Source organism: Sphingopyxis sp. 10G20-10 (assembly GCF_057365075.1).
This window is the reverse complement of the sequence record NZ_CP195117.1, coordinates 1,133,726-1,247,645: the sequence shown is the minus strand read 5'-3', so window position 1 is coordinate 1,247,645 and position 113,920 is coordinate 1,133,726. Positions and strand designations below refer to the sequence as shown.

At 60.6% G+C, this 113,920-nt stretch carries 108 protein-coding genes (2 of these 108 cut by a window edge); 68 read left to right on the top strand and 40 right to left on the bottom strand.

Annotation, left to right across the window (positions count from 1 at the left end; all coding sequences use genetic code 11):
* The 3 genes from ACR3XE_RS06040 to argC all read left to right on the top strand — a co-directional run.
* Positions 1-11, top strand: the 3' end of a protein-coding gene (locus tag ACR3XE_RS06040) for a leucyl aminopeptidase family protein (RefSeq protein WP_473698513.1). It extends 1,396 nt beyond the left edge of the window; 11 of the gene's 1,407 nt are visible here — the last part of the coding sequence; its start codon lies beyond the left edge, outside the window; the stop codon is at positions 9-11.
* 64 nt (positions 12-75) lie between these two features.
* Entirely contained in the window at positions 76-1,041 is a 966-nt protein-coding gene (locus ACR3XE_RS06035) for a C40 family peptidase (RefSeq protein WP_473698514.1), read from the top strand.
* 3 nt (positions 1,042-1,044) lie between these two features.
* Entirely contained in the window at positions 1,045-1,974 is a 930-nt protein-coding gene (gene argC, locus ACR3XE_RS06030) for an N-acetyl-gamma-glutamyl-phosphate reductase (RefSeq protein ID WP_473698515.1), read from the top strand.
* Positions 1,975-1,984: 10 nt separating this feature from the next.
* Here the strand turns inward: argC and ACR3XE_RS06025 are convergent, their stop codons facing one another.
* The gene (locus ACR3XE_RS06025) at positions 1,985-2,197 is read right to left on the bottom strand and encodes a hypothetical protein (protein ID WP_473698516.1); all 213 of its coding nucleotides are present in this window, start codon (positions 2,195-2,197) and stop codon (positions 1,985-1,987) included.
* 173 nt (positions 2,198-2,370) lie between these two features.
* Between ACR3XE_RS06025 and ACR3XE_RS06020 the strand changes: the two genes are divergently transcribed.
* Positions 2,371-3,717 carry a PQQ-dependent sugar dehydrogenase gene (locus ACR3XE_RS06020; protein ID WP_473698517.1) on the top strand — a complete coding sequence of 449 codons (1,347 nt, stop codon included), beginning with the start codon at positions 2,371-2,373 and terminating at the stop codon, positions 3,715-3,717.
* Between the two features lie 38 nt (positions 3,718-3,755).
* On the opposite strand, the gene dnaN is transcribed toward ACR3XE_RS06020, so the two are convergent.
* The gene (dnaN, locus tag ACR3XE_RS06015) at positions 3,756-4,871 is read right to left on the bottom strand and encodes a DNA polymerase III subunit beta (RefSeq protein ID WP_473698518.1); all 1,116 of its coding nucleotides are present in this window, start codon (positions 4,869-4,871) and stop codon (positions 3,756-3,758) included.
* Positions 4,872-5,045: 174 nt separating this feature from the next.
* Between dnaN and ACR3XE_RS06010 the strand changes: the two genes are divergently transcribed.
* Positions 5,046-5,543, top strand: coding sequence for a hypothetical protein (locus ACR3XE_RS06010; protein WP_473698519.1), 498 nt, complete (start codon positions 5,046-5,048; stop codon positions 5,541-5,543).
* 11 nt (positions 5,544-5,554) lie between these two features.
* On the opposite strand, the gene ACR3XE_RS06005 is transcribed toward ACR3XE_RS06010, so the two are convergent.
* The gene (locus ACR3XE_RS06005) at positions 5,555-6,520 is read right to left on the bottom strand and encodes a patatin-like phospholipase family protein (protein ID WP_473698520.1); all 966 of its coding nucleotides are present in this window, start codon (positions 6,518-6,520) and stop codon (positions 5,555-5,557) included.
* Positions 6,521-6,616: 96 nt separating this feature from the next.
* Here ACR3XE_RS06005 and rlmN point away from each other — a divergent pair, with 96 nt between their 5' ends.
* Together rlmN and ACR3XE_RS05995 are read left to right on the top strand one after the other, a co-directional pair.
* On the top strand, positions 6,617-7,867 hold the full coding sequence (rlmN, locus tag ACR3XE_RS06000; protein WP_473698521.1) for a 23S rRNA (adenine(2503)-C(2))-methyltransferase RlmN: 1,251 nt from the start codon (positions 6,617-6,619) through the stop codon (positions 7,865-7,867).
* A 148-nt stretch (positions 7,868-8,015) separates the two neighbouring features.
* On the top strand, positions 8,016-8,471 hold the full coding sequence (locus ACR3XE_RS05995; protein WP_473698522.1) for an outer membrane protein: 456 nt from the start codon (positions 8,016-8,018) through the stop codon (positions 8,469-8,471).
* 56 nt (positions 8,472-8,527) lie between these two features.
* Here ACR3XE_RS05995 and ACR3XE_RS05990 read toward each other — a convergent pair whose 3' ends face one another.
* On the bottom strand, positions 8,528-9,241 hold the full coding sequence (locus ACR3XE_RS05990) for an arylesterase (protein ID WP_473698523.1): 714 nt from the start codon (positions 9,239-9,241) through the stop codon (positions 8,528-8,530).
* A 37-nt stretch (positions 9,242-9,278) separates the two neighbouring features.
* Here ACR3XE_RS05990 and ACR3XE_RS05985 point away from each other — a divergent pair, with 37 nt between their 5' ends.
* Together ACR3XE_RS05985 and ACR3XE_RS05980 are read left to right on the top strand one after the other, a co-directional pair.
* On the top strand, positions 9,279-9,974 hold the full coding sequence (locus ACR3XE_RS05985) for an ABC transporter ATP-binding protein (protein WP_473700353.1): 696 nt from the start codon (positions 9,279-9,281) through the stop codon (positions 9,972-9,974).
* Positions 9,971-12,484: an ABC transporter permease gene (locus tag ACR3XE_RS05980; protein WP_473698524.1), complete on the top strand. Its 2,514-nt coding sequence runs from the start codon at positions 9,971-9,973 to the stop codon at positions 12,482-12,484. Before ACR3XE_RS05985 ends, ACR3XE_RS05980 begins: the two co-directional genes overlap by 4 nt.
* A 93-nt stretch (positions 12,485-12,577) precedes the next feature.
* Here ACR3XE_RS05980 and ACR3XE_RS05975 read toward each other — a convergent pair whose 3' ends face one another.
* The 3 genes from ACR3XE_RS05975 to thrS form a co-directional block, all read right to left on the bottom strand.
* Positions 12,578-16,168 carry an autotransporter domain-containing protein gene (locus tag ACR3XE_RS05975; protein WP_473698525.1) on the bottom strand — a complete coding sequence of 1,197 codons (3,591 nt, stop codon included), beginning with the start codon at positions 16,166-16,168 and terminating at the stop codon, positions 12,578-12,580.
* A 163-nt stretch (positions 16,169-16,331) separates the two neighbouring features.
* A complete protein-coding gene (locus ACR3XE_RS05970; RefSeq protein ID WP_473698526.1) occupies positions 16,332-17,096 on the bottom strand; it encodes a sulfite exporter TauE/SafE family protein in 765 nt (254 codons plus the stop codon).
* Positions 17,093-19,099, bottom strand: a complete 2,007-nt coding sequence (gene thrS / locus ACR3XE_RS05965) for a threonine--tRNA ligase (protein WP_473698527.1) — start codon at positions 19,097-19,099, stop codon at positions 17,093-17,095. The genes ACR3XE_RS05970 and thrS overlap by 4 nt, the downstream gene beginning before the upstream one ends.
* Positions 19,100-19,277: 178 nt before the next feature.
* Between thrS and ACR3XE_RS05960 the strand changes: the two genes are divergently transcribed.
* From ACR3XE_RS05960 to ACR3XE_RS05930, 7 genes are all read left to right on the top strand, one after another.
* A complete protein-coding gene (locus ACR3XE_RS05960; protein ID WP_473698528.1) occupies positions 19,278-19,874 on the top strand; it encodes a hypothetical protein in 597 nt (198 codons plus the stop codon).
* Between the two features lie 19 nt (positions 19,875-19,893).
* Positions 19,894-20,085, top strand: a complete 192-nt coding sequence (locus ACR3XE_RS05955; RefSeq protein WP_473698529.1) for a helix-turn-helix transcriptional regulator — start codon at positions 19,894-19,896, stop codon at positions 20,083-20,085.
* An 85-nt stretch (positions 20,086-20,170) separates the two neighbouring features.
* Positions 20,171-20,425, top strand: coding sequence for a DUF6356 family protein (locus ACR3XE_RS05950; RefSeq protein WP_473698530.1), 255 nt, complete (start codon positions 20,171-20,173; stop codon positions 20,423-20,425).
* 5 nt (positions 20,426-20,430) lie between these two features.
* Complete coding sequence (locus tag ACR3XE_RS05945) at positions 20,431-21,195, top strand: alpha/beta fold hydrolase (protein WP_473698531.1); 765 nt, start codon at positions 20,431-20,433, stop codon at positions 21,193-21,195.
* Between the two features lie 8 nt (positions 21,196-21,203).
* The gene (locus ACR3XE_RS05940; RefSeq protein ID WP_473698532.1) at positions 21,204-21,641 is read left to right on the top strand and encodes a VOC family protein; all 438 of its coding nucleotides are present in this window, start codon (positions 21,204-21,206) and stop codon (positions 21,639-21,641) included.
* A 2-nt stretch (positions 21,642-21,643) separates the two neighbouring features.
* The gene (gene gloB / locus ACR3XE_RS05935) at positions 21,644-22,369 is read left to right on the top strand and encodes a hydroxyacylglutathione hydrolase (protein WP_473698533.1); all 726 of its coding nucleotides are present in this window, start codon (positions 21,644-21,646) and stop codon (positions 22,367-22,369) included.
* 77 nt (positions 22,370-22,446) lie between these two features.
* Entirely contained in the window at positions 22,447-22,896 is a 450-nt protein-coding gene (locus tag ACR3XE_RS05930; protein WP_473698534.1) for a hypothetical protein, read from the top strand.
* 65 nt (positions 22,897-22,961) lie between these two features.
* On the opposite strand, the gene ACR3XE_RS05925 is transcribed toward ACR3XE_RS05930, so the two are convergent.
* The 3 genes from ACR3XE_RS05925 to ACR3XE_RS05915 are packed head-to-tail and all read right to left on the bottom strand — an operon-like array spanning position 22,962 to position 27,616.
* Positions 22,962-24,779, bottom strand: a complete 1,818-nt coding sequence (locus ACR3XE_RS05925) for an AMP-dependent synthetase/ligase (protein ID WP_473698535.1) — start codon at positions 24,777-24,779, stop codon at positions 22,962-22,964.
* A 51-nt stretch (positions 24,780-24,830) separates the two neighbouring features.
* Positions 24,831-26,504, bottom strand: a complete 1,674-nt coding sequence (gene ggt / locus ACR3XE_RS05920; RefSeq protein ID WP_486185982.1) for a gamma-glutamyltransferase — start codon at positions 26,502-26,504, stop codon at positions 24,831-24,833.
* Between the two features lie 41 nt (positions 26,505-26,545).
* Positions 26,546-27,616, bottom strand: coding sequence for a quinone-dependent dihydroorotate dehydrogenase (locus ACR3XE_RS05915; protein ID WP_473698536.1), 1,071 nt, complete (start codon positions 27,614-27,616; stop codon positions 26,546-26,548).
* Between the two features lie 67 nt (positions 27,617-27,683).
* On the opposite strand from ACR3XE_RS05915, the gene ACR3XE_RS05910 reads away from it, so the two are divergent.
* The 9 genes from ACR3XE_RS05910 (at position 27,684) to ACR3XE_RS05870 (ending at position 36,626) form a co-directional block, all read left to right on the top strand.
* Positions 27,684-29,531, top strand: a complete 1,848-nt coding sequence (locus tag ACR3XE_RS05910; RefSeq protein WP_486185981.1) for a DUF885 domain-containing protein — start codon at positions 27,684-27,686, stop codon at positions 29,529-29,531.
* 93 nt (positions 29,532-29,624) lie between these two features.
* Positions 29,625-30,512, top strand: a complete 888-nt coding sequence (locus tag ACR3XE_RS05905; RefSeq protein ID WP_473698537.1) for a helix-turn-helix domain-containing protein — start codon at positions 29,625-29,627, stop codon at positions 30,510-30,512.
* 314 nt (positions 30,513-30,826) lie between these two features.
* Complete coding sequence (locus ACR3XE_RS05900; protein ID WP_473698538.1) at positions 30,827-31,309, top strand: SUF system Fe-S cluster assembly regulator; 483 nt, start codon at positions 30,827-30,829, stop codon at positions 31,307-31,309.
* 4 nt (positions 31,310-31,313) lie between these two features.
* Positions 31,314-32,801, top strand: coding sequence for a Fe-S cluster assembly protein SufB (sufB, locus tag ACR3XE_RS05895; RefSeq protein ID WP_473698539.1), 1,488 nt, complete (start codon positions 31,314-31,316; stop codon positions 32,799-32,801).
* Positions 32,802-33,075: 274 nt separating this feature from the next.
* Complete coding sequence (sufC, locus tag ACR3XE_RS05890; protein WP_473698540.1) at positions 33,076-33,819, top strand: Fe-S cluster assembly ATPase SufC; 744 nt, start codon at positions 33,076-33,078, stop codon at positions 33,817-33,819.
* The gene (locus tag ACR3XE_RS05885; protein WP_473698541.1) at positions 33,819-34,550 is read left to right on the top strand and encodes a SufD family Fe-S cluster assembly protein; all 732 of its coding nucleotides are present in this window, start codon (positions 33,819-33,821) and stop codon (positions 34,548-34,550) included. The genes sufC and ACR3XE_RS05885 overlap by 1 nt, the downstream gene beginning before the upstream one ends.
* The gene (locus tag ACR3XE_RS05880; RefSeq protein WP_473698542.1) at positions 34,547-35,803 is read left to right on the top strand and encodes an aminotransferase class V-fold PLP-dependent enzyme; all 1,257 of its coding nucleotides are present in this window, start codon (positions 34,547-34,549) and stop codon (positions 35,801-35,803) included. The genes ACR3XE_RS05885 and ACR3XE_RS05880 overlap by 4 nt, the downstream gene beginning before the upstream one ends.
* A complete protein-coding gene (locus tag ACR3XE_RS05875; RefSeq protein ID WP_473698543.1) occupies positions 35,800-36,270 on the top strand; it encodes an SUF system Fe-S cluster assembly protein in 471 nt (156 codons plus the stop codon). The genes ACR3XE_RS05880 and ACR3XE_RS05875 overlap by 4 nt, the downstream gene beginning before the upstream one ends.
* On the top strand, positions 36,270-36,626 hold the full coding sequence (locus tag ACR3XE_RS05870) for a HesB/IscA family protein (protein ID WP_473698544.1): 357 nt from the start codon (positions 36,270-36,272) through the stop codon (positions 36,624-36,626). Before ACR3XE_RS05875 ends, ACR3XE_RS05870 begins: the two co-directional genes overlap by 1 nt.
* 13 nt (positions 36,627-36,639) lie before the next feature.
* On the opposite strand, the gene ACR3XE_RS05865 is transcribed toward ACR3XE_RS05870, so the two are convergent.
* A complete protein-coding gene (locus ACR3XE_RS05865) occupies positions 36,640-38,034 on the bottom strand; it encodes a cytochrome P450 (protein ID WP_486185980.1) in 1,395 nt (464 codons plus the stop codon).
* 178 nt (positions 38,035-38,212) lie between these two features.
* Here ACR3XE_RS05865 and ACR3XE_RS05860 point away from each other — a divergent pair, with 178 nt between their 5' ends.
* The gene (locus tag ACR3XE_RS05860) at positions 38,213-38,980 is read left to right on the top strand and encodes a hypothetical protein (RefSeq protein WP_473698546.1); all 768 of its coding nucleotides are present in this window, start codon (positions 38,213-38,215) and stop codon (positions 38,978-38,980) included.
* 8 nt (positions 38,981-38,988) lie between these two features.
* Here ACR3XE_RS05860 and ACR3XE_RS05855 read toward each other — a convergent pair whose 3' ends face one another.
* The 7 genes from ACR3XE_RS05855 to ACR3XE_RS05825 all read right to left on the bottom strand — a co-directional run bounded on the left by ACR3XE_RS05855 (position 38,989) and on the right by ACR3XE_RS05825 (position 46,383).
* Positions 38,989-40,224, bottom strand: a complete 1,236-nt coding sequence (locus ACR3XE_RS05855; RefSeq protein ID WP_473698547.1) for a dicarboxylate/amino acid:cation symporter — start codon at positions 40,222-40,224, stop codon at positions 38,989-38,991.
* 92 nt (positions 40,225-40,316) lie between these two features.
* Entirely contained in the window at positions 40,317-42,107 is a 1,791-nt protein-coding gene (locus ACR3XE_RS05850; RefSeq protein ID WP_486185979.1) for a sodium:proton antiporter, read from the bottom strand.
* A 7-nt stretch (positions 42,108-42,114) separates the two neighbouring features.
* Positions 42,115-43,191, bottom strand: coding sequence for a chorismate synthase (gene aroC / locus ACR3XE_RS05845; RefSeq protein ID WP_486185978.1), 1,077 nt, complete (start codon positions 43,189-43,191; stop codon positions 42,115-42,117).
* On the bottom strand, positions 43,188-43,559 hold the full coding sequence (locus ACR3XE_RS05840) for a VOC family protein (RefSeq protein ID WP_486185977.1): 372 nt from the start codon (positions 43,557-43,559) through the stop codon (positions 43,188-43,190). Before ACR3XE_RS05840 ends, aroC begins: the two co-directional genes overlap by 4 nt.
* Complete coding sequence (gene fabI / locus ACR3XE_RS05835; RefSeq protein WP_473698550.1) at positions 43,559-44,362, bottom strand: enoyl-ACP reductase FabI; 804 nt, start codon at positions 44,360-44,362, stop codon at positions 43,559-43,561. Before fabI ends, ACR3XE_RS05840 begins: the two co-directional genes overlap by 1 nt.
* A complete protein-coding gene (locus ACR3XE_RS05830; protein WP_486185976.1) occupies positions 44,359-45,444 on the bottom strand; it encodes a YihY/virulence factor BrkB family protein in 1,086 nt (361 codons plus the stop codon). Before ACR3XE_RS05830 ends, fabI begins: the two co-directional genes overlap by 4 nt.
* 3 nt (positions 45,445-45,447) lie before the next feature.
* A complete protein-coding gene (locus tag ACR3XE_RS05825; protein WP_473698552.1) occupies positions 45,448-46,383 on the bottom strand; it encodes a DnaJ C-terminal domain-containing protein in 936 nt (311 codons plus the stop codon).
* 142 nt (positions 46,384-46,525) lie between these two features.
* Here ACR3XE_RS05825 and pdxH point away from each other — a divergent pair, with 142 nt between their 5' ends.
* From pdxH to ACR3XE_RS05810, 3 genes are read left to right on the top strand one after another with little or no spacing between them, the layout of a single operon-like run.
* Positions 46,526-47,104 carry a pyridoxamine 5'-phosphate oxidase gene (gene pdxH / locus ACR3XE_RS05820; protein ID WP_473698553.1) on the top strand — a complete coding sequence of 193 codons (579 nt, stop codon included), beginning with the start codon at positions 46,526-46,528 and terminating at the stop codon, positions 47,102-47,104.
* Positions 47,101-48,054 (top strand): cation diffusion facilitator family transporter, encoded by a 954-nt coding sequence (locus tag ACR3XE_RS05815; protein ID WP_473698554.1) that lies wholly within the window; start codon positions 47,101-47,103, stop codon positions 48,052-48,054. Before pdxH ends, ACR3XE_RS05815 begins: the two co-directional genes overlap by 4 nt.
* A complete protein-coding gene (locus ACR3XE_RS05810) occupies positions 48,054-48,857 on the top strand; it encodes a PhzF family phenazine biosynthesis protein (protein WP_473698555.1) in 804 nt (267 codons plus the stop codon). Before ACR3XE_RS05815 ends, ACR3XE_RS05810 begins: the two co-directional genes overlap by 1 nt.
* 38 nt (positions 48,858-48,895) lie before the next feature.
* On the opposite strand, the gene ACR3XE_RS05805 is transcribed toward ACR3XE_RS05810, so the two are convergent.
* Positions 48,896-50,008, bottom strand: coding sequence for a serine hydrolase domain-containing protein (locus ACR3XE_RS05805; RefSeq protein WP_473698556.1), 1,113 nt, complete (start codon positions 50,006-50,008; stop codon positions 48,896-48,898).
* 7 nt (positions 50,009-50,015) lie between these two features.
* Between ACR3XE_RS05805 and ACR3XE_RS05800 the strand changes: the two genes are divergently transcribed.
* Together ACR3XE_RS05800 and ACR3XE_RS05795 are read left to right on the top strand one after the other, a co-directional pair.
* Entirely contained in the window at positions 50,016-50,417 is a 402-nt protein-coding gene (locus tag ACR3XE_RS05800; RefSeq protein WP_473698557.1) for a hypothetical protein, read from the top strand.
* An 11-nt stretch (positions 50,418-50,428) separates the two neighbouring features.
* Positions 50,429-50,818 carry a hypothetical protein gene (locus tag ACR3XE_RS05795; protein ID WP_473698558.1) on the top strand — a complete coding sequence of 130 codons (390 nt, stop codon included), beginning with the start codon at positions 50,429-50,431 and terminating at the stop codon, positions 50,816-50,818.
* An 88-nt stretch (positions 50,819-50,906) separates the two neighbouring features.
* Here the strand turns inward: ACR3XE_RS05795 and ACR3XE_RS05790 are convergent, their stop codons facing one another.
* From ACR3XE_RS05790 to ACR3XE_RS05770, 5 genes are read right to left on the bottom strand one after another with little or no spacing between them, the layout of a single operon-like run.
* Positions 50,907-52,130, bottom strand: coding sequence for a low temperature requirement protein A (locus tag ACR3XE_RS05790; RefSeq protein ID WP_473698559.1), 1,224 nt, complete (start codon positions 52,128-52,130; stop codon positions 50,907-50,909).
* Between the two features lie 6 nt (positions 52,131-52,136).
* Positions 52,137-53,054: an alpha/beta fold hydrolase gene (locus tag ACR3XE_RS05785; protein WP_486185975.1), complete on the bottom strand. Its 918-nt coding sequence runs from the start codon at positions 53,052-53,054 to the stop codon at positions 52,137-52,139.
* Positions 53,051-53,938 (bottom strand): pirin family protein, encoded by an 888-nt coding sequence (locus ACR3XE_RS05780; protein WP_473698560.1) that lies wholly within the window; start codon positions 53,936-53,938, stop codon positions 53,051-53,053. Before ACR3XE_RS05780 ends, ACR3XE_RS05785 begins: the two co-directional genes overlap by 4 nt.
* Positions 53,935-54,303 carry a cupin domain-containing protein gene (locus ACR3XE_RS05775; protein WP_473698561.1) on the bottom strand — a complete coding sequence of 123 codons (369 nt, stop codon included), beginning with the start codon at positions 54,301-54,303 and terminating at the stop codon, positions 53,935-53,937. The genes ACR3XE_RS05780 and ACR3XE_RS05775 overlap by 4 nt, the downstream gene beginning before the upstream one ends.
* Positions 54,303-54,584, bottom strand: coding sequence for a BolA family protein (locus ACR3XE_RS05770; RefSeq protein ID WP_473698562.1), 282 nt, complete (start codon positions 54,582-54,584; stop codon positions 54,303-54,305). The genes ACR3XE_RS05775 and ACR3XE_RS05770 overlap by 1 nt, the downstream gene beginning before the upstream one ends.
* A 129-nt stretch (positions 54,585-54,713) precedes the next feature.
* Here ACR3XE_RS05770 and ACR3XE_RS05765 point away from each other — a divergent pair, with 129 nt between their 5' ends.
* The 8 genes from ACR3XE_RS05765 to ACR3XE_RS05730 all read left to right on the top strand — a co-directional run bounded on the left by ACR3XE_RS05765 (position 54,714) and on the right by ACR3XE_RS05730 (position 63,829).
* Complete coding sequence (locus ACR3XE_RS05765; RefSeq protein ID WP_473698563.1) at positions 54,714-55,244, top strand: J domain-containing protein; 531 nt, start codon at positions 54,714-54,716, stop codon at positions 55,242-55,244.
* A gap of 36 nt (positions 55,245-55,280) precedes the next feature.
* The gene (gene cobS / locus ACR3XE_RS05760; RefSeq protein WP_473698564.1) at positions 55,281-56,273 is read left to right on the top strand and encodes a cobaltochelatase subunit CobS; all 993 of its coding nucleotides are present in this window, start codon (positions 55,281-55,283) and stop codon (positions 56,271-56,273) included.
* A gap of 262 nt (positions 56,274-56,535) precedes the next feature.
* Positions 56,536-56,961, top strand: coding sequence for an endonuclease domain-containing protein (locus ACR3XE_RS05755; RefSeq protein WP_473698565.1), 426 nt, complete (start codon positions 56,536-56,538; stop codon positions 56,959-56,961).
* The gene (locus ACR3XE_RS05750) at positions 56,958-58,139 is read left to right on the top strand and encodes an alpha/beta hydrolase (protein ID WP_473698566.1); all 1,182 of its coding nucleotides are present in this window, start codon (positions 56,958-56,960) and stop codon (positions 58,137-58,139) included. Before ACR3XE_RS05755 ends, ACR3XE_RS05750 begins: the two co-directional genes overlap by 4 nt.
* A gap of 23 nt (positions 58,140-58,162) precedes the next feature.
* Positions 58,163-59,986 carry a cobaltochelatase subunit CobT gene (gene cobT / locus ACR3XE_RS05745; protein WP_473698567.1) on the top strand — a complete coding sequence of 608 codons (1,824 nt, stop codon included), beginning with the start codon at positions 58,163-58,165 and terminating at the stop codon, positions 59,984-59,986.
* Positions 59,987-60,453: 467 nt separating this feature from the next.
* A complete protein-coding gene (locus tag ACR3XE_RS05740; RefSeq protein ID WP_473698568.1) occupies positions 60,454-62,100 on the top strand; it encodes an acetolactate synthase large subunit in 1,647 nt (548 codons plus the stop codon).
* Complete coding sequence (locus ACR3XE_RS05735; RefSeq protein ID WP_473698569.1) at positions 62,100-62,402, top strand: hypothetical protein; 303 nt, start codon at positions 62,100-62,102, stop codon at positions 62,400-62,402. Before ACR3XE_RS05740 ends, ACR3XE_RS05735 begins: the two co-directional genes overlap by 1 nt.
* Positions 62,399-63,829, top strand: coding sequence for an aldehyde dehydrogenase family protein (locus ACR3XE_RS05730; protein ID WP_473698570.1), 1,431 nt, complete (start codon positions 62,399-62,401; stop codon positions 63,827-63,829). The genes ACR3XE_RS05735 and ACR3XE_RS05730 overlap by 4 nt, the downstream gene beginning before the upstream one ends.
* Here the strand turns inward: ACR3XE_RS05730 and ACR3XE_RS05725 are convergent.
* A complete protein-coding gene (locus ACR3XE_RS05725) occupies positions 63,826-66,309 on the bottom strand; it encodes a TonB-dependent receptor (RefSeq protein WP_486185974.1) in 2,484 nt (827 codons plus the stop codon). The genes ACR3XE_RS05730 and ACR3XE_RS05725 overlap by 4 nt on opposite strands.
* A 226-nt stretch (positions 66,310-66,535) precedes the next feature.
* Between ACR3XE_RS05725 and guaA the strand changes: the two genes are divergently transcribed.
* From guaA to ACR3XE_RS05700, 5 genes are all read left to right on the top strand, one after another.
* On the top strand, positions 66,536-68,140 hold the full coding sequence (gene guaA, locus ACR3XE_RS05720) for a glutamine-hydrolyzing GMP synthase (protein WP_473698573.1): 1,605 nt from the start codon (positions 66,536-66,538) through the stop codon (positions 68,138-68,140).
* A 62-nt stretch (positions 68,141-68,202) separates the two neighbouring features.
* Positions 68,203-69,381 carry a formate-dependent phosphoribosylglycinamide formyltransferase gene (gene purT, locus ACR3XE_RS05715; RefSeq protein ID WP_486185973.1) on the top strand — a complete coding sequence of 393 codons (1,179 nt, stop codon included), beginning with the start codon at positions 68,203-68,205 and terminating at the stop codon, positions 69,379-69,381.
* 118 nt (positions 69,382-69,499) lie between these two features.
* A complete protein-coding gene (locus tag ACR3XE_RS05710; RefSeq protein ID WP_473698574.1) occupies positions 69,500-69,946 on the top strand; it encodes a CHRD domain-containing protein in 447 nt (148 codons plus the stop codon).
* Between the two features lie 104 nt (positions 69,947-70,050).
* On the top strand, positions 70,051-72,855 hold the full coding sequence (gene polA / locus ACR3XE_RS05705) for a DNA polymerase I (RefSeq protein WP_486185972.1): 2,805 nt from the start codon (positions 70,051-70,053) through the stop codon (positions 72,853-72,855).
* On the top strand, positions 72,852-73,376 hold the full coding sequence (locus ACR3XE_RS05700; RefSeq protein WP_473698575.1) for a hypothetical protein: 525 nt from the start codon (positions 72,852-72,854) through the stop codon (positions 73,374-73,376). Before polA ends, ACR3XE_RS05700 begins: the two co-directional genes overlap by 4 nt.
* A 21-nt stretch (positions 73,377-73,397) precedes the next feature.
* Here ACR3XE_RS05700 and ACR3XE_RS05695 read toward each other — a convergent pair whose 3' ends face one another.
* Positions 73,398-74,291, bottom strand: a complete 894-nt coding sequence (locus ACR3XE_RS05695; protein ID WP_473698576.1) for a prephenate dehydratase — start codon at positions 74,289-74,291, stop codon at positions 73,398-73,400.
* Positions 74,292-74,462: 171 nt separating this feature from the next.
* Here ACR3XE_RS05695 and ACR3XE_RS05690 point away from each other — a divergent pair, with 171 nt between their 5' ends.
* Entirely contained in the window at positions 74,463-75,086 is a 624-nt protein-coding gene (locus tag ACR3XE_RS05690; protein WP_473698577.1) for a c-type cytochrome, read from the top strand.
* Positions 75,086-75,523 (top strand): c-type cytochrome, encoded by a 438-nt coding sequence (locus ACR3XE_RS05685; RefSeq protein WP_473698578.1) that lies wholly within the window; start codon positions 75,086-75,088, stop codon positions 75,521-75,523. The genes ACR3XE_RS05690 and ACR3XE_RS05685 overlap by 1 nt, the downstream gene beginning before the upstream one ends.
* Before the next feature lie 24 nt (positions 75,524-75,547).
* Here the strand turns inward: ACR3XE_RS05685 and ACR3XE_RS05680 are convergent, their stop codons facing one another.
* Positions 75,548-76,414, bottom strand: coding sequence for an LOG family protein (locus tag ACR3XE_RS05680; RefSeq protein WP_473698579.1), 867 nt, complete (start codon positions 76,412-76,414; stop codon positions 75,548-75,550).
* Between the two features lie 26 nt (positions 76,415-76,440).
* Positions 76,441-77,118, bottom strand: a complete 678-nt coding sequence (locus ACR3XE_RS05675; RefSeq protein WP_473698580.1) for an extensin family protein — start codon at positions 77,116-77,118, stop codon at positions 76,441-76,443.
* A gap of 172 nt (positions 77,119-77,290) precedes the next feature.
* Between ACR3XE_RS05675 and ACR3XE_RS05670 the strand changes: the two genes are divergently transcribed.
* The 6 genes from ACR3XE_RS05670 to ACR3XE_RS05645 all read left to right on the top strand — a co-directional run bounded on the left by ACR3XE_RS05670 (position 77,291) and on the right by ACR3XE_RS05645 (position 85,084).
* Positions 77,291-78,415, top strand: coding sequence for a phosphoserine transaminase (locus tag ACR3XE_RS05670; RefSeq protein WP_473698581.1), 1,125 nt, complete (start codon positions 77,291-77,293; stop codon positions 78,413-78,415).
* Between the two features lie 99 nt (positions 78,416-78,514).
* A complete protein-coding gene (gene serA / locus ACR3XE_RS05665; protein ID WP_486185971.1) occupies positions 78,515-80,101 on the top strand; it encodes a phosphoglycerate dehydrogenase in 1,587 nt (528 codons plus the stop codon).
* Positions 80,102-80,301: 200 nt separating this feature from the next.
* On the top strand, positions 80,302-81,417 hold the full coding sequence (locus tag ACR3XE_RS05660) for an ATP phosphoribosyltransferase regulatory subunit (RefSeq protein ID WP_473698583.1): 1,116 nt from the start codon (positions 80,302-80,304) through the stop codon (positions 81,415-81,417).
* A gap of 116 nt (positions 81,418-81,533) precedes the next feature.
* Positions 81,534-82,823, top strand: a complete 1,290-nt coding sequence (locus ACR3XE_RS05655; RefSeq protein WP_473698584.1) for an adenylosuccinate synthase — start codon at positions 81,534-81,536, stop codon at positions 82,821-82,823.
* 47 nt (positions 82,824-82,870) lie between these two features.
* Positions 82,871-83,461, top strand: coding sequence for an NADPH-dependent FMN reductase (locus tag ACR3XE_RS05650; RefSeq protein WP_473698585.1), 591 nt, complete (start codon positions 82,871-82,873; stop codon positions 83,459-83,461).
* A 57-nt stretch (positions 83,462-83,518) separates the two neighbouring features.
* Complete coding sequence (locus ACR3XE_RS05645; RefSeq protein ID WP_486185970.1) at positions 83,519-85,084, top strand: amidase; 1,566 nt, start codon at positions 83,519-83,521, stop codon at positions 85,082-85,084.
* A 3-nt stretch (positions 85,085-85,087) separates the two neighbouring features.
* Here ACR3XE_RS05645 and ACR3XE_RS05640 read toward each other — a convergent pair whose 3' ends face one another.
* The 3 genes from ACR3XE_RS05640 to ACR3XE_RS05630 form a co-directional block, all read right to left on the bottom strand.
* Complete coding sequence (locus ACR3XE_RS05640; protein WP_473698588.1) at positions 85,088-85,846, bottom strand: class I SAM-dependent methyltransferase; 759 nt, start codon at positions 85,844-85,846, stop codon at positions 85,088-85,090.
* A gap of 103 nt (positions 85,847-85,949) precedes the next feature.
* Positions 85,950-86,402 (bottom strand): DUF2721 domain-containing protein, encoded by a 453-nt coding sequence (locus tag ACR3XE_RS05635; RefSeq protein WP_473698589.1) that lies wholly within the window; start codon positions 86,400-86,402, stop codon positions 85,950-85,952.
* A 4-nt stretch (positions 86,403-86,406) separates the two neighbouring features.
* Positions 86,407-87,621: an LL-diaminopimelate aminotransferase gene (locus ACR3XE_RS05630; RefSeq protein ID WP_486185969.1), complete on the bottom strand. Its 1,215-nt coding sequence runs from the start codon at positions 87,619-87,621 to the stop codon at positions 86,407-86,409.
* Positions 87,622-87,728: 107 nt separating this feature from the next.
* On the opposite strand from ACR3XE_RS05630, the gene ACR3XE_RS05625 reads away from it, so the two are divergent.
* The 6 genes from ACR3XE_RS05625 to ACR3XE_RS05600 all read left to right on the top strand — a co-directional run bounded on the left by ACR3XE_RS05625 (position 87,729) and on the right by ACR3XE_RS05600 (position 92,238).
* Positions 87,729-89,501 carry a PHA/PHB synthase family protein gene (locus ACR3XE_RS05625; RefSeq protein WP_473698591.1) on the top strand — a complete coding sequence of 591 codons (1,773 nt, stop codon included), beginning with the start codon at positions 87,729-87,731 and terminating at the stop codon, positions 89,499-89,501.
* A 122-nt stretch (positions 89,502-89,623) separates the two neighbouring features.
* Positions 89,624-90,385, top strand: coding sequence for a phasin family protein (locus ACR3XE_RS05620; RefSeq protein ID WP_473698592.1), 762 nt, complete (start codon positions 89,624-89,626; stop codon positions 90,383-90,385).
* A gap of 243 nt (positions 90,386-90,628) precedes the next feature.
* Positions 90,629-90,955 (top strand): ATP-dependent Clp protease adapter ClpS, encoded by a 327-nt coding sequence (gene clpS, locus ACR3XE_RS05615; RefSeq protein ID WP_473700354.1) that lies wholly within the window; start codon positions 90,629-90,631, stop codon positions 90,953-90,955.
* A complete protein-coding gene (locus tag ACR3XE_RS05610) occupies positions 90,952-91,119 on the top strand; it encodes a hypothetical protein (RefSeq protein WP_473698593.1) in 168 nt (55 codons plus the stop codon). Before clpS ends, ACR3XE_RS05610 begins: the two co-directional genes overlap by 4 nt.
* The gene (locus ACR3XE_RS05605) at positions 91,116-91,535 is read left to right on the top strand and encodes an SDR family NAD(P)-dependent oxidoreductase (protein ID WP_473698594.1); all 420 of its coding nucleotides are present in this window, start codon (positions 91,116-91,118) and stop codon (positions 91,533-91,535) included. The genes ACR3XE_RS05610 and ACR3XE_RS05605 overlap by 4 nt, the downstream gene beginning before the upstream one ends.
* Positions 91,536-91,635: 100 nt before the next feature.
* On the top strand, positions 91,636-92,238 hold the full coding sequence (locus tag ACR3XE_RS05600; protein WP_473698595.1) for a 2-hydroxychromene-2-carboxylate isomerase: 603 nt from the start codon (positions 91,636-91,638) through the stop codon (positions 92,236-92,238).
* A gap of 27 nt (positions 92,239-92,265) precedes the next feature.
* On the opposite strand, the gene ACR3XE_RS05595 is transcribed toward ACR3XE_RS05600, so the two are convergent.
* From ACR3XE_RS05595 to rnk, 3 genes are all read right to left on the bottom strand, one after another.
* Positions 92,266-93,483: a DUF3011 domain-containing protein gene (locus ACR3XE_RS05595; RefSeq protein WP_473698596.1), complete on the bottom strand. Its 1,218-nt coding sequence runs from the start codon at positions 93,481-93,483 to the stop codon at positions 92,266-92,268.
* Between the two features lie 170 nt (positions 93,484-93,653).
* Entirely contained in the window at positions 93,654-94,565 is a 912-nt protein-coding gene (locus ACR3XE_RS05590; RefSeq protein WP_473698597.1) for a DMT family transporter, read from the bottom strand.
* 29 nt (positions 94,566-94,594) lie between these two features.
* The gene (gene rnk / locus ACR3XE_RS05585) at positions 94,595-95,020 is read right to left on the bottom strand and encodes a nucleoside diphosphate kinase regulator (protein WP_473698598.1); all 426 of its coding nucleotides are present in this window, start codon (positions 95,018-95,020) and stop codon (positions 94,595-94,597) included.
* 272 nt (positions 95,021-95,292) lie between these two features.
* Between rnk and ACR3XE_RS05580 the strand changes: the two genes are divergently transcribed.
* Positions 95,293-95,763: an FKBP-type peptidyl-prolyl cis-trans isomerase gene (locus ACR3XE_RS05580; RefSeq protein ID WP_473698599.1), complete on the top strand. Its 471-nt coding sequence runs from the start codon at positions 95,293-95,295 to the stop codon at positions 95,761-95,763.
* 42 nt (positions 95,764-95,805) lie between these two features.
* A complete protein-coding gene (murA, locus tag ACR3XE_RS05575) occupies positions 95,806-97,089 on the top strand; it encodes a UDP-N-acetylglucosamine 1-carboxyvinyltransferase (protein ID WP_473698600.1) in 1,284 nt (427 codons plus the stop codon).
* A gap of 4 nt (positions 97,090-97,093) precedes the next feature.
* On the opposite strand, the gene ACR3XE_RS05570 is transcribed toward murA, so the two are convergent.
* Complete coding sequence (locus ACR3XE_RS05570; protein WP_473698601.1) at positions 97,094-99,097, bottom strand: GMC family oxidoreductase N-terminal domain-containing protein; 2,004 nt, start codon at positions 99,095-99,097, stop codon at positions 97,094-97,096.
* A 349-nt stretch (positions 99,098-99,446) separates the two neighbouring features.
* On the bottom strand, positions 99,447-100,601 hold the full coding sequence (locus ACR3XE_RS05565; RefSeq protein WP_473698602.1) for a serine hydrolase domain-containing protein: 1,155 nt from the start codon (positions 100,599-100,601) through the stop codon (positions 99,447-99,449).
* Between the two features lie 292 nt (positions 100,602-100,893).
* On the opposite strand from ACR3XE_RS05565, the gene ACR3XE_RS05560 reads away from it, so the two are divergent.
* Complete coding sequence (locus tag ACR3XE_RS05560; protein WP_486185968.1) at positions 100,894-101,241, top strand: winged helix DNA-binding protein; 348 nt, start codon at positions 100,894-100,896, stop codon at positions 101,239-101,241.
* 316 nt (positions 101,242-101,557) lie between these two features.
* On the opposite strand, the gene ACR3XE_RS05555 is transcribed toward ACR3XE_RS05560, so the two are convergent.
* Positions 101,558-103,651 carry a malate synthase G gene (locus ACR3XE_RS05555; protein WP_486185967.1) on the bottom strand — a complete coding sequence of 698 codons (2,094 nt, stop codon included), beginning with the start codon at positions 103,649-103,651 and terminating at the stop codon, positions 101,558-101,560.
* 195 nt (positions 103,652-103,846) lie between these two features.
* Here ACR3XE_RS05555 and ACR3XE_RS05550 point away from each other — a divergent pair, with 195 nt between their 5' ends.
* From ACR3XE_RS05550 to ACR3XE_RS05525, 6 genes are all read left to right on the top strand, one after another.
* The gene (locus ACR3XE_RS05550) at positions 103,847-104,512 is read left to right on the top strand and encodes a spermidine synthase (RefSeq protein WP_473698603.1); all 666 of its coding nucleotides are present in this window, start codon (positions 103,847-103,849) and stop codon (positions 104,510-104,512) included.
* Between the two features lie 191 nt (positions 104,513-104,703).
* On the top strand, positions 104,704-105,915 hold the full coding sequence (locus tag ACR3XE_RS05545; RefSeq protein ID WP_473698604.1) for a hydrolase: 1,212 nt from the start codon (positions 104,704-104,706) through the stop codon (positions 105,913-105,915).
* Entirely contained in the window at positions 105,912-106,925 is a 1,014-nt protein-coding gene (locus tag ACR3XE_RS05540; protein WP_473698605.1) for an arginine N-succinyltransferase, read from the top strand. Before ACR3XE_RS05545 ends, ACR3XE_RS05540 begins: the two co-directional genes overlap by 4 nt.
* Positions 106,926-107,094: 169 nt before the next feature.
* Entirely contained in the window at positions 107,095-108,345 is a 1,251-nt protein-coding gene (locus ACR3XE_RS05535) for an N-succinylarginine dihydrolase (RefSeq protein WP_473698606.1), read from the top strand.
* 98 nt (positions 108,346-108,443) lie between these two features.
* On the top strand, positions 108,444-108,692 hold the full coding sequence (locus ACR3XE_RS05530) for a hypothetical protein (protein ID WP_473698607.1): 249 nt from the start codon (positions 108,444-108,446) through the stop codon (positions 108,690-108,692).
* A 49-nt stretch (positions 108,693-108,741) separates the two neighbouring features.
* Positions 108,742-109,503, top strand: a complete 762-nt coding sequence (locus tag ACR3XE_RS05525) for an alpha/beta fold hydrolase (protein WP_473698608.1) — start codon at positions 108,742-108,744, stop codon at positions 109,501-109,503.
* On the opposite strand, the gene ACR3XE_RS05520 is transcribed toward ACR3XE_RS05525, so the two are convergent.
* On the bottom strand, positions 109,454-110,494 hold the full coding sequence (locus ACR3XE_RS05520) for an alpha/beta fold hydrolase (protein WP_473698609.1): 1,041 nt from the start codon (positions 110,492-110,494) through the stop codon (positions 109,454-109,456). The two genes, ACR3XE_RS05525 and ACR3XE_RS05520, sit on opposite strands and share 50 nt — an antisense overlap.
* Positions 110,495-110,554: 60 nt before the next feature.
* On the bottom strand, positions 110,555-111,934 hold the full coding sequence (locus tag ACR3XE_RS05515; RefSeq protein WP_473698610.1) for a DEAD/DEAH box helicase: 1,380 nt from the start codon (positions 111,932-111,934) through the stop codon (positions 110,555-110,557).
* A 322-nt stretch (positions 111,935-112,256) separates the two neighbouring features.
* Between ACR3XE_RS05515 and ACR3XE_RS05510 the strand changes: the two genes are divergently transcribed.
* On the top strand, positions 112,257-113,729 hold the full coding sequence (locus ACR3XE_RS05510) for a glycerol kinase (RefSeq protein WP_473698611.1): 1,473 nt from the start codon (positions 112,257-112,259) through the stop codon (positions 113,727-113,729).
* Positions 113,730-113,767: 38 nt separating this feature from the next.
* Here ACR3XE_RS05510 and rpmE read toward each other — a convergent pair whose 3' ends face one another.
* A protein-coding gene (rpmE, locus tag ACR3XE_RS05505) for a 50S ribosomal protein L31 (protein WP_473698612.1) crosses the window boundary here: on the bottom strand, positions 113,768-113,920 show its 3' portion. The gene runs 75 nt beyond the window's last position; the window shows 153 of its 228 coding nt (coding positions 76-228); its start codon lies beyond the right edge, outside the window — the gene reads right to left on this strand; the stop codon is at positions 113,768-113,770.

Below are 113,920 nucleotides of genomic sequence, written 5' to 3'. Positions count from 1 at the left end.
GCAAAGCCTGAACATCCTTGATAATGACCGCAGGGCTGGTCTAATGCCGCGCGATTGTCAGCCGTTGACGCGGCCATGACGCAACAGGATAAATATGTGAAAGCAATGCAGGGCGATAATGCGGTTTCTGGTCCCGTCCGGATGGGCCGTCCCGGTGTTGTCGGGCCGGGACGCGACCGTTTTGGCCTTGCCGGGACGTCATTTGACTATGATCCGCGTGTCGTGGCCATCCGCCCGGACCTTGCCGACATCGCCGTCGCGGGACAGCATTTCGCGCCGCATTATGCCGCGCCGATGATGCGAAGCTGTGTGTTGGCCGCTTCGCCGTTGCGGGCTGAACCGAAAGTGGATTCCGAGCAGCGCAGCGAATTGCTGTTCGGTGAAGGCTTTGCGCTACTCGACCTGACTGGCGGCTGGGCTTGGGGCTATTGCCTGTCCGATCATTATGTCGGCTATTTGGCAGCCGACGCGCTTGGCGCACCGATTGCACCGACCCACCGCGTGCGCGTCGCCGAAGCAATGCTTCACTCTGCGCCCGATACAAATAGCAGTGGTTCGGCGCGCATACCGCACGGTGCCTTGGTCATGGGCACGCAAAGGGATGACTGGATTGAAACAGCGCACGGCTGGCTGACCGCCGACAGTGTCGAAGACGCTGACGCGAAGCGCGACGACCCCGCCGCCTTGGCCGAAAAGATGATCGGCGTGCCCTATGTCTGGGGCGGTCGCACGCCCAACGGCATCGACTGTTCGGGGCTGGTTCAACTGGCGTGGGGAACCGCCGGCGTCCCATTGCCGCGCGACACTGATCTGCAACTGGCGTTCCTAGGCGCCGACACTGATGTCGATCCGGCCAAGCTGGAACGTAGCGATCTGGTCTTTTTTCCCGGCCATGTCGGCATCATGGCCGACGCTGCTACCATCGTTCATGCCAGCAGCCATTGGATGGAAGTGAAGGCGGAGCCATTGGCCGACCTGATCGCGCGCTCGGCTTCCGATGACAATGCCCCGCCGGTTTGTGGCTATAAGCGGCCGCGTTAAACGATGGCACAAAACATCTTCATCGATGGCGCGGCGGGAACGACCGGGCTGGAAATCGCCGAACGGCTGAGCGGGCGGAACGAATTTTCGCTCATCACCCTGCCCGATGCCGAACGCAAAGACCCTACGCGCCGCTCTGAAGCACTCAACAATGCCGATTTCGTCATTCTGTGCTTGCCCGATGCCGCGGCGGTCGAGGCGGTCGCACTGGTCAGCAATCCAGCCGTGCGGATTATCGATGCGTCGAGCGCGCATCGCGTCGCCACCAGCTGGACCTATGGCTTTCCCGAATTGCGCGACGGACAACGCGAGGCAATTGCAAAGACCAAGCGCGTCAGCAATCCGGGCTGCTACCCCACCGGCTTTCTGGCGCTGGTCGCGCCGCTGATTGAGGCCGGACTGGTCGCACATGGCGCGCGGCTCAGCGTCAATGCCGTGTCGGGCTATTCGGGCGGCGGCAAAGATCTGATCGCGCGATTTGAGGCCGCACCCGACATCGGCTTTCGCAGCTATGGTCTGCAAATGGGCCACAAGCATGTTCCCGAGATGACCCAAGGCGCGAAATTGGTCCATCCGCCCTTGTTTGCGCCCGCCGTTGTGCCGGTTTATCGCGGTATGCTTGTCGAGGTTCCATTGAGCTTTGAATCACCCACGGCGGACGCAATCTTTGATACGCTCGCGCGGCATTATGATGGCTCGCCGCTGATCAGCGTGGGCCGCGACGACGCAAACTCGCCGACCAGCGAATTGCTGCTATCCGATACAGATTCCGCCACAGATCATATGGAGTTGATGCTCTTTGGCGATACCACCGGCACCCAGGTGCGGCTGGTCGCGCGGCTCGACAATCTGGGCAAGGGTGCCAGCGGTGCCTGTGTGCAGAATCTGAACATCATGGCGGGACTGCCCGAAACCACGGGCCTGCGCCTCTGACGATCCGGGTTTAGTGAACCGTATCGAGAATATCGTCGATCGATAAATAGGTGATCAGACGTTCAATCTGACGCCAGCGCGCGAAATGCAGGTGATTACCCAGCACGCGATATTGCTCGGCGCGCGCGGCAGCGGCAAAGCCCGCTTCGTCGCCATGCTGATGGATCAGCTGGTTTGCATCGTCGACCGCAGCACGGTCAGAAAGAAAAGGGGCTGGCAACATGGAGTGTCTGGTCCTTTAAACGCCCTCCCCCTCTAATGCGCGGCCATGATTACCCTGTTCCCAATGGTGATGAACGCGTGGGTAAGGTTAATGCCACACCCGATTTCATTAACCAGGCATGTCGCCCACTTTCGCCCCTTTTCCGCTGCGCAAAGCCGGTGTAGACAGCAACCATGCGCAAGATTTTCAAATTCCTCGCCTTCCTTGTTTTGGTGCTGATTCTGGCCGGCGGCATAACCCTATATGTTATGTCGCGCCCCGATGTGGCGCGCTTCTCGACCGCAGAGCTAAGCGGCAGAGTGCCGGTGATGGCCAGTCAGCGGGCCGAGACGATCCCGACCATGCATGTGCCTGTCGCGACGAGCTGGCCCGCCGGTCAGTCGCCGCACGCCGCAGCAGGGCTGAGCGTCGCACGCTTTGCCGAGGGGCTGGAACATCCGCGCAAAATGCTGGTGCTGCCTAATGGCGATGTGCTGGTCGCTGAGACCGAAAGCCCTCCCCGCGACACATCGGGCATCGAGGGCAAAATCATGAAGGATCTGATGGACAAGGCTGGCGCCGGCGGCAAGTCGGCTAACCGCATCACCTTACTCCGCGATAGTGATGGCGACGGCAAGGCCGATGTGAAGTCCGTCTATATCACCGGACTCAACTCGCCCTATGGCATGGCGCTGGTCGGTGACACGCTTTACGTCGCCAACACCGACGCACTGCTCGCTTTTCCGTACAAAGCCGACGAAACGACCATGTCAGGTAAGCCGGTCAAAATCGTCGACCTGCCCGCCGCAGGGACCAACAGGCACTGGACAAAACCCTTGGTGGCGAACGCCGACGGCACGCGCCTTTATATTGGCGTGGGGTCCGACAGCAATATTGGCGAGGCGGGTCCGGCCCGTGAGGTGCGGCGCGCGCGGATTATGGAAGTGCGGCCCAAACAGAATTACATCCGGACCTTTGCGTCGGGAATTCGCAATCCTTCGGGTCTGGCCTATAATCCGGCGACCAACGATTTGTGGGCGGTGGTCAATGAGCGCGACATGCTGGGCAGCGATCTGGTCCCTGACTATCTGGCGCATATCGACGAAGGCGATTTCTTTGGCTGGCCCTGGTATTATTGGGGCGGCTATATCGACCCGCGCGTCGCCCCGGAGGCCGAGGATCGCCGCGAATATGTGCGACGCCCCGAATATGCGCTGGGCGCGCATGTCGCGCCGTTGGGGATGACCTTTACCAAAGGACTCGACCTTGGTGATGCCTGGTCCAATGGCGTGCTGATCGCGCGCCACGGGTCATGGAACCGCAAGCCCGCGTCGGGTTATGACGTGGTGTTCGTGAAGTTCGGGGCCAATGACCGGCCAAGCGACGCGCTCCCACTGCCCTTCCTTGACGGTTTTCTGGCCAAGGATGAAAAGACCACATTGGGCCGTCCAGCCGACGTACAGGTTGCCAAGGACGGTAGCGCACTGGTGGCCGACGATACCGGGGGTATCATCTGGCGGGTGAGCAAGAAGGCAAGCTAGTTTCGCGCGCTCCCCCTCTGGAGGAGAGGCCGGGCCGTTCAGACCCGCATCGGCATCAGAACATAGAGCGCGGGGCTCTTTTCGCTTTCGCGGATCAGCGTCGGTGCATTGGCGTCTGCGAGATGAAGCTCAACCTTGTCGCTGTCAATCTGTCCTAAAATATCGGACAAATAACGGGCATTGAAGCCAATTTCCATCGAGTCGTTCGCATAGGTGGCAGCGACTTCTTCGGCGGCGGTGCCATTTTCGGGGCTGGTCACGCTCAACGTGATGCGATCGCTATCGAGGCTGACCTTCACCGCGCGCGTTTTCTCGCTGGCGATGGTCGAAACGCGGTCGACGCCCTGATACAAGGCTTTGGGATCGACAGTAAGCAGCTTGTCATTCGCGGTCGGGATGACGCGACTGTAATCGGGGAAGGTACCGTCGATCAGTTTCGACGTCAGCACTGCCTGATTAAGCGTGAAGCGAATTTTGGAGACTGACAGGCTGATTTCGACATTACCCTCGGCCTCGTCGAGCAGCTTGCGGATTTCGCCGATGCATTTGCGCGGGACAATCACGTCGGGCATCCCGGCCGCACCATCGGGCTGGGTGACGGTATAGCGCGCAAGCCTGTGACCGTCGGTCGCCGCAGCTTTCAACACCGCGCCGCTGGCATCTTCGGCAACATGAAAGAAAATGCCGTTCAGATAATAGCGGGTTTCTTCGGTCGAAATGGCAAAGCGTGTCTTGTCGATGATGTGCATCAACTCGGCGACAGGCAATTCAAAGCTGGTCGGCAGGTCGCCCTCGGCAATGACAGGAAAATCATCGCGGGGCAGCGTCGGCAGGTTAAAGTTCGACCGGCCGGCCTTGATCTGCATCTTGCCGTCGGCGGCATTCAGGCTGACCTCGGACCCTTCGGGCAATTTGCGGGCAATCTCAAACAAAGTGTGCGCCGACACGGTTGTCGTGCCAGCCGTTTCGACCTTGGCTGCAATGGTCTCGACGACCTGTAAATCCAGGTCGGTTGCCATCAATTTAAGCTGACCCGAAGCATCGGCCTCGATCAGGACGTTCGACAAAATGGGTATGGTGTTGCGCCGTTCGACAACCGACTGGACATGGCCCAGACTTTTGAGCAGCACTGCGCGTTCAATCGTCGCTTTCATCTTCGTCAGCCGTCCCTGTGCTTCTTTGCGGGAGAAGTCCCTGAAAGAAGGGGATGCGGTTGCCGGTGCGGCGCCCCGATTCCCTTCTTAAAAATAGTTCACCTTCCTTAACGTGCGCGTCGTGGGAGGCAAGCCATGCTTGCAAATCAGGCGCATTCGCGCAATCGAAGTCTGATGCGCTATTCTCTCTTCTTTCTGGTTATTTTGGCGCTGCTTCCGTCCATGGCCAGCGCCGCGCCGCGCGACGCGCTGGGTGTTTTTGACGGCTGGGGTGCCTTTCGCGATCCGGCAACGCCGCGCTGCTATGCCATCGCTCGGCCCGATGCCACCATCGGCACACCACAGGTCAAAGGCTTTGCAACGGTCGGATATTGGCCGAAATCACGGCTCCGCGGCCAATTTTACGTCCGGTTGACCAAATCGCGCCGCGCCGCGTCCGAACTGCGCCTGACCATCGGTAGCCGCCGCTTCATCCTGACCGGCAATGGCATCCACGGCTGGGCAAGCGACCCGCGCATGGACGCCGCCATCGTCGCTGCGATGCGGTCGAGTCCGAGCATGAGCATCGAAAGCACATCGACCAGCGGCGGCGCGATTGCCGATACCTATAAACTGCGCGGAGCCGCCACGGCGATCGACGCGGCGGCATTGGGGTGCGCGAATCTGCGTTGACGTTGCTCAGGTCAGTTGAGGAACGGTTCCAACGAATCCCATTGGTCCGAAATGACCTGACGCCCCGCCTCTATCGCAGCGCGGATTTTCACCGGGTCAAATTCCAGCGTGTCCGATACCTGCTGCTCTGGTTGGACGATACGGATTGGTACGAATCGATAGTCTGAAATCTGCGTGTCGAGCGGGGCGAGGATCGTTGCGGCGGCATCGCCAGTTATGCCTGCATGTGCCAACGCCTGCGCTTGCGCTGCGCGCGCAGCGATGAGGTCGTTGATCAAATCCGCATTGGCAGTGTCGTTCAGGCTGACTTCCTGTTGCAATATATCAATCGAGCGCAGACCGATTTTGATGAGGCCGTCGAAGCTGTCGGGCATTTGCGGCGGCACCGGCACCGGTGCGGTTTTGACGACCAAGATAGCTCGCGGATTCTGGTTCATCGCTTCACCCAATGGTGTCACATTGCGCACTCCGCCATCGACCCATTGTTCCTCACGACCAGCGGCATCGCGGGTGGTCAGCGGCTCAAAATAGACCGGCATCGCGCTGCTCGCATAGACCCAGTTGGCGATACCCGGGGTGCTTTCATCGACGCTGCGGAACTCACCGCCGCCCAGATTGACGACGCCGAGCAAAAGCTTTTTCCCGGTCGCGCGCAATTTCTCCTCATCGGCAAAAGCGTTGATCCGGGTCCGTATCGGCTTTGCATTATAGATGGAATCGGCACCGAACAATCCGCCGACCAGCCCTAGGAACTTGCCCGTATAGACGTCCTTGTTGCCGCGTAGCGCCAGCCATTCCTGCATCAAGCCGGGAATATCGTCCTGCGCCCCGGCGAGCGCCTGAATAGCGCCGGTCGAGACGCCCACGAATATGTCGAAATTGATCCCACGGCGCGAAATCAGCTCATCAAGCACGCCGACCTGGAAAGCGCCCTTCGCGCCTCCGCCAGAGAGCACAATTGCGAGTCCTTTTGCCATGAACAGAATGATAGCATTTTTTCCATCGTTTCAGGGGGTCGTCTTGTGGGCCTGACGTTGCGCTCCAGTCGCTTCCTCCCTATATGCCCGCCCATCATGCAAATTCCTGGCCATATTGACCCCGTCACGACGGGCCTAGTCCCGCCGCGTGGCGGCAACCGCATCGACCTTGTTGGCCTGAGCCGTGAGGTGATTGGCGGGGTGCTGGCCGAAGCGGGGCTGGACGCCAAGGCGGCAAAGCTGCGCGCCAAGCAGATCTGGCACTGGATCTATCATCGCGGCGTCACCGATTTCGAGGCGATGACCGACATTGCCAAGACGATGCGCCCGTGGCTGACCGACCGCTTCATCATCGGCCGCCCCACCGTGCGCACCGCGCAGGTATCGACCGACGGCACGCGCAAATGGCTGCTCGCCGCGTCCGACGGGCAGGAATATGAAATGGTGTTCATCCCCGACGCCGATCGCGGAACGCTCTGCGTGTCGAGTCAGGTCGGCTGCACGCTCAATTGCCGATTCTGCCACACCGGCACCATGCGGCTCGTTCGCAACCTGTCGGCGGGCGAAATTGTCGGACAGGTCATGCTGGCGCGCGACGAGTTGGGCGAATGGCCCAAGGGAACAATGGCGGGCTTTGGCCCCGACCCTGATGAAGCAGACGGCGAAATTGATGAAGGCGGCAATTATACCTCCGACGGGCGGATGCTCACCAACATCGTGATGATGGGCATGGGCGAACCGCTGTATAATTTTGAAGAGGTCAAAAGCGCCCTCCACATCGTCATGAACCGCGAAGGACTGGGCCTGTCGCGCCGTCGTATCACCCTGTCGACGAGCGGTGTGGTGCCGATGATGCAGCGCGCCAGCGAGGAAATCGGAGTCAATCTGGCTGTCTCTCTCCACGCGGTGACCAAGGAAGTGCGCGACGAAATTGTCCCGCTCAATCGCAAATATGGCATCGAGGAATTGCTGCAAGCCTGTGCCGATTACCCGCGTTCGAGCAATTCGCGGCGCATCACCTTTGAATATGTGATGCTCAGGGACAAGAATGACAGCGACGAAGATGCGCGCGAGCTGGTGCGGCTGATCAAACACTACCGCCTGCCCGCCAAGGTCAACCTGATCCCGTTCAATCCCTGGCCCGGCGCCATGTATGAATGTTCAACGCCCGAGCGTGTACGTGCGTTCAGCAACATCATTTTCGGCTTGGGGATCAGCGCGCCGATCCGCACCCCCAGGGGACGGGATATCATGGCAGCGTGTGGACAGCTGAAAAGCGCCTCGACAAAGCCTACGCGCGCCGAACTCGACCGGATTGCCGAGGAAAAACAGGCCGCTCTGGGTTGATCGCTCAATGCGTGTTGCCAAAACAACACAGCAATTAAAATAATTGGCACTGATATTTTTCGTTCATTGCACAGCAAGATGGCAACGCCATTTATGCGCGTGGGTCGACGTCAAAGGCGCGGCCCAGTTCAATGAAAAGGAAAAACAGATGAACAAGTTCGCAATAGCAGCAGCTCTCCTCGCTGCCGGGCTCTCCACCCCCGCTCTCGCCGCTGATGGCGAATCCCACGTCGAAGTGCGCGGCGGTTATATTTGGGGCAATGGTATCGACGAAGCGACCGCCGGCATCGCCGGTGGCTATGACCTGAATCTGGGCGACAAGGCATTTGCCGGTGCCGAGATCGCTGGTGACAAGGTGCTTCAGAATGGTGCCAACGTCCAGTTTTCAGCTGGCGGTCGTGCGGGTGCCCGCATCGGAGCCAACGGAAAGCTATACGCCAACGCCGGCTATACCTTCGGCGACATCGATGATCCCTACATCGGTGCAGGCTATCAACATAAGTTCGGTCAGAACGTCTATGGCAAGGTCGAATATCGCCACCAGTTCATCAACAACTTTGGTGACTTCAACACCGTGGCAGCCGGTATCGGCTTTGCCTTTTAATCGTTAATCCAACGATTTTGATACGGAAAAGGGCGGCCCTGCGGGCTCGCCCTTTTTCATGAGTCACCGGGCAGTTCATCCTCTACCAACGGGGCCAGCGCCTTTACCATCACCTTCACACCCTTGGCATTGGGGTGAATATCATCGTCAAGCTGCATCCCCGGCACTGTCGCCACCCCGTCGAGGATGAAGGGATAGAGCGAGGTGCCATATTTGGTCGCCAGTTCGGGAAAGATCGGGTTGAATGCGGCGGCATAATCCGCCCCCATATTGGGCGAGGCAAGCATACCGGTCAGCAGCACCTTGATCTTGCGTCGCTGAAGATCGGCGAGCATCGCATCCAGATTGGCGCGCGTCTGGTCGGGACTGATCCCGCGCAACATGTCATTGCCACCCAGCCCGAGCACGACCAGCGCGGGCTTTTGCTTTGTCGAATCCAGCACAAAGTCCAGTCGCGCGCGACCTGCCGCCGTGGTGTCGCCCGAGACGCCCGCATTTTGAACCCGAACAGCAACGCCATCAGCCGCAAGAGCGGCCTGAAGCTGCGGCACCAGGCCTTCCTTGGGACCAAGCCGATAGCCCGCATAAAGGCTATCGCCAAAGGCAATGACCAGCGGAGCGTTGGCGGGGATGACCGGCTCGGACACCTGAACCCGCTGGTCGTCGGTCGAAACCTGCGGCTTTTCTGCCGATCCGCAAGCTCCCAGCGGTTGGCAAAGCAACAGGGTGCAACCATATATGAAGGCACGACGCCATCCGGCCTTGTTCATTCCAAAGGGTCCTTCCTTGACCGATACCATCCGACCGATGCCGCAAGTGGCGCCCGCCCTAGCTATCGATGCCCATAATGTGACGCTAACTTTGGGCAGCGACAAGGCCCCTGTTGATATTTTGCGCGGCGTCGACCTGTCGGTAGCGGCAGGTGAGTCCGTCGCACTACTCGGCCCCTCAGGATCGGGCAAAAGCTCGCTGATGGCCGTTCTGGCCGGATTGGAGCAGGCGAGCGGCGGCAGCATCCATATTGCTGGGCTCGATTTTGGCACGATGAACGAGGATGAGCTAGCGCGGGCGCGGCGCGGGCGCATCGGCATTGTGTTGCAGGCGTTCCACCTGTTGCCGACGATGACTGCGCTGGAAAATGTCGCTGTGCCTCTGGAACTCGCCGGAATGACCGGGCCGTTCCAGCGCGCCGAAGCGGAGCTGATTGCGGTCGGGCTGGGCCACCGGCTGACGCACTATCCGGCGCAATTGTCTGGCGGTGAACAACAACGGGTCGCGATTGCGCGCGCCATGGCAAGCGCGCCCGCCATATTGTTCGCCGATGAACCCACCGGAAATCTCGACACGGCCACCGGCCAAGCGATCATCGAACTGCTGTTCGCCCGCCGCAAAGCGCTGGGCGCAACCTTGCTGATCATTACCCATGACCCGGCACTGGCGTCCCTATGCGATCGCGTGCTGGAAATGCATGACGGCCGGATCAGCGAAACCATCGCTGCGTGAGCGGGGCGCGGCTCCCTCTCACTGCCGTCTGGCGCATTGCGCGGCGTGATCTGGCGGCGCGAATTCGCGGGCTTCGTCTGCTGGCCGTCTGCCTGTTTCTGGGCGTAGCGACGCTGGCCGCCATCGGCAGTCTGACAAGCGGCATCACCGACGAACTATCGCGGCGCGGTCAGACGATTCTCGGCGGCGATATTGAATTCAGCCTTCCGCAGCGCGAGGCGAATGACGCCGAACTCAGTGCATTCCGTAAAGCAGGCACGACGTCGTCAACTGTGCGGATGCGCGCGATGGCGAATGCGCCGGACGGCGACGCCCTTTTGTCCGAACTCAAAGCAATCGATGACTCCTACCCGCTTTATGGCGCGCTGCATCTCGACAGCGGCGCGCGCAAAGGCCCGCCGCCTGCGGGGAGCATCTGGATTGCGCCGGACCTGTCTTCGCGGCTTGACCTGAAAGTAGGCGGCCAGGTGAAATTTGGCGAAAAATCGTTCCGGATCGACGGCATTATCGCCGAGGAGCCCGACCGGCTGGGTGAAGGATTCGCTCTGGGACCCGTCGCGATCATCAGCATCAATGATTTGCCTGCGACGAAATTGATCCAGCCGGGCAGCCTCTTTGAAAGCAAATATCGCATCAAACTGCCCGCTACGGCCAGCCCCGACACGGTCGGCAAGGATTTGACCGCCGCCTTTCCCGAGGCCGGATGGGACATCACCGATCGCAGCAATGGCGCGCCCGGTACGCGCCGCTTTATCGAGCGTATGGGGCAATTCCTGTCGCTGGTCGGGCTAGCTGCGCTGGTCATCGCCGGAATAGGCGTCGGCAATGGGGTCGCCAGCTATTTGGCCGGCAAACGCCCCGGTCTTGCCACGCTGAAAGTGCTCGGTGCCGACAGCGCCACACTATTGCGCATTTATGGCCTGCAAATATTGGCGGTCGCGGCGATGTCGATTGTCGCCGGCCTGATTGTCGGCAGCCTCGCCCCCTCGATTATTGCTGCGATTGCGGGTGACGTGCTGCCGGTTAAGCCGGGGTTAGCGCTCTATCCGCTGCCGCTGGCGGTCAGCGCGGCCTATGGCTTGCTCATAGCCATCGCCTTTGCCCTGCCCCCGCTGGCCGCGACGCGGCATGTTCCTGCCGCGGGCCTTTATCGTGCCACCCTCGACGCCGCGCCGCGCATCGACAGACAGACCGCGCTGGCTGTGGTGCTCGCCCTTGCCGCCATTGTGGCGCTCGCGGTCGGGACCGCCCGCGACCCGCTGTTCGCGCTCAGCTTTATCGGCGCAGCTGTGGGCTTATTGTTGCTGCTCGTTGCCCTGTCGTGGATTATCCAACGTGTCGCCAGCCGGTTGCCGCGTCCGCGCCGTCCTTTGCTACGCCTCGCCCTCGCCAATTTACACCGTCCGGGTGCCGCGACCGGCGCGCTGGTGGTGGCACTGGGTTTGGGACTGACGCTTTTCGTCACGCTGGCCGCGATCCAGACGAGCATCACCGCCGAGATTGCGCGCACCGTGCCACAGCGCGCGCCGAGCTTCTTCGTCCTCGACATCCCCCGTCCCGGCGCCGCCGCTTTTCGCAAGATGGTAACGGACGCAGCGTCCGACGCGCAGATGAACCTCATTCCCGCGCTACGCGGCAGCATCACCGAATTTGCCGGAAAGCGCGTCGATGAACTGGAAACCCTGCCCGAAGGGGCGTGGGTGCTGCGCGGCGATCGCGGGCTGACTTATAGCGCCGCCCTGCCCAATGGTAGCACGCTAACTGCTGGCAAGTGGTGGGCCAAGGATTATGCCGGACCGCCGCTGGTCAGCGTCGAAGCAGAGGTTGCCGCCACGTTGGGCCTGCGCATCGGCGATACGCTGACCGTCAATGTGCTGGGGGTCGAGGTGCAGGCGAAAGTCGCATCGTTCCGCACGGTCGAATGGGACAATTTCGGCCTCAACTACGTCCTCGTCTTTTCGCCCGGCAGCTTTGACGCTGCGCCGCATAATATGGTCGCGACGGTCGCGGTCCCGCCCTCTGCTGAGGCAAGCCTCGCGCGCAGCATCCCACGCGCCTTCCCCTCTGCCTCGCTGATCGCTGTGCGCGACGTGGTGAGCCAGGTGACGACATTGCTGACGCAGATGAGCCGCGCGATTGCCGCAGCCGCCAGCATCGCCATTTTGGCGGGCATTGCGGTGTTGATCGGCGCCATAGCGGCCAGCCGTCAGCGGCGGGTGTATGACAGCGTGATCCTTAAGCTGCTTGGCGCGACACGCGGGCAGATATTGGGCGCGCAGGGACTGGAATATGCCGTGCTGGCGGCGATCCTTGCCGCGCTGGCATTGGGGCTGGGGCTGGCAGCCGCGCGCTATGTCGTGGTCAGCCTGTTCGAATTTACCTTTGCGCCCGATCCCCTAACCGTCGGCATGACCTTGCTTGGCGGCGCAGGACTGGCATTCCTTATCGGCATTGCGGGCAGTTGGCCGGTCCTGACGGCTAGACCGGCGGCGGCGCTGCGCGATCTCTAGCGCCGCGCTGCACAATTCCCCTCAGCGTTGCCCGCATGAAAAAGAGCGCGGACCAAAAAGCCCGCGCCCCTATCTCATCGACACAGCACGCGATCAGAACATGAAGGTGATGCCGCCCTGATAAACCTGCGACGACACATCCTTGCGCCCGACCATGAAGTCGATCGTCAGATCAACTTTGACGTTGCTGCGCCCAAAGTGCAGGCCAAACCCATATTCGCCCCAATTGCGGTCATCGCTCGCTAGAGCAAAGGGAACCGAACTGCCCTGACCACCGACGAAATTGGCCGCAAAGCTGGTCGGATTGTTCAGGAATTCATGGACAAAGTTGAATTTGCCACTGAACCACAGCGTGTTCGATTTAGCAGTCCCCACCATCAAACCCGCGCGGCCCTGAAGGCTTTCATAATCCTCGCGCGTGATGGTCAGAGCCGGCAAGCCGCCGGTTTCGGTTACAGGACCGAAATTGGCGCTGGCATAACGCAGGTCGACACCCGGTGTCAGCAGACCGACCAAAACCGGCAACTCTTTCGACACACCAACTTCGGCCGCCCAGACGATATTATTATCCTTGGACTTCAGCTGATAGGCCGTCGGGCCAAGCACGACGTTGCGCAGGGTGCGCGAACGATAGCTACCAATGTTGAACTGGCCATCGAGCAGCCAATTCGATGGAGTCCGCACCCTACCATAAAGGCTGCCTGCAATCATCCGTCCTGACGTCGCGTTACCCAAGGCAGCATCGGCGTCTACATCGCTGTAATAGAGCGATCCCCCGACCATTTTGCCCTCCGACGGGAAATATTCCAAGCCGCCGGAAATAAAGTAACCGTCAAATTTGTCGTCAGGCAGACCGCCGGTTACGGGCATGGCATTGCCGCTGCCATCAATATAGCCACCGGCAAGATAGATCGCCATATCCTCGTTGATGCCGCCCGTGGTGCGGCTGCTCGATCCCATACCCATCCCGGCATCGCTTCGCACCGCTTGTGTCTGGCCCGGCAGGCCGGTCAGCGAAGCCTGAGCCAGCTGTAGCGGCTGGCCAATCACGGCAATGGTGCCGCCTGTGTCGGCACGCGACGACTGATTCAGACGTTCGTTCTGGAAATTAGAGATATTGCTCATCATACCGCGCACCAGCGTGCGCTGGGTCGTTTCGGTGGTAGGGGCCAGAGAGTTGAGTACCGCCTGGACACCCTCTGCTGTCGGAACATAATCAAGGACATCATAGAGGCCGACGAGCGACGTATTCCCGCGATTATCGTCTAGCAGCTTGGCATAGCTTGTTTGAACCTGACTGTTCGGATCAACCACTGTCGAATAGCTCGCCGCCTGAACCATCAGATCGACAGCATTGGTGGAGTAGACTAGGCTGCTCTGCAAAATGGCGGACGCATTGCTGACTCCGCCTTCAAATGTACCGGTCACGCCGTCAGTCGCATTCAAGATGCGATAGGTGGTGGGATCATTGGATGACACCCGTCCATTGAAATTGAGCATCACCTGACCGCCCACATTGGCCATGCCCGTCACGTCGACACGATCGGACGCGCCGGCCGAAGTCAGATCGAGCAACAGGCTGGAGGCCGATGCCAAAATCAGGTTGCCATCGACGGTCAACGTGCCAGTCGAACCCATGGTGCCGGGTGCGATGGCACCGGCGATATTGGTCAGGAAGGGAGCTTTCACCGTCCCAGCACCCGATAATAGACCAGAAAACATCGTATAGTCACCGACGCTGGAAAGCGCCCCATCGACGACAATCCTGCCGCCCGTCTGGTTGACATCATTCACCGCCGTCAGATCGCCCGCAGCCGCGATATTGAGCGCGGCGGCCCCTCCGACATTTAACCGGTCAATCGCCCTGGCGCTGCTGAGCGTGGTCATGCCCGCCTGGTTCAGCGTGACTTCAAAATAACGCCGCGGGCCATTCGTCCCCGATGGCGGGTCCAGATTGTCGGGAACAAAATTGGTCGCGCCGGGCAACCCATTGTCGAGAGTCGCCGCCGGTGTCGGCACGGGGGCCGGGTCGGTGTTGTGGTTCTGCGGCGCTTCGCTGGCGAAATCGACACTCGTCTTTTGCGACGAATTGAGTGCAAATTCAACGCCCGTCTTTTGTGACGAATTGATCGCGAACTCGACCCCTGTGGGCGGGAGCGCATTGTCGGCAAGGTCGAGCCCCTCACCCTGCGCGCGGTTTTCCACCATCATGCCGTCGCGCTGGGCTTCATTTTCAACCTTTAGGCTGACCGCTTTGGAGTCACCCGATTGCCTACCAGTTGAGGTCGCGACCGAATCCAGTGCTTCGTTCGCAGCATCTTTCCGATTATTCCCGGCCAGGCTGGCCGGATCGACCTGACCAATGCCCGACTGAAGATCAGCCCCTGCCTGATTGCGCGCGGGTGGTGTCGGATCTCCGGTCGACAGGTCTTGGCACTCATCGCCCGGATTATCGCCTTCATTGTCAAAACAAACTTCGCCCCATTGCGGCGTATCACCCAAAATGCCTTCGCCTAGTGTTGTCGGGATACCGTTGACGACATTGCCGTTGCTGTCGATGACGCGATAAGCGGGGTCGAGGTCGGTCGTCCAATGACTGGGGTCTTCCCAGTTGCCATCGCCTGTGTTCGCACTGACATAGCGATAGGGATTAGTCTCTGCGATATAGTCCCAAAACAGGAACAGCGGCTGATAATAGCTTTCGGTACCATAGCTGCTGAACACTTGCGGGCCAAAGAAGCGTGACCCGCCCGATAGGGTTCCGATCACCAGATCTTCACCACCGAAATCCGGGTTTTTGGCAGCATCAAGAATCAGCGGCCCGCCCGAATCTCCGCCCGCTGTCACTCCTTCATTGGGAAGCGCTTCGTCCTTGTAGAGGTTGAAATCAAACGGATTTGTCTTGTTCGGATCGTCAAAATCCAGACGATAAAGAACCTGCGGCAAATCGCCAAACGGGTCTCCGAAAAGAAAGTTATTGCGGTCATCAAAAGAGGTCAGCGCACCGATCATATTCTCAGCCGCGCGACGACGCCAGTCTATACCCACTGAGGCTCCCGTCGTTCCGCTGCCCGTGCTGCCATAGCCGGTGATATTGACATGATAGCCGGTGCCGGTGACCGGATCGATACTATCAGGGGTCGGCAGAGCGGAAAATAAAAGCGCCCATGTCGGGACATTGGCGGCCGGCGTGTCAAGGCTGGCTACGGCAATATCGCCCTCCAGAAAACCCTGTCCATCGGGACGCTGCACAGCCGCCGGATTATAGAATATCTGATTGATATTATAGACGAACATGTCTGGATTGCTGGCAAAGCCATTGCCGATCCAGTTCTGAAACCCCGGCAGGGCGTTGCTACCAAAAGAGAATGCCGATTTGATCACCGGACCATAATCGCTTTCGGGACGGTCATCGACGCAGTGCGCCGCGAACAACACGGTGCGGGGATTGATCAGCGTGCCGGTGCAGACAAAACCATCATTGCGGAAAAACATGCCGACACCGTTCACACTGCCCGCATCGTCGACAACGTCATCCGGTGTAAAATTGTCATTCGGAACAATTTGCGCCTGATTGTCGGGATCGCCCGCCATCGCCGGAGCTGCGGCCATCATCGTCGCCAATGCCGCCAGTGCGCCGCCAAGCATTAGCCCGCGACGTAGATTCTTTCCCTTAAGTGTCATATTATCCCCCCTGAAATTTTACTCTGGCAACATGCTCGTATTGATCATCGATTCGTTCACTGCCCATATTTGCAAGACGCCCAATCTTGCGCGAATCTTCACCAAACTGCGATTGATGCCAAAGGGTGGCGCCGACCCCGCCCTTTAGTCAAACAGATAGTGGTCAGTTAGCCATTCTGATAATGGCGGATAAGCCCGCCAATCCCAAGACGATAGCAACGATCGTTTGCCAGATAGACGGGGGCACTTTGCCGAACGCCATGCCGCCAACATAATTGCCGAGCCACATGGGCAAAAACAGGATGAGCGACAGCAAGGCAAGGCGCAGCGAGGCGATGCTCACGAACCATGCCGCCAGCGTTCCCGCCGTAGCCGTGCCGAAAAAGATCAGCAGCATCGATGCACGGGCGACTTTAGGTGCAAGCGAACGTCGCATATAAAACGGCACGACCGGCGGCCCCGGCATGGCGGCAAATCCGTTGAGAACCCCGGCCGCAATCCCCGTTCCCGTCACCGCCATGCGTCCCGGCTGATGCCCCTCGGGCTGCTTGGGAAGCAACACGGCGACGAACGCCCCCACAGCGATCAACGTAATCATCAATCGCGCCACATCGGGTTCAATGGCGTTGAGCGCCAGCATGCCAATCGGTGTCGCCACCATGGCGATAATCGCGATGGGAAGTGCAGTGCGCCGATCCGCGTCGGCCACAATGGCCTTTATGCCCACAGGACCGATCAGCAGTTGCAGAAAAATGCCCAACACGACGGCCTGTTCGGGCGGGATGATCATGCCCAGCAGCGGCACCAAAATAATCGCCATACCAAAGCCGGTAAGCCCGCGCACAAAGGCGGCGGCAAAAGTCATCGCTGCCGCCCCGAACAGGAGCAACGGCGATATGTCGGAAATCTGGTCGAACAGGTTGCTCAAGCGTCCCGCAAGTCGGGCGGAACCGCCTCGTCATTGAGCATTGCAAGCGCATCGGCGAGCGGCATGATCCGCTGGCCATCACGACCCAACGTGCGGATCGCAACCGTGCCTTCTTCGGCCTCGCGCTTGCCGACGACGAACAAGTGCGGGACTTTGGCAAGGCTGTGCTCGCGAACCTTGTAATTGATCTTTTCATTGCGAACGTCGAGCTCGGCCCGGATACCGGCCTTTTCAAGCGTCTTCATCACCTCGGTGGCATAATCATCTGCGTCGCTGACGATGGTTGTGACGACCACCTGCACAGGTGCCAGCCAAGTCGGAAAACGGCCGGCATGATGCTCGATCAATATGCCGATGAAGCGTTCGAATGTTCCCAATATCGCGCGGTGGAGCATGACGGGACGATGGCGCGCCCCATCTTCACCAACATAGCTGGCGTCGAGCCGTTCGGGGAGCACGGTATCGGCCTGAATGGTACCGACCTGCCACGTCCGACCGATCGCATCGGTCAGGTGAAATTCGAGCTTGGGCGCATAAAATGCCCCCTCGCCGGGCAGCTCTTCCCAGCCATAATCCTCGGTGGCGCGACCAGAGGCTTCGACGGCCTCGCGCAAAATCTGTTCGGATTTATCCCACTCGGCGTCGCTGCCATATCGCTGGTCGGGGCGCAGCGCCAATTTGATCGCGTAACTTTCAAAACCAAGGTCGCGATACACGCTGTCGAGCAGGTCGCAAAAATCGACGATTTCCGAAATCAGCTGGTCTTCGCGACAGAAAATATGCGCATCGTCCTGTGTAAACTGGCGCACCCGCATGATGCCGTGGAGGGCGCCGTGCGGTTCGTTGCGATGACAGCAGCCAAATTCGGCCATGCGGATGGGCAGGTCGCGATAGCTTTTGATGCCCTGACGAAAGACCAGAACATGCGCGGGGCAGTTCATGGGCTTGAGCGCCATCAGGTCGCCCTCACCCGACAAGACCGGCGCATCGTCATCAACCGAGGGAATCTCGTCGGGGACGATAAACATATTCTCGCGATATTTGCCCCAATGGCCCGACTGCTCCCACTGCCGCGAATCCATCAGTTGTGGCGTTTTGACCTCGGCATAGTCGGCGGCGTCGAGGCGGCGACGCATATAGGATTCGAGCGTGCGCCACAGGCGAAAGCCCTTGGCGTGCCAGAACACCGACCCTTGTGCTTCGGGTTGCAGATGGAACAGGTCCATGTCCTGCCCGATCTTGCGGTGGTCGCGCTTCGCCGCTTCCTCCAGCCGGACCAGATGTTCGGCGAGCTGTTTCTTGTTGAGCCAGCCGGTTCCGTAAATGCGGCTGAGCTGGGCATTTTTCTGATCGCCGCGCCAATAGGCGCCAGACACGCGGGTCAGTTTGAACGCCGCGGGATCAAGCTTCCCCGTCGACGCCAGATGCGGGCCGCGGCACATGTCCATCCAACCGTCGCCTGACCGATAGACGGTCAGTTCCTCACCTTGCGGCAGTTCGGCGGCCCACTCGGCCTTGAACGTCTCGCCATCGGCCTGCCATTTGGCGATCAACTTGTCGCGTTCCCACACTTCGCGGTTGAGCGGCAGGTCAGCGGCGATAATGCGGCGCATCTCGTCTTCGATCAGTGGCAGTTCCTCATCGCGGAACGGTCCATGCTCGGCGGTCGGAGCAAAGTCATAATAGAAACCGTCGCTGGTCGACGGGCCAAAGGTGATTTGTGTGCCGGGAAAGAGGTTCTGCACCGCCTCGGCCATCACATGCGCGAAATCGTGGCGCGCGAGCTCAAGCGCGTCCGCCTCGTCGCGGCTGGTCACCAGCGCCAGCGTCGTGTCGCTGTCGAGCGGGCGCATAATATCGCGCAATTCGCCATCGACGCGCGCGGCAAGCGCCGCCTTGGCAAGGCCGGGTCCGATATCGGCTGCGATCTGGGCCGGGGTCGTGCCGCGCGCTACATCTCTGGCAGAGCCATCGGGAAGCGTGACGCGGATCATCTGAGACATCGAAAAACGGCCTTTTCCAAGCGAAATACACGCGTCCCTTTGCCAGCCATGGTGCGCCGCCGCAAGAGGCAGCATGACGCAGACCAAGACAAGTTAGCCAAACATTATGACAATGACGCTTGACAAGTTCAAACAAACGGTGTTAATGACCCTTTACAGATTTGCAAGGAGACTTGACGTGGAAGAACATTATATACGTAATCAAAAGCGGGCTGTCGTCCTATGGGCACTTGCTTTTCTGGTCGCTATTTTTGCGATGGAGATGTTTCTGTCGGCGACCGATTATGCTCCGAAACCATGGGGTCTGGCGCTAATGCTGATCCCTATGCTGTTGCTGATCCCCTTGGTCCGGGCAAGCGAACAGCTACAGAAAAGCAAGGGCTGCGCGTCGCCGGTTGTCGCACGGTATAATCGGCGTCTGTTGACGGTCAGCTTTCTCTATGGGTTCGGACTGCTGATCGCGACGCTCGTTTTCAAACAGTATGAACTCAATGTCTTGCAAAAGTCTCTTCTGTCGTTGCTGCCGACATTGCCGGTCTTTGGCATGATCTGGGCGATGGGGCGTTATTTCGTCGAAGAGACCGACGAATATCTGCGCATCCGCAAGGTCAATGCCTCGCTGATCGCCACCGGCTGGCTACTCGCCGTCGCCACCTTCTGGGGCTTCCTTGCAAATTTTGACGTCGTTCAGCAACCCGAAGCCTGGGCCGCCGTGCCGGTCTGGTGCGTTGGACTTGGGATCGGCGGCCTGATCAACATGGTGCGCGGGGCATGATTAACAAGGTGCGCGGGACATGAATAACCGTCTCAGAATCCTCCGTGCCGAGCGCGACTGGAGCCAGGCCGACCTTGCCGAAAAACTGGCGGTATCGCGCCAGTCGGTGAACGCCATCGAGACAGGAAAATATGACCCCTCGCTTCCCCTCGCCTTTCGTATCTCCGATCTGTTCGACATGCCGATCGAAGAGATTTTTCTACGAGACTGACATGGTTCCCCGGCCCCTCCCGCTCTGCTGCCCTTGCTTGCGCCAGTCACGCTCGCTAGGGCAGCAGCAGCTTTGGAGGGCCACAATGTTTCACCGCCTGTTTGTCGAACATCCGCGCAGCGTCGATGAAAATTACATCGAGCATTTCGGCGTCGCGTCGCGCTTTGGCGTGACCATGATCTGGGGCGGGCTGTGCGCACTGGTTCATGCGCTCGTTCCCGGCTGGTGCATCACCACGGGCAGCAACACCATCGTCCGGCTCAACCGCATCATGGTCGAACAGCGTCGGGCCAAGGGGCAAGCGGCGACCCAGATGAGCACCGTCGACTGGGTGATTTGACCACAATGGGCGACGCCGACGCCCCCCTGTATCTGGACAGAGCCGGCCGACCGCGATTGGCCTATCGTCATGTTGCGGGACGTGGACCGACCATCGTCTTTTTGCCCGGCTATATGTCCGACATGGAAGGCGGCAAGGCGACCGCCTTGTTCGATTGGGCCGCCGCGAACGACCGCGCCTGCCTGTTGCTCGATTATGCCGGATGCGGTCAATCGGGCGGTTTGTTTACGGACCAGACTTTGGTCGATTGGCGCGACGATGTGATCGACCTGATCAACCACCGCGTCGAAGGGCCGGTCCTGCTGGTCGGATCGTCGATGGGCGGGTGGCTGATGCTGCTCGTTGCGCTCGCGCTCACCAAAGACGATGACCAGCAACGCGTGTCAGGATTGGTCGGCATCGCCGCCGCGCCCGATTTCACCGACTGGGGTTTCAGCGCCAGCGAGAAAGCGATTATCGCGACCGAAGGACTGCTCGCCGAAGCAACGCCCTATAGCGACCAGCCTTATGTCACGACGCTGGGCTTTTGGCAGTCGGGTGAGGCCAACCGCCTGCTCGACGACGCCATCTCCCTCACCTGCCCTGTCCGCCTGCTTCATGGACAGGATGACGGCGATGTTCCACCCGATATCAGCTTGCGGCTGGCCGCCGCGCTGACGAGTGAAGATGTGCGGGTGACGTTGGTCAAGGGCGGCGACCATCGCCTGTCGCGTGATGGCGACATTGCACTGTTGATTGATGTGCTGGCACAGTTGCTCTCGGCGGGTTAAGATGGGGTATGACCCATTTTCTCCACAGCATGATCCGCGTGTCGGACCCTGACGCCACTATCGCTTTTTTCAACCTTGTCGGACTCGAAGAAGTCCGCCGTTTCGATGTTGAACAGGGCCGCTTCACCCTCATCTTCCTCGCCTGTCCGGGGCAAGCCGATATTGCCGAGGTCGAACTGACCTATAATTGGCCAGCCGAGGATGGCAGCGCGCCCGAAACTTATGGTGGCGGGCGCAATTTCGGCCACCTCGCCTATCGCGTCGACAATATATACGAGACGTGCCAGCGGCTGATGGATGCGGGCGTGACGATCAACCGCCCACCGCGCGATGGCCATATGGCCTTTGTTCGATCACCCGACGGCATTTCGGTGGAACTGCTGCAGGACGGCAGCTTGCCGCCGCAGGAACCTTGGGCGTCGATGCCCAATGTCGGGGAGTGGTAGGCATGGCACTTGATATTGTTCGTATCCCCGTTCTCAACGACAATTATGTCTGGCTGGTCCATGACAACGACAGCGGCGAAACGATGGTGGTCGACCCCGCCGTTGCCGAACCGGTGCTGGAGGAGGCCGACCGACGCGGCTGGCCGATCACCGCAATCTGGAACACCCATTGGCATCCCGACCACACCGGCGGCAATGCGGGCATAAAGGCCAAAACCGGATGCGAGATTATTGCTCCCGCTGCCGAACGCGCGCGTATCCCCACCGCCGACCGGCTGGTGAGCGAAGGCGATATTGTGCAGCTTGGCGCGCATATCTCCACAGTGATGGAAGTCCCCGCGCATACGGCGGGCCATATCGCCTATCATTTTGCCGATGAGCATGTGATTTTTGTCGGCGACACGATGTTCGCCATGGGTTGCGGTCGCTTGTTCGAAGGCACGGCGGAGCAAATGTACGCCAACATGCGGCGATTGGGCGAACTCGACGATGCGACTCATGTCTATTGCGCGCATGAATATACGCTGTCGAACGCGCGCTTTGCGATCACCGTCGATCCGGACAATGTCGCACTGGCCGAGCGATTGCAGGCGGTCGAAGCGGATCGGGCCAAGGGGGTTGCGACGGTTCCGACAACTATCGGGGCCGAACGCGCCACCAACCCCTTTCTGCGCGCCAGCAGCGCCGCCGAACTGGGCCGCATTCGCGCGCTGAAAGATGCAGCCTGACGGCCTGTGAGGCCTCGCGGCTTCAGCAACCATTCATTTGGCGCACCTATGTTCATAACCTTGCGAGGAGCAAAATCATGGCAAAGCTGACTCTTTTACACACTGCGGTGCTGATGGCCGCGGTTTCGCCCTTGCTTGCCAGTTGTGCGCCGGCAGGTTCTGGCGCGGCGGGCGCAGCGGCATTGACCCCCAAACAGGCGAAAACGCTCGACAAGCAACTCGCAGACAAAGTCGCAGGCAAGCCCGTGAACTGCATGACCAATACGCAAAATTACAGCACGATCCGCGTGTCCGATAACATTCTGCTGTATCGGGCGTCGGGACGTCTGGTTTACCGCAATAATTTAAAAGGCAGTTGTCCCGGCCTCGCGCGCGACAGCGACATCATGGTCGTGCGGCAGTTTGGATCACAAACCTGTGAAGGCGATTTCTTCCACCTTGTCGACCGTTCAAGTGGTATACGCGGGCCGACCTGCGTCTTTGGCGAATTCGTCCCTTATCGCAAGCCGGCGGGGGACGCGGGCTGAGCCTGGTTCAGCGATAGGCGGGGTCCGGTTTGCACCGAGAGCTCTTTCGGGTCGCCCCCCGCCTGTCACCCGCGATAAAGCGCCGCAATCCGGTCGGCATACACCTCTTTCAGCACATGGCGGCGAATTTTCATCGACGGCGTCATCTGTTCATTCTCGATGGTGAAAGCGTCGTCAGCAAAGGCGTATTTGCGGACTTTCTCAACCACCGATAGCTGGCCGTTCACGCGGTCGATGGCGGCACGCACCGCGCTGCGGAATTTATCATGCTCACGCAACAGCTTCATGTCCTTGGGCAGCCCCTCGGCCTCGGCCCATTCGATTGCCCATTCGGGATCGGGAACAATGATCGCAACGATGTGCGGCCTTTTGTCGCCATAAACCATCGCCTGCAGTATCTCGGGCTGGAGTGTTAGCATCCCTTCGACGCGTTGCGGCGAGACATTGTCGCCCTTGTCGTTGACGATCAGGTCTTTCTTGCGGTCGGTGATGACCACGCGCCCCGCCTCGTCAATATGCCCGATGTCGCCGGTATGCAGCCAGCCGTCAATCAGCACCCGTTCGGTCTCGGCCTCGTTGCGCCAATAACCGAGCATCACCAATTCGCCACGCACGCAAATCTCGCCATCATCGGCAATCCGCACTTCGGTATTTTTAAGCGGCGGTCCGACCGTGTCCATTTTGATCCCTGCCGACGGGCGGTTGCAGCTGATCACCGGCCCCGCCTCTGTCTGACCATAGCCCTGGAGCAGGGTCAGGCCGATCGAATGGAAAAACACCCCGATTTCGGGGTTAAGCGGCGCCCCGCCCGACACCATCGCTTTCATCCGGCCGCCAAAACGCTGGTTGATCTTGGGCCGGAACAATTTGCCCAGCAACAGGTCAACCGGCCGATCAAGCAGACCAAGCCGCATTTCATAATCCTTTTCACCGACGCGCAGCGCCTGGTTCAACATCCAGTTCGCCATCTTCCCCTGCTTCCCGACGGCCTTGATCATCCGCGCGCGGATCACCTCGAACAGACGCGGAACGACGACCATGATCGTCGGGCGCACCTCTTCGATATTGCCGACCAGTTTCTCCAGACTTTCGGCATAGTATATCTGCCCACCAAGCCCGATAGGCAAAAACTGGCCGCCCGAATGTTCATAGGCATGGCTGAGCGGCAGGAAGGACAGGAACACCTCGTCTTCCCAGCCAAAATCCTCGGCAATCACGGCGGCCGCACCCTCGACATTGTGCAGGATCGCGCCATGCGGTTGCATCACCCCGCGCGGCGCGCCGCCGGTGCCGCTGGTATAGATCAGGCACGCCAGATCCTGACGCTTGATGTCGGCAATCGCGGCCCGGCAAGCGTCCAGATATTGCGCGCCATCGCTGACCAATCCCGCCCAGTCGACGACATTGACATTGCCCTGTTGCCCGACGCGCAGCGATTCCATCGTCACCACCAGTTCGACGCTGGAACGCAAAACGGCGGGCATCAGGCTGCGCGCCAGTTTGGCGGTCGAGACGATGACCGCGCGCGCACCGCTGTTGTTCAATATATGCTGATGGTCGCGTTCGGTGTTGGTCACATAGGTGGGAACGGTGACACAGCCCGCCGCCATGATCGCCAGATCGGCAATGCACCATTCGGGGCGGTTTTCGGACACGAGCAGCACCCGATCGCCTTTGCGCATCCCCAAATCGCGCAAATGATGCGCCAGCGCGGCGACTTGTTCGGCGACTTCGCGCCAGCTTTGCGATTGCCAGCAGCGATCAATTTTTCGCGACAGAAAAGGGCCATCCCCATTCTGATCGGCACGAGCGAAAAACATGGCGACCAGATTGTCGAAATGCTCGACAGTGCGAACCTCTGTCGGCTGGCGTGTTGCGGTCATGACCAGAGCCTTTCCAGGGGAGCGATTGAACAGAGACACAGCATAGTCAGATTATTCGGCCAGCGCGTTCCCGGGGCTGCGCGGGTCGGCGACGCCGTGCCAGCCGTCGGCAGTGCGCTCTATGGCGTTGACTTTTGATCCGAAATCGGCCGTCCGGATAGGATTGCCGAACACTGAAGATTCTGCCGCGATTTTCTGTCCCATCGCATTATCTTCGATAATCGCGCCGTCGCCGGTGAAGAATAGATTGGGCAGCGCAATCGCCTGATCGACCGGCAGACCCCAATCGAGCACCCCGATCAATGTCTTGGTCACATGCATGATGATGCGCTTTCCGCCTGCCGAGCCAAGCGCCAATATGACCTTGCCATCGGGACCATAGACGATCGTCGGCGACATAGAGGACAGCGGGCGTTTGTTCGCCTCGACCCGATTGGCGACAGGCTTGCCGTCCTTTTCGGGGGCAAAGGTGAAGTCGGTGAGTTCGTTGTTGAGGATATAGCCATTGGCGATGAGGTGACTGCCAAACAGTGACTCCACTGTCGAGGTCATGGTGGCCACATTGCCGTCACTGTCGACCGCGACAAAATGGGTGGTGCCATGTTCGTTGACCGGCCCCGACGTCGTGCGCGGCTCTGCGCCCGGTGGGTTGCCCGCCGGATAGGCTTTTGCCACGCCGAAGGGCGAAATCAGATTGCGGCGACTGGCCAGATATTCCTTGTCGAGCAATCCCTTGACCGGCACATCGACAAAATCGCTGTCACCCAGATATTCAGCCCTATCAGCATAGGCGAGTTGCATCGCCTCTGCGATCAGGTGCCAGCTCATCACGCTGTCCTTGCCCATCGCCTTCATGTCATAGGCTTCGAGCATCCCCAGGATGCCGAGCACTGTCGTCGCCCCCGACGAGGGCGGCCCCATGCCGCAGACTTTATAGACACGATAGGTGGTGCAAACGGCGGGACGTTCCTTGGCCTGATAGGCTTTGAGATCGGCCATCGTCATTTTGGACTGATTGCGCGGCGCGGTGGTCACTGTTTTGACAATCGTCGCGGCATTGCTGCCGGTATAAAAGCTGTCCGCGCCTTTGGCGGCAAGCTCGCGCAGCACCTTGGCATAGGCCGGATTCTTGATGATCGTCCCGACCGGAGCCGGTTTGCCATCGACATAATAGAGGGCGCGCACTTCCGGAAAATCTTTCCAGACCGGCCGGACCAACTGCATATATTTATTCAGAATCGGGGTGACGGCATAGCCGCTTTCCGCCAATTTGATCGCCGGTTGGAACAGGTCGGCCCAAGGCAGCTTGCCCCAGCGTTTATGCGTTTCCTCTAGCAAGCGCACGTTGCCCGGAACGCCGACAGACAGCCCCCCAGGCACAACATCCATAAAGCCGCGCGGCTGACCATCCGGACCTAGAAAACGTTGCGGCGTCGCCGCAGCAGGAGCCTTTTCGCGGCCATCAATTGTCGAGATGCTGTTGGTCTTCGCATCATGGTAAAGCAGGAAACCACCGCCGCCGATACCGCTCGATTGCGGCTCGACCAACGTCAGCACCAGCATCATCGCCATCGCGGCATCGGCCGCTGACCCGCCTTCGCGCAGGATTTCACGTCCCGCTTCGGTCGCGCGCGGGTCGGCCGAGGTAACAACCCCTTGCGCGCTGGCAAGCGTGGGAAGGATGAGGAAGAAGAGGGCGAAGTAGCTAAGGACTCGTTTGAACATGGCGGCGACATTGGCGCGGTCACGGCGTCAGCGCAAGCCCGTCAAGCATCCGTTCCGATCGCATCGGCCACCCGTGCGAAGCCATCGCGCCGCGCGCAGCTTTCAAGACCCTGTGCAATACGCGCAGCAAGCCCCGGCCCGGAAAAAACCATTGCCGAATAAATTTGCACCAAACTCGCGCCCGCACGGATGCGATCCCACGCATCCTCCGCCGAACCGATACCGCCCACGGCGATCAGCGGCAACGCGCCTCCACTCGCGCGGCGAAAATCCCTGAGCCGCTGCTGCGCCAGATCGCGCAAGGGTGCCCCTGAAAGCCCGCCCGTTTCGTGCGCGTGGCGCGAGGTCAGGTCGGGTCGGCTGATCGTGGTGTTGGACACAATCAGGCCGGCAAGCTTTGCATCCATCGCAACCGCGACAATATCGTCAATATCGGCGGGCATGAGGTCGGGAGCGACCTTCAAAAACACAGGCTTTGCGGATTCCTTGGGCTGCGCCGCCGCGACCGCGTCAAGCAACGCCTCCAACGCGCCCTTGTCCTGCAACGCGCGCAGCCCCGGCGTGTTCGGCGAACTGATATTGACGGTCATATAGTCGGCAAGCGGCGCCATCGCCGCCGTGCCCTTGGCATAGTCGTCGATGCGGTCGGCGCTGTCCTTATTGGCCCCGATGTTGATGCCCAACGGTGCGACCAACCCGCGCGCGCGCAGATCCTTTATGCGAGCCGTGGCGGCGATCTGTCCGCCATTATTGAATCCCAGCCGGTTGATCACCGCCTTATCCTCGACCAGCCGAAACAGGCGCGGGCGCGGATTGCCCGATTGGGGCATCGGCGTCAGCGTCCCGATCTCGACAAAGCCAAAACCGAAATGCGGCATGATATGCGGAACGCGCGCATCCTTATCGAAACCGGGCGCAAGGCCGACAGGATTGGGAAAATCAAGACCCGCAACGCGGCTCGCCAGCATCGGGCTGGTCAAAGAACGGTGCGCGCACGGTAGCAATTCCAGCGCCGACAGCGTCAAATTGTGCGCGGCCTCCGCATCGCTGGCGTGAACAAGCGGGCGGACGAGTGCATAGGCGGCATCAGCAGTAGAGGAGAGGAACGACATGCCCCGCCATTGCGCTGGCCAGAGGGCTATGGCAAGCCATGGCCAACAGAAAAATCGGGAGAAAATCGTGTCGCACATCCGTTTAGCCGTCAAATTGTCCGCCAGCCTGCTGGTCCTGTCTGCCACCGGCTGCGTCTCGACCGCGATGCAGGATGCACCGGCCCCCCTGCCCCCCGCCACAGACGCACCGCAACCCGACACCACGGCACCGGCGGGAGTAGGGCTGAACGAATTTTTCCAGAATTATGACGCGGCACAGCTGTCGCTATCCCCGCAATCCAAGGCCTATCGCGGCATTCGCGACGGTGATTATGGCCAGTGGAACGATGTGTCCGACGCCGCCGAAGTCAACCGGGAAAAGCTGCAACAAGCCAGCGCCGCGGCGATGCGCACCGCCTATGACCCAAAAACAATGTCGACCGAGGACGCGCTGTCCTTTGAACTGTTCGATGCCGATGCCAAGCGATCGGCGCGCCTGTTCCGGTTCCGCGACCATCGTTATATTTTCGATCAGATGAACGGCGCGCAAAGCCGTATGCCTGCCTTTCTGATCAATATTCATCGCGTTTCCGATGACAGTGAAGCGCAAGCCTATATCAGCCGTATCGGGGGAATGGGGCCGGTCATCAGCGAGCTGGCCGCCGAGGCCGAACGCCGCGCCAATGCGGGCATGGGTCCGCCCAAATGGGTCTATGCCCATGTCCTGTCCGACATCGACAATCTGATCGGCAGCGACGGCAAGGTGGAAAGCAATGCCGTCATCGCCGATTTCGATACCAAGGTCGACGCACTGACCCTGCCTGACGCCCGCAAGGCCGAGCTGAAAAAGGCGGCGCGCGATGCGTGGCGGACAAGCGCGGTTCCAGGCTATCGTGACCTGCGGGTGCGTATGACGAGGATGCAGGCGAGTGCGTCCACCGATGACGGCGTGTGGCGGATGCCTGATGGCGCGGCCTATTATCAGGCGTTGCTGGCCAATTACACCACCACTAACCTAACCGCCGCGCAAATTCATGAGCTGGGGCTGGAGCAGGTCGACCGTATTCATGGCGAAATGCGCAAGATCATGACCAAGGTCGGCTTCAAAGGAACGCTGGCCGAATTTTTCGTCCATCTGCGCACCGATCCGCAATATTTTTACAAGAGTCGCGAGGCTTATTTGGCCGATGTCGCCACCAAGGTGACAGCGATGGAGGCCAAGCTGCCTGACTATTTCAGCACGTTGCCCAAGGCCCCCCTGAAAATAAAGGCCGTCGAGGCGTTTCGCGAGAAATCGGCGGGCAAAGCCTTTTACCAGTCGCCATCACCCGACGGATCACGACCCGGCACCTATTATGTGAACCTGTATAATCTGCGCGACATGTCAAAAAATGAACTGGAAGCGCTCGTTTATCATGAGGGTGTTCCGGGGCATCATTTGCAGCGGACGATCCAGACCGAGATGAAAGACCTGCCCCCCTTCCGCCGATTTGGTGGCTTTACCGCCTATACCGAGGGCTGGGGCCTCTATGCCGAGGAACTGGGCAAGGACATGGGCTTTTATCAAGATCCGTACAGCGATTTCGGACGGCTGGGGATGGAGTTATGGCGCGCGTGCCGGTTGGTCGTCGATACCGGCATCCACGACAAACGCTGGACCCGCGAGCAGGCGATCGCATATTTACAAGCCAATACCCCCAATCCCGAAGGCGATATCCGAAAGGCGATTGAACGCTATATTGTCTATCCGGGGCAAGCGACCGCCTATATGATTGGCAAGCTGAAAATCATGGAATTGCGCGACCGCGCGCGCAATGCTTTGGGGGACAGATTCGACATTCGCGGCTTTCACGATGTCGTCCTGTCGAGCGGCCCGGTGCCACTCGACATTTTGGAGCGCCGGGTCGACGACTGGATCGCCTCACAGCAGCCATAGCGGGAAAATCCGGGCTTGACGCGCCCTAACAAAAGGCGAATGCTTTGTTCTAATTAGACAAAGCAGTATTGAAACTGTGGGGATGGTCGCACGATGTCGAAGAAACCTTCGCCCTCTGCGGAGTCGGACGGTGACGTTCCGTTTGAACTAAACTATTTTTTGCCCGATCTCGATTTGGCGGAAATGGTTTCGACATTCTATTTTGCGCGCATCAACATGCCTTTGTTCGAAGAATATGAGCGCGCCGACCGCCCGCAATTTCGCATCATGTCAAACCCCGATGGCGAGTATATTTTTGCCGATGGCCACCGCGTTGCGGCAACGCGCGCAATCATCATTGGGCCGACCAGCGGACGGGTTCGCTCCATCGTGCGCGGCACCTCCCGACTTTATGGCTTTGGGTTGATGCCGGCGGGCTGGGCGACGCTGATGGGTTCCGAAGCCGACAACCTGACCGATCGTGCGATCAATGCCGAGGATTTGTTCGGTAGCTGGATTCACGATGTTCTCGATACGCTGCTCGCGGCGAAAAATGCCGAGGAACGGCAAGTGATCGGTAATAATTTCGTGCGCGAAATTCTCAACAAGAATGAACCCGCACCGCTCTGGTTCACCCGCACTGTCGATCAATGGCTGACGGCAAGTCTGTCGCCAGAGATATCTGATTTGGTGGGCGCAACGGGCATGTCAATCCGCTCAGTCGAGCGCATGACCAAGCGCTTTTACGGACTGCCGCCGCGCATGTTGGCACGCAAATATCGCGCCGTGCGTGCGGCCGCTGCTCTGGCGCGCGGAGAGGATTTGGATGAGGCCGCACTCAGTGATGCCTTTTACGACCAGTCGCACCTGATCCGCGAGATCAAGCGCTTCGCCGGCGCGACCCCGGGCCAGCTTGCGTCGCCGACGCTCTACACCCAGGCAACGTCAAAGGGGCGCAAGGATATGGCTGGAAAAGTCAGCCCGCTGGTTTCGGACACCTAGGCGGCAAGCCTCCTGCTCGGCCCTATACCCCTCTACAATCAGGATTATCCCGATGTCGATTTGGCGTTTTCGTCCAATAGCGAATCACCCGTAGCGCCTAGTTCAGACTTGCGACCCAGAAGAGCTCGCCCTCCTCGGAGGACTGAGACCTTCATCTTGGCACCCATTTGACCCCGGTCAGATGGGTGCCTTTTTTTTGCCTGTCACCAAAGCGCGCGACCGCCGCCCTTGCACCGCCTGCGCCCTTCGCCTACATAAGTGGAAGGATTTGGTCCAATTAAGGACCTGTGCCCCCATTTCGCAGGAGAGCGCCGATGCGCCTGTCCAATCTTGCCGATTATGCCGTGGTGCTGATGAGCGCCGCCGCCCGCCAGTGCGGGTCGGTGCCGATTCACGCCGCTATGCTGGCTGAGCAAACGGGGATACCGGGACCGACAGCGCAGAAACTGGTCAGCACCCTGGCCCGAGCCGACCTGCTGGTCGCGTCACGCGGTACCGGCGGCGGCGTCCGTCTTGCGCGTCCGGCAGCATCAATCAGCGTCGCCGACATCATCGAAGCGGTCGAAGGGCCGATTGCCCTTACCTCTTGCGTCGAGGACGGTCGCCACGACTGCGCCCTTGAAGGGAGCTGTCAGGTCCAGCCGCATTGGGGCGTCGTCAACTCGGCCGTTCGTGCCGCGCTCGAAGAGATTAGTCTGGCGAACCTGGCCGCCGCCCCTGCAAAGACGGGGGCCGCAATCCGGCCACCGTCCGCCTTACCGCAAACAGCCTCCGCATTGGCGCGGGCGACGAGTTAGAGTTATGACCGACAGCACCGACACCCCCGTAAAAGATCAGGCCGCGCACGACGCTGCCTTGAGCGTTGCCGACTATGAACATGGCTGGTCGTCCGAAATCGAACAGGATTTCGCGCCCAAGGGCCTGTCCGAAGATACGGTGCGCTTTATCTCGGCCAAGAAGAACGAGCCCGAATGGATGCTCGACTGGCGGCTCAAGGCCTTTCGCCACTGGCTGACCATGACCCCGCCCGATTGGGCCAAGCTCAACGTGCCACCCATCGACTATCAGGACGCCTATTATTTCGCGGCCCCCAAGACGAAGGAAAAGATTGGCAGTCTGGACGAGGTCGACCCCGAAATCCTGCGCGTCTATGAAAAGCTCGGCATACCGATCGAGGAGCAGAAAGTGCTCGCGGGCGTCGAAGGCGCGCGCAAGGTTGCCGTTGACGCGGTGTTCGACAGCGTCAGCGTCGCCACCACCTTTCGCGCCGAACTGGAGCGCGCGGGCGTCATCTTTCGTTCGATCAGCGAAGCGATCCGCGAATATCCCGATCTGGTCAAAAAATGGCTCGGCAAGGTGGTGCCGATGCAGGATAATTATTTCGCCACGCTCAACTGTGCCGTCTTCAGCGACGGAACCTTCGTTTACATTCCCGAAGGCGTGCGTTGCCCGATGGAATTGTCGACCTATTTCCGCATCAATGCCGAAAATACCGGACAGTTTGAACGCACGCTCATCATCGCCGACAAAGGTTCGCACGTCAGCTATCTGGAGGGCTGCACCGCGCCGATGCGCGATGAAAACCAGCTCCATGCCGCGGTGGTCGAACTCATCGCCTTGGACGATGCCGAGATCAAATATTCGACGGTGCAAAACTGGTACCCCGGCAATGCCGAGGGACTGGGTGGTATCTATAATTTCGTGACCAAGCGCGCGCTGTGTCAGGGCAAGCGCAGCAAGGTCAGCTGGACGCAGGTCGAAACCGGCAGCGCGATCACCTGGAAATACCCCAGCTGCGTTTTGAACGGCGAAGACAGCGTCGGCGAATTTTATTCGGTCGCCGTCACCAACAATTATCAGCAGGCCGACACCGGCACCAAGATGATCCACAACGCCAAAGGCACCCGATCTACCATCGTGTCAAAAGGCATCAGCGCGGGCAAATCGAACAACACCTATCGCGGCATCGTCCGCGTCGCCCCGACGGCAGAGGGCGTGCGCAACTTCACCCAATGCGACAGCTTGCTGCTGGGCTCGCTCAGCGGCGCGCACACCGTCCCCTATATCGAGGTCCGCAACCCGTCGGCGCAAGTCGAGCACGAGGCCACAACGAGCAAGATCAGCGACGACCAGCTTTTCTACGCGATGCAACGCGGCCTCGATGCCGAGGAATCGGTGGCGCTGATCGTCAACGGCTTCGCCAAGGAAGTGCTGCAACAACTGCCGATGGAATTTGCCGTCGAGGCGCAGAAATTGCTGGGGATTTCGTTGGAAGGGTCGGTCGGATGACCAGCCTGACGCCCCTCGATCAGGCCAAGCGCCTCTCCACCCCTCCCCTTCAGGGGAGGGGCTTCAGAGGGCCGAGGCACAGAAATTGATGGGGATTAGCCTTGAGAGGAGCGTGGGGTGACCCGTCACCTCTCACCTCGTCGTCATGCTGAACTTGTTTCAGCATCCATGGCCGAACGCCGAGGCCTCAGGCCATGGATGCTGAAACAAGTTCAGGGTGACGAGTTCGCTGACATTTTAGCCTACGGCACCGCCGTAAAGCTTAGGACTTGATATGCTAAAAATTGAAAACCTCCACGCCTCCGTCGCTGATAAGCCCATCCTCAAAGGATTGTCACTCACCCTCAACGCAGGCGAAATCCATGCGATCATGGGTCCCAATGGCGCGGGCAAATCGACACTGTCTTATGTCCTTGGCGGGCGGCCCGGTTACGACGTGACCGATGGGTCGGTGACGTTCAACGGGCAGGATTTGCTCGCCCTCGAACCGCATGAGCGCGCCGCGGCGGGCCTGTTCCTCGGCTTTCAATATCCGGTCGAAATTCCCGGCGTATCGAACGTCCAGTTCCTGCGCGAGGCGCTCAATGCGCAGCGCAAGCGGCGCGACGAAAAGCCGCTGACCGGCGGAGAATTTCTAAAGGTAGCACGCGAGAAAGCGGCGCTGCTGAAAATGGATATGGACATGCTCAAGCGGCCGGTGAATGTCGGCTTTTCGGGCGGCGAGAAAAAGCGCAACGAGATGGTGCAGATGGGGATTTTGAACCCCGCTGTCGCGATCCTAGACGAGACGGATAGCGGCCTCGACATCGATGCGCTGCGGATCGTCGGGCACGGCATCAACAGCATCATGCGCGCGCCCGACAAGGCGGTGTTGCTGATCACCCATTACCAGCGTCTGCTCGACTATGTGAAACCCGATTTCGTCCACGTCCTCGACGGCGGCCGCATCACGCGCACCGGCGGCCCCGAACTGGCGCATGAACTCGAAGAACATGGCTATGCCGAGGTGGTGGCCTGATGAACCTAGACGCCCTCCCCACCCGCCGCGATGAAGCCTGGCGCTATAGCGATATGGATGCGTTGGCACGGCAATGGCCGTTGCCTGCTCCCGAAAGCATTATCGTGCCTGCGGGCGGTGCGTTCACGCGTGCGATTGTGCAGGATAGCGGCGGCATCCATCAAATCGAGATGGCGGTCGGCAAGGGCGCGAGCGCAACGCTGCATATCCTGAACATCGGCGGCGATTATGGGCGCATCGAACTGGCCGTGACGCTGCACGAGGGCGCAGACTTCATGCTTGGCGCGGTGCAGATCGGCGGCGAGGATCAGAATCTTGAGGTTATCACCACCGTCACCCACGCCGAACCCGGTGCAGCATCGAAGCAAGTGGTGCGGTCGGTCCTCGGCGGCACCGCGACCGGCACCTATCTGGGCAAAGTCGCGGTTGCACGCGACGCACAACAAACCGACAGTTCGCAGGATGTAAAGGCGATGCTGCTCAACCGCAGCGCCACCGCCAACGCCAAACCCGAACTCGAAATTTTCGCCGACGACGTCAAATGCGCCCACGGTTGCGCGATTGGCGAGCTTGACGCGATAGGGCTTTATTATCTTCAGTCACGCGGCCTTCCGCCCGGTGAAGCCAAAAAGCTGATGCTGCAGGCCTTTGTGGCGGGCGTGTTTGACGGGGCAGAGGATGCGGAGCGGTTGCAGGACCTGGCGCTCGCGAAGCTTGGGGAATTGGTGTGATGGACGCAGCCACCGCCAAACCCGAAGCTGTGGCGCGCTGGGAGAATGAAGGCGGACGCGTTGGCGAACAGCCTCTTCGCACCGACTTCCCCGGCCTCGCCAACGATTGGCACTATCTCGACACCGCTGCGACGTCGCAAAAGCCGCAAGCCGTTATCGACGCCACGGTCAATGCGATGGGCCGCGATTATGCGACGGTGCATCGCGGCGTTTATCAGCGCTCGGCCGACATGACCCTCGCCTATGAGGCCGCCCGCCGGCGAATAGCAGAGTTTATCGGCGGCCAAGAGGATGAGGTCGTTTTCGTTCGCGGCGCAAGCGAGGGCATCAATCTGGTGGCGCAAAGCTGGGGTCAGACCAATGTTGGCGCGGGCGACCGCATCCTGCTGTCGACGCTGGAGCATCACAGCAATATCGTCCCCTGGCAGTTGCTGGCCGAACGCGTGGGCGCACACATCGACGTCTGCCCGCTGACCGATGACGGCCGCATCGACCTCGACGCCGCCGCCGCCATGCTCACCCCCGCGCACAAACTTGTCGCGCTGGCGCATGTCTCGAACGTGCTGGGATCGACGCTCGACGTCCGCCGTGCCGCCGGTCTGGCGCATAAGGTCGGCGCTAAACTGCTGATCGACGGCTGTCAGGCGGTTCCACGGCTCACTGTTGATGTCGCCGCGCTTGATTGTGACTTTTACGTCTTTTCAGGCCACAAGCTGTACGGCCCCACCGGTATTGGCGTGTTGTGGGCGCGCAAGGCGCTGCTCGACGCGATGCCGCCATGGCAGGGCGGCGGGTCGATGATCGACCGCGTGACCTTTGAACGCACCACCTATGCTCCCGCACCGCAACGCTTTGAGGCCGGAACCCCGGCGATCATCGAAGCGGTCGGGCTGGCGGCGGCGATCGATTATGTCAGCGCCATCGGGCTCGACGCCATCAACGCCCATGAAAGTGCGCTCGTTGCCGAGCTTCGCGAAGCCTTGGGACGCAAGAACAGCATCACGCTATTTGGCCCTGCCGACAGCGCGGGGATCGTCAGTTTTGCGATGGCGGGGGTTCATCCGCACGATATCGGCACTATCTTGGACGAAAGCGGGGTCGCAATCCGTGCCGGCCATCATTGTGCTCAGCCTTTGATGGACCATCTGGGCGTTCCCGCGACCGCACGCGCAAGTTTTGGACTCTATAGCAACAGCGACGATGTTGCGGCCCTGATCGATGGGCTGGCCCGCGTCGAAAGGATTTTTGGATGAACGAGGAACGCACCATCAAGGTCGAAGAAGTCGAAGCGGTCGATGCGCCGCCCAAGGCGCGCGTCGACGATATGGAAAGCGCACCCGACAAGCTGGAACGCAAGCGCGACTACCTCGAAGGATTCCTGTCAGCCAAGCCAGCCCCTGTTGCATCCGGCGCCGTCGGCGGCGACCTGTACGAAGCCGTCGTGAACTCGCTCAAGGATATTTTCGATCCGGAAATTCCGGTGAATATCTACGACCTTGGCCTGATCTATAATGTCGAGGTCGACGAAGGCCATGTGATCGTCACCATGACGCTGACCACCCCGCATTGCCCCGTCGCGGAATCCATGCCCGCCGAAGTTGAGCTGCGCGTCGGCGCGGTCCCCGGTGTCGGCGATGCCGAAGTCAATCTGGTCTGGGACCCGCCCTGGTCGCCCGACAATATGAGCGACGAAGCGCGGTTAGAGCTAGGGATGCTGTGATGAGCGAAACCAAAACCCGAGCCCGCCCCGCCGCGATTACGCTGACCGCCAATGCCGAGGCGCGCATTGCAGAATTGATGGCCGCCGCCCCCGACGATGCGATTGGCGTCAAATTATCAACCCCGCGCCGTGGCTGTTCGGGGCTCGCTTACTCGGTCGATTATGTGACCGAAGAGGAAAAATTCGACGAGAAGATTGAGACCCCCGGCGGCGTCTTTTACGTCGATGGCGGATCCATACTCTATCTGATCGGCAGCGTGATGGACTGGGTCGTCGACGATTTCGCCGCCGGCTTCACCTTTGTAAATCCCAACGCCAAGGGCGCGTGCGGGTGCGGCGAGAGCTTTACGGTTTGACACGACACCCGGACTAAGCGAGCGGTTCGAACCGCACCGTCAGTCCGTCCTTTGGCCGCGGAATCGGCAAGGTCTGCCACGCGGGTTCATAGCCGTCTTCCACTACAATGCGGTGCGTCGTGATGACGTGATGGAAAAAGATCTTCGCCTGCATATAGGCGAAGTGCAAGCCCAGACACATATGCGCGCCGCCGCCAAAGGGCACCCAGGCATATTTGTGCCTCCCCTTGGCAATCTCGGGCGAAAAGCGCATCGGGTCGAACTTGGCAGGCTCGGGCCAATATTCCTCCATCATATGCGTAAAGGCGGGATTGACCCCGACGCTGGTGCCGGCTGGAATCGTATAGCCGCCAAATTCGAAATCCTTGAGCGCGCGGCGCGGAAAACTCGGCACCGGCGGGATCATCCGCAGCGCCTCTTTAAACGCCCATTCGGTCAGTTCCAACTCGCCCAACGCATTATGGCCGACGCCCTCGCCAGCGGGGGCGACTGCCAGCATTTCCTCGCGCAGCTTGTCTTGCCATTCGGGATTTTTGGCGAGCAGCCAGACGAGTGATGTCACCGAACTTGTGATCGTGTCATGCGCCGCCATCATCAGGAAATTCATATGGTCGACAATCGCCTCGACGCTCAGATATTCGCCATTTTCGTCCTTGGCCTTGCAAATCTGGCTGAAAATATCCTCGCCTTCGGCCAGACGGCGTTCGGGGACCATCGCGCTGAAATATTCGACCAGATATTTGCGGCCCGCAACGCCGCGCCCCATCGCAGTAAAGGGCAGCGGACGCCGGACAATGCCGATCGACGCCTGCACCATGTCGACAAAGGCCTTGTTGACCTTTTCGGCTTCCGGCCCGAACGGAATACCCAAAAAGCTGGACGCCGCGAGGTCGAGGGTCAGCTTCTTGATTGCCGGATAGAATTTGAAGGTCTTGCCGCTCCAGCTTGCGACGCGATCCTTGATGCCGACATTCAGGCTGTCGGCATAATGGCGCATCGGTTCGGGCTTGAACGCGACCGATAGGGTGCGGCGGTCCATGCGGTGCTTGTCGAAATCCATCAACATCAACCCGCGCGGGAACAACAGGTTGAGAACCGGCCCCCAGCCCTGTTCGGACGAGAAAATCTTGTCGCGGTCGAACATCACCAGCTCATTGGCTTCGGGCCCGTGGAGCGCAACGCTGCGCCCGCCAAAGCTGTGGACGCGATAGACTTTGCCATAGGTGTCGACCATGCGGCGGGTGAACGCGCGCGAATCCTTAAGCTGCGCCAGCGTCGTGCCGATCAGCGGCAATCCGTCTTCTCCGGGAATATGATCGGTTGCTTCATTGCCGTTATAGGGCAGCCAATGCGCCGTATCGGGGCCAAAGCGCGACGGGGCATAAATTGTACGGGCGGGAGCATTCATCGGACCGAAAACCTCTGTCTTTGCGGCAGTTGATGAAAGTTTACCTCACTACTTACATTGATGCAAGTAAGCTATGCCGACGGGAAGGACTCTATTCACCGCAAATTCAACTCGACTCGTGCATCTATATCCCCACAATGACCGGTAACCGCTGTTGGTGCCCATAAAGGCTCGAAAAATGAAACTCCCATTCCGCCCCCTCTCCATCACGCTTGGCGCGTTAGCGACGACGGCGCTTGGTGGTTGCTATTATGGCGACGTGAACAGCGTCGATTATGCCTATGCCGACGATGATTGCGCGACCCGCTATGGCAGTGATTATTATGATCAGGATATTGGCGGCTATGACGACGGTTATGGCTATGACTGCTATGATGCCGCAGATTATCGTGGCGGCTTTGCCCAGATCGGATTCGGTGGTGGGTGGTACGACAATTATTTTTACCCCGGATACGGCCGGTTTCTGTTCGATAGCTATAACAACCGCTATCCATTGCGCGGCCAATATCTGACTTATTGGGGCGGACGCCGCGCCTGGTGGCGCCACCATGGCCATGATGGAAAAGGTCATCGTGGCGGAGGGAAATGGCAGGATGGCCAGCGCGGTGACGGCCATCGCGGGGATGGTCGATACAGTGGACGGCGCGGAGACCATCGCGACGGGCACAAAGGCGGACACCGGGGCGACCATACAGGAGTGGCGGGCGATAGCACTACCACCACGCCCATCACCAATGCGGTGCGGCCCGGCGTCCGCAACCCGCGCCGTCCCAATCGCGGCCCCGGTGTTGCACGCAAAGCGCCACCGCGTCAGCCTGCGGCACGTGCGCGGCCCGCAGCAGCGCCTGCACCGGCAGCTCGTCCCGCTGCCGCTGAAAGACGCCGCGCTCCGGCACGCGCGGCCTCTCAGAACCGTCGTGAGCGTCCGCGGGTCCAACCAGACTGATTGACGTCTCAGATATCGTCGGCGGACACTAGTTCCTCGACGTCGAGTTCGCCCGTCATTGCGGCAACCGTGACCGCGACCGCAGCGTCTCCGGTGACGTTGGTCGTCGTGCGCATCATATCCATGATCCGGTCGACCCCTGCCACAAAGGCGATGGTTTCCAGCGGCACACCGACGCTGCCGAACACCAGCGCCATCATGATCAGGCCCGCGCCCGGAATCCCCGCCGCGCCAATGGCACCGAGTGTCGCGGTGATCGAGATCATGAAATAATCACCCCAGCTAAGGTCGACGCCGAAAATCTGCGCCCCGAACAGGGTGGCGAGGCCCAAATACATGGCCGTGCCATTCATGTTGATCGTCGCGCCCAATGAGATGACAAAGCTCGATACGCTGCGCGATACGCCCAAATTGCGCTGCGCACAGCGTAGCGTGACCGGCAATGTCGCGTTCGATGATGCGGTCGAATAGCTGACCGCCATCGCGTCGATCATGCCGCGGAAAAACCCCGTGACCGACGTCTTGGCCAGAAATTTGATCATCAGCGAATACATGATGAAAATGATCAGCAAGCAGCCGAAATAGTTGAGCGCCACCAGCTTGGCGAGCGATTCCAGAGCCCCCAGCCCCAACACACCGGCGACCCATGCCATCAGCGCAAAGACGCCAAAAGGCGTCAGCTCCATGACGATCATCGTCACCTTTTGCATGATGATCGCGCCGCTGTCGAAGATGCGCGCGACGGGTTCGCCCTCTTCCTTGGCCATCAAAATGCCGATGCCGACCAGCAGGGCAAAAACGATGAGCGGCAGCACCTGCACATCGGCCATCACCTGCACCGGGCTTTCGGGGACAATCGACAGGATCATGTCGGTCCAGCCCGTGGCCGTGGGCTCGGGCGTAGCCCCGAGCGTAATGGCGCTGGTGTCGAGACCAACGCCGGGCTTGACCAGCGACCCGAGCATCAGCCCAAACCACACGGCGATCTGCCCCGTCACGACAAATATCAGCATCGCCCGGCCGCCGACCTTGCCCAATTTGCGCAGATCACCAATCGCCGCGACCCCCGACACGAGCGAGAAAAAGATCAGCGGGACGACCAGCATCTTCACCGACTTGATAAAGAAATCGCCGATCCATTTGAGCGATGCCGCTTCGGGACCCCATGCAAAGCCCGTGATGATACCCAGAACAAGGGCCGCAACCACGCGCTGCCACAAGGGAATCCGAAACCAGAATGCCATATATTCACCCTTCCCGCCGCGTGCTTCGCGGTCCGCTTATTGACCCTAAGGCGCTATGCAGTTGGCAGCAAGCCAAGCGGGTCGGCGGTGCCTTACATCAACAATGCGATGGCAACGGTTGTGGCCGACCCCACAACTACCGTCATCGGCAGACCGGCGCGCAGAAAATCCATAAAGCGATAATTGCCCGCCGCATAAACCAATGTGTTGGTCTGATAGCCGATCGGCGTCGCAAAGCTGGCCGAGGCCGCAAACATCACCGCCACCACCATCGGATAGGGATTGACCCCCAACTCGCGCGCCAGCGCGATGGCCAGCGGGGTGACCAGAATTGCGACCGCATTATTGGTGATCACTTCGGTCAGCAGTACCGAAATCAAATAGGTTGCGAGAACCAGACCCCAGGGTGGAACCTGACGCAGCCAGGGCGTCAATTCGCCGACGATCAGCGAAACACTTCCCGCATTTTCCAGCGACAGTCCCACCGCGAGCATGGCGAAAATCAGCACCAGCACATTGCCGTCGATCGAATCCCATGCCTCATCTGCATCAATGCAGCGCGTGACCAATATCAGCCCGACGCCGATGATCGCGGCCACCCCGATGTTCATCAGATTGAAGGTCGCGAGCAGGATCACACCGGCCAGCGCGCCGATGGCGATGGGTGCCTTGCTGCGGCGGAATTCGCGTTCGCTGGTCGACCCGACGCCATAAAGATGCGGATTGCCATAGATTTGTTCGATTTGTTCGGTCGGCCCTGTCACCAGCACCCGGTCAATAGCTTGTACACGCGCATTGGGCAGGTCCGGCCCCGGCGTCTTGCGAAAGCGGGCAACCCCAAGGATGCGGACCTTCAGCGACGACAAAAAAGGAATTTCGATCAACCGACGCCCGATCGCCGGATGGCTGGGCGCGATCATCGCCTCGACCACCATCTCATCGTCTTGCGGAATATCATCAGCGCCTGCAGTGAGACCGATAACGACATTCTTGTTCGCACGCAGCGACAGCAATTCAGCCAGCTCAAGCCGCAGCACCAGCCGGTCGTCGGCTTCTAGCTCCATGTCGTTGATTCCGCTGCGGCGCAGCACCGCTCCGCGCTTGAGCCCGACCAGCTTGACACTGGCGCGTTTGACAAAGGGAACCTCGCCAATCACCCGCCCGACCAGATTGCCGTCGCCCAAGATTCGGACCTCCGACAAAAAGCTGCGATGGTCCTGACTGAGCGCAATTTGCGAGGGTGAATCATCGGGCAACAGGTGGCGCGAGACGAGCAAAAGCGCCGCGATTCCTGCAACACCAGCTATCAGCCCGACCGGCGTAATCGTGAAAATGCCAAAGCGGTTGAGCCCGTTATCCTCTGCCACCGCCGCCACCAGCAGGTTGGTCGAAGTGCCGATCAGGGTCGTCGTGCCGCCCAAAATGCAAACATAAGACAGCGGGATCAACAGCCGTTTGGCGCTGACCCCCAACGCATTGGCCAGTTTGAGCATGATCGGGATCATCACCACTACAACCGGCGTGTTATTGAGGAAGGCGGAGGCAACATAGACCCCCAGAAACATCTCGGCGAGCGCCAGCTTGGGATGGTGCTGGGCGCGGGCGATGATGCGGCTGGCGATGGCATCAAGCGTCCCGGTGCGCAGCAAGGCGCCCGACAATATGAACATCGCGCCAATGGTTACAGGCGCCGAATTGGAAAAGACCGAAAACAGGTCTTTGCCCGACAAAATACCCAGAAACAGAAAGATGCAGGTGCCAAGGATGGCAACCACGGTCGCCGGAAAGCGCTCGACAACAAAACCGACGAACATGAGCGCCAGCACCACCAGCCCGATCACCGCCTGATGTTCGGTGATAAAGGCCTGAATGACGGCAATCATCCGCGCATCATCCGCATTGTGCCCGGTGCAGCAGCTTATGGTCGGCAAGGACCAGCGCCATCATCGCTTCGACCACAGGCGTGCCGCGGATGCCGACACACGGATCGTGGCGGCCTTTGGTGACAATATCGGTCGCCTCTCCCTGATCGTTGATCGTTTGGACCGGAGTCAGAATCGAACTGGTCGGCTTAAAGGCCACGCGCACCACCACCGGCTGTCCGGTCGAAATGCCGCCAGCGATTCCCCCTGCATTATTCGACAGGAAATCGGGGTGGTTGCTGCCGTCGCTGGCGGGCCGCATCGGATCGGCATTTTCCTCGCCGCGCAGCCGCGCCGCGATAAATCCGGCACCGATTTCGACACCCTTGACCGCGTTGATCCCCATCATCGCGCCCGCCAATTCGGCGTCGAGCTTGGCATAGACCGGCGCCCCCCAACCAGCGGGAACGCCGCTCGCCGCACATTCGATAACCGCGCCAAGCGAGCTGCCCGCCTTGCGCGCCTCATCCATCACCCCCTCCCAACGCTGCGCCGCCGCCGCATCGGGACAGAAAAAGGGATTGCGGTCAATCTCTTCGAGATCAAAGTTATCCGGATTGATCTTGTCGCCGCCAATCTCTGCCACCCAGGCGTGGATTTGCACGTCGGGGATGACCAGCCGCGCCACCGCGCCCGCCGCGACCCGCGCCGCCGTTTCGCGCGCGCTCGACCGGCCGCCGCCGCGATAGTCGCGAATGCCATATTTGGCGTCATAGCTATAATCGGCATGACCGGGGCGATAGGCTTTGGCGATGTCGCCATAATCCTTGGACCGCTGGTCGGTGTTCTCGATCATCAGACTGATCGGCGTTCCCGTCGTCTTGCCCTCGAACACGCCTGACAAGATACGCACGGCATCGGGCTCGCGCCGCTGTGTCGTGTGGCGCGAGGTGCCCGGACGGCGCTTGTCGAGCCAGGGCTGAATATCATCCTCGGTCAGCGACAGCCGTGGCGGGCAGCCGTCAACCACAGCGCCCAGCGCAGGCCCATGGCTTTCCCCCCAGGTCGTAAAGCGCAGGACATGGCCGAAACTGTTGAGACTCATTGCCGCGCGATCCTGTCCATAAATTCGATCCGGTTGCCGAAGGGGTCGTGGGTGAAGAAACGATACCGACCATCGACGGGGCTGTCATCCTTCGTCGCATAGCCTGCTGTTTTCAGACGCTTGCGCAAGGTATCCAGACCATCGGTGCTCAGCGCAACATGCGCTTTCTTTGCGGGCTGAAAATTCGCCTCTGTCCCGACATGCAACTGCAGGCCTCCCAAAGCGAACCAACATCCCCCGCGTGCCGCCATATCCGCAGGCTTGGGTAGTTCGGTCAGCCCTAGCAAATCGCCAAAAAATTGCCGCGCCTGATCTTCCCCTCCGACTGGTATAGCCATCTGCACATGGTCAAGGGCAAGCGTCCCCATCACACCAGCGCAATATCCGGTGCGTCTTCCTGCTTCATACCGATGGTATGATAACCCGCATCAACATGATGGGCCTCGCCCGTCACGCCCGATGCCAGATCGCTGAGCAGATAGAGCGCCGATCCGCCGACATCATCGATGGTGACATTGCGGCGCAGCGGGGCATTATGCTCGTTCCATTTCAGGATCAGGCGGAAATCGCCGATCCCGCTGGCCGCCAACGTCTTGATCGGACCCGCCGAAATTGCATTCACCCGCACATTTTGCGGACCATAATCATTGGCGAGATATTTGACGCTGGTTTCCAGCGCCGATTTGGCAACGCCCATGACGTTATAATGCGGGATGACTTTCTCGGCGCCATAATAGCTGAGCGTCAACATCGACCCGCCCTCCGGCATCAACAGCGCCGCGCGCGCGGCGACGGCGGTAAAGCTGTAAACGCTGATGTTCATCGTCATCAGGAAATCGTCGAGCGTGACATCAGCATATTTGCCGCGCAGCGCCTCTTTGTTCGTATAGCCGATGGCATGGACGATGAAGTCGATGGTCGGCCAGCGATCAGCCAGCGTCGCAAAAGCCGCATCCAGATTGCCCATGTCGGACACATCGCAATCAATCAGGAAATCACAGCCCAACTGGTCAGCAAGCGGCTTTACCCGCTTCAGCATCACGTCACCCTGATAGCTGATCGCCAGCTCGGCGCCTGCGCCATGCAGCGCCTTGGCAATCCCCCAGGCGAGCGACTTATCATTGGCAAGGCCCATGATCAGTCCGCGCTTACCCTTCATCAAACCACTCATTCTGTATCTCCGCCCTTCGCGTCTTCGCCATCTTCGTTAGCGTCGTGGCCCAAATCCTCAACCTCGACAAGCGCCGCATTTAATTCCGCACCCATCACCATACCCAATCCAACCAGATAGAAAAAGAACAGCGCCACCATCACCCCCGCAAGACTGCCGTAGGTGGCGTTATAGCGCAGCAGGTTGGCAAGCAGCGGCGGCAGCGCCAACGTTACCCCGACCCACCATGAGGTCGTGAACAGCGCGCCGGGCCATTTGGGAAACTGACGCCCGCGATATTTCGTCGGAGTCAGCGAAATAAACAGCAGGAAAAGCGCCAGAAACAAGCCCAGCGCCGACACAATGCGCGAAATCGCAATCGACCCCGCAGATTGATAGGCTGACGGCAGCACGCGCCCGATAAACTGCTCCACCCCCACGATCGCCACCTGCATACTGAAGGATAGCATCATCAACACGACAGCGCCGGTGATAATGCCGATCGACAATAATCGGTGATGAAAAAAGCCCTTGCTGAAATGTGTGCCATAGGCACGGCGCAAAATATCGCGCACCGTTTCGATCAGACTGCCCACGGTCCACAACGCGACCAACGCACCGAGCCATAAAAATGGCCCAGAACGCGACGTCATCACTTCGCGGATTGGCCCCGACAGCGCTTTGGCAACGGTCGGCGGCATCGTTGAAAAAACCGCCGACACAACGGCCTCTCCACCGGCACTGCCGCCAAACAGGCTGATTGCTGCCGCCATCAGGATGAAGAAGGGGAAAAGCGCAATCAGCGCCAGATAGGCCAGATTGCCGGCATGGATGAAGCCATCGGTATAGGTGCCGATAACAACCCGGCGCAATATGCGAAAAGCGCGGGTTCCCGGCCCTATGCGCGCCCGACTGCGATCAAGCAGACCTTGCGCCGTTGCCCGAATCTTGCGTCGTTTGGCGCGCTCGGCCCGCGCTTCGGGCGAATGGGGGGAATGACCCTCGGCCTGATATTCGCGATCAACCTCGGCTGCCACCTCGCGCGCAAGGGCATCTGCCGCTTTGCGATCTTCACGCGATGGTTGGACCGGGCGACCCGCCATGCGTCAGACGCCCAGTTCGGCGCGCACCGATCGCGTGTCGGTCCAGTCGCCGACCAACTTGGCCAAATCTGCATTATCGGCGGGCAGGTCGACCATCAGGCGCACCAACTGGTCGCCGCGACCGCCGCTTTTCTGGCTGAATCCCTTACCCTTTAACCGCATAACTTTACCCGAGGACGACCCGGCAGGGATTGACAGCATCACCGGCCCGTCCACCGTCGGCACCTTGATCTTCGCCCCCGTCACCGCCTCGTTGAGCGTGATCGGCAGGTCGAGGCGGATATTGGCGCCATCGCGTTCGTAAAAGGGGTGATCCTTGACGCTGATCGTCAATATGCCGTCGCCATTGCCGCCCGGACCCGCCTGCCCCTTGCCGGCAAGGCGCATTTGCGTGCCGTTCTCGACGCCCGCAGGCAGCTTCAGATCGATTGTTGCACCGTCGGAAAGCGTGATCCGCTGCGGTGCGCGCGTGGCCGCATCGACGAAGCTGACCGCCAATCGATAGGCGACATTCGCGCCCTTGGGCGGCGGCGCGCTGCGACCGCCAAATCCGCCGAACGGCCCACCGCCTCCGCCGCCAGCGCTGCGACCGCCAAACAACCCTTCGAACAGGTCGGAAAAATCGGCGCCCTCGCCGCCAAAGCCACCCGAACCGCCGCGCGGATCGCCGCGATAGCCGCCGCCACCGCCGCCGCCATAGCCAAAGGGCATGGCCGGATTGCCCTCACCGTCAATCTCTCCGCGATCAAATTGCGCGCGTTTTGTCTTGTCCGACAACAGGTCATAAGCCTTGGTCACGTCGCTAAAACGCTCCGAAGCCTTTGGATTATCTTTATTCTTGTCGGGATGAAGCTGTTTGGCGAGTTTGCGATAGGCGGATTTGATTTCCGCTTCGCTAGCCGATTTCGCTAAGCCCAATGTTGTATAAGGGTCTGCCATAAACGTCCAATAGCCTGATAAATGCCCAATCGGGAGGGAAGAGTTGCCCGTGAATGTGGGTTCGACCCCATAGTGGGTCAAGTTCTAGCAAAGTCTACGGATTTTCTCGACCATAGCGGCAGCGCGCATTATGGACGTGCCGATGACAGCCGATCCTTTCCATCTCTTCGACACTTGGTTCACCGAGGCGCGCGAAACCGAGCCGAATGACGCCAATGCCATGGCGCTCGCCACCGCGACACCCGACGGACACCCGTCGCTGCGTATGGTGCTGCTCAAAGGGCATGGGGCCGACGGTTTTGTCTTTTATACCAATCTCGACAGCCGCAAGGGCAATGAACTGGCCGCAAATGCGCATGTCGCCCTGCTCTTTCACTGGAAATCGCTGCGTCGCCAGATCCGCATCGAAGGCACGGTGAGTCCGGTCGATGAGGCAACCGCCGACGCCTATTTCGCGACCCGCAGCCGCGATTCGCAATTGGGGGCTTGGGCCAGCGACCAATCGCGCCCACTCAACAGCCGCAAGATTTTCGAAGATCGCTTTGCCGCAATGCAGGCGCGATTCGAGGGGCAGGATGTGCCGCGTCCGCCGCGTTGGTCGGGCTGGCGCGTGACGCCCACGGCCATCGAATTCTGGCAGGACCGCGCGCACCGCCTCCACGAACGCACCCTGTTCACCCACACCGATGGCGGCTGGACCAGCGGGATGCTCTATCCATGAGCGGCCTGCATCATCATGGCCATGATCACGGCCCCAGTGATCGCGGCACCCTCACCAGCCGCGCCGCGGTGGCCAGCATTACGATGGCGCTGTCGCTTGTCCTGCTCAAAGTCTGGGCAAGCTGGGATACGGGGTCGGTCGCGATGCTCGGCAGCCTTGCCGACACCACACTCGACCTGATTGCCTCGATCGTCACCCTGCTCGGCGTCCGCTATGCCGCCATGCCCGCCGACGATGATCATCGCTTTGGCCATGGCAAGGCCGAGGGGCTGGCGGCGCTGTTTCAGGTCATGTTGATATCGGTGTCGGCCATCGGCATCGGCTGGCGCGCCATCGACCGGTTCTGGAATGGCGCGGAGACCGAGGGGCTGGAAATGGGCGTTGCGGTATCGCTGATCGCGATGGCGGCAACCGTCGGCCTGCTCGCCTATCAACGCCATGTCATCCGCAAGACAGGCTCGGTCGCGATTATGGCCGACCATGTGCATTATCAGTCGGACTTGCTGCTCAACTTGGCGGTTATCGCCGCGCTCGCGCTCGATCAACTGGTCGGCTGGCGCTGGGCCGACCCGTTGTTCGGCGTCATCATCGCCTTGTGGCTTTTGTGGGGCGCTTATCGCGCGGCGAGCCATGCGATCGACGAATTGATGGACCGCGAATGGAGCCCGGCCAAGAAAGAGGCTTTTTTGAAAGTCGCGTTGGCCCACCCCGAACTCGCCAGCATCCACGACCTGCGCACGCGTACCAGCGGCGGACGCGATTTCGCGCAATTCCATGTCTGGGTCGACCCCGACATGACGCTGGCCGCAGCGCATCAGATCATGGATGAAATCGAGGAGAAGCTGGGCCGCGAATTCCCCGGCACCGAAATCCTGATCCACCCCGAACCCGAGGGCCAGACAAGTGACGAGGCTTGCCTGACCGACGGCAAAATGGAGCATCATCACTAATGCGCCTGCCCATCGCCCAGGTCGATGCCTTTGCATCGCGCGCCTTCACCGGTAATCCGGCCGCCGTGATGCCGCTCGACGCCTGGCTGGATGATGCGACACTACAGGCCATAGCGGCCGAAAATAATCTCTCCGAAACCGCCTTTCTGATTCCCGACAGCAGCGGTGAAGCCGATTATGAGCTGCGCTGGTTCACCCCGACGGTCGAGGTTGCCCTATGCGGTCACGCCACGCTGGCAAGCGGCCATGTGATGTTAACCGCCAACGCGGCAATCGATAGCGTCAGCTTTCGCACCCGACAGGCAGGCGTCCTGCGCGTTACGCGCGATGGCGATGGCTATGCCATGGCCCTGCCCGCCTATCGCGCCGACCCCAAACCGCTGCCCGACACCGTCGCGGCACTCGGCGAAGGTGCGCTCGAAACGCTGTGGCATCCGGGGCGCTATGCACTGATCGTCTATCCCGACGCGACAGCGATCCGCGCGCTGTCACCCGATTTCCGCACGCTGCGGTCGCAGGGCGATGTCTTGTATATCGCCACCGCCCACGGTGATGGGGACGCCGCAGGAACCGATGTGATCAGCCGCGTTTTTGCACCCGGCGCGGGCATTGACGAAGATCCGGTCACGGGATCGGCGCATAGCGTGCTGACCCCCTATTGGACCGACCGGTTGGGCCGCGACGCCTTTACCGCCTATCAGGCCAGCACGCGCGGTGGGCATGTCGGTTGCCGGATCGATGGCGATCGCGTTCTTCTCGACGGCCAATGCGTCACGATAATGACCGGCGAACTTCTGCTTTGAAAACAACCTCGCCCTCCCCTGAAGGGGAGGGGTTTTACTCAGAGCGCTGCAATCAAATCTGCCAGATGCGTCCGCAAGGCCGGAAACTGGTCGTCCTTGGTAATCCCCAACCGCACAACCGTCAGCCGCTGCGATGGGGAGACAATGATATATTGCCCCTGATGGCCGATACAGGCGAACAGGTCATTGGGGCCACGCTCGGGCCATAGCGCCTCGGCAGAGCCTGCCGGTCGCGGGCGGTTCAGCCAGATATGGCCGCCATAGCCGGCGTCGGTCGGCGCCGAAGACAGCATGAAGCGCATCCAGCTTTCGGGCAGCAAACGCTGGCCGTTGACGACGCCATGGTTGCGCAGAAATTCACCGAACTTTCCATAATCACGCGCGGTCGCGTGCATGATCGATCCGCCGATCATCGTCCCCTTGGCATCAAATTCAGGGGTCAGGCTGGTGATGCCCAGCGGCTCGGTCAGCCGGCCGGAGATGAATTCCAGCATCGCCTCGCGCCGCGCCTCCGGATTGGGTGATGTGGTCAGCGTGTCGGTCAATATGTCCGACAGGATGACGCTGGTGGCAGAACTGTAATTATAAACCTCGTCGGGCCGCGCCACGGCGGGCTTGGCCTCGGCAAAACCCGCCATATCGCGCGCACCGGCCCCGAACAGCATGGTGAAGGTATCGACCGACCAATTGGGCGCGCCTTCCTCGACATGCTCCAGCCCCGACGACATGTGCAGCAAGTTGCGCAAGGTGATCGCCCCGCGCGGATCGCCGCTGCGCTGCCACCCCGCGACCGGTGCCGGACCGTCGAGCGCCAACCGTCCATCGGCGACCAGAAAGCCGGTCAGCACGGCGGTTATGCTCTTGGCCATCGACCAGCTGATCAGCTTGCTGTCAGGTCCAAAGCCGCTGCCATAACGTTCATAAACCGGCTCTCCGTCGCGCAGCACATAAAGCGCGCGCGTTTCGCCCACTGCCCCCGCGTCGTCGAACAGCGCGTCGGCCTTGGCCTTTACCGAGGGCGCAAGCCCGTTTGGCGACGCTTGTGCTGTCGGAGTGGGGGGCGCTTTATCCTGTCCTGTGGCTTGCGCCAGCGACCATATCGCCAAACCGGCCACGGCAGCACTTGCCAGCACCTTCTTTTTCGTGATCATAGGGTGAGTGACTAGCACCGACCAGACCAGCCCGGCAACGCCAGAAACGCCGCCAGCCGCAGAACCGGCGATGGCGGCCAAGCCGACAAAGCCGAAACGGCGCGGCTGCCTGCTCTGGTTGATTATCATCCTCATCATCATCGGCGGTGTCGCAATCTGGCAATATCCCGCGTTCAAGGCGCGCGCCGAGCTGGGCGCCGCCTATGCCGCCCGCATCGGCTGTTCGTGCCGCTATGTCGAAGGGCGGACTCTCAAAAGCTGCCAGAGGGATTTTGAACCGGGCATGGAAATCGTCTCGGTCGCCGACGACACCGCGACCAAAAGCGTCACCGGCAGCGTCCCGTTGCTAGCAACCCGCACCGCACGCTTTGCGGGAGCGTCGGGGTGCTTGCTTGATCCAGCGAATTAAGGATGGGGCGCATGATGGGAAAGCTGATTCTTCTCACTGCTACCGCCTTCATCGGTGGATGTTCTGACTCCTGCGAGAACACAATCGTTTCACAAACGCTGTCACCCGATGGGAAGAATGAGGCCGTCATTTTTCAACGTGACTGTGGAACCACGACGGGATTTTCTACTCAGATTTCCGTTCTTGAAGCTGGAAAATCACTGTCGGGAAGTGGCAATGCTTTTGTGGCTGATGACGACCATGGGAAAGCGAAGGCTGGTGATTGGGGCGGGCCATGGGCAGAAGTGAAATGGCTAGCAGCCGATCACCTCCGCGTCCTATACGCTGCCGAGTCTAGGGTGTTTGATAAAAACGACAATGTCGATGAGATCAGAATCTCCTATCAGGTGACCGGCAGCTAGTTGCGACTTCGAGTAATAACTAGACCATCAGCTAACCACCCCAAAGCAGACAACTCCCAAACACCAACTCCACCCTAAAACCCCATCCTCAATCGGACCACTTCAGCCGCCGCCCCAACCATGGCATCCAGCGCTGCCAGCCACCGTGGAAAGACCCCCATTCCCAAATTGCGGTGAAAATGAGTGCGGCGAGCACGGCCATTCCGATTTGCAGGGTGTTCCAACCCGCAAGTGCGACCCCCGCTGCGATCGCGAACAGCAAGATCAGGCCCAAAACTTGTGAAAAGGGCGGGAAGCGCCGACCCGATGTCGCCCATTTGAAACCCAAATTGCCGAATAGGAACAGTATTGGACCGCCGACGATCCCGACCAATATCCATGGCGTGACATGGTCGTGCGGGTGCATCAGTATCAATTCGTCCCCCACCGCCGTCACCACCAGACCGGCAACAATCGGGATGTGCCAATAGGTATAGGCGTTACGCGCGATCTGGCCGACGTTGTCGCTTTGCGCGATCACCTCTCCGCCGCGCCGCGCGCCGGTGTCGAAATATATCCACCACAAGGTCGCGCTGCCCAAAAAGCAGGTCGCAAAGGCGGTCCAGTGCAGCGCGTCCTGTGGCAGTTGGGCAAAGGTCGCGCCGGTAATCAACACCGATTCACCCAGCGCGATGATGATGAACAGCGCGCAGCGTTCGGCCATATGCGCGCCCGAAATATCCCAGTCGGACATTTGCGAGTGTCCCAGTCCGGGCGTGCGGAACAACAGGAACGGACCCGCATATTCAACCGCCAGTGCCGCCGCCCACAACAGCAAGCGCGTATCATGCGGCGCAAGAGCTCCCGCCACCCACAGCGGCAGGGCCAGCAAAAACCAGCAACTGATGCGCAGGAAATTGCGCGCGCGGGCGTGGTGCACGCGCCAGCTGACCCACACCATGTAAAGCGAGCGACCGATCTGCATCGCGCAATAGGCTGCGACAAACAGCCATCCCGTTTTGCCAAAGGCATCGGGAATCGCACTCGACAGCACCAGCCCCGCCAGCATCATGACAATCAGCATCAACCGCACAGGCGCGCGTTCGGGGTCGAGCCAGTTGGTCACCCAGCTGGTGTAAATCCATACCCACCACACCGCGAACAGCAGCACCAGCGTCTCGACCGCCCCAAGGACAGTCAGATGCGCGAGCAACCGATGCGCCAGCTGGGTAATTGCAAAGACGAACACCAAATCAAAGAACAGCTCGATATAGGTGACGGGGCTATGGTCATGGTCGCCGCGTGATCGAAACAGATGTCCATGCCCCTGCATCGCCCGCTACTCCGCCAGAAAATCGTCGAGCGCGGCGTTGACCGCTTGCGGCGCTTCCCACGGCACGAAATGGCCGCAGTCGGGGATTTTGACGATGGTCGCGTTGGGGACCAGTGTTTCCAGTCCGTCGAGGTTCGACGGCGGCAGCGCCAGATCATCGAGTGCCCAGATGACCAAAGTCGGGATGGTCAGTCGGGGAAATTCGCTCGGCATATCGACCGGCAGCGTGGTGGGCGCGTCCATATCGGGGACCGTCATCGAAGAGGCGCGATACCAGTTGATCATCCCGAAACAGGTGTCGCGATCCTGCCAGTCGCTGAGCAACGCAGCGCGCTCTTCTGGCTCCATAGTGCTGGGCCGGTCCCATTTGACCGCCTGCATCAACAGGCCGGTCAGCCCATGGTCGCGGATCAACCCGTCATTGGCGGGGTCGCGAAAAGCGTTGATATACTGGCTGGCGGCGCGCTGTTTCAAATCGGTGAACAGCAGCTTTTGGAAAAGAAACGGGTGCGGCGCATTGGCGATCACCGCGCGGGTCACGCGGCCCGCCCAAGCCGGATGCAGCCCGCCCGGTTGCCCGCCGAGCGCGACCCCCCATGCAATCGCCCCGCCCCAGTCATGGCCGACAATGGTGAACTCGCCGACGCCCATCGCATCGGCGAGCGCGAAAACATCGGCAATCAGCTTGTCGGGCGTATAGCTGTCCACATCCTGCGGCTTTGACGATCCGCGATAGCCGCGCTGATCGGGCGCGATGCAGCGAAATCGGCTCGACAAATGCGGCAGCTGATGGCGCCATGTGCGGTGCGATTCAGGAAAACCGTGGAGAAAGATCAGCACCGGCGCATCGCGCGGCCCCATATCAACCGCATCAATCTCTACCCCCGTCGCCAATCTGTGACGGGTCATCGGAAAATCGCTCATGGATAGGTCACCGTATTCGGCACCTCGGGCAGCGGGATATGTTCTTCGCTGTCGCCGGGCACGAGCGGGAAACGTCCGGCGCGCCAGTCGTCCTTGGCCTGATTGATCCGGTCGCGGCTCGACGACACGAAATTCCACCAGGCGTGGCGCTTGGTCGTAAAGGCTTCGCCACCAAGCAACATCACGCGGCCACCCGCCTTGGACCGCAGCGCCATCGCCTGCCCCGGCGCAAGGATATACAGAATATAAGGCTCCAGCGGCACGGCATCGAGCGCGGCATCGCCCTCGACCAGCATGACCGCGCGCTCGTCGGCCTCGGCATCAATGGGGATGCTTCCTTCAGTCCCGATCTGGATATCGGCATAAATGGTGCTGGCGTGCTGCGTGGTGGGGGCCGTTTGCCCCCACAATGTTCCCATAATCACCCGCGCGGTGGCCCCACCGTCTTCGATAACTGGCAAGTTATCCGGTTTCACCTGTTCAAAGGCCGGATCAATTTCTTCACAACCGTCGGGCAGCGCCAGCCAGGTCTGCATCCCGAACATCGGCCGGTCGGTATTGCGCGTCGCTTGCGGGGATCGTTCGCTGTGAACGATACCGCGCCCTGCCGTCATCAAGTTGACCGCGCCCGGTTCGATGGTTGCAAAGCTGCCGATACTGTCGCGATGGTCGATCGCACCGGCGAACAAATAGGTGACGGTGGCAAGGTTGATATGCGGATGCGGCCGCACATCCATCGCCGCGCCTGATTTCAGGACGGCGGGACCGAATTGGTCGACAAATATAAAAGGCCCGACCATAGAGCGTTCACGGCTGGGCAACACACGCCGCACCTCGAAATTGCCAAGGTCGTGGGTGGTGGGGGTAATGGTCAAAATGCTCATGCCAGTCGCTCCAGATGTGCGCGCGTTCTTGCAGATTCAATTCCACCGGTGTTCACCGTCGTCGATGGTTCAAGCAACAATATCTGGCATTCGCCATCCATCGCTTCGGGCCGATGCTCGACACCATGCGGGACGATGATGAATTCGCCGGTTTCGACCAGCACATTGCCGGTTCGCAGCCCCATTGTCATCCGCCCCGAAACGACAAGGAACAATTCATCCTCTGCGTCATGGCTGTGCCAGTCAAAGACACCGGAAATTTTGACCAGCTTGACCTGAAAATTGTTGATATCGCCCGCAATGCGCGGGTTCCAATGATCGTTGATGCTCGCAAAAGCCTTCGCAAGATTGACCTTGGCGACCATCAGCCTTCTCCCGGTGCCCGCGCCTTTATCGCGAGCGCATGGACACGCTGTCCCGGCAGGTCGCCCAGCGCCTTGTTCACGCTGCGCTGGCGCGCAACGCGGTTCATGGCGGCAAAGCCTGCCCATTCGATCGCAATGCTGAAATGCGACTCGCCGCTGCCGTCATCGCCGCTGTGGCCATGATGCTGGGCGCTATCGTTGGTGACGATAAATTGCGCATCGGGAAAAGCCGCACGGAGCAGGCTTTCCATCTCGGTTTGAACGGGTCCATTGCTAGTCATGGGGTTGACCATAGCGCCGCAGTGCACAAATGAAAGACCTCCCCGCCACCGCCCGAAAGCCGGATATTGCCTTCCTCTGCCCGTTCCAATCGCTTCCATGGCCGCGTCCCACGCGAAGAGCGATGCGCTGTGCCCGGTTGCCGCGATGCGGGCGAGTTTCGCGCGCCCGTCACCGCCAGCCGCTCCGCCGACGGACCCCCCGAATATCGCTGGCTGTGCCTCGATCATGTGCGCGAATTTAACGATGGCTATGATTATTTCAGCGGCATGAGCGCCGACCAGATATTGGCCGCGCAATCGCCCGTCGCGGGCTGGGCAAGTGAAAGCCGCCCCTTTCGCGCGGCGGGCAGCGCCGACCTGCCACCGCGCTGGGCCGATTTCAAAGATCCCATCGATGCGCTTGGCGCCCGCTTTCGCCAGCGCATGGACGAAGCCCGCGCCGAGGCGGCACACCCGCACTTTACCAGCGAACAGCATCGCGCCCTGAAATTGCTCAATCTCTCGCCTGACTCCGACCGGCGGACGCTACGGCGACGCTATGCCGAACTGCTCCGCCGCTATCACCCCGACCGCAATGGCGGCGACCGCAGCCATGAAAAGGCGTTGCAAGCAGTGATTGAGGCCTATACCGCGCTTTCCAAAGCGTCGGCTTTTGCCTGACGCTCTTCCCGCCGCTCCAACTTCAGGCCCAATGCGATGACCGATATTCCCAACAGCCTTCCCGATCATCACGGATCGACCCTGCTTGCCGCGCCCGATACAGAGGTTGATGCGCGCGAAGTATTTGGCGTCGATATCGACATGAAGATACCGGCCTTCAGCGAAGCCGACGAGCGCGTTCCCGACCTCGACCCCGCCTATGTCTTTGACGGCGACACCACGCTGGCGATCCTTGCGGGCTTCAAGCACAACCGCCGCGTGATGGTGCAGGGCTATCATGGCACCGGCAAATCGACCCACATCGAACAAGTGGCCGCGCGGCTCAACTGGCCGACGATCCGCGTCAACCTCGACGCACATATCAGCCGCATCGATTTGGTCGGACGCGATGCCATTGTCCTGAGGGAAGGCCAGCAAGTCACCGAATTTCGCGAGGGCCTGCTCCCCTGGGCGCTGCAGACCCCGACCGCACTGGTGTTCGACGAATATGATGCCGGTCGCCCCGATGTGATGTTCGTCATCCAGCGCGTTTTGGAGGCAGAGGGCAAGCTGACCCTGCTCGACCAGAACCGCGTCATCCGACCGAACCCGCATTTCCGTCTGTTCTCGACCGCAAATACCGTCGGTCTGGGCGACACCAGCGGGCTGTATCACGGGACGCAACAGATCAACCAGGGTCAGATGGACCGCTGGAACATCGTCGTCACACTCAACTATCTCCCCGCCGCAACCGAGAGCGCCATCGTTCTCGCCAAGGTGCCGGGAACCGACGACACCACCGTCGCCAATATGGTCAAGGTCGCCGAATTGTCGCGTCAGGGCTTTATGAACGGCGACATTTCGACCGTCATGTCGCCGCGCACCGTGATCAGCTGGGCCCAGAATATGGCGATCTTCAACAACCTCGGCTTTGCCTTTCGCCTGACCTTCCTCAACAAATGCGACGAGGCCGAGCGGATGATCGTCGCCGAATATTATCAGCGCGTATTCGGCGAAGATCTGCCCGAAAGCGTGACGGGTAATAAATGACAGCTTGGCCGCACCTTCCCTTCCCGTTGAGGGGGACGACGGCGCGGCTTGGTGGTGCACACATGGTTCAGGGTAAAGGTGTTGCCATAGAGTTGGCGGCGGCGCTGACCGAAGCGTCGCCCCCACCCAACCTTCCGCCATCAGAAGGGAGGGTTCAAACTGTTACAGCGCCCTCCTCCCCCTTGATGGGGGAGGTAGCGAAACTTAGGTGGTCGGCATCAGCCGAGCGACTTAGTTGCAGCGGAGGGGGTGCGGTCGCGGCATGAAACGAACCCCACCTGAGGGCGCAACCAAACGCGCACGCCAATTGCGGACGCAGGTGACAGATGCCGAACGCGCAATGTGGATACTGCTGCGTACAGCCTTTCCTGAATGGAGATTCCGTCGGCAGGTTCCCTTCCGCCAATATATCGCAGATTTTGCCAGCCATCGGGCGCGAATAGTAATCGAGATTGACGGCGGACAGCATAATGAGCAAGCCGATGCGACGCGCACGGCCATAATCGAAACCGATGGCTATCGCGTTATTCGCTTTTGGAACAGGGATGCGCTGACCAACATTGAAGGCGTTGCCATACAATTGGCGGCGGCGCTGGCCGAAGCATCACCCCCACCCAACCTTCCACCATCAAGGGGGAGGGCTCAACTTGTCGCCAGACGACTTAGTCACAGCGGTAGTGCGCCATGAAGCCTTGCTCGATCCTGGTGGCGGCCATCACCGCGCTGTCGTTGACCGGCTGCGCCGCAACGGTCGAATATGGGAAGATCAGGCACGCGGACTATGTCGCCGATGCCCGTTGCGACCCCACCCCCGGCACGACGGTGGATGCGGACGCGCTGCCCTTGTTCGTCGTCACCACACGGCTGCCCGATTGCCGGACGCCGGCCATCCACATGCTGCACCATCGCGCCGACCATGTCCGCTACGGGCGTTTTGCGGCACCAAGCGTTCAGCAAGATGGGCGCGGCAAAAAGGAATTTCTGACCCCGCTCGCCTTTCAGGACAAGGGCGATTGGTGGCGGGCCTTGCAGGCCGAAACTGACGCCCGTCAGGGCCGCGTTCTCCTCTATGTCCATGGCTATCGCGAAACATTTGAAACCACGTCGAAAGACGCGGCCCAAATCGCCCGCATGACCGCGTTCGACGGACCGGTGATCGAATATAGCTGGCCGTCGCAGGGCAAATTGCTCAGCTATGCCGTCGATGAAACCAATATGTATTTCGACGTTCTCAACTTTCGGGACTTCCTGAAAACATTGGCGGAGCGCCCGTGGGTCAAGGAAATCGTGGTCGTTTCGCACTCGCTGGGCGCGCGGCTGGTGGTGCCCGCGATCGAATATGTCGACCGCACATCGAGCAACAGCGACAGCAGCAACATCTCCAACATCATCCTCGCCTCTCCCGACATCGACAGCGAAGCCTTTGAGCGCGATATTGGTGCCGAAGTGCTGGCGATGCGCCGCGTCAAACAGGCGCGGCGGATCACGCTTTATGTCTCGCTGGCCGACAAGGCGCTGGCGGCATCGCGTGCGTTGCATGGCTATCCGCGGCTCGGCTCGCCCTATTGCTTCAACCCGTTCGACGCCGAGGCGCTCAAGGCCAACGGGCTTCCTGTCCGCTGTTATCCTGCCGAGGACAAGCCGGGCGTGACCGTGGTCGACACCACCGACGTGTCGCGAAGCGCAACGGGACACAGCAATTTTTTGCGTAGCGCCGCCGTGTGCCGCGACTTCATCGATGTCGTCGATGGAAAGATGACGCGGAGCGAGCGCACAGCCACAATGGTGGCCAACGTCTTTCGCTTGCTTCCCGACCCCGCCGACCCCAAACCCGATGACGATCAAATCTGTAACCGAATCCATTGATATTCTGTCTTTAGGCAACCGCTATGACCAATCCCTCCCCCCTCGACGATTTCAAGACCGCGCTGTCGAGCGTGGCGCGCGCCGTGACCCGCGATGCAGAGGTCGAGGTCGGCTTTACCGCCGACGCTCCGGCGCAGGTGGGCAAGGCGATCAAGGTGCCGACACCGTCGCGCGGCCTTCCCGCCGATCAGGTGGCCGAAGCGCGCGGTTTTGCCGACAGCTATGCGCTGCGGATGCGGCACCACAATGAAAAGCTGCACAATGCGGCCCGCCCTGCCGAACCTATCGCCGCGGCTTGCTTTGACGCGATGGAGCGCGCGCGTGTCGAGGCGCTCGGCGCCCGCTCGATGGCGGGTATGCGCGATAATCTGTCGGCGAGCCTCGCGATGCGGATGCGCAGCGACCCGATATCGCGCGCCCAAAGTCGCGACGATGTACCGGTGTCGAGCGCGCTGGAGCTGATGCTGCGTCAGGCGCTGACCGGCGACGCGCCGCCGCAAGGAACCGAGGACGGGCTGGCTCTGATCAGCGACTGGATTGCGGGCCATGCGGGCGGCGACCTGACCGCACTGTCGATGCTGATCGACGACCAGTCCGCCTTTGCCCAGACGGCGCGGCTCGCGCTTCAGCACCTCGACCTGATCCAGGCCGACGACGCAATGGACGATGGTGCCGAGGACGGCGGCGACGAGGATCAGGAACAGGCCGAAAACAGCGAGCAGGAACAGGAAAGCGAAGAAGGCAGCAGCAGCGAAAGTCAGGCCGATGCCCGCGCCGAAATGGCGGGTGACGAGGCCGACGACGGCGACACCGACCCCGACGCTCAGGAAATGGAAGCCGACGGAGACCCCGAAATGGGCGGCGAAGGCGATGAGGGGATGCTTCCCGTCCGCCCCAACCGCCTGCCGACCGACGTGCCCGAATTCAACTATCTGCGCTTCACCGAAAAGCATGATGAGATCATCGCGGCAACCGAGCTTTGCGATGCCGACGAGCTCACCCGGCTGCGCGCCTATCTCGACCAGCAAATGGCGCATCTGCAGGGTGCGGTGACCAAGCTCGCCAACCGGCTCCAGCGCCGGTTGATGGCGCAACAGAACCGCGCATGGGATTTCGATCAGGAAGAAGGCTTGCTCGACGCCGCGCGGCTGGCCCGAATTGTCGTCTCGCCCGGCCAGTCCTTGTCGTACAAAATCGAACGCGACACCGATTTTCGCGACACCGTCGTCACGCTGCTCATCGACAATTCGGGGTCGATGCGCGGACGTCCGATCAGCATCGCCGCGATCAGCGCCGACATTCTCGCCCGCACGCTCGAACGTTGCGGCGTCAAAACCGAAATATTGGGCTTCACCACCCGGACGTGGAAGGGCGGGCAAAGCCGCGAGGACTGGCTCGCCGCCGGACGTCCGGTGCAACCGGGCCGCCTGAATGATTTGCGCCACATCATCTATAAACCGGCCGACGAACCCTATCGCCGCGCGCGCAAATCGCTGGGCCTGATGATGCGCGAAGGATTGCTCAAAGAGAATATCGACGGCGAGGCGCTGATGTGGGCGCACCACCGCATCATCAACCGCCCCGAAGAGCGCAAGATTTTGATGGTGATTTCGGACGGCGCCCCCGTCGATGACAGCACCTTGTCGGTCAACCACGGCGCCTATCTGGACCAACATCTGCGGCAGGTCATCGACTGGATAGAGAAAAAATCCCCCGTCGAACTCGCCGCCATCGGCATCGGCCACGACGTCACCCGATACTACAGCCGCGCCGTCACCATCATGGACGCCGAACAATTGGGCGGCACCATGGTCGAACAACTGGCAGGGTTATTCGATATTGAATGAATCTTGGCGGCCAAGCGCTTTGGAAAGAGATGCCCATCTCCCTCGTTACATTCGCTGGCTTCCCTTAACGGCCAAACTCGCCGCCGCACAAAATCCCCTTTCCTACAATATCCGACTATGCTCCAAGCTTACGGATGACCCGCATATCCGCCCTCGCTCTCGCCGCCGCCGTGCAGAGGCCGTACTGCCCAGAGAGCGATAGAGGGGGGACGTAGTGTGACCTTTGTGACCTTTGGAATGAAATTGCGTGGCCCCGCCTCCGCTTCGTTCCGTTCGCAATGACGATGGTTTACACCTCTACCACGCCCCACGTGACAACTCCTTGTCCCCTCGTTACATTCCCTTCTTCCACAACCAAGGACTCGCGATCAAATGTCGGGGCCGATGTGACAAAAATGTGCTGAGGGTCGCCAGCACCATGATTTTTCCGTGCCCATATTGGCGCACGGCAGAGGGGGCGACTGTATATGAAAAAAGCATCTGACCTGTTCATCGAATGTCTGGAGGAAGAAGGCGTCGAATATATATTCGGGGTTCCGGGCGAAGAAAATCTCGACTTTCTCGACAGCTTATCGCGATCGAAGAAAATCAGATTGATCCTGACACGTCACGAACAAGGCGCAGGATTTATGGCGGCGACCTATGGCCGTCACACCGGCAAAACCGGCGTCTGCCTCGCCACTCTCGGCCCCGGTGCGACCAACTTCGTCACCGCCGCCGCCTATGCCCAATTGGGCGGTATGCCGATGATGATGATCACCGGCCAAAAGCCGATCAAGAAATCGAAACAGGGGCGTTTCCAGATCCTCGACGTCGTCGCGATGATGGGGCCGATTACCAAATATACGCATCAGATGGCGTCTTCGGACAATATCCCCAGTCGTGTTCGCGAAGCGATCCGGCTGGCCGAAGAAGAAAAACCCGGCGCGGTGCATATCGAATTGCCCGAAGATATTGCCGACGAACATACCGATTCCACCCCGATCAAGCGCAGCCTTGTCCGCCGTCCGACCGCCGATGTGAAATCGGTCCGCGAAGCGGTGAAGGCCATCGAAAACGCCAAATCGCCGGTGCTGGTCATCGGCGCGGGTGCCAACCGGACGATGACAAGCCGCATGTTGCTGCAATTCATCGAGAAAACCGGCATTCCCTTTCTGACCACCCAATTAGGCAAGGGCGTGATTGACGAACGGCATCCCAAATTCCTGGGCTGTGCGGCCTTAAGCGCGGGTGATTTCGTCCACCGTGCCGTCGAAGCGTCGGATTGCATCGTCAATCTGGGGCATGATGTCATCGAAAAACCACCCTTTTTCATGCATACGGGTGGTCCGACCGTCATCCATGTGTCGACCAAGACAGCCGAGGTCGATCCGGTCTATTTCCCGCATATCGAAGTCATCGGCGATATCGCCAATGCGGTTTGGCAGATCAAAGAGGATATCGTCCCCAACGGCGGTTGGAAATTCGACGACATGTTGCGCTATCGTCAGGGCGAGGTGGAGCATACCGCGCCGCTGGCCAAAGACACACGCTTCCCGATCTTTCCACCCCATCTGGTGCAATCGGTCCGCGACTCCATGCCCGACGATGGCATCATCTGCCTCGACAATGGCGTCTATAAAATCTGGTTTGCGAGGGGATATACCGCCTATCGTCCCAACACCGTGCTGCTCGACAATGCGCTCGCCACCATGGGTGCCGGCCTGCCGAGCGCGATGATGTCGGCGATGGTTTATCCCGACCGCAATGTTATGGCGATCTGCGGCGATGGCGGCTTTATGATGAACAGTCAGGAAATGGAAACCGCCGTGCGGTTGAAACTGAACCTGACGGTGCTGGTTCTCAACGATAGCAGCTATGGCATGATCCGTTGGAAACAGGCCAATATGGGGTTCAAGGATTTCGGGCTGACCTATGGCAACCCCGATTTCGTCAAATATGCCGAAAGCTATGGCGCCCACGGCCATCGTGTTGAAAGCGCTGCGCATTTGAAGGAACTTTTGGTCCACACACGCGATGTTCCGGGTGTGCATCTGATCGATTGTCCGGTCGATTATTCGGAGAATGACCAGATTTTGAACCACGACATCAAGAAGTTGTCGAAGGAATTGTGATGTCCGGAATTTCTATAATCGACGCGAAGGCGATTTACGGGTCGGTACTACTAAAACTGACCACATCAGAGAACAGAATGTTTTTTGCAAAAGTTTCGGAGGATGGAATCGAATTCTACGATCGAATTAGCTCTTCTGGCACTCCTGAAGGGAATCCCATCACTAAGTCAGCCGATGAAATTTTCGAGTGGATTGGGCAAGATGGTATCAATAAGCCATTTCGGGATCGGAGCAAAGTCCAGCCCAAGGTCGAACGTGAGCGCGTTCAATCACCACTGAAGCTTGGCGGTATTAAGCAATGAAACTGAAATCCACTTATCCACTTTATTTGAACAACAAAGCGGAACAGCCGAACACTGACCTTGTCGTCACCGACAAATATACCGGCAAACCCGCGTTCAAAACTGCGCTGGCAACACCCGACGTCATCAACAAGGCAATCGCCGGTGCGGTCAAAGCCGCCGAACCTATGGCCGAAATGGCGAGCTATGAGCGGCAGAATGTCCTGACCCATTGCGTCAAACGCTTTCAGGAGCGGTTTGACGAGCTGGCCTATGCCCTGTGCGTCGAAGCCGGCAAGCCGATCAACGATGCCGAGGGGGAAGTTACCCGGCTGATCGACACCTTCCGCATCGCCGCCGAAGAGGCGGTCCGCAATTATGGCGAGGTCCAGCCGCTCGACATATCCCCCCGCGCCAAAGGCTATATGGGGATGTGGAAACGGGTGCCGATCGGTCCGTGCAGCTTTATCTCTCCGTTCAATTTCCCGCTGAACCTGGCCGCACACAAAATCGCCCCCGCGATTGCGATCGGCTGTCCCTTTGTCATGAAACCCGCCAGCATGACCCCGCTCGGCGCAATCATCATGGGCGAAGTGCTGGCCGAATGTGATTTGCCCGAGGGTGCGTTCAGTATCCTTCCCGCAACGCGCGATGGGGCCGACCTGTTCACCACCGACGAACGGCTCAAATTACTCAGCTTCACCGGCTCACCCGGCGTCGGCTGGGACCTCAAGGCCAAGTCGGGGAAAAAGAAGGTCGTGCTTGAACTCGGCGGCAATGCGGCGGTCATCGTCGACAAGGACGCTGATCTTAATCATGCGCTGGAACGTATCATTTTTGGCGCCTTTTATCAGTCGGGCCAGTCGTGCATCGGAGTCCAGCGGATCATCATCCACGAAGATATCTACGACAAATTCCGCGCCATGCTGATCAAGAAAACCAAGACGCTGGTTTCGGGCGATCCCAAAATGCGCGAGACCTTCATCGGCCCGATGATTTCCGAAAAAGAAGCGACACGCCTCGACACCTGGATCAAGGAAGCCGTCGATGGCGGCGCAAAATTGCTATGCGGCGGCAAACGCGACGGCGCGATGCTCGAAGCAACCTTGCTGGAAAATGTCGACCGCAAGGCCAAGGCCTATCGCGAAGAAGCCTTTGGTCCGCTGGCCATCCTGTCCAAATTCAAAAAGTGGGACAAGGCGATGGCCGAGGTCAACGACAGCAAATTTGGCCTGCAAGCCGGCATCTTCACCCGCGACATCCACCAGGTGCTCGGCGCATGGGACAAGCTGGATGTCGGCGGCGTCGTCGTCAACGATGTCTCCTCCTATCGCGTCGACAATATGCCCTACGGCGGAGTCAAAGACAGCGGCCTGGGCCGCGAAGGCATCCGTTTTGCGATGGAAGATATGAGCGAAATCCGTAATTTGATTATCCGACGAATTTAGAAACTCTTGCGCAGCTCCAGTTCGACATAGCGGCCAAGCGGGTCGAGATAATCGGCCTGATAGCGGATCGGGACCACGCCGGTGCCATCGGTGACGCGGCGTTGGGCATCGAACAGATTGTTGACCGACAACCGCAGACGCGAGCCCTTAAGGAAGGGGGCCGCCTTGATCAGCTTGGGCTTGCTGTCGAAGCGCATGAAAAAGCGCATGTTGATCGTCGCCAGATCGCCGAACTTCAAATCGCCGCCGGTCAGCCCGCCATTGACGCGGCTGCCGCTGTCATAGCGCGCACTGATCCGCGCCCCGATGCCTTGATAAAAGACCCCGCCGTCCAATTCGAAAAGGTGGCGGTTGCTGCCACCATCGCTGCCGGTCGCCGACCCGTTCAACAGGTCAAGCTCGGGCACACCCGGCCGGATCAGCACCTGATCGGTCAGCTTGATCGTATGATAAAGCGACACTTGCCAGCGGCCACTCTGACGATTGCCAAAGGGACTGCGCCCGCCACCGCGACCACGCCCGCCAGCCGCAGGACGCGGCGGCGGCGCGGCACCCTCGCCGGACTTTGCTGCATTGCCGTCGGGGGGAGCGGCTCCGTCAGCGGGCGGCGCTTTGCCATCGGGCGAGCGCGCACCCGGCGGCGGACCATCGGGGCGTTGCGGACGCGCACCATCGCCGCCGCCACGACCACCGCCGCCACCGCTGGCCGCTTCGGGCTGACCAAAACTGCGTCCGAAGTTAAAGCCCCAGCGGATTTGCGAATTGGTGGCGCGGTTGTAATTTACGGGGCGCAGATCAACCGCCTGCAACACGCCATTGCCGTCGCGCGTCACCCGACCGGGGAACGCGGCCTCAATCTCTGGCGTCAGGATCGGAAAGGCGTTGCTGGTGTCAAAGCTGCGGTTGCTGTTGTAATTGACCGAGAGATTCAGCCCCTCGACCATTGGCGGCGACCAGTTCAGCCCCAGCCCGAAATCGCGGCGCTGCTCGGCCAGCAAGGCCGGATTGCCGCCTGTTGTCGTGGTAATCTGGACCGTCTGGCCGGTGGCGAAATCATAATAGTTGACCAGCGGCGTCACCAGCGGGGCCGCGCCCAATTGGGTGATGCTCGGCGCCGCCTCATCGCTGGCATAGCTCGCCAGAACCGACAGATTTTTGGTCAGGCCCCAGTTGAGCGAGGCCCCCCACGACTTCAGCGTCGCAAAGTCGCTCGGTTCCTGCACCTGACCATTGAGCGTCAGTGTGACCGTCCCGATATTCCCGACATCATAGTCGGGATCGAGCAACGGCACGGTGATGATGCCTAGTGCGCCGGGCAAATCACGCGACAAGCGTGTGGTCGTCACGGTTCCGGCGCGTTCCGACCGGCTGTCAAAGCGCAGGCCGCTATAGCCCGGGGTAAAGGTCAGTTGGACCGGCCCCGCCCATCCCTCGGTCAGGGTGCCCGACACATTGCCGTTGACGCCAAAACTCTGGCTGCTGCTGTCAAAACGGTCACGGCCACCGCTAATCTGATCGGTAAAAATGCGCGAATCGCTGTCCGAATAATTGCCCGTCACCGACCAGCGCCAATTACCGATCATGCCGTTGACGCTCGCCGAGCTGGCCAAATTCTGCTCGCGGCTGTTCCGGCGCAACGGATCAGACACACCGCCCGCGCCGGGGCCGAGCAGGCTAAGGCTGTCGGTCTGGTCAAAGCGCAGGTTGATCGAGGCTTCGGTGAGCTTGTCGATATTGCGGACCAACGTGCCGTCGATGACATATTTGTCCGATTCTGGCAGCAGGCTGCGCGCACTGGCGTCGGCTGCGGTGCCCGCGACAGGGGTCAGGTTGCGCTCGCTTTCGAGCAACATGCCGTTGGTTTCCCACCTGCTGTCGATATTGATCCGGCCATTCTTGCCAATGCTCGTGAACGCGGGCTGCAACTCGTTGCGAAAGCGCCCGCCCTGCGTCGCCAATCCCGCTTCATCTTCGAGCGAGATTTGCTTGAAATCAGGCTTCAGGACCAGATTGACTACCCGTTCGTCGGCGGCATAGCCATATTCTAGCGCCACTTGCTCCGGAAACACCTCGACCTTGACGATCGCTTCGGGCGGCAGGTTTCGGATTGCGCCAAAGCCCGAAATGCGGCGTCCGTTGACCAATATGATCGGCCTCCCGCTGCCGCGTCCACGGCCCGACCGCGTTTGCGGAGCCAAAGCGTTGATCAGATCTTCGACCGACGAAGCCCCATAGCTGGTGATTGCGGCCTCATCGAGTTCAACCTCTGCGGCAATGCGCGTATCGAGCTGCCCCGCGAGACGTGGCGCGGTTACGATGATCTCGCTGTTGTCGATATCATCATAAATGGCGTCTTCGTCAGAACTTGTTGCCGCTGAATTGACGGGCTGCTCGGTTGCTGCCGTCGCGGGGAACGCAATTGACGCGGTCGCCGCAAGCAATACGGCCTTTACCGGAAAGGAAAAGCGGGAGAAGGTCATAAGGAGGAGAGCCTTTTATAATTTTGATCTTAGTTTTTCTTGATGTCGCCAAGATGAACCGTCGCAACGACAAACTTAGACTGGGAATTAAAGGCCATTTGTCGCAACTTTATCCCAGAAAAAGCAAAGTTCCACCAACGACCGACGACGCCCGACAACGGCCTTATCGAGCGTGACGACAGTGCAGCATCTAGACAGCATGGCGCTGCACCCTTATCGGCCTGACATGCCGACTCCATCCCCCTCTTTCGCCCCCCATTCCCCTCATATCGATGAATCCATCCTGATCGTCGATTTCGGCAGTCAGGTCACCCAGTTGATCGCCCGCCGCGTCCGCGAAGCCGGCGTTTATAGCGAGATCGTCCCGTTCACACAGGCCGAGGCCGCGCTCGAACGGATGCAGCCGCAGGGGATCATCCTGTCGGGATCGCCCGCCTCTGTTCCCACTGACGGCAGCCCACGCGCGCCGCAGAGCGTCTTTGACAGCGGCCTGCCGATCCTCGGCATTTGCTATGGGCAGCAGGTAATGAGCCAGCAATTGGGCGGACAGGTCGATCCGGGCGGGCTCGACGGCGAACGGGGCGGCGAATTCGGCCGCGCCTTTCTGACCGTCACCGAACCCTGCGTCTTGTTCGACGGTTTGTGGGAGGTCGGCGACCGTCATCAGGTATGGATGAGCCACGGCGACAAGGTCACCAAGTTCGCCCCCGGTTTCCGCATCGTTGCAACCAGCGACGGCGCGCCTTTCGCGCTGATCGCCGATGATGAACGCCGCTATTATGGCACCCAGTTCCACCCCGAAGTCGTCCACACGCCCGACGGAGCCAAGTTGATCGCCAATTTCGTCCGCCATGTCTGCGGCTGTGCGGGCGAGTGGACAATGGCCGAATTTCGCGCCAGCAAGATCGCCGACATCCGCGCCCAAGTCGGTGACAAGCGCGTTCTGTGCGGTCTGTCGGGCGGGGTCGACAGCGCCGTCGCAGCGGTGCTGATCCACGAGGCGATTGGCGAACAACTCACCTGCGTCTTTGTCGATCACGGCCTGCTTCGCATGAACGAACGCACACAGGTCGAGGACTTATTCCGCAATCATTACAACATCCCGCTCGTCGTCGTTGATGCCGAAGCACGCTTCATGGAGGGCCTAGCAGGCGTCAGCGACCCCGAGGCCAAGCGCAAATTCATCGGCGGCGAATTCATCAATGTGTTCGACGAAGAAGCCAAAAAGCTGGGCGGTGCCGACTTCCTCGCGCAAGGCACGCTTTATCCCGACGTCATCGAAAGCGTGTCTTTCACCGGCGGACCGAGCGTCACGATCAAGAGCCATCACAATGTCGGCGGCCTGCCCGCCCGGATGAAGATGGCGCTCGTCGAACCGTTGCGCGAATTGTTCAAGGACGAAGTCAGACTGCTCGGCAAGGAATTGAGACTCCCCGATATTTTTGTCGGCCGCCACCCCTTCCCCGGTCCCGGCCTCGCGATCCGCATCCCCGGCGAAGTCAGCAAGGATCGCTGCGACATTTTGCGCAAGGCCGACGCCATCTATCTGGAGGAAATCCGCAACGCCGGACTGTACGACGCGATCTGGCAGGCTTTTGCCGTGCTGCTTCCTGTCAAAACCGTCGGCGTGATGGGCGACAGCCGCACCTATGACAATGTCTGCGCCCTGCGCGCCGTGACTTCGACCGACGGCATGACCGCCGACATCTACCCCTTCGACGCCGCCTTTCTGAGCCGCTGCGCCACGCGCATCATCAACGAGGTCAACGGCATCAACCGCGTGGTCTATGACTATACGTCGAAGCCGCCGGGGACGATTGAGTGGGAGTGAGCCTCGTGGCTCGGCGTCTCATGGGAAATGACTCACACTCTGCCTGAACGAAGGAGCCAGACATGACCCCCACCGCCACCATCCTGCTTCTCGGCTCGGGCGAGTTGGGCCGCGAGTTTACGATTACGGCCAAGCGGCTGGGTTGCCGTGTCATTGCCTGCGACAGCTATGCCGGAGCGCCGGCGATGCAGATGGCGGATGATTTTGCGGTGTTTTCGATGCTCGATGGTGATGCCTTGCGCGCAACTATTGAACAGCATCAGCCCGATCATATCGTCCCCGAGGTCGAGGCAATCCGCACGTCGGTGCTAGCTGAAATGGAAGCCGAGGGTTATCATGTCGTGCCCAGCGCGCGCGCCGCGCAGTTGACGATGAACCGCGATGCCATCCGCGATCTGGCGGCATCAGAGCTTGGGCTTGCCACCTCGACCTATGAATATGCGACAAGCTGCGACGAATTGAGGACCGCCGCCGCGCGTGTCGGCTTTCCGCTCATCGTCAAGCCCGTCATGTCTTCTTCGGGTAAGGGGCAAAGCACGGTCAAGGACGCCGACGGCATCGCCGCCGCCTGGGACTATGCCGCCAAAGGGATGCGCGGCGACCGGCAGCGCGTCATCGCCGAGGCCTTTGTCGATTTCGATTATGAGATCACGCTGTTGACCGTGCGGCACAAGGACGGAGTGAGTTTTTGTCCGCCCATCGGGCACCGGCAGGAACGCGGCGATTATCGCGAAAGCTGGCAACCTGCCGCCATGTCGCCCGCTGCGCTGTCCACCGCGCAGGATATGGCGGCCAAAGTCGTCGATTCGCTGGGCGGCCACGGGATTTTCGGGGTCGAGTTTTTCGTGAAAGGCGACGCGGTCATCTTCTCCGAATTGTCGCCGCGCCCACACGACACCGGCATGGTGACGCTGATTTCGCAAACCCTGTCGCAGTTTGACCTGCACGTGCGCGCGATATTGGGCCTGCCCTTGCCCGCCGTGACGGTGCCGGAGGCCAGCGCCAGCGCGGTCATCCTCGCCGACCGTGACGCGCAGGATTTTGCCTTCACGGGCCTGACCGAGGCGCTCGACGCACCCGATGGAGACACGCGGGCCGATGTCCGCATCTTTGGCAAGCCCGTCACCCGCCCCTATCGCCGCATGGGCGTCGCGCTGGCACGGGTTGCGGGCGGCACCACCGATCAGGCCCGGGCGGCAGCGGTCGCCGCCGCCGCGAAGGTTCGAATCGACTATCGCTGAACACGTGCGTCCGGCCGCCAGACTAGGCGGAGGTGTAGGGAAACCGGAACTCCCGCGCTTGCAGGGGGTTAGTCCTGCATGGCCCGACCGACCTCAAAGATAATGTGGGAGAGAGTAAATGAAAAAGACACTTTGGATTGCCCCCCTGCTCGCCGCCACCGCGCTTGGCGCCTGTGCGACGATTGAAGAAGGCGCCGCGGAAGCGGTTGCCGAAACGCGCCACGCCAATCTGACCGGCGCCCAAGAAGTCGGCGGCGGCGATCCCGACGGCTCCGCCACCGCCGAAGTGACGGTGAGCGATGAGCTCAACCAGATTTGCTATGACGTCAAAAATATCCGCAACATCGACCCGATTACCGGTATGCACATTCACCGTGGAGCCGCCGGAACCAACGGCCCGGTCGTGATGGCACTGACCAAATCGAACGAAGGCAGTTGGAAAGGCTGCAAAGGCCGCGCCGAGTGGAAAGAGGATGCGATCGAACAGGATTACACAAACTATTATGTGAATATCCACACCGCACCTTATCCCAATGGCGCCATTCGCGGACAATTGGGCCGGTAATAATCACCGATAAGATGAGAGCGGGTGGCGGCAAGTTCGGCTTGTGCCGCCCGTCTGTCATTGCAGGTCTCGCCCCGTTGCGATGCCCCTGCTAGACCCGCGCCATGAGCGCCAAGAATCACCTCTATCTCGTCGACGGCTCGGGCTATATTTTCCGCGCCTATCACCGCCTCCCGCCCCTCACCAACCCGCAAGGAACGCCGGTTGGTGCGGTCTATGGCTACACCACCATGTTGTGGAAACTGGCGAAGGATTTGCACGAGGCTGACGGCCCGACGCACCTTGCGGTCATATTGGATCACAGCGGCAAATCGTTCCGCAACGATATCTACGACCAGTATAAAGCCAACCGCCCCCCCGCACCCGAAGATCTGGTGCCCCAATTCCCCTTGATCCGCGATGCAACGCGCGCTTTCTCGCTGCCCTGTATCGAGCAAGAGGGGTTCGAGGCCGACGATTTGATCGCCAGCTATACCGAGGCGGCTGTCGCCGCTGGCTGGGATGTGACCATCGTTTCCAGCGACAAGGATCTGATGCAGCTCGTCCGCGAACCGGCGGGCGACGCGCCCCACGTCGACATGCTCGACACGATGAAAAATGCCCGCGTCGGTGTTGACGGGGTGACGGAAAAATTCGGCGTCGGGCCGGAACTGGTCGGCGACATATTGGCGCTGATGGGCGACAGTAGCGACAATGTCCCCGGCGTCCCCGGCATCGGCCCCAAGACCGCGACCAAGCTGATTGTCGAACATGGCGATCTTGATGCCGTGCTCGCCGCCGCCGAGGCGATGAAGAAGAGCAAGCTGCGCGAAAACCTCATCGAGCATGAGGACAAGGCGCGTCTGTCGCGCATCCTCGTCGAATTGAAGCGCGACATGCCGCTGCCGCAAGCCCTCGACGAGCTCAAACTCGACGCCATCCCACCGCTTCCGCTCAAGACGTTTCTGGATGAGCATGGCTTTCGGTCGCTCAGCGCCAAGCTCGACGCGGGTGCGTCCCCCGGCGGCGCCCCAACTCTCCCCGGTGACGCCGCTCCCGGCACAGCCACGCCCGCCACGCCTGCCCTGCCCGCTGCGCCGCCCATCGACCGCAGCGCCTATGAATGCGTCACCACCACGGCGGCGCTGGAAAAATGGATTGCGGCGGCAAAGGCCGCACATGTCGTCGCCATCGACACCGAAACCGCCAGTCTGGACAGCGTGACCGGCCGTCTGGTCGGCATCAGCCTCGCCACCGCGCCGAACACAGCCTGCTATATCCCTCTCGGTCATGGCGGCAGCGACATGTTCGCCGAAAAACCCGAACAGATCCCGCTCGATACCGCGCTCGACCTGTTGCGGCCCTTGTTCGCCGACGATGCGGTGCTGAAAGTCGCGCATAATCTGAAATATGACATGGGCGTCCTCAAGCAGCATGACGTGATTGTTGCGCCATTTGACGACACGATGGTGATGAGCTTCGCGCTCGACGCGGGGCAGCATGGGCATGGGCTCGACGAATTGTCGAAGCTCCACCTCGACCATCAATGCCTGTCGTTCAAAGAGGTGTGCGGCACCGGCAAATCGCAAATCAGCTTTGGCGAAGTGCCGCTCGATCGCGCAACCGAATATGCCGCCGAGGATAGCGATGTCGCACTGCGGCTGTGGCGTCTGCTTAAATTGCGCCTGCCGGTCGAGGGCGGCACGCGCATATACGAATTGGTCGATCGTCCGCTTGTTCCTGTTGTCGAGCAGATGGAACGTCATGGCATCATGGTCGACCGCGAATATCTGGCCAAATTGTCGGGTGAATTTGCGGTTGAAATGGCGCGCATCGAAGGCGAAATCCACGAGCTTGCGGGACAGCCATTCAGCATCGCCAGCCCCAAACAATTGGGCGAAATCCTGTTCGACAAGCTGGGCCTGAAAGGCGGACGCAAGGGCAAGTCGGGCGACTGGTCGACCGACCAGAACGAGCTCGAACGGCTCGAGCGCGATGGTGTCCCGATTGCGCGCAAGATTTTGGAATGGCGTCAGCTTGCCAAGCTGAAATCAACCTATACCGACGCGCTGCAACAACAGGTCAATGCGACAACCGGCCGCGTCCACACCAGTTACAGTCTGGTCGGCGCACAGACCGGACGGCTGTCGTCGACCGACCCGAACTTGCAGAATATCCCGATCCGCAGCGAAATCGGGCGGCAGATTCGCGACGCCTTTATCGCCGCGCCGGGGCATCAACTGATCGCCGCCGACTATAGCCAGATCGAGCTGCGGCTTGCCGCGCATATGGCCGATGTTCCCGAGCTCAAAGAGGCGTTCGCGCAGGGACAGGACATCCACAGTGCGACCGCCATCGAACTGTTCGGAGAAGTCAACCGCGACACCCGCGCCAAGGCAAAGACGGTCAACTTCTCGATCCTCTATGGCATATCGCGTTGGGGGCTTGCGGGCCGCCTGGAGATCACTCCCGACGAAGCACAGGCGCTGATTGCCCGCTATTTTGAACGTTTTCCTGGGATTAGCGACTATATCCGCGACACATTGGAAGACGCCCGCGCCACCGGCCACACCCAGACTTTGTTCGGGCGTAAAACCTGGTTCCCGCGCCTCAAGGCCGCCAACCAGAATGAACGGCAGGGCAGCGAGCGTGCCGCGATTAACGCGCCGATTCAGGGCACCAGCGCCGACATCATCAAACGTGCGATGGTGCGGATGCCTGCCGCGCTGGCCAAGGCGGGACTCGGCGACGTCAAAATGCTTATGCAAGTGCATGACGAACTGGTGTTCGAGGCCCCCGATGCTTTGATCGAAGCGGCCCAGCCGGTGATTCGCGCCGTGATGGCGGACGCCGCCGAACCTCTGGTCAAACTCAGCGTCGCCCTCGACGTCGATATCGGCGTCGGAAAAAGCTGGGGAGAGGCGCATTGATCCGCCACGTCTTGACGGTCGCCGCATGTTTGTCCTCCAACATGATGTCGGGCCCCGCCACGGCACAGACCGCCAGCGCGAAGCCGCCGGTCACGGCTGCTCCGGTCGTCGCGGCGGTTCCCGACGACGATATGCGAATCATGGCCGCGCTCACCGGTCGCAAAATGGTCGGGCGTCCAGTGCTCGGGCCCTTTGCTACAGCCGATAAATTGCTGTTGCTCACACGCAACGACAAGGGCGACCCCATTGTCGCCACCAGTCTGGCCCTTCCGGCGCGCCAGTCGCTGCCCGCACCGCCACCGGACACGCTGGCGATCATCCGGCTGCACCAGACATCCGAAACCGTTGTCCCCGGCCCGACCGCCGATGACTTCGCCTTTGTCGCCGCGAACAAGGTGCCGCTATATGTCATCGGCGAATGGGCCCGCCCTGCGCCCATGTGGGAAGTGGTTTTTCTGGACGGCAAAGTCCGCTTTCGCCGCATCGGCGAGGTGGGAGAAATAGGGCCGTGGCAGGACTAGACCTGTTGTTGCCGGCCCGGCTTAAGTCGGTCGAACCCGCGCCATCGGATAAGTGCCGAGCAAGCGCAATGACTTGGTCTGGAATTCCAGTTCCTCCAGCGCATGGTCTACCGCTACGTCACCCGGCGCGCCCACAATGTCCGCATAAAATTTGGTCGCGGCAAAACTGCCGCCGACCTGATAGCTTTCCAGCTTGGTCATATTGACGCCATTGGTCGCAAAGCCGCCCAGCGCCTTATAGAGCGCGGCGGGAATATTCTTCACCTCGAACACAAATGTCGTCATCACCGGACCGGCGCTCGGCGGGGGGGCAACTGCTTCGCGCGCCAGCACGACAAAGCGCGTCATATTATGGTCGGCATCTTCGATGCCCTCTTCGTGCAGATTCAGCCCATAGAGCGCGGCAGCGTGCGGTGGGGCGATGGCGGCCAGTCCTGACTCGTCGCTGTCGGCGACCCAGGCCGCGGCCCCCGCTGTGTCGCTGTGCGCGACGGGGGCGATTCCATGCTTGCGCAGCCAGTGGCGGCACTGGCCCAGCGCCTGTTCATGGCTCATCGCACGGGCAATGGGGCCAAGGTCGCGACTCATCAGGCCATATCGAATGGGCAAGAAATGCTCTCCGACGATGGACAGGCCGGATTCGGGCAGCAAAAAATGAATATCGGCGACGCGACCGTGCAGGCTGTTCTCGATCGGAATGATGGCGCGCTCGACCCGCCCGTCGCGCACCGCCTCTATCGCATCTTCAAAGGCATAACAGGGCATGGGGAGCGAATCGGCGTCAAATTCGCGGGCAGCCAGATCGCTGTTGGCCCCGGGCGCGCCTTGAAAGGCAAGCCCATGCGCCGGATCGGCCAGTGCGGCCGCGGTCATTGCATCGACCATTTCTTGCGCTGATGCGGAATAACTGCCCATGGATTGCGTCCTTCGCGAAAGTTTGGCGGCGCATATAGAAGGTGGGCAAACCGCGCAACTGGTGACGAAGGCGCGTTCATGGTCTTGCGCCGCCGCGCTTGCCCCAGTAAGGGAGCCTCCAAATCTTCACACAAGCTCGGACGGACGGGCGGACAGCGGAACGGGGCCTTCATGGACAATCGCAACAACACAATCGCCGGTTGGGTATTATTTGCGCTGATTTGCGCGCTCGGCCTCACCATCGGCTCACGCATGTTGTTCACCCCGCACAAGCCCGAGGCATTTGCGCTGCCGATCGAAAGCGCCGACGGACCGGGCGACGCCAAGGCTGAAACGCCGATTGGCGTGCTGATGGCCGCAGCCGACCCTGCCAAGGGTGAAGCCATTTTTGCCAAATGCGCGGCTTGCCACACGATCAATTCGGGCGGTGCCAACGGCATCGGGCCGAATCTCTATGGAACGCTGGGCGAAGAAATTGGCGCCGGTAAGGGCGGTTTTGCCTTTTCGGACGCGCTCAAGTCGGTGGGCGGCACTTGGGGCTTTGCCAATATGAGCGAATGGCTCACCAGCCCGCGCAAATTTGCCCCCGGCACCAAAATGACCTTTGCTGGCCTGTCCAAACCCGAAGATCGCGCCAATCTGCTGGCCTATCTCAACGCACAGGGTTCGAACCTGCCGCTGCCCAAGGTTGAGGAAGTTCCGGCAGAGGAAGGCGCAGCGACCGACGCCGACGCACCCGCCGATGATGCCGCAGCAGCGCCAGAAGCAGCTCCGGTCGAACCCGCCGCAGAATAATGCGCCGCCTCTTGCCGCTTTTGCTGGTGTCGGCGCTGACGCTGTCGGCCTGTGGCGGTAAGGACAAGGCCGCCGCGCCTGCCGCAACCGATGCCGCAACCGGCGAATCAACGACGCCAGCCGCAACACCAACAGCAGCGATGGGCGAACAGGTTTTCAAACGCTGCGCCGCTTGTCACACCATCGACAAGGACGGTCGCAACGGGATTGGCCCCAACCTGCATGGCGTTGTGGGCCGCGCGCTCGCGTCGCACCCCGGCTTTGCCTATTCCCCCGCGCTCAAGGCAAAGGGCGGTGTCTGGGACGAAGCGACGCTCGATGCGTGGATTGAAAATCCGATGAAGGACGTCCCCGGATCGCGCATGTCCTTTGCCGGTATTTACGACAAGGCCGACCGCGACGCGCTGTTCCTCTATCTGAAATCGCAGTCCGACTAAGCGGCGACTTCAGCCAACGCTCAGCTAAGCGTTCGCGCCCGTATAAGAGGCCTGAATGATCGCCCACCCCTCTTCGGCGGTTTCGACGAAGTGGAACAGCGACAGATCGCGCGCGCTGATCACGCCCTCTTCGACCAGCGCCTCAAAATTGACAACGCGGTTCCAGAAATCCTTGCCGAACAACAGAATCGGGATCGGCTTGATCTTACCAGTCTGGATCAGCGTCAACAGCTCGAACGTCTCATCGAACGTCCCGAAACCGCCTGGAAACACCGCAACCGCGCGTGCGCGCAACAGAAAGTGCATTTTGCGCAGCGCGAAATAATGGAATTGAAAACTCAGCTTGGGCGTCACAAAGCGATTCGGCGCCTGCTCGTGCGGCAAAACGATGTTGAGCCCGATCGAATCGCGTCCCTCATCATCTGCGCCGCGGTTGGCAGCCTCCATGATCGACGGCCCGCCGCCCGAACAAACGACAAAATGACGACACCCGTCGTCGTCGCACGGCACCTGACTGGCCAGACGCCCCAGCGCCCGCGCCTGATCATAATAGACCGATTTGGCCACCAGCCGCTCGGCTATGCGCTTTTCTTCGGGAGAGCGCGCTGCATCGAGCACGTCTTGCGCCGTGTCGGGCGAAGGAATGCGCGCCGAGCCATAGATGACCAGCGTCGATTCGATTTTGGCCTCGTCGAGCAACAATTCTGGCTTCAACAGCTCAAGCTGGAACCGCACCGGACGCAAATCTTCGCGCAACAGGAATTCGGTATCCTGAAACGCCAGTCGATAGGCGGGATCTTGTGTTTGCGGAGTCGATACCGCCTGATTGGCGAATTGCGCGTCGTCTTTGGCTTTATGGAAACGCGAGCGATGGGGTTGTTTGTCGGTCATTTCGTCGGAGCTAGCCCGTTCGGGCTCTATCGACAATAGCCGTTTCCACTCATGTCGAGATGGAAGTGATTATAATGGGCCGCATTATAATCGGGACTGAGCACGGTGCCAAAGCGGCGACAGGCCGATTTGTGCAGAGCGCGCAGGAATTCCTGCGACGTCTGATCGCCGTTCCATCCGCCATTGAGCATGATGCGACGTCCATCAGCCAAGACAAAGCCCGAGACATCGACCGCGTTGGACAGCGCATGTTGCGACAATCGCCCTGACCGACCGCCATTGATATTGCGACAGCTATAGGTTCCGTATGTCTCGACCTTCACGACATCGGTGTCGAAATATTGGCGCGCGGCGGGGCGCACCGCAAATTGGACCCAGGCGGCAAAGTTGCGCGCCAGTGGACAGGTCATCGCCCCCAAATTGGTTGCCGGCGTTCCGATGTCGAGCAGTTTCACCGAATCAATCGCGGTGCATCCACCGCCAAATTCCCGATTCGGCAGCGGCGTGAACCGCACCCTCGCCTTTTTAAGGTCCGCCAGACATTGCCGCGATGCGGCACTAGTGAACGATGGCGTCGATGATGTGTCGGGTCGACTTCTGTCGTTTCGGCTGGGACGATCCGCTCCGCCAATGCACCCCGCCAACGCCAGCGTTACAGCGGCAGCAGCCAGATTTCGGGCCAGTCTCTTACAGCGATGGATCATTACAACGGGGTTAAGCAGACATGGTTAACAAGGTCTAAACGCCTGCGACCAGACACCGGAAATATCAGCCCTGTCGAACCATTGTCATTGACAGCGCGGCTCGCATCCCTAAACGCGGCGCCGGGCCACGCGGTCCCAACGCCGCGCGTGCTCTCTGTAAGGAGAGACTATAATGAGTGAGTTGAATACGCCACAGGTGCGCCCAGCGCGCCCGACTTTTTCTTCCGGACCCTGCGCCAAGCCGCCGGGATGGGACGCTTCAAAAATCGCCACCCAATCGCTTGGCCGGTCGCACCGCGCCAAGATTGGCAAGACGCGTCTGCAATATTGCATCGACCTGATGCGCGAGATGCTCCAGCTTCCGGATACCCACCGCATTGGTATCGTCCCCGGATCGGATACCGGTGCCTTTGAAATGGCAATGTGGACGATGCTCGGCGCGCGCGGCATCACGGCACTGGCATGGGAAAGCTTTGGCGAAGGCTGGGTCACCGATGTGGCCAAGCAACTCAAGCTCGACCCCAAAGTCATCCGCGCCGATTATGGCCAGCTTCCCGATCTGACGCAGGTCGATTGGTCCGATGACGTGCTGTTCACCTGGAACGGCACCACCAGCGGCGTTCGCGTTCCCAATGGCGACTGGATCGCCGATGACCGCCAAGGATTAAGCTTTGCCGACGCGACCAGCGCGGTGTTCGCCTATGACCTGCCGTGGGACAAGATCGATGTTGCGACCTTCAGCTGGCAGAAAGTGCTCGGCGGCGAAGGCGGGCATGGCGTTCTAATTCTTGGTCCGCGGGCGGTCGAACGGCTCGAAAACCACACCCCCGCCTGGCCGCTACCCAAGGTGTTCCGCCTGATGAGCAAGGGCACCCTGTCCGAAGGCATCTTCCGCGGCGAAACGATCAACACACCGTCGATGCTGGCGGTCGAAGACGCGATCTGGGCGCTCGAATGGGCGAAATCGCTCGGCGGGCTCGAAGGGCTGAAGGCGCGCAGCGACGCAAATGCGGCGGCGCTCGACAAAATCGTCGCCGAGCGTGGCTGGCTGTCACATCTCGCCGTCGATCCCGCCACGCGCTCGAAAACGTCGGTCTGCCTGTCGGTCGCCGGTGCGGACACGGATTTCATCAAGAAATTCGCCGCGCTGCTTGAGGCCGAAAACGCCGCCTATGACATCGCCGGCTATCGCGATGCCCCGCCGGGGCTGCGTATCTGGTGCGGCGCGACGGTTGATAGTGCCGATGTCGAAGCGCTCGGCCCATGGCTCGACTGGGCTCACGCCTCGCTTGGTTGATTTCGTGTCCCCGCAAAGGCGGGGACCCACCATCTGACATTACAACACCGTGACACGGGACGATGGATTCCCGTCTCCGTGAGAAAACTGGAAAATATCATGACCCAACCCAAAGTCCTCATCAGCGACAAAATGGACCCGCGTGCCGCCGCCATCTTCAAGGAGCGCGGCATTCAGGTCGACGAAATCACCGGCAAAACCAAGGAAGAGTTGATCGCGATGATCGGTGATTATGACGGTCTTGCCATCCGCTCTGCAACCAAAGTCACCGCCGACGTTCTGGACGCAGCGACCAAGCTTAAGGTCGTGGGCCGCGCAGGCATCGGAGTCGATAATATCGACATCCCTGCCGCATCTGCAAAGGGCGTCGTGGTAATGAACACTCCGTTCGGCAACTCGATCACTACGGCCGAACATGCCGTCGCAATGATGTTTGCCCTCGCCCGCCAGATCCCCGAAGCCGATACCTCGACGCAGGCAGGCAAATGGGAAAAGAGTCGCTTCATGGGAGTCGAACTGACGCAAAAGACCCTCGGCCTGATCGGCTGCGGCAATATCGGCAGCATTGTTGCCGAGCGCGCCTTGGGCCTGCGGATGAAAGTCATCGCTTTTGACCCCTTCCTCACCCCCGAACGCGCGATTGAATTGGGCGTCGAAAAAGTCGACCTCGACGGACTTCTCACTCGCGCCGACTTCATAACCCTGCACACGCCACTGACAGACCAGACACGCAACATCCTGTCGGAAGAGAATATCGCCAAGTGCAAAAAGGGCGTGCGCATCATCAACTGTGCGCGCGGTGGGTTGATTGACGAAGCGGCGCTTGAGGCGGCGCTCAAATCTGGTCAAGTCGCGGGCGCAGCGCTCGATGTGTTTGTGCAGGAACCCCCAGCGGCGGATCATCCGTTGTTCACCGCTCCCAACTTTATCTGCACTCCGCACCTCGGCGCGTCGACCGACGAGGCGCAGGTCAATGTCGCCATACAAGTGGCCGAACAGATTTCGGACTATCTGCTGACCGGCGGCATCACGAACGCGCTCAACGTCCCCAGCCTGTCGGCAGAGGAAGCCCCCAAGCTGCGCCCCTATATGGAGCTTGCAGAAAAGCTGGGCAGCCTGATCGGCCAGTTGGCGCATGATAACCTCACCACCATCTCGATCGAAGCAGAGGGTGCTGCGGCGGAACTGAACCTCAAACCGATGACGGCGGCTGTGCTCACGGGCCTGATGCGGCGCTATTCGGACAGCGTGAACATGGTCAACGCCCCGCATCTGGCGCGCGAGCGTGGGCTCGATGTGCGCGAAGTGCGCCACGACCGTGAAGGCGATTATCACACGCTGATCCGCGTCACCGTGGCCACCAGCCAGGGCGACCGTTCGGTCGCGGGCACTTTGTTCGGCAACAATGAACCGCGCCTCATCGAGATTTTCGGGGTCAAGGTCGAGGCCGATCTCGACGGCGACATGCTCTATATTGTCAACGAAGACGCCCCCGGCTTTATCGGTCGTATCGGTTCGACGCTGGGCGATGCCGGACTCAATATCGGCACCTTCCACCTCGGCCGCCGCGCGGGGGGGGGCGAAGCGGTGCTGCTGCTCAGCCTCGATTCGGCGATGCCCGAACCTTTGTTGTGGCAGCTGTGCCAGTTGCCCGGTGTCAAAACCGTCAAGGGACTGAAGTTCTAAAACCGACACGGCCATCCGCTTCAGGGGAGGGCAGCGAGACTTACCAGCTTGCTGGCTAATCGCATCGGGTGGGGGGTTCGCAGCCTTGTGCAGGGTCGCGAACCCCCACCCTTCCCTTGAAGGGGAGGGACTTTCACACCCTTGACCTCAGAAACTTAGACATATTGAAACAGCCTTCCCACCCGCCTAAGGCCCAACCCATGACTCGTACCCCAGCCCTGCTCCCCGAAGGTCTCCGCGACCGCCTGCCCCAACAGGCCGAGGCCGCGTCGCGTGTGACGCGCGCGTTGATCGACGCGATGCGCGGGCATGGATATGCGCGGGTGTCTCCACCACTGGCCGAATTTCGCGAAACATTAGGCGGCTCCGATGAACGCAGCAGCCGCGACCTGTTGCGCTTCACCGATCCGGTATCACAGCGCACGCTGGCGCTGCGTCCCGACATCACACGGCAAGTCGGTCGCATTGCCACCTCGCTGCTTGCCGACGCCCCTCGCCCGCTGCGCCTTTGCTATGCCGGTCAAGTGGCCAAGCTGCGCGCCAGCCAGCTACGTCCGGCGCGCGAGATGCTGCAAGTCGGCGCCGAACTGATCGGCAGCGACAGCGTCGCCGCCGCTAGCGAGATTGTCAGTGTCGCCATCGACGCCCTTGATGCGGCGTGCATCACCGACGCCACAATCGATTTCACCCTGCCCGACGCGATTGGCGTGCTCGCCGCAGGCCCGCTGCCCATCGCGATCGATATCGAACAACTGCGCGAAGAACTGGATGCCAAGGATGCAGGCGCTCTCACGCGGCTTGGTGCCGACGCCTATTTGCCGCTTCTCGGCGCGACAGGGCCGTTTGATGACGCATTGGCCCGCCTGCGCACCTTTGACAGCAGCGGCGCTCTATCCGGCCGCCTCGACGCGCTCGAAGCGATTGCGGCGCCCGTCCGCGACCGCGTATCGCTGACCCTCGACCCCACCGAACGCCACGGTTTCGCCTATCAAAGCTGGTTTGGCTTTTCGATCTTCGTTCCCGGTCAGGGCGACGCCATCGGGCGCGGCGGCAGCTATACCGTTACCGCTGCCGACGACCACAGCGAAACCGCGGTCGGCTTTTCGCTCTATCCCGACCCGCTCATCGACGACGGCCTCGGTGCTGATAATGACGGCGAACGACATATCTTCCTGCCGCTTGGTCACGACCCGCTGGTCGCCGCCAGCCTGCGCGCCGACGGCTGGCAGACCGTCGCGGCCTTGTCAGAGAATGACGATGGTGCGGCGCAAGGATGCGCCTATCAACTGAGCGCAGACGGACCGGTTGAAATTTAACGCAGGCTATTGCGTGAACTGAATCCCGTCGCAATGCTTGCACGTCCCGCCAAATCGGTTAAGGCCGCGCGCGGCACTCGGCGAACCTCGGGCCGCCGCAACAACAGGACAGCATCATGGCCAATGTAACCGTCATCGGGTCGCAATGGGGCGACGAGGGCAAGGGCAAGATTGTCGACTGGCTCGCCAGCCGCGCCGACGCCGTTGTTCGTTTTCAGGGCGGGCACAACGCGGGCCATACACTCGTCGTCGGTGATCAGACGTATAAACTCTCCCTGCTGCCGTCGGGCATCGTCACCGGCACCTTGTCGGTCATCGGCAATGGCGTCGTCCTCGACCCGTGGGCGCTGCGTGACGAGATTGCAAAGCTGCGCGGTCAGGGCGTGGTCATCAATCCCGAAAATTTCGCCATCGCCGACAATTGCGCGCTAATCCTGCCCTTTCACCGCGACCTCGACGCGCTGCGTGAGACCGCGGCGGGCGCGGGCAAGATCGGCACCACCGGACGCGGCATTGGTCCCGCCTATGAGGACAAGGTCGGACGCCGCGCGGTCCGCGTTTGCGATCTCGCCCATCTCGACAAGCTCGATCCGCAGATCGATCGCCTGACCGCACATCATGATGCGCTGCGCGTCGGATTTGGCGAACCGCCAATCGACCGCGACCGGCTCAAGGCCGACCTCGCTGAAATCGCCGATTATGTGCTCGAATATGCGCAGCCGGTGTGGAAACGCCTGAAAAAGGTCCGCAAGGCCGGCGCGCGCATCCTGTTCGAGGGCGCGCAGGGCGTGCTCCTCGACATCGACCATGGCACCTATCCCTTTGTCACCAGCTCCAACACAGTCAGCGGCACCGCCGCCAGCGGATCAGGGCTTGGGCCAAGCGCGGTCGGTTTCGTGCTGGGGATTGCCAAAGCCTATACGACGCGCGTCGGCAGCGGCCCCTTCCCCACCGAGTTAGAGGACGCGACCGGCCAGAAACTGGGTGAGCGCGGGCATGAATTCGGCACCGTCACCGGCCGCAAGCGCCGCTGCGGCTGGTTCGACGCCGTGCTCGTGCGCCAAAGCTGTGCCGTATCGGGCGTCACCGGCATCGCGCTGACCAAGCTCGACGTGCTCGACGGCTTCGACACCATCCGTATCTGTACCGGCTATCGTCTGCGTGGCAAGATCCTCGACTATTTCCCCGCCCACGCCGCCGATCAGGCCGATGTCGAACCGATCTATGAAGAAATGGACGGGTGGCAGGAAACAACGGCGGGCGCGCGCAGCTATGCCGACCTGCCCGCGCAGGCAATCAAATATGTCCAGCGCGTACAGGAACTGATTGAAACTCCAATTGCGCTCGTATCAACCAGCCCCGAGCGCGAAGACACGATATTGATCCGCGACCCCTTCGCCGACTGACCTGCCGCGCGCTTCCTTTGCGCGAATAAACATGCCACCATGCCTGTATGGCGCGAAAAATCTTGGTCCTTTATGGCAGTTATCGCCGCGACCGGCAGGGGATTGCCCTTGCCCGCTGGCTGGTTGAAGCTTTGAACGCACGCGGCGACGCGGCGGAACTGATCGACGCGCAGGAAGTGGACCTGCCGATGCTTGATCGTATGCACAAGGAATATGCCGAAGGCGAAGCCCCGCCTGCCATGTCTGCGCTCGCCGCAAAAATCCGCGCTGCCGACGGCTTCATCTTTGTTACCGGCGAATATAATTGGGGGCCGCCGCCGGGGCTCAAAAACCTGACCGACCATTTCCTCGAGGAATGGTTTTGGCGTCCCGCCGCCATCGCTTGCTATTCCGCCGGCCCCTTTGCCGGCGTGCGGGCGATGATGGGATGGCGCGCGACATTGGGCGAAATGGGCATGGCGGTGATTTCATCGATCCTGCCCGTTGGCCGCATCGGCGGCGCTTTCGACGCCGAGGGTCAGCCAACCGGCGACGACGGACGCCGCCTCAACCGCGCCTTCCCCCTCTTTGCCGACGACCTCAACTGGTGGATCGACGCCACCATAGCCCAACATGCCAAGGCCGCGCCGCCCTATTGAAGTCTTGCGTTGCTCCTCGCATAACCGCCTCTCTTTGCCGGTAAAGGACTGCCAGACATGCGCGCATTCATCCCCGCCCTTTTGTTGATCCTCGCCGCGCCCGCCAGTGCAGAACCTGCGGCTCCGCAAATAGTGGGCAAGGATGCGGCGGAATTGCAAAGCGAACTGACGAAAGGCACGACCAACAGCGAAGTCCTTGTCGCGGCCTATCTGGCGCGGATTCAGGCGATTGACGATAGCGGCCCGACACTCAATGCGGTGTTCGCGACTTTCCCCGATGTCATAGCACAAGCCCGCGCGTTCGATGCCGAGCGTAAGGCGGGTCATGTTCGCGGGCCGCTGCATGGCATACCGGTGCTGCTAAAGGATAATATCGAGGCCAAAGGCCAGCTACCGACCACCGCCGGTTCGCTCGCTCTCAAAAACAATGTCACACAGCGCGACGCGCCGTTGGTGGCACGGCTGCGCCAGGCGGGCGCGATTATCCTTGGCAAAACCAACCTCAGCGAATGGGCCAATATCCGGTCCATGAATTCGACCAGCGGCTGGAGCGCGGTGGGCGGGCTCACCAAAAATCCCCATGCGCTGGACCGCAACACATGCGGCTCGTCGGCGGGGAGCGCCGCCGCGATGGCGGCCAGTCTCGCCGCGCTGACGGTCGGAACCGAAACCGATGGCTCGGTCACTTGCCCGGCCGGAATCAATGGCGTTGTCGGCTTCAAACCCACGGTTGGCCTGGTCAGCCGCACCCATATCGTGCCGATCAGTCACAGTCAGGACACGGCTGGCCCTATCACTTTGACCGTCCGCGACGCCGCGGTCATGCTAACCGCTATGGCCGGCAGCGATCCCGCCGACCCTGCCACGGTCGACGCTGATACACATCGCACCGATTTCACCGCGGCCCTGTCGCCGGACGCGCTGCAGGGCAAGCGCATCGGCGTGTTGCGCGATCGCATTGGCCGCCGTCCCGACCTGATCGCGCTGTTCGACAAGGCTCTGGCGCAAATGACCGCTGCCGGTGCGACCATAGTCGATATCAAGGATAGCAGGTCCGGTCTCAACGGCATGGGCGACGCAGAGCATGACGTGATGATGTTCGAACTCAAGGCCGATATGAATAGCTATCTGGCCGGACTCCCCGGCAAGGATCAGCCAAAGACGCTGGCGGATCTGATCGCCTTTAACAAAGCGCATCCCGAGGAGTTGCGCTGGTTCGACCAATCCATGTTCGAAATGTCCCAAGCGCAATCAGGCCTAAACAGTGCCACCTATCGCGAAGCCCGCGCCAAATCGCTCCGGCTCGCAGGCGAACAGGGTATTGACAAGCTGCTCAGCGATCATCATGTCGACCTGCTTGTTGGCATCACCAACGGACCGGCATGGACCAGCGACCTCGTGGTCGGCGACCATTATACCGGCCCCAGCGTCAGCGAGATGCCCGCCATCGCGGGCTATCCGCACCTGACCGTTCCGATGGGGGCGATCGAAGGGCTGCCGGTCGGGATTTCCTTTATCGGTCCCGAATGGTCCGATGCCGCCGTGCTGGCTGCTGGCTATGCCTATGAACAGGCCAGCCATCAGCGCGTGACGCCAACCTATCGGGCCAGCGTCACACCCTGACCCTCATTCGGGTTTGCGAAAGCGCATCATAAAGCGGTCGGTGTTGCCGCGAATGGCGGGATCAAAGACATTTTTGCTATGATCATCGTCGGGATTGGCAAGCGCATCGCTTTGGTCTTCCAACACGAATCCGGCGCGTTCGAGGTCAGCCTTGACCGTCGCGGGATCAATCCGGTGCAGTTTCTCCACAAGCGCACGTGTGTCACCCGCCGGACCGACATGATCGACGACAATCACGCTGCCACCCGGCCTGACCGCCGCGAACCAGTTGGCCATCAGCGCATCGACATCGCGGGTCGGATATTTATACTTCTCGCTGGTCCAATATAGGTCGTGATAGACCAGATGGGTGAAAATCATATCGACGCTGTCCGGTGCGAACTGCATCGCCCCCGGTGCCACGACCATCGGCACGATATTGCGATGCGCCTTGGCAATTTTTGCCCAGGTTTCGGGCTGATTGAAGCTCGGCGGGTTGACCGGCATCACCACGCCCTTCGCCCCGACTAGATCGGCGAGCATTTCGGTGAAATAGCCGTTGCCCGCGACCAGATCGATGACGGTCGACCCCGGCTTGATTTGCGAAAAGGCCAAAACCGTCGCCGGTTGGCGCGCCTCGTCAAGTTTGACATTGGCGTCCTGCCGGGTCGTGTCGGCGACCGCAGCGGCAATGCCATCCGTTTGGGCCATGACGGCCATCGGCGACAGGGTCAGCAGGCAAGCGCTGGCGCATAGTGCCATAAGGTGAATTTTGTTCCGCATGTTCATTCTCCCCTTGAAGATTATGCCCGGAATTTAGCAGCCAACTCCGCTCAGTAACATCGCTGTTGGTCGAAAAATGACGCCCCTTAGTCGGCGCGGCGCGTCATTCCCTTTCGAGCAATTCCATCGGCACATGGATATCACGGATGGCAAGCCGCACTTCGACCAGAAAGCAACCGAGCGACAGCATCATTAAAAGCATGGCCAGAACAAAGGCTGCCGAAACCGCCGTACCCAAATCAAAACCGCCAGCATATTGCAGGAACAACAACGCCACGAGCAGACACACCACGACGCCGCTGCCGACAGCAAAAAGCATCGACAAATTGATAACGCTCATCCGGCGATCCAGCGCGCGCAGCTCCGCCACCAGATTTTGATGTTCAGAACCATGGGTGTCGGCATGGCGCACCATTAAATCGCGCGACCGATCGACAACGCGCGCCAGCCGTCCCGAATAAACGCCCAGCAAATTCCCCATCGCCACCAACAGAAACACCGGCGCCACCGACAATTGGATGGTCTGCGCGATCACCGGCCCTGCGGCGCCCATCATGCGATCAACCTTCGTTTACGGTCGAGGGCGTGTTGATGCCATGCATCGTCAGGAATTTACGAACATTGCGCGCGGCTTGCCGTATGCGCTGTTCATTTTCGACCATCGCGATGCGAACAAAGCCTTCGCCATCCTCGCCATAACCGACGCCGGGTGCGACCGCGACTTTGGCATGGATCAGCAATTGCTTGGTAAATTCCAGACTGCCCATTTCGGCCAGCGCGGGAGGCAAGGGAGCCCAAGCGAACATCGACGCCGGCGGGCTTGGAATATCCCAGCCCGCACGGCCAAAGCTTTCGACCATCACATCGCGGCGCTTTTGATACAACTCTCGGTTACGATCAACCACATCCTGCGGCCCGTTGAGCGCGGCGCACGCAGCCGCCTGAATCGGCGTAAAAGCACCATAGTCGAGATAGGATTTAACCCGCGTCATCGCCGCAATCAGCCGCTTGTTGCCAACCGCAAAGCCCATGCGCCAACCCGCCATCGAATATGTTTTCGACATTGAGGTGAATTCGACCGCGACATCCTTGGCCCCCGGCACCTGCAAGATCGACGGCGTCGGCTTGCCGTCATAATAAAGCTCCGAATAGGCCAGATCCGAAAGCACCCAGACCTTATTCTCTTTCGCCCAAGCAACCAGCCGCTCGTAAAAGCTAAGTTCCACCGCCTCGGCGGTCGGATTCGACGGATAGTTGACCACCAAAATCGACGGGCGCGGTACGGTGAACGCCATCGCGCGGTCGAGGGCGGTGAAATAGGCTTCGTCGGGCGTTGTCGGCACGCTGCGGATTGTCGCACCGGCGATGATGAAGCCAAAGGTGTGGATCGGATAGCTGGGGTTCGGGGCCAGCACGACATCGCCGGGACCTGTGATCGCGGTTGCCAGACTGGCCAGCCCTTCCTTGGACCCCATCGTCACCACAACTTCGCTTTCGGGGTCGAGGTCGACGTTGAAACGGCGGCCATAATAATTGGCCTGTGCCTTGCGCAGCCCCGGAATCCCCTTTGATTGCGAATAGCCATGTGCGTTGGGCTTCATCGCCACTTCGCACAATTTGTCGATGACATGTTGCGGCGGCGGGAGGTCGGGATTGCCCATCCCCAGGTCGATGATATCCTCGCCAGCGGCACGGGCCGCCGCACGCATCGCATTGACTTCAGCGATGACATAGGGCGGCAGGCGCTTGATGCGATAAAATTCATCGTCGGACATGATGGACTAGAACAACTCCCTTCGTACGGTTCGCGCAGTCGGCGGTCGCCACCTGCATCAGCTCTTGCTATAGGCAGTGCAATCGGCACTGACTAGCGGGAAGCAGTATGAGCGACGAGCAAGGAAAAGACAGCAGCGGGGCCGACCAGCATCCTTTCATGCCGTCTCTCGATGACATGCAGCATTGGGCCGGTGTCATGGGGCGCGCGCAGCAAATGATGCTGGAATATGCGCTGGGTCAGGCGAACGATGACAAAGGCACCGATGCCGCCGCCCTGTTCGACCCCGCACGCTGGGTTGAATCGCCGGCAACTCAGGCTTGGATGAAACAATCGACCCAGATGTGGGAACAAGGCGTAGCTTTTTGGACATCGATGGCCAGTCGCAGTCCGCCGATTACGCCAGATGCGTCCAAGGATCGCCGCTTTGCCGATCCCGACTGGGCCGAGAATCCCGTGTTCGCGATGATCCGCCAAACCTATGGTATGCTCTCTGACCAAATGCTGGCCACGACGCAAAAGATGGAGGGGCTTGACCCCGCCGCGCACGCCAAAATGGAATTTGCCGCCAAAAGCATCGCCGATGCTTTGTCGCCGACCAATTTGGCGGTGACTAATCCCGAAGTCATCAAGCGCGCCGTGGAAACGCGGGGCGAAAGCCTGCTCAAAGGGTTGCAGCATATGCTGACCGACCTGTCGCGCGGGCAACTGACCCATGTCGACACCTCGGCCTTTGAACTGGGCCGGAACATTGCGGCGACCCCGGGCAAAGTGATCCACGAAACCGAACTTTACCAGCTGATCCATTATGCACCGACGACCAAGGACGTGTTTGGAGTGCCGTTGGTCATCTTTCCGCCGTGGATCAATCGATTTTATATTCTCGACCTCAATCCCAAAAAGAGCTTCGTCGGATGGGCGGTCGAACAAGGCCTGTCGGTGTTCATTGTGTCATGGAAATCGGCCGACGCCGGGATGAAGGATATCATCTGGGACGATTATATCGCCGCTCAGATCGATGCGATCGACACGGTGCGCGCACTGTTAAAGGTCCCCGCTGTTCACAGCATCGGTTATTGCGTTGCCGGCACGACGCTGGCCGCGACGCTGGCACTGCTCTCGGCACGCGGAGAGGCAGACAAGGTCAAATCAGTGACCTTCTTCACCGCGCAGGTTGATTTTGAACATGCGGGCGAACTGAAACTCTTTATCGACGAGACCTATCTGGCGCTGCTCGAGCAGCTATCGGCACCCGGCTATCTCGACGGGCGCTATATGGCCGCGACCTTCAACAGCTTGCGCGGGCGCGATCTGATCTGGAACTATGTCGTCAACAATTACCTGCTCGGCAACGACTATCCGCCCTTTGACCTGTTGTACTGGAATGGCGACACCACCAACCTGCCCGCCAAGTGGCATCGCCAATATCTGGTCGACCTCTACCGCGACAATCGTCTGGTCGTGCCGGGCAGCCTGACCGTCGACAGCACCCCCATCGACCTGCGCAAGATTGTGACGCCCGCCTATATTCAGGCGGGGCGCGAGGATCATATTGCTCCGGTGCAAAGCGTGTGGCGGCTGATGAACAACCTCAGCGGCCCCAGAACTTTTCTGCTCGCCGGGTCGGGGCATATCGCAGGAGTAGTCAACCCGCCCGCCGCGAACAAATATCAATATTGGACCGGCGACAATGATGCCGACACGCTCGATAGCTTTGTCGAAGGGGCAAAAGAGACAAAAGGCAGCTGGTGGCCGCACTGGTTGGACTGGATTCAGGCTCAGGATGACGCGAAAACTGCCGCAAAGGGCGCGCGCATCCCCGGAAAGGGCAGCAAAAAGGCGATCGAGGACGCGCCGGGCTCCTATGTTAAACAACGCTAATGTTTGACAAATAACCATCAGCCAGCCGTGCGCGGTGGAATTTATTGTGCGCTGCACAAAAAATTCCTTGAAATGTTGCCAAAACTCCTATATTGTGCACTGCAACATAAAGGAGTTCACCCATGGCTACGAAAATTGATACCGCTGAGAAGGCTTTTGAAGCCGCCACGCTGGATACAGCTGCGAAGCCGGTTGCGACTTCGGTTGCACCTGCTGCGGCGCCCGTCGCTGCCAAGACTGCGGCTCCTGTAAAGGCTGCCCCCGTCAAAACCAAGACCGTCAAGGCGAAAGCCAAGCCGGCCGCCAAGAAGGTCGCTGCTCCCAAGGCAGCCAAGAAAGTTGCTGCCAAAAAGACTGCAGCAAAGAAAATCACTCGCAAGCCCGCTGTAAAAGCTGCGAGCAAGCCCGTTTCCGCCGCCACCAAAGGATTGAAAACCATGAACGATACCGTCAAGAAATTCGCCGACGAAGCCAAGACCCGCGTCGAGACCCTCAGCGCCGATTTCAACAGCCGCGCCAAGGAAGCTGTCGCCAAGTCAAGCAAGCTGGCTGAAGAAGCTGCCGAGTTCAACAAAGCGAACCTCGAAGCCATCGTCGAAGCCGGCAAGATCGCTGCCAAGAACGCTGAAGTTCTGGGCCAAGAAGGCGTAACCTTCGCTCGCAAGAGCTTTGAAGACACGACCGCAGCGTTCAAGGGTTACACCGCGGTTAAGTCGCCGACCGAATTCTTCAAGCTTTATGCCGAGAACAGCAAGAAGGCTTTTGACGCCGCTGTTGCACAGACCTCGAAGACCAGCGAAATGTTCGTCAAAATGACGAACGACAGCTTCGCTCCGATCTCGAACCGCGTTTCGGTCATCACTTCGAAGATGAAGGTTGCCTAAAGGCCCTTCACCTTCCCGTTGACGCAGGCCACCCCCCCTCCCGGTCTGCGTCAACGACCAACAAACACCGCTCGCCTCCTTCGGGAAGCGGGCGGTTTTGTATGTGGGCCGCTGTCACCTCTACAAAGGCCCCGACGACGAAAAGGGGGTTAATAGAATGCCCTCCCCCTTGCGCTTCGCATCTGCATTGCGATATTCCGAAACATGATGACGCCCACTGCCTTCCCACACTCCATCCGCGCCATGGCTGACCGCAAGGATAACACCCCCGACGATCCCGGCGTCGGCATTGCGACGCGCACGCGGACGAAGGCGAAAAAGCCCTCGATGTACAAAGTGCTGCTGCTAAACGACGATTATACCCCGATGGAATTCGTCGTGATGGTGCTCCAGCGCTTTTTCAACATGGACATTGAACAGGCGACGCAGGTGATGCTGCACGTTCATCAACAAGGCGTCGGCATCTGCGGCGTCTTCACCTATGAAGTCGCCGAGACCAAGGTCAATCAGGTGATGGATTCGGCGCGCCAGAACCAGCATCCGCTACAATGCACGCTTGAAAAGGCGTGAGCGGCGGCGCGATTGCCCGCGGCTTCGCCGCCGAAGGGCTGACCGCCTGCGTCAACCGCCGTCCCCGCAGCATCGACGCCCTCGAAACACTCGCACAATCGATCCGCGATGACGGGCATCTGGCGCGCGCTTTCCCGCCGACGCCCGCGATGAAGCAGCGATGATCGCACTGTTCGAACAGGTCGAGGCCGAAGTCGGCCCTATCGAGGTCGCCGTATTCAACATCGGGGCCAATGTGAACTTCCCGATCACCGAAACCACTGTGCGCGTTTACACCAAAGTCTGGGAAATGGCGTGCCTCGGCGGCTTTCTGACGGGGCGCGAGGCGGCAAAGCATATGACCCCGCGCCAGCGCGGCACCATCATCTTCACCGGCGCCACCGCAAGCTTGCGCGGCGGGTCGGGCTATGCGGCTTTTTCAGGGGCCAAAGCGGGCTTGCGGATGCTCGCCCAGTCGATAGCCCGCGAACTGGGGCCAAAAGGCATCCATGTCGCGCACAGCGTCATCACGGCGCCATCGACACCGACTTCATCCGTCAGCGCCACCCCGATTTCGAGCACGCCAAGGCACAGGACCTGATCCTGTCACCGCAAGCCATCGCCGCCCAATATGTCATGCTGCACCAACAACCGCGCAGCGCCTGGACCCACGAGTTGGATCTGAGACCGTGGGGAGAGACATGGTGAGCAAGACGCTTGAATTCATCTATGATTGCGGCAGCCCCAATGCCTATCTGGCGATGAAGGTGCTACCCGATATGCTGGAACGCACGGGGGCGAGTCTGACCATCACCCCCTGCCTGCTCGGCGGCATCTTTAAGGCCACAGGCAATAAGGCGCCGATGCTCCAGTTCGCCGATGTCCCCGCCAGAATGGACTATGAGCAGTTGGAAATGCAGCGTTTCATCGCGGCGCATGACCTGACCGCTTTCCGCTTCAACCCGCATTTTCCGGTCAACACACTGACGATGATGCGCGGCGCCATTGTGGCTGGGGAAGAAGGCCGCTTGCCCGCCTATGTCGATGCCATCAACCGCGCGATGTGGGAGGAAGGGCTCAAGATGGACGACCTCGACGTCGCCGCCCCATATCTGTCCGCGAACGGATTTGACGGCCCCGCGCTGCTCGCCCGGACGCAAGAGCCCGAAATCAAGGCCGCGCTAGTCGCCAATACCGAAGCCGCCGTGGCGCGCGGTGTGTTTGGCATCCCGACCTTTTTCGTCGGCGATCAGATATTCTTTGGCAAAGACCGTCTGGGTCAGGTCGAGGCGGCGCTGAGCTAAACCCGGCGCACCCCTTCCCTTCTCCGCTTAGTTAAAATCCAGCTGAACAATCTGACTCGGCGTTGCGCGGCAGTACATTTCCAGCGACCGGTCGCCATCGGGATAGTTTGCCGTCATCGCTGCCCTAATGCGCCATCCGCCATTGCCTTCTTCCAGCGACACCAGCCTGTCATAGGACAAGCGCGTTCCGCCGGTCACACCGATCTGACGCGCCGCATCATTCATGCAATTTTGCACTGCCGGACGCGAAGCGCTCGGCAAGCTCGAAAGGCTGGCAGACAGTGCCGCTGGCGGCCCCTCTGGATAGGCTGTTGGCGTTTCGTCCGCCGCGTCCGCGTTCGTCGATGATTTCTTCTTTTTGCTGGTCAGCAACGCGAGCAACCCGCCCGCGACGACGATGCCGCCAATGATCAATCCGGTGCTCGGCCCTTTCTTCTTTTCGGGTTCGGGTCCGGGCAACGGCACAAGATTATTATAACCATATTGGAAATCGGCGCGGCAGCCATCGTTCACCCAGATATAGGTGTCGGTATAGCCCCATTGCCGACCATCGTTGCACTTGCCCCCCAGTCGACGGGTCAGTTCCACCCGGTTATTGGTCAAAACATTGCATTGCTGATAGCGCTTGCTGCGTGATTCACAGCGGATAGTTCCCACGAAATTGTCAATCGGCTGTTCGGGATAAGCACCGCCCGCATAGCCATAGTTAAATTCAGCGCGACACCCGCCTGAAACCCAGATTTGCGAAACCGTATAGCCCCAAGTCCTCCCTTCCGTGCAGCGACCGCCAAGCGTCCGTTTCAGCGTGACGCGGTTATCGGTGCGAACATTGCACCGTTCGGTCTTGTTCTTGCGCGATTCGCAGCGGAGGGTTCCGGTGAAATTGTCGTTCGGCTGTCCCGGATAGACCCCGCCCGCATAGCCATAGTTAAATTCGGCACGGCACCCATTCGAAACCCAGACCTCAGTCGCGCTATGGCCCCAGGTTTGGCCCTGCGTGCAGCGGCCGCTGATCGTGCGCCGTAAAGTGACGCGATTGTCGGTTCGAACCTTACAGCGCTCGATACTGTTCGTGTGCGATTCGCAGCGGATCGTGCCCGCATAGTTCGTTCTTGATTGGGCGTTTTGCGTATCATTATAGCCAGGCCAGGTTTGAGCATATTGAGTTTGAGCTGAGACCGGCAACGCAATTTGCGTAGTGACCAATGCTGCGGCTGTAACAACCGTGCCAATCCTGCGACTCATAATCTTGCCCTTTCAAAAAATTGACCGCTTCTCAGACTAGCATTGTTTTTCGCAAACTTTCTATATTTCAGTACAGAACGTCATTCTGAAATCAAATTTGCTCAAATATGCAATTTTCCTTGAGATTATTACGTCGATTCTTGTCTCCTTCATGGGCCAGTTGCCGCATATTATCCGCTCGCTGTCGCCACCGGCGGCTGCAGGTTGCGCCCCGCGACCACTATGCCAGCGAAAACCAGCGTCAACCCCACCACATGAAACAGATGCAGCCGCTCGCCCAGAAATAGCATCGCGAGCCCAGCCCCCAAAAGCGGCATCACATTCATATATTGGCCGGTCGCGGCAGAGCCGATGAGTTCGACCCCGCGATTGAAAAAGAGATAGGCGAGGAAGGAAGGGAAAATCGAAACATAGCCGATGGCGAACCATGTTTCAGTCGACGGCACAATGAACCGGCCCGACCAGAGTTCGGCGGCATAGGCGGGCGCAATCACACAAACTCCGACCATGATCGAGGCTGCCAGAAAACTGAGCGGATGCACGGGCGGGCGGCGGCGCAACAGCACCGAATAAATCGCCCACAAAAAGACCGCGACGCCGATAATGGCATCGCCGACATTCAACCTTAAATGGATCAGCGCGTGAAGATCGCCGCGCGCGATAATCGCGAGCACGCCAGCCAGCGACACCAGCATCCCCGCAATCTGGCGCCAGCTGGTGCGGTCGCGCATCAGCACCGCACCGACCATCAAGATCAGCGCCGGCTGGGCCGATTGGAGCAACATGGCATTAAGCGCCGTCGTCGTCTGAAGCCCCGTATAGAGCAGCGTGTTAAAAGCCCCGAGACCCAGCGCGCCCAATATCAGCATGATCGGCCAGCGCGACCGAAGCACCGGCCAATCGCGTTTCAGATGCGGCCAGGCCAGCGGCAACAACAAGGCCAGCGCGATGCTCCAGCGCCAGAAAGACAGCGCCACCGGGGGCACCAGATCGCGAGCCGCGCGCCCGACAATCGAATTCCCCGCCCAGAACAGCGCGGTCAGCGTCAGCAAAACATAGGCACGCGACCACACCGCGGACATGTCAGGCCGCACCCCGCCGCGCCAATATGTCACTGATGTACCGACTTACCGCTGCGCACGCGGTCAATCCGCAGCACATGCGGTTGATTATCGCGGTCAGGCCACGAAATCGACGCGCCCTCTGTCAACCCGATCAAACCCGCGCCGACGGGCGTCATCACGGAAATGCGGCCTGCTTCGATATCGGCATAGCTGGGATAAACAAGCTGCACCGACCGGCGAACACCGCTGGTTTCGTCAATAAAATCAACATGGCTGTTCATCGTCACGATGTTGGCGGGCATATCCGCCGCCGCATGAACCTCTGCGCGATCGATTTCCTCAAGCAACAGTCGGGACAGTTCAGGCTGCTTCGATGCGATACGAACGGAAAGATCGGCGAGGATGTCGGCTTCGCTGTCTATCAGATGGATAGCAGGACGCTCAGTGGTGAGCCCCACGCTTATGCTGGTCATGATGTCGTCCTTGAAAACTGGTGTGCAGGCGTTTTGAATCTCGAAACCCCGTCCTCATCGCGGGTGCGAGGAAGACGGGCTAAACCCGCGCCGCGAGTTGGCCTGCATGTATGCGATAGCGTTCAAAGATGACTTGCGTTTTCACATTTTCAATGTGGGCAGCCGACGGGCGGTTGTCAATCTGATGGATGATGTCGGGACATGCCGCCATACGGGCATGACCTGATGTCTTAGCTGTTTTCATCTGCCGCGATTTGGCTAAACAAGCGCCCATGAACAAACTCGCATCCATCGTCGTCCCCCTGTCGTTGCTCACCGCCTGCGCCACCGTGCCGACCCCGCCGTTGACCCCGCCGGGAACCGACTTTCTTATCCGCAATGCGGCGGCCAAGCGCGTCGTGACCACGCCGAGCGGGCTGCAATATTTTGTCGTCATATCAGGGCCAAAAACAGGCCAGTCGCCGGTGTCGGGGGACAGCGTGACCTTTGATTATGAGGGCAAGCTGACAACGGGCAAGACGTTCGACAGCAGCTTTTCACGCGGCGAACCGCTTAGCGGCGAAGTCGACCGCTTCGTCCCCGGCTTCACCGAGGCGCTCAAGCTCATGCGGCCTGGTGATGAATGGATCGTGTGGATCCCGCCCGAACTGGGCTATGGCGCGGCAGCGAGCGGCCCGATCCCCGCCAATAGCGTTCTCCGCTTCCGATTGGCGCTGCACAAGGTAACGCCGCCGACGCCGTAAGCCCTCGCTTGCGCCCTTCCCCTGTTCCGCTAAAGACACATCATGGATCAAATTGTCATTCGCGGCGGTCAGCGCCTGTCGGGCCGTATTCCCATCAGCGGCGCAAAGAACGCCGCGCTCACCCTGCTCCCTTGCGCATTGCTCACCGATGAGCCGTTGACGCTGCGCAATCTGCCGCGGCTCGCCGATGTTGACGGGTTTGGGCATTTGCTCAACCAGCTTGGCTGTTCGACCACGATCGAGGGATCGCGCCCCGAAGATTTTGGCCGCGTGATGACCGCGCGGACGACCAACCTCACCTCGTCGGTTGCTCCCTATGACATCGTCCGCAAGATGCGCGCGTCCATCCTCGTGCTCGGCCCGCTCCTCGCCCGCGCAGGCGAAGCGACGGTGTCGCTGCCCGGTGGCTGCGCCATCGGCAACCGGCCGATTGACCTGCATCTGAAAGCGCTTGAAGCGCTGGGCGCCGAGATCGAGCTGGCGTCGGGCTATGTCAAAGCCAGCGCGCCCGGCGGGAGATTGTCGGGCGGGAGTTTCACCTTTCCCGTGGTGTCGGTCGGCGCGACCGAAAATGCGGTGATGGCCGCCGTCCTCGCCGCTGGCACCAGCACCCTCGAAAATGCGGCGCGCGAGCCGGAGATTATCGACCTGTGCAATTGCCTGACCGCAATGGGGGCAGAGATTGACGGGATCGGCAGCGAGACGCTGACCATCGAGGGCGTCGACCGCCTGCATGGCGCAACCTATCGCGTTATGGCCGACCGCATCGAGGCGGGCAGCTATGCCTGCGCCGCTGTCATCACGCAGGGCGATGTCGAGCTGGTCGGGGCCAAGGCCAGCGAAATGGAAGCGACGCTGTTTGCGCTGCGCGAAGCCGGTGCGACGGTCGAGGACGTCAAAGGCGGCGTCCGCGTCGCGATGGACGGGCGAGCCGAGCCGGTGACGTTGTCGACCGCGCCCTACCCCGGCTTTGCCACCGATATGCAGGCACAATTCATGGCGATGGCGACGCTGGGCACAGGGGCCAGCCTGTTCACCGAGACCATCTTTGAAAACCGTTATATGCACGTCCCCGAACTGGCGCGCATGGGCTGCGACATTCAGGTCAAGGGCCGCACCGCGGTGGTTCGCGGGGTCGAGAGCCTGATCGGTGCGCCGGTCATGGCGACCGACCTGCGCGCCTCGATGAGCCTGATTATCGCCGGACTTGCCGCAGAGGGACAGACCGAGGTCAACCGCGTCTATCACCTCGACCGCGGCTATGAGCGGCTGGAGGAAAAGCTGCAGGCCGTGGGCGCAGACATTGAGCGGGTCAGCGCGGGCTAGAGCCTTACCCGAACGGGTCGTCCCTTGCGGTCGCATAATGTGCCATCGCCATTGTCGTAAATTGCGCGTTGACGCGGATGCAGCTGGGAAAGACGCTGGCGTCGGTGACCAACACATTGGTTGTGCCATGCACGCGGCAGTCGGTATCGACGATGCCATTGGCGGGATCGACATTCATCGCATTGCCGCCGTGCGGGTGGCTGCTCGACAGCGTCACATCATCGGCCTCGCGGATCGCATCGTGAAAGAAAGCGTCGATATCCATGTCGGGCGTCACCACCTGCCCCTTCGCCAGCGCAGGGTAACATTCCAGAGCGCCAGCCGCGAAATGAACCTTGGTCAGCGTCGCCATCGCGCGGCGTAGCACCGGCAGGTCATCCTGTGTGTCGAGTTTGAACTTCAGCTTGCCATCGACCACCCGCCCGCGCCGGTCGGCGGGAAACAGGATGCCCGCCGAGTGGACGCGCCCGAAATTCTGCATCCTTGCCGCATGGTCACCGAACCAGCCCGGCATCAAGGTCGCCATCGCCATCGGCGGCTGGAAATGCGATTCGAGCAGAAAATCGGCGCAATCGACATAGGTCGCCATCTGATCCTCGTCCCACGCGTTGATCGGCGCGCCTTCGGGCATCAGCGCGACGACCGGCGACGCGATGTTGAGCGACACCTGATAGCCCGTTCCCGATATCCCGCTGCGGTCGAGCAGCTTGCTCGATGCAATCGTCCCGCACGCGACGACGACCCCGACATGGGCGTGGACCACCGTCTTGGCCCCGCCGGGCAGGATCAGCTTGACCCCCGCCGCTACGCGCTTGCCGTCGGGGGCGTCGCGCCAGATGATCTTGTCGGCCTTGGTCTCGGCCAGGATGCGCGCGCCATGGTCGCGGCAGGCGTCGGGCAAATAGGTCTGAGCCATCCCCAACCGCCGCCCATAGCCGCAGCCGGTGTTGCAATAGCCGCAATAGGCGCAGGCGGTGGGCGTGTTCGGCGGGCCGAAATTCTTGGAGAACCAGGCCGAAATGGCGCGGCTGTCCTTTGGATCGCCCGAGGTCGCGGCATAATCGGCCCAGCCCTGCATCAGATGCGGGCCATTGTGCCGCCCGCTGCGCGGTTCAATCGGCGCGATGCCCAGTCGCGCGGCGATGGCATCATAGCTGGCGCTGAACGCCGCCTTGTCGACGGGCGCGCCGATGCTCGCCCATTTGTCGAAGATATCGGGCGCATCGGGGTGGGTCTTTCCCTCTTCGTTGACGCGCAGGCAGATGCCGTTGTTGATCGTCGACGACCCGCCGACACAGCGCCCCTGAAAGACCACAAAATCATGGTCGGTCGAGGTTTGCAGCGCGCCATGTTTGTAAAGCTGTGCGATCATGTCGAGTTCGTGAAGCGATATGCGCGGCGAGGGATAAAAAGGACCGGCTTCGACGATCAGCACCTTGTAACCACGGCTGGCCATTTGAAACGCCGCCACCGCGCCGCCCGCGCCCGACCCCAGCACGATCACATCATAGCTTTGTTCCAGTTCGCCCGCGCCGATGACATGCGCGGGATCAATCTCGCGCCCCGCCACCGGCTCGATCGGCATCTCCCCCGCTCCGCGCTGGCGGAATTTGGGGAGGGTGAAGGCGATTTGCCGGTGGACGACATTGTCGCGATTGGCGTCTTCGTCGCCGGGTTCCCAATGGCCGTAATAACAGGCGTAAATCACCCCGCGCACCCGCGCCAGATCCTGAAAAAAGTCGAAATTGGTGTTTTGCAGCCGATGGCGGATCGTCGCGGCACGCCCCGCAATATCATCATTGATAAAGAACGGCCCGCCCAGCACCACTTCGCTGACCGTCAGCGACAGGCGGATTTCGTCCAGCTTGGTCCCACCGATTTTGGCGAACAAATCGGTGAAATTGGCAACGACCTGATCGGCCGAAATCACCATTTCGGCACCATGAAACAGCGCCTCGCTATAGGCCTTTAGAAACCGCAGCTGGCCAAAATTGAACGGAACAACCATCGCCCTGCCCCTTTTCGATCGAATCCGCGCACCGGAAATCGCGCGTCATCACCCTGAATCGGACCATAACCCATGTGCGCCCGCCGCGCGCAATTACTTTGAAAGGTCACAAAGGTCACACTAGGTACCCCCTCTATTCCCTCTCTCCCCGACTGTCCTGACGGAAGTTTTGGTGAGGAAAGGCTGGCAGGGGCATGACATAGCATCACAAGGCTAGTCCGGCGGAAGATTGTAGGACAGCGGTTTTTGGCGGGGCGGTTGGGGGATGGTGGTTTTGGGGTGGGGAGCTGACTGGCTCCCTTTCGTCAAAGATGTACCATTAGCGGACTATGGAGATGCACGCGGGATATTACGCGAATTCGAATAGCTTGGTTGCGATAGATTTAAGGGCGGTCCGGGATTCGGTTGTGGCCGATGCGTTCGCAAAAACGCACACCGCTAACTTCTCCTCTGGCCTGAGGTATGCAGCCGTGAAAACGCCGGGGTCGCCGCCCCAATGATTTATTGTCGACCTTCCAGATAGTGGAGACGACATCCAACCCAGACCTTGACCATCGAGCCAGTCCGGCAATTGCGACGGCTTGTGCATAGTGAGTAACTCGTCTGCCATGTCGGTCGAAATGATATTCACACCAGAACCCGTTCCACGATTGGCTATGGAGCCTGCAAACTTGGTAAAATCATTGATGGAAGATCGGATCATTCCGGCGGGCCAATCTGGAAACCCAACTGGCTCAACGGGATGTTGTACACCATCGATAGACTCATATGGCGTCACTTTGAAGGCAGCAGGGGTATCGGCGATTGTCCAGCTACTGTGCTGCATTCCGAGCGGCCTGAATATATCCTCCCGCGTTTGAATACGCATGTCCGCACCGGAAACCCTTTCGGCAATGTAACCGAGCAGAGCGTAACCGATGTTGCTGTAGGCCCACGCAGTTCCCGGCGCCGTCTCTAGAAACACTTTGTTGCGTTCATAAAACTGACCGCCCGGGACGAGATAGCCTCGCACTAAAGTGGACAGCTGCATTTCTGCATCGCGCCCAAGCACTCTGAAATCGATCTCATATGCCTTTTCGTCAGAGATGCCTGAGGTATGTGTGAGGAGCTGGCGAGCTGTTATTGCGGCATCAGGATGAAGCGGGTGCACTAGGGGAAAATCGAGATATTGCGTCACTGGTGCATCCAGGTCGAGTGCACCGCGCATCGAAAGCTGGGCAATTGCAGCTGCCGTAACTGTTTTCGTCAGTGATGCCACGTGAAACATGCTGTCGGTCGTAACTGGAAGCCGGTTCTCCAGGTTTGCATACCCATAACCGCCTGCGAAAACGATTTCTCCGGACCGCGCTAAACCTGCAGCCAAACCCGGAATAGACGCGGAACGCATCTGGTCTCGCACGAACTCATCAAGGCGGCGTTGTCGGTTGGTATGTCCGCGTGCAATTGCTGGTAGAACAGCTGAACTTGCTATTGCTGCTAAAACTGTTCTTCGCCGAAATTTCACAAAGCCCCCTTGATAATATGCAGGTACCTACGCATATGATGAATATACCTACGCATATGATGAATATACCTACGCATATGATGAATATACCTACGCATATGATGAATATACCTACGCATATGACGGGTATAGTGATAAATTCAAGACAGATTACACCCAGCAAGTTGGGTCGGTCGCACTCAGCGCACGGCTGAGGCGATTGATAAATATTATCGATGGTGACATTGCACGCGCCTATCAATTTCACGATGCAAAGTTCGAACAGCGTTGGTAGGGACTTATCAGTCAGCTGGTGCTGAATGGACCGATGACCGTCAGCGAAATTGCGGAAACTCTGTGCATAATGCATGTCTCGATCAGTCAATCGCGGCAATCGCTTGAGCAGGCTGGATACATAACTTCTGCAGTCGATCCAAGGGACCGACGGCGGCGACTGCTAAGTGTGACGCCTGCCGGAAACAAGCTTGTCGAGAAACTATTACCATTATGGAGAGCACTCGCGGCTACCGCCGTTAAGCTTAATCGGAAAGCTGATGATGCTATAGCTGCACTAGACCGTCCTGACGCTGCCCTTTCTCGCCGATCAATGTTTGATCGGATCGCAGACCATTCCGAAGATATTCGGTCAGCCAGAAAGTGATGTTGCGAATAAAGGGCCAATAAGACCCTTTCAACGGCAGCTTCTGGGAAGCTAGAAAATGAAACTCCATCGTCCGCAACTGGGTCGTTTGCTGTCGTCCTCTCACACCCGTTCGTGTCGCGCCCTTCGACTGCCTTAGCAGGCGCTCAGGATAAACTTCCACCGTGGTGGAAGTCGAGACACCCATCGGCCTTGCACCCCGCCGAGGGGCCTCTCGACTTCGCTCGATGCGAACGGGATGGGCGGACTGGCATGAGGGGTGTGGGGCGGTAACGGTCGTTAGCCAACAATCGCTGCCTACCGCCCCACGCGCCCTCTACGCCGCCGCCTTTTTCTCCAAACGGAACGCATGGAGCAGCGGTTCGGTGTAGCCGCTGGGCTGGGTCACGCCTTCAAAGATCAGCGCCCGCGCGGCGCGATAGGCTATGCCGTCGGGGGTCAGTTTTTCGTAGAGCGGATCGCCCGCATTTTGCGCGTCGACCTTGGTTGCCATCCGCGCCAATGCGGCGTCGACTTGGCTTGCGCTGCACACGCCGTGGAGCAGCCAGTTGGCGAGCGCCTGACTGGCGATGCGGAGCGTTGCGCGGTCCTCCATCAGGCCGATATCGTCGATATCGGGGACTTTGGAACAGCCAACACCCTGATCGATCCAGCGCACGACATAGCCCAAAATGCCCTGACAACCATTGTCGAGTTCGCGGGTGATTTCGGCCTCGCTCCAGTTGCGGCCCTCCGCCACCGGAATCCGCAGCAGGCGGTCGAGCGAGGGCACCGCCTCGCCCGCAATCTCGCGTTGGCGGGCGAACACATCGACGGCATGATAGTGCATCGCGTGGAGCGTCGCGGCGGTCGGTGACGGCACCCATGCGGTGTTCGCGCCCGATTTCGGATGGCCGATCTTGGCCTCGATCATCGCGTGCATCAGGTCGGGCATCGCCCACATGCCCTTGCCGATCTGCGCCTTGCCCGACAGCCCACAGGCGAGGCCGATACGGACGTTGCGGTCCTCGTAACTGGCGATCCAGTCGCTCGCCTTCATCTCGCCCTTGGGGATCATCGGCCCCGCGCGCATCGAGGTGTGGATCTCGTCGCCGGTGCGATCAAGAAAGCCGGTGTTGATGAACACGATGCGGTCTTTCACCGCCTGGATGCACGCGGCAAGGTTCGCCGAGGTGCGCCGTTCCTCGTCCATCACGCCCACTTTGACTGTGTGGCGCGGCAGGCCGAGCATATCCTCGACCGCATTGAACAGGCGGTCGGTGAAGCCACATTCCTCTGGCCCATGCTGCTTGGGCTTGACGATATAAATGCTGCCCGCGCGGCTGTTGCGCAGGCGGCCCAGCGCCTTCACATCGTGGAGCGCACACAGGCTGGTGAACAGGGCGTCGCAAATGCCTTCGGGGGCTTCGCTGCCATCGGCTAGCCGCACCATCGGTGTCGTCATCAGATGGCCGACATTGCGCACGAACAGGACGCTGCGCCCGTGCAGGGCAAAGGCTTTGCCGTCGGGGGCGGTCCATTGACGGTCGGGTGCCATCGCGCGCGTCACCGTCTGCCCGCCCTTGGCAAAGCTTTCGGTCAAATCGCCGCGCATCAGGCCCAGCCAGTTGGTATAGCCGAGCACCTTATCCTCGCCATCGACCGCGGCGACGCTGTCTTCCAGATCGATGATCGTGGTCAGCGCGGCCTCCAGCACCACATCGGCGATGCCGGCGGGGTCGCTTTTGCCGATCGCGCTGTCGGGATCGATCACCAGTTCGATGTGCAGGCCATTGTGGCGCAGCAAAATGCCGCCGGGCTTGCTGCCCGCCCATTGCGATTTGTCGGCCAGCATCAGTTGTCCGCCCTGCCAATCGGCCCATGTCCCCGACGCCAGCGGCACCGCCTCGTCCAGAAACGCCTTCGCCCGCGCGATCACCGCCGCGCCACGAACGGGATCATAGCCGCCGGGCTTGGCGGGCGGCGCGTCGAGCGCGTCGGTGCCGTAAAAGGCATCGTACAGGCTGCCCCAGCGCGCATTGGCGGCGTTGAGCGCAAAGCGCGCGTTGAGCGCGGGCACCACCAGCTGCGGCCCCGCCATTGTCGCAATCTCGGGATCGACATTGGCGGTGCCGACGGCAAAGGCCGGTTCGGGCACCAGATAGCCAATGTCGCGCAGAAACTCCTCATAAGCCGCCGCATCATGCCCCTTGCCGTCGCGCGCGATATGCCAGGCGTCAATCTGCGCCTGCAAATCCTCCCGCTTCGCCAGCAAAGCCGCATTTTCGGGCGCAAACTTGTTCAGCAGCGCGGCAAAATCGGCCCAGAAGCGGTCGGACTTCAGTCCGGTTCCGGGCAAAGCCAGCCGGTCGACAAAGTCCACCAGCCGCGCATCGATCGACAGGCCGTTGCGATTCAGAAATTCGGTCATGAAACACCCTTTGGTACAGCGCAGAACGCCTGTGTGAATCCGGGGAGGAAGGGTGGCCGCCCTATGCCGCGATTGACGCGGGAGGGCAAGGGGGTGGTTGGCGGGAGGGGCGGAAGGATAACGGACCATATGCGAACGGCCCAAAGAATGACAAAGCCCCCTCGCCAAACACCCTGCCGTCGCTATAGACGCCGCATGACTCCCCGCACCCTTATCGATAGCGCGCACATTCCCGGCGGCGATGAATTGCGGCTGTTTCGGCGCGGCGATGATTTCATCATTGCGCTGGGTCGCAACGAATTGATGAGCAGCCGGATGAGCGGGTCCGAAGAGGCGCTGGCGGTGATGACGTGCGAGCGGCTGAACGCCGCCGCGCCGCATCTTTTGATCGGCGGCTATGGCATGGGGTTCACGCTGCGCGCGGCGCTCGCCAAGCTGGGGGCCGAGGCGCGCATCACCGTCGCCGAGCTGGTTCCGGAGATTATCGACTGGGCGCGCGGCCCGATGGCTGATCTGGCTGCGGGCTGCCTCGACGATGTGCGGGTCGATCTGGTCATGGGGGACGTTGCGGACGCCATCAGCGGCGCGACGCGGCGTTATGACGCGATCCTGCTCGACGTCGACAATGGACCCGACGGGTTGGTGCGGGCCGGAAATGACCGGATTTATTCGGGAGCGGGGCTGGCCCACGCCAAGGCGGCGCTTCGGCCCGGCGGCGTGCTGGCGATCTGGTCCGCCGCGCCCGACGCGCGCTTTGTCCAGCGGTTGACCGGCGCGGGTTTTGCCGTCGACGAGGTCGTGGTGCGCGCGCGCAGCAATGGCAAGGGGCCGCGGCATATCATCTGGTTTGCGCGTCCCTGAAAAGCCCCTCCCCTTCAGGAGTGGCAGGTTTGGGTGGGATCAGCGACATGGCGCAAGGCCGACGCCCCCACCCGCTGCGACTAACCAGCAAGCTGGCAAGTCTCGCTGCCCTCCCCTGAAGGGGAGGGGCTGAAATGGAATGCAAATCATCCCCTCGCCAAGCCCCCCTGTTCCTGGCTATACGCAACAATATGACAAGCCCCACAGCAGATGAAACCAAGACCCTCGACCGCGCCGCCGCTGCGCCGATGCTGGCGCAGGTCGAACAATGGGCGGCGACCAACAGCGGGACGGGCAATCTTGCAGGATTGAAAAATGTTGCGGGGCAACTTGCCGATGCCTTTGCCGCGCTTCCCGGTGATATCCGCCTTGTCGCGCCCGATCCGGTCGAAAGTGTCGATAGTAGCGGCCAGGTCCGCACCATAGAGCGCGGCGAGCATCTGCACCTGCGCGTGCGCCCCGATGCGCCTGTCCAGCTGTTGCTGACCGGCCATATGGACACGGTGTTCGGTGTCGATCATCCGTTCCAGACGATGCAGTGGCTGGAAGAGGGCGTGCTCAACGGTCCCGGCACCGCCGATATGAAGGGCGGGCTGTCGGTCATTTTGGCCGCGCTGGGCGCGGTGGAGGCGTCGCCGCTCGCCGCACGCATCGGCTATGACGTGATGATCAACAGCGACGAAGAGACGGGCAGCCATGCCTCGGCGGCGCTGATTGCCGAACTCGCCAAGGGCAAAACCGCCGCTTTGACCTATGAACCCGCGCTTCCCGACGGCACATTGGCGGGCGCGCGGCCCGGTAGTGGTAACTTTTCGATCACGATCCACGGGCGCAGCGCCCATGCCGGACGCAACCCCGAAGAGGGGCGCAACGCGCTGGTCGCCGCCGCCGATCTGGCGCTGCAGCTCAATGCACTCAAGTCGCTGGAATTAAAGGTCAACCCTGCCCGTATCGACGGCGGCGGCCCGAACAATGTCGTCCCCGACAGCGCCATATTGCGCGTCAATATGCGCCCATCGACCCCCGCAGCGATGGACGCCGCGCTGGACGCGCTCCGTGGCACCTTAGCCAATATCGAACGCGACCATGACGTCCACGCCCACCTCCACGGCGGCTTCAACCGCCCACCCAAGCCGCTCGATGCCCAAGCGACCAAATTGTTCGAGCTGGTTCGCGATTGCGGCGCGGCGCTGGGCCTGCCGCCGATCAGCTGGAACGCCACCGGCGGCGTGTGCGACGGCAACAATATCGCCGCCTGCGGCATCCCCGTGGTCGACACCATGGGGCCGCGCGGCGGAGCGATTCACTCTGCGGACGAGTTTTTGATTGTCGACAGTCTGGCCGAGCGCGCCCAACTGTCGGCGCTGACGATTTTACGATTGGCGGAACGGGGGACTTTGTGAGCTATGTAATCCGCGCGGTACAACCGAGCGACCTGCAATCCATCTATGAAATGGCCAAGCTGACCGGCGGCGGCTTTACCAATTTGCCGCCCGACAAAAAGGCGCTGCGGTCCAAGCTGGAGCGCGCCGAGGCGAGCTTTGCCAGCCCCGCCGAAGAACCTGCCGACGAGCTGTACCTGCTGGTCCTCGAGGACACCGATAGCGGCGAAGTGCGCGGCACCTGTCAGATTTTCGGGCAGGTCGGCCAGCGCTGGCCCTTTTATTCCTATCGCATCGGCACCGACAGCAAGCATAGCGAGCAGTTGAACCGCACCTTTCACGCGCAGATTTTGATGCTCAGCAACGACCTCAACGGGGCCAGCGAAGTCGGCGGATTGTTCCTGCATCCGGCGGCGCGCGCGGGCGGGCTGGGCATGTTGCTGGCGCGGTCGCGCTATTTGTTCATCGCCCGCCACCGCGCGCGCTTTGCCGATCGCATCCTCGCCGAATTGCGCGGGGTCATCGACGAAGCGGGCGGATCGCCGTTCTGGGATGGCGTGGCCGGAAAATTCTTTGGCATGAGCTTTCAGGAAGCCGACCAGTTCAACGCGGTGCATGGCAACCAGTTCATCGCCGATCTGATGCCCAAACATCCCGTCTATATCGCGATGCTACCCGACACATCGCGCAGCGTCATCGGCGTCCCGCACCCCAGCGGTCGCGCCGCGATGCGGATGCTGGAGAATGAGGGCTTTGCCTATGAAAATTACGTCGATATTTTTGACGGCGGCCCGACGATGACCGCGCGCACCGATGCCGTTGCCAGCATCGCCAACGCCCGCACCGGCGCGATCACCGCGCTGAACGGTGGGGCGGATAGCGCGTTGATTGCCACGGGGCGGCTCGCCGATTTCCGTTGCTGCTATGGCAAGGTTGACGCGGGCGATGACGACAGCCTGTATGTCGAAACCGACGCCGCCGAATTGCTGGGCGTCGGCAAGGGTGATGATGTGAGCTGGATCGCGCGGTAGCTTATTTTAGCCCCTCCCCTTCAGGGGAGGGGTTGGGGTGGGGTTTGCCGAAGTAGCGCAAGGTCGATGACCCCACCCGCTGCGGCTAACGAACAAGTTCGTAAGCCTCGCTGCCCTCCCCTGAAGGGGAGGGGTTAGAGGAACAATGGAAACGGAGTGATTCCCTCTTATGCTGACAGAGATCAACTTCGACGGGATCATCGGCCCGACGCATAATTATGCGGGGCTGAGCCCGGGCAATATTGCCTCGGCCAACAATGCCGGTGATGTGTCAGAGCCGCGCGCCGCCGCTTTGCAGGGCATCGACAAGATGCGCGCCAATCTGGCGCTTGGCCTGCCGCAGGGCTTTTTCATGCCGCTCGACCGGCCGAACGAAGGCTGGCTGAAGACATTGTCGACCCGTCTCGATTCCGCCGAGCCGCATATCCGCGCACAATCCTTTTCGGCCTCGGCGATGTGGGCTGCCAATGCCGCAACCGTCTCCCCTGCCCCCGACACCAGCGACGGCAAATGCCATCTGACCGTCGCCAATCTGGTGACGATGCCGCACCGCAGCCATGAATGGCCGGGAACGCTGGCGCAGCTAAAGCTCGCCTTTGCCAACCCCGCCTTTGCCGTTCATGGCCCTGTCCCTGCCCCCTTTGGTGATGAGGGTGCGGCCAATCATATGCGGCTGTGTTCGGGTCATGGTTCGACGGGTATCGAGATTTTTGTCTATGGGGTCAGCGGCGGGCGCTTTCCGGCGCGGCAGAATCTGGAAGCGTCAAAGGCGATTGCGCGGCGGCATGGGCTGGACCCTGCACGCACCTTGTTTGTGCAACAGGCCGATGCCGCGATTTCGGGCGGTGCCTTTCACAATGATGTTGTCGCGGTGGCCAATGAACGGGTGCTGTTCACGCACGAAACCGCGTTTCAGGATCGCGAGGGCGCCCATGCGGCCATTCGTGCCGCGATGCCCGAGGTAGAGATTGTCGAGGTTCCGACAAGCGCGGTCAGTTTGGGCGATGCCATTTCTTCCTATCTGTTCAACGCCCAGCTTGTCTCGTTGCCCGATGGGGGCGGAATGGGTCTGGTTCTGCCCACCGAGGCGCGCGACACCCCTGCCGTCTGGCAATGGCTGGAGGCGCATGTCGCGGGCAACGGACCGATCCGCAAACTTATCCCCGTCGATGTCCGCCAGTCGATGGCCAATGGCGGCGGCCCGGCTTGCCTGCGCCTGCGCGTCGTCGCCGATCCGGCGACAGTCGATTCCCGCTTTATGGCCGATGCAGACACGCTCGACCGCCTGAGCGACGTGATAGCGGCGCATTGGCCCGAGCAGATCGCGCCCACCGACCTCGATTCCGCCGGACTGGCCCGCGACGCCAAGGCGGCACGCGCGGCGCTGCTTGCCAAAATGGGACTCACCGACCTTCTATGAGCTTTCCCTAGCTGTCGGATTAACTTACAGTTTACCATATGCCGCCGCGTCGATGCGCGCATTTGCGCCATTGGCATGGCTCTTGCGGGGATATGGATATGTGGAAGAAGATCGGCCGACTGTTCATTATCAAGACGCGCCTCGAAGCTTGTTTGATCATTTACGCGTTGGGCGTCGGGGCCATGGAGCGGGGCATGGTTTATCTCGACCATTATCCGGGCTTCGGCGGCAAAATGCTGTTGATCGCGTGCAGCGGATCGGTGTTTCTGGCCGGAGCTAAGATTTTCGACTGTCTGCGCTATGAGCAGGCGGAGGCGAAGGCCAAAACCGATCTGACCACAGCCTGATCGGCTTCGGGCCTTTCACCCGACGGCAAAAGCTGCCAAGCACGCCCGCATGAGCAGGATCAGCGGCAACCCCGATATCAGTATGGAATCCGTGTACGGCTTTGGACTGCGCGTCGCGCGTTGGCGGGCGGGTAGTGAAGACGGCACGCCTCTGTTGTTCCTCAACGGCGTCGGCGCCGACATAGCCGCCGCCGCCCCGCTGTTGACGCAGATTCACGGGCGCGAGGTCTGGACGCTCGACATGCCGGGGGTGGGTGGATCGCCCGACTCCCTGCTCCCTTATACAGCGCCGACGATGGCGGCGGTGGTCATGGAAATCGCCGATCATTTCGGCCATGCCTCAATCGACATCGCCGGGTTCAGCTGGGGCGGCGCGCTCGCGCAGCAGATCGCGGTGCAGTTCCCGCAACGTATCCGTCATCTGGTGCTGATGGCGACTAGCCCCGTGGTGTCGGCGCCCGGTATTGGATGGGGCGCATTGTTCGATGACGACATGCGCATGAGCGGGCTCAAAATGCCGACCGCGACCCCGCTGGGCCTCACCTATCAGACGACCGCCATGGCAGGCTGGACCAGTGTCGGGCTGCTTCCCAGTCTGAAAGATTTGCCAACGCTGATCCTGATGGGGGAGCATGACGGGATCATGCCAGCCAGTTACGGCCAGATGCTCGCCGACCTGATCGACGGCGCCGAGCTGGAAGTGGTGTCCGGCGGATCACACCTCTTTCCCTTTACCAACAGCGCCGCCGTCGCGACCCGGATTATGGCGTTTCTGGACCTGCCACAGTCGGATCGCCAAGCCGCCGCTTAAGGAAATCGGCGATGGCGTTCGCTGTCGCATCGGGTGCTTCCTCCATCGGCAAATGCCCGACATGATCGAGCAGCACGACTTCGGACCCGGCAATACGCTCATGAAATGTCTGCGCGGCGCTGGCGTTGATCAGCCGGTCCTGTTTTCCGAACAGGATCAGCGTCGGCACTTTGATGTCGCCGATCTTGTCCGCCATCTCCGGCTCGCGATCGATGGTAGAGCGCAGCGCGGTCGCCGCGCGATTGCCGGGAAAGCGTAGCAATTCCCAATAACGATCGACCATCGCATCGTCGACCATCGCCTGATTTTCGACCGATTCACGCAGCGATTTTTCAATCAGACTGCGCGGTGTAATCTTGCCCGCGAGCCAGCGTCCCAATGGGTATTTGAGGATGCGAAAGCCGATGTTCGACGGGGGTGCCGGATCGCCCTTGCGAGGCGGCATACCAGAGGCATCCAGCAGGATCAGCGCATCGACCCGGTGCGGTTCGGCGAGCGCATAGCGCCAGCTGATCCAGCCCCCCATCGAATTGCCGCCAAGAATGAAATGGTCGAGGTTCAGCTTTGCCGCGACGACATCGACCGCCGCGATCATCCCGCTGGCGGCATAATCCTTGTCAGGCGTCGCGCCGGTCAGGCCATGACCGGGCAGGTCGAGGGTGATGATGCGATAGCGGTCGCCCAGCCGCGCCACCATCGGTTCCCAGGTTTGCAGACTGCTGTTTGACCCGTGAAGCAGGATGATGGGCGGGCCGTCCGCCTTTCCCTGATCGCGATAATGGACATGCTGGCCCGCTGGCCCATCGGCAAATTGTGCGTGCGGACCGCCATATTTGGCGACCATAGCGCCGCGATCGGTGTCGGGCGTTTCGAGCGCAAAGAAGCTGAGGATGATGGCCATCACCACCATCAACGGAATCATCAGCCGCTTGCGCCGCCATAAAGGACGCCGTGGCGGTGGCGGCGGATCAAAGTCATCATCGTCAAGCATTGCAGGCCCCTCCCCGTCGCGACGGGAAGGTAGCGTGCGAATAGATGAGGTCAACGATAGTTAAACGCGCGTCACCGCATTTCGGTGTGCGCCGACGCTTTTGTTGCGGGGACGAAAGTTCCGCTTGCGCTGGCCCTGCGCCGCTTCGCCTGCCGCACCGTCGCGGCGCGGACCACGATCACCGCGCGGCTTTCCGCCGTCGCGTTGACGATTGGCATCCTGACGCTGGCGGTTGGGGTCGCGGCCACGACTGCCAGTATCGCGCGGCGGCGCCACCGGCTTGGGCAGATTGCGCACCAGTTCGTTGAAATTCTCGGGCAGCGCCATCGGTTCGGGACGCGAGCGAGTGACCCGCTCGATCGCCTTCATATAGGGGCGCTCGTCGGGGGCGACAAAGCTGATTGCTACGCCCTCTGCGCCGGCGCGCGCGGTGCGGCCGATGCGGTGGACATATTGTTCGGCGACATTGGGGATTTCAAAGTTGATGACATGGCTGACGCCCGACACGTCGATACCGCGGGCCGCAATATCGGTCGCGACGAGCAGCTTGATGTCGCCCGAGCGGAAAGCCTGCAGCGCATGGGTGCGTTGCGGCTGGCTCTTGTTGCCATGAATCGCCATGGCCTTGATCCCGGCGCCCGCCAGATGGCGGACAATCCGGTCGGCGCCATGTTTGGTGCGCGAAAAGATCAGCGCGCGCTCAATGTCTTCTTTTTGGATGACAGCGGTGAGCAGCGCCTGCTTTTCCTTTTGCTCGACAAAGGTCGAAAATTGGCGGATCTTTTCAACGGTCGTCGCTTGCGGCGTGACCGATACCGTCACCGGATCGTCGAGGAACTGCTGCGCCAGGCCAGCGATTTCCTTTGGCATGGTGGCCGAGAAGAACAGGTTCTGGCGGCGCGGCGGCAGCAATTTGGCAACGCGGCGCAGCGAATGAATGAAACCCATGTCCATCATCTGGTCGGCCTCGTCGAGGACGAAAATATCAACATCGGCGAGCGACAGCGCGCGCTGGTCGATCAGGTCGAGCAAACGGCCCGGCGTGGCGACGAGGATGTCGACACCCGGAGACAGCGCGCGGATCTGGCGGTTGACGGGCACACCGCCAAAGACGGTCGCAACCGTCAAATTGGTAAAGCGGCCATAGTCACGGCAGCTCTGGGCAATCTGTGCCGCGAGCTCGCGGGTCGGTGACAGGATCAGCATACGGCAGGCGCGCGGGGTCGGGCGATTGCGCGGGTTACTGATCATGTGGTGGATGGAAGGCAGCGAAAAAGCAGCGGTCTTACCGGTGCCCGTCTGCGCGATACCGCATAGATCGCGGCCCTTCAGCAGTTCGGGGATCGCCTGAACCTGAATCGGGGTCGGTACGGTATAATCCTTGGCGGCAAGCGCACGATTAATGTCGGCGTGCAGGCCAAAGTCATTGAATGTCGTCATAAAATACTCACAAAAGGGTCGCGCACAACGACCGTTCGTTTGCGAACGGACGGCACGAGACCGCGGGTTCGAAACGACCCGCGTGAAAGGGTGCCTCTGGGGACAAAAGCGCTGCCCGGCTCGTCCCGCATATATTTGTCCAAGGACAAAAAGGCGGAAAAATCACGCTGCCGGGATGTTGGCGGGCTATGCCGCCATGCTGCGCTGCACAATATATGGCACGTGTTGCGCCGCTTTGCAAGATAATTACGTGATCCCGACGCTTGTCGAATTGCGTCCCTTGCTTCATCTAGAACAGGCAGGAAAAGGGAGCCACCGAGATATGACCGAGCACATCATCGTCATCGACGCAGGCACCACATCGACCCGCGCCATGTTGTTCGCCGCCGACGGCACCCCGCTGGGCAGCGCGCAGCGCGAATTCAAACAATATTATCCCGGCCCCGGCCTGGTCGAACATGATGCCGCAGAAATTTGGGATGCGACGCTCGCCTGTACGCGAACGATGATTGCCAAAGCCGGAGGCGCCGACAAGATTTCCGCCATCGGCATCACCAACCAGCGCGAGACCGTGGTGTTCTGGGACAGGAATAGCGGTGAGCCGCTCGCCCGCGCTATCGTCTGGCAGGATCGCCGCACCGCCGCCGATTGCGCCGCGCTCAAGGCCGAGGGGCATGAAGAGGTGGTGCAGGAAAAGACCGGTCTTCTCCTTGATCCCTATTTTTCGGGCAGCAAGATGGGCTGGGCGCTCAAAAACTGGCCGCAGTTGCGCGAAGCGGGCGAGGCACTGGCGACCGGCACCATCGAATCCTACCTCGTCTTTCGCCTGACCGGCGGCACCCATATCAGCGACGCCACCAACGCCTCGCGCACACTGTTGATGGACATCAACAGTCAGGGCGGCTGGGACGTTGGCCTGTGCGACCTCTTGGGTGTCCCGATCACCATCCTGCCAGAGATTGTCGGCTGTACCGAACAGGTCGGGACCAGCGATAGCGATGTGCTGGGCGGTGCGATTCCGATTTGCGGCATGGCGGGTGACCAACAGGCCGCCACCATCGGGCAGGCCTGTCTGACCCCCGGACAGACCAAGGCAACCTTTGGCACAGGCGCTTTCATTCTGACCGCCAGCGGCACCGAACGTCCCTATTCGTCCAACCGCCTGCTCGCGACCATATTGGTGCAGGACGGCGATGCACGCCATTATGCGTTGGAAGGATCGGTGTTTGTCGCGGGCAGCCTGATCAAATGGCTGCGTGACGGGCTGGGCCTGCTCGCCAATGCCGCCGAGAGCGAGGGGCTGGCGCGGTCAGTCGAGGATAATGGCGGGGTCTATCTGGTCCCCGCGCTCGCCGGGCTGGGCGCACCACATTGGCGGCCCGACGCGCTGGGCGCGCTATCGGGGCTCAGCTTTGCCAGTGGCAAGGCGCATGTCGCGCGCGCGGCGCTCGAGGCGCAGGCCTATCAGGCGCATGGCCTCAAATCCGCTTTTGCCGCCGATGGGGTCGATTGGGCCGACCTGCGCATCGATGGCGGCATGGCGTCGAATGACTGGATGGCGCAGGATCTGGCCGATATTTTGCAGCTGACGGTCGAGCGCCCCGATTTTGTCGAAAGCACCGCGCTGGGCGCCGCGATGCTCGCCGCAACCGGCGCAGGTCTTTACCCCGACCTTGCCAGCGCCGCGCAGGCCATGCGAGGCCGCACCACGCGCTTTACCCCCGCCTTATCCGACGCCAAACGCGAAACGCGCCTTGCCGGATGGCAAAGCGCGCTTGCGAATATTTTGGATTAAGGTCGCGTGCTCACTGTTCTAGCGAGCAGCGCAGACGCTTAGCGCTTGAGGGTCAGACCACCGAAACGCTTGTTGAACTTGGCGACCTGGCCCGCAGCGTCGAGCATACGCGAGTTGCCGCCGGTCCATGCCGGATGCGCCGTCGGGTCGATTTCGAGCGTCAGCGTGTCGCCTTCGCTGCCCCATGTCGA

What these genes read in the sequence shown, in the direction of transcription:
- ACR3XE_RS06035 (WP_473698514.1), top strand. Translation starts at nt 76, where the DNA reads ATGACGCAACAGGATAAATATGTGAAAGCAATGCAGGGCGATAATGCG.
- argC (WP_473698515.1), top strand. Translation starts at nt 1,045, where the DNA reads ATGGCACAAAACATCTTCATCGATGGCGCGGCGGGAACGACCGGGCTG.
- ACR3XE_RS06025 (WP_473698516.1), bottom strand. Translation starts at nt 2,197, where the DNA reads ATGTTGCCAGCCCCTTTTCTTTCTGACCGTGCTGCGGTCGACGATGCA.
- ACR3XE_RS06020 (WP_473698517.1), top strand. Translation starts at nt 2,371, where the DNA reads ATGCGCAAGATTTTCAAATTCCTCGCCTTCCTTGTTTTGGTGCTGATT.
- dnaN (WP_473698518.1), bottom strand. Translation starts at nt 4,871, where the DNA reads ATGAAAGCGACGATTGAACGCGCAGTGCTGCTCAAAAGTCTGGGCCAT.
- ACR3XE_RS06010 (WP_473698519.1), top strand. Translation starts at nt 5,046, where the DNA reads ATGCGCTATTCTCTCTTCTTTCTGGTTATTTTGGCGCTGCTTCCGTCC.
- ACR3XE_RS06005 (WP_473698520.1), bottom strand. Translation starts at nt 6,520, where the DNA reads ATGGCAAAAGGACTCGCAATTGTGCTCTCTGGCGGAGGCGCGAAGGGC.
- rlmN (WP_473698521.1), top strand. Translation starts at nt 6,617, where the DNA reads ATGCAAATTCCTGGCCATATTGACCCCGTCACGACGGGCCTAGTCCCG.
- ACR3XE_RS05995 (WP_473698522.1), top strand. Translation starts at nt 8,016, where the DNA reads ATGAACAAGTTCGCAATAGCAGCAGCTCTCCTCGCTGCCGGGCTCTCC.
- ACR3XE_RS05990 (WP_473698523.1), bottom strand. Translation starts at nt 9,241, where the DNA reads ATGAACAAGGCCGGATGGCGTCGTGCCTTCATATATGGTTGCACCCTG.
- ACR3XE_RS05985 (WP_473700353.1), top strand. Translation starts at nt 9,279, where the DNA reads ATGCCGCAAGTGGCGCCCGCCCTAGCTATCGATGCCCATAATGTGACG.
- ACR3XE_RS05975 (WP_473698525.1), bottom strand. Translation starts at nt 16,168, where the DNA reads ATGACACTTAAGGGAAAGAATCTACGTCGCGGGCTAATGCTTGGCGGC.
- thrS (WP_473698527.1), bottom strand. Translation starts at nt 19,099, where the DNA reads ATGTCTCAGATGATCCGCGTCACGCTTCCCGATGGCTCTGCCAGAGAT.
- ACR3XE_RS05955 (WP_473698529.1), top strand. Translation starts at nt 19,894, where the DNA reads ATGAATAACCGTCTCAGAATCCTCCGTGCCGAGCGCGACTGGAGCCAG.
- ACR3XE_RS05950 (WP_473698530.1), top strand. Translation starts at nt 20,171, where the DNA reads ATGTTTCACCGCCTGTTTGTCGAACATCCGCGCAGCGTCGATGAAAAT.
- ACR3XE_RS05945 (WP_473698531.1), top strand. Translation starts at nt 20,431, where the DNA reads ATGGGCGACGCCGACGCCCCCCTGTATCTGGACAGAGCCGGCCGACCG.
- ACR3XE_RS05940 (WP_473698532.1), top strand. Translation starts at nt 21,204, where the DNA reads ATGACCCATTTTCTCCACAGCATGATCCGCGTGTCGGACCCTGACGCC.
- gloB (WP_473698533.1), top strand. Translation starts at nt 21,644, where the DNA reads ATGGCACTTGATATTGTTCGTATCCCCGTTCTCAACGACAATTATGTC.
- ACR3XE_RS05930 (WP_473698534.1), top strand. Translation starts at nt 22,447, where the DNA reads ATGGCAAAGCTGACTCTTTTACACACTGCGGTGCTGATGGCCGCGGTT.
- ACR3XE_RS05925 (WP_473698535.1), bottom strand. Translation starts at nt 24,779, where the DNA reads ATGACCGCAACACGCCAGCCGACAGAGGTTCGCACTGTCGAGCATTTC.
- ggt (WP_486185982.1), bottom strand. Translation starts at nt 26,504, where the DNA reads ATGTTCAAACGAGTCCTTAGCTACTTCGCCCTCTTCTTCCTCATCCTT.
- ACR3XE_RS05915 (WP_473698536.1), bottom strand. Translation starts at nt 27,616, where the DNA reads ATGTCGTTCCTCTCCTCTACTGCTGATGCCGCCTATGCACTCGTCCGC.
- ACR3XE_RS05905 (WP_473698537.1), top strand. Translation starts at nt 29,625, where the DNA reads ATGTCGAAGAAACCTTCGCCCTCTGCGGAGTCGGACGGTGACGTTCCG.
- ACR3XE_RS05900 (WP_473698538.1), top strand. Translation starts at nt 30,827, where the DNA reads ATGCGCCTGTCCAATCTTGCCGATTATGCCGTGGTGCTGATGAGCGCC.
- sufB (WP_473698539.1), top strand. Translation starts at nt 31,314, where the DNA reads ATGACCGACAGCACCGACACCCCCGTAAAAGATCAGGCCGCGCACGAC.
- sufC (WP_473698540.1), top strand. Translation starts at nt 33,076, where the DNA reads ATGCTAAAAATTGAAAACCTCCACGCCTCCGTCGCTGATAAGCCCATC.
- ACR3XE_RS05885 (WP_473698541.1), top strand. Translation starts at nt 33,819, where the DNA reads ATGAACCTAGACGCCCTCCCCACCCGCCGCGATGAAGCCTGGCGCTAT.
- ACR3XE_RS05875 (WP_473698543.1), top strand. Translation starts at nt 35,800, where the DNA reads ATGAACGAGGAACGCACCATCAAGGTCGAAGAAGTCGAAGCGGTCGAT.
- ACR3XE_RS05870 (WP_473698544.1), top strand. Translation starts at nt 36,270, where the DNA reads ATGAGCGAAACCAAAACCCGAGCCCGCCCCGCCGCGATTACGCTGACC.
- ACR3XE_RS05865 (WP_486185980.1), bottom strand. Translation starts at nt 38,034, where the DNA reads ATGAATGCTCCCGCCCGTACAATTTATGCCCCGTCGCGCTTTGGCCCC.
- ACR3XE_RS05860 (WP_473698546.1), top strand. Translation starts at nt 38,213, where the DNA reads ATGAAACTCCCATTCCGCCCCCTCTCCATCACGCTTGGCGCGTTAGCG.
- ACR3XE_RS05855 (WP_473698547.1), bottom strand. Translation starts at nt 40,224, where the DNA reads ATGGCATTCTGGTTTCGGATTCCCTTGTGGCAGCGCGTGGTTGCGGCC.
- ACR3XE_RS05850 (WP_486185979.1), bottom strand. Translation starts at nt 42,107, where the DNA reads ATGATTGCCGTCATTCAGGCCTTTATCACCGAACATCAGGCGGTGATC.
- aroC (WP_486185978.1), bottom strand. Translation starts at nt 43,191, where the DNA reads ATGAGTCTCAACAGTTTCGGCCATGTCCTGCGCTTTACGACCTGGGGG.
- ACR3XE_RS05840 (WP_486185977.1), bottom strand. Translation starts at nt 43,559, where the DNA reads ATGGGGACGCTTGCCCTTGACCATGTGCAGATGGCTATACCAGTCGGA.
- fabI (WP_473698550.1), bottom strand. Translation starts at nt 44,362, where the DNA reads ATGAGTGGTTTGATGAAGGGTAAGCGCGGACTGATCATGGGCCTTGCC.
- ACR3XE_RS05830 (WP_486185976.1), bottom strand. Translation starts at nt 45,444, where the DNA reads ATGGCGGGTCGCCCGGTCCAACCATCGCGTGAAGATCGCAAAGCGGCA.
- ACR3XE_RS05825 (WP_473698552.1), bottom strand. Translation starts at nt 46,383, where the DNA reads ATGGCAGACCCTTATACAACATTGGGCTTAGCGAAATCGGCTAGCGAA.
- pdxH (WP_473698553.1), top strand. Translation starts at nt 46,526, where the DNA reads ATGACAGCCGATCCTTTCCATCTCTTCGACACTTGGTTCACCGAGGCG.
- ACR3XE_RS05815 (WP_473698554.1), top strand. Translation starts at nt 47,101, where the DNA reads ATGAGCGGCCTGCATCATCATGGCCATGATCACGGCCCCAGTGATCGC.
- ACR3XE_RS05810 (WP_473698555.1), top strand. Translation starts at nt 48,054, where the DNA reads ATGCGCCTGCCCATCGCCCAGGTCGATGCCTTTGCATCGCGCGCCTTC.
- ACR3XE_RS05805 (WP_473698556.1), bottom strand. Translation starts at nt 50,008, where the DNA reads ATGATCACGAAAAAGAAGGTGCTGGCAAGTGCTGCCGTGGCCGGTTTG.
- ACR3XE_RS05795 (WP_473698558.1), top strand. Translation starts at nt 50,429, where the DNA reads ATGATGGGAAAGCTGATTCTTCTCACTGCTACCGCCTTCATCGGTGGA.
- ACR3XE_RS05790 (WP_473698559.1), bottom strand. Translation starts at nt 52,130, where the DNA reads ATGCAGGGGCATGGACATCTGTTTCGATCACGCGGCGACCATGACCAT.
- ACR3XE_RS05785 (WP_486185975.1), bottom strand. Translation starts at nt 53,054, where the DNA reads ATGAGCGATTTTCCGATGACCCGTCACAGATTGGCGACGGGGGTAGAG.
- ACR3XE_RS05780 (WP_473698560.1), bottom strand. Translation starts at nt 53,938, where the DNA reads ATGAGCATTTTGACCATTACCCCCACCACCCACGACCTTGGCAATTTC.
- ACR3XE_RS05775 (WP_473698561.1), bottom strand. Translation starts at nt 54,303, where the DNA reads ATGGTCGCCAAGGTCAATCTTGCGAAGGCTTTTGCGAGCATCAACGAT.
- ACR3XE_RS05770 (WP_473698562.1), bottom strand. Translation starts at nt 54,584, where the DNA reads ATGACTAGCAATGGACCCGTTCAAACCGAGATGGAAAGCCTGCTCCGT.
- cobS (WP_473698564.1), top strand. Translation starts at nt 55,281, where the DNA reads ATGACCGATATTCCCAACAGCCTTCCCGATCATCACGGATCGACCCTG.
- ACR3XE_RS05755 (WP_473698565.1), top strand. Translation starts at nt 56,536, where the DNA reads ATGAAACGAACCCCACCTGAGGGCGCAACCAAACGCGCACGCCAATTG.
- ACR3XE_RS05750 (WP_473698566.1), top strand. Translation starts at nt 56,958, where the DNA reads ATGAAGCCTTGCTCGATCCTGGTGGCGGCCATCACCGCGCTGTCGTTG.
- cobT (WP_473698567.1), top strand. Translation starts at nt 58,163, where the DNA reads ATGACCAATCCCTCCCCCCTCGACGATTTCAAGACCGCGCTGTCGAGC.
- ACR3XE_RS05740 (WP_473698568.1), top strand. Translation starts at nt 60,454, where the DNA reads ATGAAAAAAGCATCTGACCTGTTCATCGAATGTCTGGAGGAAGAAGGC.
- ACR3XE_RS05735 (WP_473698569.1), top strand. Translation starts at nt 62,100, where the DNA reads ATGTCCGGAATTTCTATAATCGACGCGAAGGCGATTTACGGGTCGGTA.
- ACR3XE_RS05730 (WP_473698570.1), top strand. Translation starts at nt 62,399, where the DNA reads ATGAAACTGAAATCCACTTATCCACTTTATTTGAACAACAAAGCGGAA.
- ACR3XE_RS05725 (WP_486185974.1), bottom strand. Translation starts at nt 66,309, where the DNA reads ATGACCTTCTCCCGCTTTTCCTTTCCGGTAAAGGCCGTATTGCTTGCG.
- guaA (WP_473698573.1), top strand. Translation starts at nt 66,536, where the DNA reads ATGCCGACTCCATCCCCCTCTTTCGCCCCCCATTCCCCTCATATCGAT.
- purT (WP_486185973.1), top strand. Translation starts at nt 68,203, where the DNA reads ATGACCCCCACCGCCACCATCCTGCTTCTCGGCTCGGGCGAGTTGGGC.
- ACR3XE_RS05710 (WP_473698574.1), top strand. Translation starts at nt 69,500, where the DNA reads ATGAAAAAGACACTTTGGATTGCCCCCCTGCTCGCCGCCACCGCGCTT.
- polA (WP_486185972.1), top strand. Translation starts at nt 70,051, where the DNA reads ATGAGCGCCAAGAATCACCTCTATCTCGTCGACGGCTCGGGCTATATT.
- ACR3XE_RS05695 (WP_473698576.1), bottom strand. Translation starts at nt 74,291, where the DNA reads ATGGGCAGTTATTCCGCATCAGCGCAAGAAATGGTCGATGCAATGACC.
- ACR3XE_RS05690 (WP_473698577.1), top strand. Translation starts at nt 74,463, where the DNA reads ATGGACAATCGCAACAACACAATCGCCGGTTGGGTATTATTTGCGCTG.
- ACR3XE_RS05685 (WP_473698578.1), top strand. Translation starts at nt 75,086, where the DNA reads ATGCGCCGCCTCTTGCCGCTTTTGCTGGTGTCGGCGCTGACGCTGTCG.
- ACR3XE_RS05680 (WP_473698579.1), bottom strand. Translation starts at nt 76,414, where the DNA reads ATGACCGACAAACAACCCCATCGCTCGCGTTTCCATAAAGCCAAAGAC.
- ACR3XE_RS05675 (WP_473698580.1), bottom strand. Translation starts at nt 77,118, where the DNA reads ATGATCCATCGCTGTAAGAGACTGGCCCGAAATCTGGCTGCTGCCGCT.
- ACR3XE_RS05670 (WP_473698581.1), top strand. Translation starts at nt 77,291, where the DNA reads ATGAGTGAGTTGAATACGCCACAGGTGCGCCCAGCGCGCCCGACTTTT.
- serA (WP_486185971.1), top strand. Translation starts at nt 78,515, where the DNA reads ATGACCCAACCCAAAGTCCTCATCAGCGACAAAATGGACCCGCGTGCC.
- ACR3XE_RS05660 (WP_473698583.1), top strand. Translation starts at nt 80,302, where the DNA reads ATGACTCGTACCCCAGCCCTGCTCCCCGAAGGTCTCCGCGACCGCCTG.
- ACR3XE_RS05655 (WP_473698584.1), top strand. Translation starts at nt 81,534, where the DNA reads ATGGCCAATGTAACCGTCATCGGGTCGCAATGGGGCGACGAGGGCAAG.
- ACR3XE_RS05650 (WP_473698585.1), top strand. Translation starts at nt 82,871, where the DNA reads ATGGCGCGAAAAATCTTGGTCCTTTATGGCAGTTATCGCCGCGACCGG.
- ACR3XE_RS05645 (WP_486185970.1), top strand. Translation starts at nt 83,519, where the DNA reads ATGCGCGCATTCATCCCCGCCCTTTTGTTGATCCTCGCCGCGCCCGCC.
- ACR3XE_RS05640 (WP_473698588.1), bottom strand. Translation starts at nt 85,846, where the DNA reads ATGCGGAACAAAATTCACCTTATGGCACTATGCGCCAGCGCTTGCCTG.
- ACR3XE_RS05635 (WP_473698589.1), bottom strand. Translation starts at nt 86,402, where the DNA reads ATGATGGGCGCCGCAGGGCCGGTGATCGCGCAGACCATCCAATTGTCG.
- ACR3XE_RS05630 (WP_486185969.1), bottom strand. Translation starts at nt 87,621, where the DNA reads ATGTCCGACGATGAATTTTATCGCATCAAGCGCCTGCCGCCCTATGTC.
- ACR3XE_RS05625 (WP_473698591.1), top strand. Translation starts at nt 87,729, where the DNA reads ATGAGCGACGAGCAAGGAAAAGACAGCAGCGGGGCCGACCAGCATCCT.
- ACR3XE_RS05620 (WP_473698592.1), top strand. Translation starts at nt 89,624, where the DNA reads ATGGCTACGAAAATTGATACCGCTGAGAAGGCTTTTGAAGCCGCCACG.
- clpS (WP_473700354.1), top strand. Translation starts at nt 90,629, where the DNA reads ATGGCTGACCGCAAGGATAACACCCCCGACGATCCCGGCGTCGGCATT.
- ACR3XE_RS05605 (WP_473698594.1), top strand. Translation starts at nt 91,116, where the DNA reads ATGATCGCACTGTTCGAACAGGTCGAGGCCGAAGTCGGCCCTATCGAG.
- ACR3XE_RS05600 (WP_473698595.1), top strand. Translation starts at nt 91,636, where the DNA reads ATGGTGAGCAAGACGCTTGAATTCATCTATGATTGCGGCAGCCCCAAT.
- ACR3XE_RS05595 (WP_473698596.1), bottom strand. Translation starts at nt 93,483, where the DNA reads ATGAGTCGCAGGATTGGCACGGTTGTTACAGCCGCAGCATTGGTCACT.
- ACR3XE_RS05590 (WP_473698597.1), bottom strand. Translation starts at nt 94,565, where the DNA reads ATGTCCGCGGTGTGGTCGCGTGCCTATGTTTTGCTGACGCTGACCGCG.
- rnk (WP_473698598.1), bottom strand. Translation starts at nt 95,020, where the DNA reads ATGACCAGCATAAGCGTGGGGCTCACCACTGAGCGTCCTGCTATCCAT.
- ACR3XE_RS05580 (WP_473698599.1), top strand. Translation starts at nt 95,293, where the DNA reads ATGAACAAACTCGCATCCATCGTCGTCCCCCTGTCGTTGCTCACCGCC.
- murA (WP_473698600.1), top strand. Translation starts at nt 95,806, where the DNA reads ATGGATCAAATTGTCATTCGCGGCGGTCAGCGCCTGTCGGGCCGTATT.
- ACR3XE_RS05570 (WP_473698601.1), bottom strand. Translation starts at nt 99,097, where the DNA reads ATGGTTGTTCCGTTCAATTTTGGCCAGCTGCGGTTTCTAAAGGCCTAT.
- ACR3XE_RS05555 (WP_486185967.1), bottom strand. Translation starts at nt 103,651, where the DNA reads ATGACCGAATTTCTGAATCGCAACGGCCTGTCGATCGATGCGCGGCTG.
- ACR3XE_RS05550 (WP_473698603.1), top strand. Translation starts at nt 103,847, where the DNA reads ATGACTCCCCGCACCCTTATCGATAGCGCGCACATTCCCGGCGGCGAT.
- ACR3XE_RS05545 (WP_473698604.1), top strand. Translation starts at nt 104,704, where the DNA reads ATGACAAGCCCCACAGCAGATGAAACCAAGACCCTCGACCGCGCCGCC.
- ACR3XE_RS05535 (WP_473698606.1), top strand. Translation starts at nt 107,095, where the DNA reads ATGCTGACAGAGATCAACTTCGACGGGATCATCGGCCCGACGCATAAT.
- ACR3XE_RS05530 (WP_473698607.1), top strand. Translation starts at nt 108,444, where the DNA reads ATGTGGAAGAAGATCGGCCGACTGTTCATTATCAAGACGCGCCTCGAA.
- ACR3XE_RS05525 (WP_473698608.1), top strand. Translation starts at nt 108,742, where the DNA reads ATGAGCAGGATCAGCGGCAACCCCGATATCAGTATGGAATCCGTGTAC.
- ACR3XE_RS05520 (WP_473698609.1), bottom strand. Translation starts at nt 110,494, where the DNA reads ATGCTTGACGATGATGACTTTGATCCGCCGCCACCGCCACGGCGTCCT.
- ACR3XE_RS05515 (WP_473698610.1), bottom strand. Translation starts at nt 111,934, where the DNA reads ATGACGACATTCAATGACTTTGGCCTGCACGCCGACATTAATCGTGCG.
- ACR3XE_RS05510 (WP_473698611.1), top strand. Translation starts at nt 112,257, where the DNA reads ATGACCGAGCACATCATCGTCATCGACGCAGGCACCACATCGACCCGC.